Below are 115,343 nucleotides of genomic sequence, written 5' to 3'. Positions count from 1 at the left end.
CGTGATTGCCGTCGGCGTAGTTGAACAGCGGCAGCATCAGCATGGAGGTCGCGTCGGACTCCAGCATCAGGTCGTACAGCGTGGACAACGGCTCATCGCCGCGGGCCTTGACGATGGCCGCGACGGTCCGGTCCGGTGTGGGCTCGTAGTCCGGCGGATTGCCCAGCGCGTACAGCCTTCCCAGCGAGTGCTGCACCAGTGCGAACATCCCGTCGAACAACAACGTGGGGTCGGGCGGCAGGTCGTCCTCGGACAGGATCGCCGCCTTCACCGCGGGGTCGGCCAACCGCTGCGCGAGCTCCTCGCGGCCGCACTCGGCCTTCAGCCGCCGGTAGGTGGGCCGATGACTGAAACCGTGATGCCCCTGGAAGCCGATCATCATGCCGAACGGGCGCGCCGCGATCTGCGGGTGCAGTCGGGCGCCCGCGGCGTGCGCGTCCGCCGAGAGGTCCAGCATCTCGCGCCACAGTTTCGGGTCGGCATCCACCTGGATGAGCGCGAAGGACACCGGACGGTCGATCTCGCCGCCCAGCCGCCGCATCCAGTCCAGTTCTTTCTTGGGCCCGATGATGTCCTCGCCCGCCGCCCCCTGGGGGGCCAGCTCGAACACCGCCTGACCGCCGGCCGCCATGGCGCGGCCGAGGCCGAACAATTCTTCCTCGGCGGCGAACGTGCCGGGAACCGGTTCGCCGTCCATCGCGCGGTGGCCCATCGTGCGCGAGGTGGAAAACCCGAGCGCCCCGGCCTCGATCGCCTCGCGGACCAGCCGGCCCATTGCCTCGATGTCGTCGGGGGTGGCCGGTTCGTTGCGGGCACCGCGCTCGCCCATGGCGTAGGCCCGGATCGCGCCGTGGGCGACCTGGCTGCCCACGTCGACGGCGTAGTTGTGCTTCCCGATCGCATCGAGGTACTCGGGGTAGGTTTCCCAGCCCCAGGTGATGCCCTCGGTCAGCGCGGTCCCGGGGATGTCCTCGACGCCCTCCATCAACTCGATCAGCCATTGCTCGCTGCCGGGCCGCACGGGCGCGAAGCCGACGCCGCAGTTGCCGGTCACGATCGTGGTCACGCCATGGCCGCTGGACGGCTCGAGCAGGCTGTCCCAGCTGACCTGGCCGTCGTAGTGAGTGTGGATGTCGACGAAGCCGGGGGCCACCACATGGCCTGTCGCATCGATGGTTTCGGCCGCTTCCCCGCTCATCGCGGGGCCGTCGGCGGAGCGGCGGACGATGTCGGCGATCTTGCCGTCCTTGATGCCGATGTCGGCCTGATAGCGTTCCGCGCCCGTGCCGTCGACGACCGTGCCACCGATGATCTTCAAATCGAACATGAGACTCCTCTTCGCCGTCGTGGGCTTGTCTCCGGAGGGCTGTCGACGCGTGCAGGCGGCGCAGTATTTCGCTACGGTAGGTAGCGTAACTCTTGGCGCGACGAAGGCAATAGCCTCAGCCGAATTCGGCGTGCCCTACAGCGAACCCTTAAGGGCTGCGACGGTTTCCAGGTCGTCGAGCGCGGCGACGCCGCGACGCAGGCCCTCCATGGCGATGTCTTCGACCTGCATTCCGCCCATTCCGGCGGTGATCAGCGGGGCGGTGTACGCATACAGCGCGCCCTGGCGGAAGCGCAGCCAGAGCTCGTCGCCGTCCAGCTCGGGTCCGCCGGCCGCCACCAGCGCCCGCCGGTAGTCGTCGAGCAGTTCGCGCTGGTTGGTCCGCCGGTCCTCCGGCGTCAGGCTGGTGATCAGCGTGTAGGCCAGTTCGCGGGAGGGATGCCCGCGGCGCACCGCCTGCCAATCCAGCAGTCCGGCCTTGCCGCCGTGGAAGTACATGTTGCCGGGGTGGGCATCGCCGTGCATGACGGTATGCGGGGGAGTGTCGATGAGGGCGGCGGCGGCGCGGTAGTTGTCGGCGATCAAGTTGCCGTTGGCCACCGGAATCGTGGTGCGCTCGGCGAGGCGCTTGATCGAGGAGTGCATGAGCGAACCGGTCAACAACGATGTGACGTCCCCCGACGGGGTGCACAGCCAGCCCAGCGGGCCGCGACCGTCGCGCGGCAGCCGGCCCCAGAAATTGGCGTGCAATTCGGCCAGCAGCTCGATGATGAGGCTGGCCTGGTCGGTCGACAGCGGATGCAAGGTGTCCGGGAAGTCGCACGACTCGGCCGGCAGATCCTCCAGGACCAGCAGGTACCGGCCGGTCCAGGCCTCGAACGCCGCGCCGTAGCAGTAGGGGACGCCGACGACCTGCGGCGCGAGGTCGCGGTAGAACCGCACCTCGGTGTGTCCCAGACGTCCGAGTTCGCCGATCAGCCGGGTGGCCGCGCTCTGTGCCGCGACCTTGACGAACACCGAATCGGGCACGTTCTTGCCGGTCAGCACCAGCCGGCCCCGCGAGGAGGTGCCCGCGTCCCGGCTCAGGACGCGGATCGACCGAACCGTGGTTCCCATCACCCGGGACAGGACCGCGGGGTCGATGCCTTCGACCGTCCGCGGCAGGCCGAACCGGCCACCCACCACCGCGTCGGTGGCCACCCGGCCCGCACCGCGTCCCAGGTGGGCGGCCAGACCCAGGATAGAAAAGGCTTGTTCCACAGGATTTTTCATATCCATCCATCCCGACTTGCCAGCCGGCCGCAGTGCTGCGCTCTTAACACCGCGGCGTAGGGCAACCGATAGAACGTCTGGACATCAGACAATATACGATTATTGTCTGATCTGTGGCACCAAGGCCCGCACCACGAACTGCTCGACGAATTCTCGTTTGTCGGCGACGGTGCGATATCGCCACGAAGGCGCCAGCAAAAACAGTGTCGTGGTGTGCAACCACTGGACGATCGACCGGAAATCGACATCCGGGTAGAGCAACCCCGCCGCCTTCCACCGGTTCAGCAACGGCCCGTAGTGCCGCAGCAGCAGCTCCACGATGGGCTCGGATCCCTTCGCCAGCGCCGAGGCCACCGCGGTGCTCTCGGAGGCGAACAACGCTTCGTTCAGCGAGTTGCCGTCCACCGACTCCACCCGGGCCAGCACCATCTCGGGCAACGACCGAACGGGGTCCTCGGGGGTGGGCAGTTTGCGCACCAACTCAGAGATCGCGCTGTCCACACGCGTCAGCATCAGGCCCAGCAGCACATCGTCGCGGCCCGGGAAATACCGGTACACCGTCGACCGTGACACCCCGGCCTCGTCGGCCACCTCGCCCACCCGGAACTGGGTATTGCCGCGCCGGACGATGCAGCGGCCCGCGGCGTCCAGGATCCGTCTGCGGGCCTCCTCGTCATCGAGGATCGCGCGGTCGTCCCCCCACCGCCGGCTCGGTTCCATGGCGGCGATGTTACGGGATGCGTTGTGCGGCTTTGCTATCTGGCGCCAGCAGAATCCGCCCCGCCCCCATCTGATGGTGAATCCCATTGCGGCACAGCGGATTACCAGTCACAGAAAGGACAAGGGATGGGGTACTCCGCCGCGGACGAGTCCTTCACCCACCAGCTTCCGACGACGTTCGACCAGGTGCACAGCACCGACCCGACTTGGTCGGATCGGTGCTACTTCTTCGCCGCATCACCGGACGGCACGATGCTGTTGGGCAGCGGCTACGGAAACAACCCGAACACCGCCAGCGGGCTGGGGCTACGTCAAGGTCAGCCTCGCCGACGGCCGGCACTGGGATCTGTTGTCCGGACGTCCGGTCACCGGCGACGACCGCGCCGACCTGAGCGCTGGGCCAATGCGGTGGACCTGTGTGGAGCCGCTGAAGAAGTGGCGATTGGACATCCAGCCCAACAACTCCGGGATCGAGTGGGAGCTCTACTACGAACCCACCGCCCCGATGTGGGAGCTGTTGCCCATGAAAGTGCATGGAAACGAAGGCGAACTGCTCGCCGACATGTACCACATGAAAGAACCGGGGCGATGGAGCGGTTGGGTGCAGATCGACGGGGAACGCATCAGCGTCGACGGCTTCCACGGCGGTTGCGACCGCACCTTCGGGGTGCGCGTCTCCGACAAGATCGACTTCTGGTTGTGGCTCGACGCGGGCTTCGATGACCATGCCATCGAGGCCTAGATCATCGAATCATCTGATGGCACAGTCAATTACGTAGACGGCGGTATCACCCACGCCGACGGAACCTTGTCGAAACGGTTCGTCGGGATCGAGCACGAGCTCGAGTTCGACGGCGACGGCAAGCGGCCCACCCGTGCGGCCCTGGTCTTCACCGACGAGGACGGCGAGACCTACCGGGTGATCGTTGAGGCACCCCATCTGGAGGTCAACGCCTACTACGGCCTGCCGATGGCCCACTGCCGATACGAGGACCTGGGCGGCGGAGCTTACTTCATTCATTTCGCTTGGAACAGTTGCGATCCCGAACAACTGACCGAGACCGAGGGCAAGTCGATGGCCCTCGACCAGCTGATGCGGTTCGAGCGCGACGGCGAGACCGGTCGGGGCGTATTCGAATTGCTGCTCGGCGGGCAGGGCTATCGCCGCTACCCCAACTGGACGGCAATGGACATGTCCGCATTCACCCAGGACAAGACGCCGGTCGATCGACTGCCCGCCGACGGCGACGGGGTCCGCCAATGACGCTGGGCGCCGAGCTGGAACAACGGTTGAGCGGCTGGCTGCGCACGCAGGTGCCCGACGCCGACGACGTCCGTCTCGAGGGCATCGACAGGGTGAGCTTCGGGCACTCGGCCGAGATGATGACGCGCAAGACGTCGTGTTGCGCCTGCGCCCCCAACCACGCGCGCTGCTGGAGCCCTACGACCTCGCGCGCCAGTTCAAGATCCTGCGGGCCTTGGCCGATACCCGGGTCCGCGTCCCGCCGGGCCTGTGGCTGGAGCCGACCGGCGACGTCCTCGGCAGGCCGTTCCTTGTCATGGAATGGGTGGCCGGCGACGTCTACGAGATGGAGCCGCCGGCCCACGCCGCCGACGACACGGTGGTGCGCATGTGCCAGAGCCTGGCCGAACAACTGGCCGCCGTCCACACCGTCGACCTCAGCCGCACCGGGCTGGACACCCTCGGCAACGGCGCCGACCACCTCGACCGCGAACTCGGCCACTGGGCGGCGGAGATGAACAGGGTCAGGCGCGACCGGCTGCCCGCCCTGGAGCGGCTGCACCGGGAACTGCTCGCCGCCAAGCCCGCGCAGTGCCCCACGGTCACGCTGGTGCACGGCGACGCCAAGCCGGGCAACTTCGCTTTCATCGGCGGCGAGGTCAGCGCCGTCTTCGATTGGGAGATGACGACGGTCGGCGACCCGCTCACCGACATCGGCTGGCTCGAAATGCTGTGGATGCAGCCGGTCGGGATCAACAGCCACCCTGCAGCGCTTTCCATCGATGCCTTGCTCGCACACTACGAATCGGCCAGCGGGATCACGGTCGCGAACCGGTCTTGGTACCGAGCGTTCAACGCTTTCAAGATGGCCGTCATCTGCCTGATCGGTGCGATGCTCGTCGAGGACGGTCACAGCGACGACCAGAAACTCGTGCTGGCCGCCTACGGCACCTCGCTGCTGACCAGCGCCGGGCTCACCGAACTCGGCATCGACGAATCCCTCGACGATGGTCCGGTGCTGCCGCGCGAGGAACGCATCCAGCAGGTGCTGGCGCCGGCGGGCTGATCAGGCGTTACAGCCGGGCTGCGTCAGCCCGCTCCACGTCAGCGTGACGCGGGTGCCCTGCGGAGTGCGGTCGATGGCGACCTCGTCGGCGAGCGCCTCCATCAGCGGGATGCCACGGCCGCGCATCTGCTGTTGGTACCGGACCGGCTTTTTCTGCCGCCACCGGCCGCGGTCGTCGACAATCACCGCGAGGGTGTCCGACTCGCCGTCGTAGGCCGCTCGCACGTCGACCGTCCCGCGCTCCGCGGCCTCGACATAGGCGAATTCCGCGGCGTTGGCGATCGCCTCGTTGACCGCCAGCAACAGGTCGTTGAAGCGGTCGTCGTCCAGTGCGAAATACCGTCCGAGCCACACTCCGAATTCGGCACGGGTGCGGGCCGCGCTGCGCGCGTCGGCGGCCACTCGCGTTCGTTCGAAGCGAGAGCGGTCATCGATGTGCACGTTCTGCGGCTGATCAGAGCATCCCATCGTCCCTGGTTGCGTCCTCACTCGGTCGCGGCTCACTCACCAGCGATACCGCTCAACGCACCGTCAAGGGTGCTGTAGAGCGAGAGCACGCTGTCGATTCCCATGAGTTTGATCGGCCGGCTGGTGGCCGAGCCGTTGGCGACCACCGCGAACTGCGTCGGCGGCTCGATCTCCGCCTGCGCGGTCACCAGGACGGTCATCCCGGCCGATGCCAGGAAACCGACCTTGGACAGGTCAACGATCAGCGCCGCGGGCTTGGTGGCCAGCGCGGTCTGAATGGCATCGGCCAGTAGCGGCGAGCTGAGCATGTCGACCTCGCCGGAGACGGTGAGCACGACCGCCTGGTCTACCTGGTGTTTGCCCACTTCGAAAGCGGTTGGATCGACGAAGTCGCCGGTTTGTTCGCCCATGGTCTATCACTCACATTCGGTCCCCTGCGGGACACCGCTAGCTCTGAAAACAGCCACTGTTATATCCGGGGGCTGTTGATTCAACCCCACGGGAACACGCTTGCCGACGGAGGAGACGCACTCCGTCGATCTGCGCTACCAAATGCAGATACAGCTACAAGTGTTTAGTCAATGGTAGGACACGCGGCATACCACGCTCAAAACGCTGAACGATTTTCGGCGCCGCGACGTAGTCCGGATGTGCGTGACGGCCGGCGCAGAAGTTGCACGGGGCAGCCGCCCGCGCGTGACTTGCTTCCACCGACTTCCTTCTCAGCCCGCGGGGCGTGGCCTGCACAAACGGAAAGGACGCTGGTCCGTGGAACCCCATGATCGCGGCGGCGAGCGTGAGGGGGGCGAAGAGCCCGACGACCCGGCGGAGATTACGCCCACAGTGCCGCGGCTCGGTGCGCTGAACCGGCGGCGCGCGCTACTGGGTATGGGTGCGGTAGCCGGTGTCGCCGCGGTCGATGTGGGCGGCTTCGCCTATGCCGGCGGCTGGCTGCGGCCCGGCGCCCTGACTCCGACCCGGTTCACGGATCGCTTCGAGCAGGTCTACGGCCGTCATGACGGCTTCCGGCGGAACCACGCAAAGGGCCTGAGCGCCACCGGAACGTTCGTCAGCACGGGGGCGGCCGTGGCGATATGCCGGGCCGCGGTCTTCCGTCGCGGGAGCGTTCCGCTGATCGGCCGGTTCTCGCTGTCCGGTGGGCTGCCCGATCAGGCCGACACGCCCGACACCGTCCGGGGGCTGGGGCTGCTGTTCGACGCGCCCGCCGGCCGGCAGTGGCGCACCGCGATGATCAACATCCCAGTCTTTCCGGACAGCACGCCCCAGGGCTTTTACGACCGGTTGCTCGCCTCCAAGCCGCAACCCGGCACGGGCAAGCCTGACCCGCAGGAAATGGCCGCGTTCCTGCGGCGTCATCCCGAGACCGCCGCCGCGATGCGCATCATCAAGCAGACACCGCCGAGCGCGGGCTTCGCCGACAGCGCGTTCCATGGGCTGAACGCCTTCCGGTTCACCGACGGTGCCGGCGCCACGCTGCCGGTGCGCTGGTCCGCCATTCCCCAGCGAGGCGCCGACGTGACAGCCCCACCATCCGGGCCGGCGGCCACGGACTACCTGTTCGACGACCTCATCCGCACGCTTGCGCACACCCCGCTGAGTTGGCGGCTGCTGCTCACCGTCGGTGAGCCGGGCGATCCGACCCACGACGCCACCAAACCGTGGCCGGCCGCGCGGCGCACCATCGACGCCGGCACCATCACCATCTCCGCCGTCCAGACCGAGGAGGCCGGCAACGCCCGCGACATCAACTTCGACCCGCTGGTGCTGCCCGACGGCATCGCCGCCTCCGATGACCCCCTGCTCGCGGCGCGCTCGGCCGTCTACGCGCGCTCGTTCACCCGCCGCGCCGAGGAGCCCACGACGCCCAGCGCGGTCACCGTGAGATCGGCGCTGTGATGGACGAGCCGGCGAGCTCCGGCGCGGCACGGTTTACCCTGCCGTCGCGCGTTCTGCACTGGCTGATGGCGCCGATGGTGATCACGCAGTTGCTCATCGGCGTGACCATGGTCGCCGCCCTGAGCTGCTACCCGGTGCTGCTGGCCATCCATCGTCCCCTGGGCCTGGCGATCCTGGCGTTCGCCCTGGTCAGGTCGGCGAACCGGCTCACGCACCGGCCGCCACCGTTTCTGGCCACCATGAGCAGAGCCGAACGCCGCATCGCGACGTGGTCGGAGTACCTGCTCTACGCCCTGCTGCTGATGCAGCCCCTGACCGGGTGGGCGATGCTGTCAGCGGCGCGATTCCCGATCACCCTGGTCGGGCGGCTGGCGCTGCCCGGTATCGCGCCTCGCAACATCGACGTCTTCGCGGTGCTCCGGCAGTGTCACGGCGTTCTCGCGCTGCTGCTCTTCCTCGCGTTTACCGCCCACATGACGGCGGTACTCTTTCACACGCTCGTCCTGCGTGACCGGCTTCTCGACCGCATGGCGCTGTGGCGCACGAAGCCCGCCGCCGCGCAGCCAGACCGGGCCTGAGACCAAAATCGCAGTCTGGCGACCTGCCTGCTCGGGCTCGAAGTGGCCGAATATGATCGGCACGATTCAGACTTGAGCGCGCGTGGCCACCGGCCGGGCGTGCTGCACCCGTGAGGGCCACGAGGAACTGGGAGAGTCCAATGTCGAACCAGCAGCAAGCGGACCGGATGACGTCGGGCAAGGGATTCATCGCGGCGCTCGACCAGAGCGGCGGTTCGACGCCCAAGGCGCTGCGCCTGTACGGCATCGAGGACGACGCGTACTCCTCCGAGGAGGAGATGTTCGACCTCATTCACCAGATGCGCTCGCGGATCATCACCTCGCCGGCGTTCACCGGCGACCGGGTGCTGGCCGCGATCCTGTTTGAGCAGACCATGGACCGCCAGATCGCCGGCAAGCCGTCGACCACCTACCTGTGGGAAACCAAGGGCGTGGTGCCCATCCTCAAGATCGACAAGGGCCTGGCGGACGCGTCCGACGACGTCCAGCTGATGAAGCCGATCCCGGGCCTCGACGAGCTGCTGGATCGGGCCGCCGGCCTGGGCGTCTTCGGCACCAAGGAGCGGTCGGTGATCGGCGGCGCCAACCCCAAGGGCATCGCGGCCGTGGTCGCCCAGCAGTTCGAGCTGGGTCACCGGGTGCTCTCACACGGCTTGGTACCCATCATCGAACCCGAGGTCACCATCTCGATTTCGGACAAGGCCGAGGCCGAAGGCCTGCTGCGCGACGAGATCACCAAGCAGCTCGAGAACGTGCCCGACGGGCAGCGCGTCATGCTCAAGCTGAGCCTGCCGACCAAGGTCAATTTCTACCGTCCGCTGATCGAGCACCCGAAGGTGATGCGGGTGGTCGCGCTCTCCGGTGGCTATTCCCGCGAGGAGGCCAACGAGCTGTTGGCGAAGAACACCGGGTTGATCGCCAGCTTCAGCCGCGCGCTGACCGAGGGCCTGACCGTCGACCAGTCCGACGAGCAGTTCGACGCCACGCTGGACAAGGCGATTCAGTCGATCTACGACGCCTCGGTCGCCGGCTGATCTAGCAACGGTTCTGGGCCATGCGCGGTGGCCCGGTGTCGCCGTCGTCGGAGACCAGCGCGGGCACCATCTCGCTGGTCACCAAGCCCTCGTCCCGGGTCAATTCGTCGACAATGGCAAAGGATTCGGCGATGTTGGCCGGGGTGTCGATCACGACGGTGACGACGGGCACCCGGCGGGTCAGGGAGAACAAGCCATCACCGTGCGGTGGGTGGTCGCCATGGAAACCCCAGACGCCGCGCAGCACCGTGGCGCCGTCAACCGTTTTGGCCCGGCGCAGTCGCTGGACGATCGCGCGGTGAATGGGCACCCCGCCGTGGTGTGCCGACTCCGAGGTGTAGACCGTCAGCTGCTGGAACAGCGGCAGGCCCCGCTCGTCGACGCCGGGCAGGGCGTGCGGCCGCTCCACTAACTGGCCGTCGCGCTTGCACACCTGGACCCGTTCCAGCGTGAACAGCGGCCGGCGCAGCAGCTCGCCGAGTTCGGGTAGCACACCGCCGATGCGCTCACCGGATCCGACGACCACGATCATCATCGGAACGTCGGTGTTGCGGCCAAAGAAGTTCGCGCGCTGGCGTTCCCCGTGTGCGACGCCGTCCACCCCGAGCAGCACCGTGGCGCCGGCAAGGCCACGCCGGTGCATCAAATCGCAGAGGGCGATGTAGGCGGGCGAGCCGTTGACGCGTTGCTTGCGGCCGACGTAGATCGTCAGTTTGACGGCGCCCCGAAGGTCCTCCGGCAGCTGCAGTGGCCCGATGCCGTCGTGGAGCAGCCGGGCGCGCTCCAGGGTGACCAGGCCGCGCTGCTTGACCGCCAGCACCGGGGCGAGCAGCGCCTCGATCTTCGTTCTCGTGTCGACGGCGACGACCGCGACGGGCGGGTCCTCGGACAACGTCAAAGACTCGTCGGTGCGCAGATAGTGCCCGGTGCCGAACCCACCGATGCCGCGCAGCAGGACGCCACAAGCGATTCGGTGCTGTGCGCACAAGCCGAGCAGCACGTCGGAGACAAAGCCGTCGTGGACTCGCCGGCGCTCGGCCAAATAAGTGGTGAGCTTCAGACAGTCTTCGTCCACTGCCGCTCCTCAAGTATTGGTATACAAGCGCTTTCATGTCACGACGATGGGGACATCGTCTGGTCTGATCGCTTTGCCGAGATACTACGCCCCGGATGTGTATGCGCGAATAGCCGATATTCGATCAACCGGTGAGTTTGAGGCGGTCGGTGGTCGTGGATCTTCCTCCGTCGCAATAATCGGCTTAGTCACCGCTGGTAAAGTCTGTGTCCGACCGCGGTGGGGCTCGCCACAATCGCGACGACCACAGGCATTGCTGTGGTCCTACGCCAATGGTCACTGGGCGCCTCGATTCAGGAGAACCGTTATGCCTGTGACGTTTTCGGCTGTTTCGGCGGTGGAGATGCTGGATTCCCGCGGGTGCCCAACCGTGTCGGTACGGATGGCGTTGTCCGATGGTCGCGACGTGCTCGCCAGTGTGCCGTCGGGGGCATCCACCGGCAGCGGGTAAGCGGTGGAGCTGCGCGACGGCGACGTGACGCGGTACGGCGGTCGCGGCGTCGGTCAAGCGGTGTCGCACGTTCGCGAATTCCACCGTAACAACCGCTATGAGGTTGGTGGACATTCGCTTTCAAGTGAGGAGATGATCGATCGGTATGCGCAGATGGTGGACGAATTCCCGATCTGGAGCATCGAGGACGGTATGGGTGAATCGGATACGAGCGGCTGGCGCGCGTTGACGGAGCGGCTGGGCGAGAGCATCCAATTGGTGGGGTGGATGTTTGTCGCTGTTTTAGCCTCGGGCATGTTACGCCCGGCGGATCACCAATTAGGTTTTGGCTCGGCCTGATTGCCGGAACTCTTGGCGCGACGGCACGGAATGCTGACGTCGCGCGCTCCCACGCCACGTCAGCGCAGCTGTTCAGTGGGCACCCCGTAGCGGTCCTGGTAGGCGCTGACCCGCTCACGCACCTCGACGGTGTCCAGCCCGGTGTTCGACCAGGTGTACCGGCCGCGGCCGCCGTCGGAGAGGTGAGAGGCGAGGAAAACACGCATCCTGCGCTCGGCATCGGGACGCAGCTCGCGGTCCAACCGCTGGTAGATGTCTTTGATCGTGGTCCACGGATCGTTCATGAAGTCGGCGAACTGCACGTCGATCACCCGGCCCGCCGGCACGGCGCCGCTGTCACGCAAGGCCATCTCGCGCTCCAGGCCGACGACGATCTCCTCGTAACACTGGGCCGCGCATTCCGCGATGCTGGATTCTTCGCTGCACATCCGGCGCAGGTGGTGGGTCAGCGCGGTGATCGACGAGATGACGTTGAGCGGATCGCGGTGGGTCTGCACGATCAGGGCGTCCGGGTATTCGGCCAGCAGCGCATCCAGCTGCCACAGGTGCGCCGGCGACTTGAGCAGCCACTGGCCTGGCACGCCAGACTGCAAGTGCTGCAGGAAGATTCGATGGAAGCGATACGCGCCGGCGTGGTCGGCTTCGTACAGCAGCCAACGGTAGTAACTCGGCAGCCGATACTGCACCGAGAAGATCATGCTGACGAACTCGGCCGCGGTGATGCGCACGCACTCCTGGCCGACCAGTGCGCCCATCGGATGAAAGGCCAGGAAGCCGGGCATGATCTGCTCGGAAAGGTCGATGCTGGCCTGTATCTGGGCGATCCGGGGATCGCTGTGGTAGGTCTCGGGCTGCGGCACCGGACAGGGCTCGTCGACCTCCCACGTGAGCGGTGCGCGCAGCTCGGGATCCTGGGCGAGCAGGTCGTAGAGGATCGTGGTGCCGGTGCGCGGCTGGCCGACGATGAAGATCGGCGCCTTGATCTCCTCGGCGGCGATCTCGGGATGCTCTTTGCGCCAGGCGATTACGCCGAGACGGTTCTTCAAAGCCCGCATGAGGTCGAGGTGCGCGATCTCGACTCCGATATCGGACAGCCGCGCGTCGTTGATCAGCCCGTCGGTGACCCGGTGCAGACCGGGCCGCCAACCCTCGTCGCCGAAGTCGTCGCTGCCGACTTCTTCGCAGGCGGCGGCGATCAGCCGTTCCGGGGCGAATCGGTCCTGCAGGGTCATATCCGCTCCTCGCCTTCGCGCACCGATACCGTGACCTCGGGCGGGCTCGGATTGTCCAGCCAGCGCAGGACGATAAAGCCCCGATGCCGGCCGCCGGTGTCGAGCCAATGGCCGAGCCCGAAGTCGTTGGCGGAGACCGCGATCCGCACCCGTCCGTCGGCATCGGGCGGTACGCCGCGATTCGTCACCGAGCTGTGCCCGCGGCGCGGCTCCAGGCATTCATGCCAGATGCTTTCCAGCGTGACGTTCCAGTACCGGGTGTCGGGCGGCGCGATCTCGAGGAGGAGGGCCTGGCCGGGTTCGAGCCGAAAGGTCCCGATCATGTACAGGTTGTCCGGCGTGGTATCGGCCCCACCCAGATCGGCGGCCTGGGCGGTCAACAAGGTGTTCGGGCTTTGCAGCAGTTCCGGTTTGATCGTGCGGTGCAGCGTCGCGAGCTTCATCAGCGACCACGCCATTGCGGTGAACTGGTCGGCGAGCTCGTCGTCGGTCAGCGTCGTCACGGGCCCGGGTTCCAGTGCCTCGATCCGCAGCGCGGCCAATTCCTCGCTCGTCCGGTCGCCGATGTATTCCCGGACGACCACCGACGAGGCGTCGTGGGGAATCTTCACCCACTGGGCGCCGGCCAGATCGGTGGGCTCGTCGGCGGATAGCACGAGCGCAAATCCTCCGGAGCCGAGCACCAGGTCCCCGTCGCTGACGTAACCCGCCATCCGCCTCGGCGTCAGTCCGGTGCCGGCCAGAACCTGGAATCCGAGGTAGGCGCTGGTGCCGCGGGTTCCGCTGATCCGGTAGCGGCGGTCGCCGCGAATCATCGCCAGGTAGTAGTTCCCGTCGGGGTTGGGGCCGCCGACCATCCGGTTCTCCGAACACATGTCGAAGAACGACGGCCGCTCGGGGTCGGACTCGACCGTCATCTGCGCACACAGCGACGACACCCGGGCGATCAGGCGCAGACCCTCCGCCAGTTCCCGCTCCGACTCGGCGTCCTCGGTCACGATCTTCGTGACGTCGCCGAGCATCTGCTGGAAGAACTGCCACGCGGCGCGCGCCTTGGGGGCCGGCGGATCGGACGAATCGGGGCTATGAGACATCGTCTCATGCTAAGACTATGTCTTACGCTTTCGGTGTCGATTCGCAAGAACAGGTTGGGGACATGTCTGGTTCAGCGTCCGCTATGCCGTCGCTGGCCGAGCGGAAGCGGGCGGCGATGCGCCAGCGCATCGCCACGGCCGCGGCCCAGCTGGTCGCCAGTCGCGGCCTGGCAGGAGCCACCGTGGACCGCATCGCCGACTCCGCCGATATCGGCCGGGCGACGTTTTTCCGCTACTTCAACTCCAAGGAAGACGCCGTCGCCGAGGGCATGAACGCCCACTGGCTGGGCCGGATCACCACGGCACTGGCCGCCCAGCCGCCGCAGCTGACCGCCCTCGAAGCGGTGATCGGCGCATTCGGTGAACTCGCCCGCGGCTTCGCCGAGACCGAAAACCAGATCCGCGAATTAGCCACGTTGACGAGGTCATCCGAGACGCTGGACGCGTGGACGCTGCACATCTATGTGCGCTACGAGTCGGCGATCGCCGAGCTCATCGCCCCCCGGATGCCCGGGCTGACCGCGCAGGATCCGCGCCCGCGATTGATCGGTGCCCTGGCCATGGCGGCGGTGCGCATCGCGCTCGATGACTGGCTGAGCCACGGCGGCTCCCTGCCCGACCGAGTGCGCCGGGGGCTGGCCGCGGTGACGGTCGGCTGATCAGCTTTCGGTAAGGGCCTCGACGATGAGCCGGGTGGTCCGTTCGGCTCGCCGGCGCGAGTAGGGCTGCGCGCCGGAGAGGATCGGGTACACCACCCCGCCGACGATCGCGTCCGCGGCCGAGTCGGCGGTGGCCTCGTCGATCCCATGGGCCAGCAGCCGGGCCCGCACGCTGTTGTGCAGCGGGGCACTGAATCCGGCGCGCAATTTGACGGCGGTGTCCTCGTGTTCCATGCAGGCGACGGTCAGCGTTCGCAGCATGGCCGAACCCCGTGCCGTCGTCAGGCTTGTGAACAGCTTGCCCACCCAGGCCACCAGGTCGGTGGTGAGGTTGCCGCTGTGGTTGACCGACGCGAGCAGTTTGTCGGCGTCCTCCAGCATCACGTCGGCAACCAGCGCGGGACGAGTGGGCCACCACCGGTAGATGGTCTGCTTGCCCACACCGGCGCGCGCGGCGACCGCCTCGATGGTCAGCCCGTCGAATCCGCGCTCGAGCAACAGTTCGCGGGTCGCGGTGACGATCGCCGTGCGGGACTTCTCGCTGCGCCTCCTAGGCGCGCCCGCCTGCGCGTTCACCCCGCTGAGATCGGTTGGCATCTGGTGGTCCTCGCTTCCGCGAACTCAGATCGAAAGCTGCTCGCCGGGGGATCGGGCGCGCTTTACATATCCTGACCCGCCCCGGTAGTCTTCTACAAGACGAGACGGTCCGTCTTGTGACGAAAGGATAGCAGTCCGTGCGGCCAACGCCAGTCATCTCTCGGCCGTCCTCGTGACCCTGGGACTGAGTCCGGAGCAACAGTCGCTCAGCGACGCCGTGGGGCAGTTCGCCGCCCGCAATGCTCCCATCGCCGCGACGCGCGACAGTTTCGACGATCTTGCCGCCGGACGGGTGCCGGGATGGTGGGATGCCCTAGTGGCCAACGGCTTTCATGCCGTGCATCTGCCCGAAGACCTCGGCGGCCAAGGCGGACGGTCGATCGACGCCGCATGCGTTCTGGAATCGGCGGGCAAAGCGCTGCTGCCCGGTCCGCTGCTGCCGACGGTGGCCGCCGGAGCCGTCGCACTGCTCGCCGAGCCGACACCGAGCGCGCAGGCTTTGCTGCGCGACCTGGCGTCGGGCGCCACCGCCGCGATCGTCCTGCCCGATGACGACAACGGCGGCTTGGGCGCGCGGGCCGAAGAGGGGCAATGGCTGATCAGCGGCGCATCGGCGGTCACTGCGGGCGTGTGCACCGCGCGGATCATCCTGGTCGGCGCCCGGACCGCGGGCGGCGACATCGTCTGGGCGCTGGTCGACGGCCAAAAGCCCACGGCCACCGTCGAGCCCATCTCGGGCACCGACCTGGTCGGCGACGCCGGGATCCTGCGACTCGACAATTACCGTGCGGCCCAGTCCGACCTGCTCACCGGCATCGATCCGGAGCGCGCCCGCTGCGTGATGGTGGGACTCGTCGCCAGCATGACCGCCGGGATCGTCCAGTGGTGCGTGGAGGCCGTCACCGCGCACCTACGCATCCGCGAGCAGTTCGGCAAGGTGATCGGCACATTCCAGGCGCTGCAGCACAGTGCAGCGTTGCTCTTGGTCAACAGCGAGTTGGCCACCGCGGCAGCCTGGGACGCGGTGCGCGCCGTCGACGAGTCACTCGACCAGCACCGCCTCGCGGCGGCCGGGGCGGCGGTGATCGCGATCTCGCCCGCCCCGGATCTGGTGCTCGACGCCCTGACGATGCTCGGCGCCATCGGCTTCACCTGGGAACACGACGTGCACCTGTACTGGCGGCGGGCCATCAGCCTGGCGGGATCGATAGGTCCGGCGAATCGCTGGGCGCGCCGGCTGGGGGAGTTGACGTGCACCCAGACGCGCGACATGTCGGTGAACCTCGGCGACGCGGAGCCGGAATTCCGTTCCTGGGTAGCCGAAACGCTGGATGCGGCCCTGCAGTTGCGCAACGACAAACCCGCGCCGCACGGCGACTATGAGCACCTCGCCACCGGTCCGCAACGCACGCTGATCGCCGACGCCGGCCTCATGGCGCCGCACTGGCCGGCCCCGTGGGGCGTCGACGCGGATCCGTTGAAGCAGCTCATCATCGACGAGGAGTTCGCCAAGCGACCTGGTCTGGTCCGGCCGTCGCTGAACATCGCCGAATGGATCCTGCCCTCGGTCTTGGCCGCCGCACCAAAAGACCTGCAGGAGAAGCTGATCCCCGCGACCCAACGCGGCGACATCCTGTGGTGCCAGCTGTTCAGCGAGCCGGGAGCCGGCTCCGACCTCGCGTCGCTGACCACCCGGGCGACCAAGGTCGATGGCGGCTGGCGGATCAACGGCCATAAGATCTGGACGTCGTTGGCGCAGTACGCCGACCTGGGTGCGCTGCTCGCGCGCACCGACCCCGAAGCCAGCAAGCACCGCGGCATCGGCTATTTCATCCTCGATATGCGATCCCCCGGGGTCGAGATCCAGCCGATCAAGACGGCAACCGGGCAGGCACACTTCAACGAGGTGTTCCTCAACGACGTGTTCGTTTCCGACGAGATGCTGCTGGGCGGACCCACCGACGGTTGGAGCCTCGCGATCGCCACGATGGCCGAAGAGCGTTCGGCCATCAGCGGATACGTCAAGTTCGACCGCGCCGTCGCGATGCGCCGGCTGGCCGCTCAACCCGGACCCGATCGTGAGGACGCGTTGCGTGAGCTCGGCGAGCTCGATGCCTACACCAACGCCATCAGGGCGCTTGGGGTGCGGGAAACCATCCGGCTGCTCGACGGCCAGGCTTCCGGACCGGCGTCCAGCATCGCCAAGGTCGCCATGAATGTGCTGCTGCGGCGCACCTTCCAGGCCACGCTGCAGTTGACCGGGCAGGTCGCGATGGTCGACGACCCCGACACCGCGGTCGTGGAACCCTATCTGCACCTCCCCGCCGAACTGATCGGCGGCGGCACCCGCGAGATTCAGCTCAACATAATCGCGCAGATGATTCTCGGATTACCCCGAAAGTAGGGCACGGCATGGGATTACGCGGAGAAGCCGCGATCGTCGGATACGTCGAACTTCCGCCCGAGCGGCTCAACAAGGCCTCGCCCGCGCCGTTCGTCCTCGAGCAGTGGGCGGAACTAGGTGCGGCCGCGCTCGAGGACGCGGGCCTGCCGGGAGACGTCGTCAACGGAATCGCGGCATCGCACCTTGCCGAGTCGGAGATCTTTGTCCCGTCTACGGTCGCCGAATACCTGGGCGTGGGAGCGCGATTCGCCGAGCACGTCGATCTGGGCGGAGCCAGCGCCGCGGCCATGGTGTGGCGCGCGGCCGCGGCCGTCGAGCTGGGGATCTGCGACGCCGTCCTGTGCGCGCTGCCCGCGCGCTACATCACCCCGTCGTCCAAGAAGAAGCCCCGGCCCATGGTCGACGCGATGTTCTTCGGCTCGTCGAGCAATCAATATGGCTCTCCGCAGGCCGAATTCGAGATTCCCTACGGAAACCTCGGCCAGAACGGACCGTACGGTCAGGTGGCGCAGCGTTACGCCGCGGTCTATGGCTACGACGAGCGCGCGATGGCCAAAATCGTGGTCGACCAGCGGGTCAACGCCAACCACACCGACGGCGCGATCTGGAAGGACAAGCCACTGACCGTCGACGACGTGCTGGCCAGCCCGGTCATCGCCGACCCGCTGCACATGCTCGAGATCGTGATGCCCTGCGTCGGGGGCGCCGCGGTCATCGTCGCCAGCGCGGACGTCGCCAAGCGGTCGTGTAATCGCCCGGTGTGGATCAAGGGCTTCGGCGAACACGTGCCATTCAAAACGCCGACGTATGCCGAGGATCTGCTCAACACCCCGATCGCCGCCGCGGCGGACACCGCGTTCGCGATGACCGATCTGAGCCGTGAGCAGATGGACATGGTCTCGATCTACGACTGCTACACCATCACCGTGTTGCTCTCGCTGGAGGATGCCGGCTTCTGCGAGAAGGGCAAGGGCATGGAGTTCGTCGCGAATCATGACCTGACCTTCCGCGGTGACTTCCCGCTCAACACGGCCGGCGGGCAATTGGGTTTCGGCCAAGCGGGTTTGGCCGGTGGAATGCACCATGTCTGCGACGCCACCCGCCAGATCATGGGCCGGGCGGGCGCCGCGCAGGTCGCGGACTGCAACCGGGCCTTCGTGTCCGGCAACGGGGGGATCCTGTCCGAGCAGACCACGCTGATTCTGCAAGGGGACTGAGGAGATGAAGTTCGAACGCCCGATGCCCGTCAAAACGCCTACCAGCGAGCCCTTTTGGGATGCGCTGGCCGAACACCGCATCGTCATCCAGTACTCGCCGTCGCTGCAGGCCTACGTGTTCTACCCGCGGGTGCGCGCGCCGCGCACGCTGGCCGACGACCTGGAATGGCGCGAGATTTCCGGGATGGGGACGCTCTACTCCTACACGGTGGCCCACCGGCCGGTCAGCCCGCATTTCGCCGACGCCGTACCCCAGCTGCTCGCCATTGTCGAATGGGACGAGGGCCCAAGGTTTTCCACCGAGATGGTCAACGTCGACCCGGCCCGCCTCAAGGTCGGGATGCGGGTGAGGCCGGTGTTCTGCGACCACCCCGAACACGATGTCACGTTGCTGCGTTACGAGCCCGCCGACTGAGCTAGGTCGACGACCGCACCACCAGGCGGGCGATGTCGGTGAGCTCCGGAGACGGTGGTGCCGGATGACCCAGCCGCTCGAAGACCGCAGCCAGTGCCGCGTCGGCGACCGCGCAGGGATCGAATTGCACGGTAGTCAACGGCGGCGTGCTCACCATGCCCATCGGGCTCGCGTCGACGCCTATCACCGCGAGGTCACCGGGGCAGCGCAGCCGCGCCTTGTAGAGTCCGTCCAGGACGAGGCAGGCGATCTCGTCGCTTTGCGCGCACACGGCGGTCACCCCGTCACCCACCCAGCCGCTGACCACGTCGGCAGCGTTGTCCAGGGTGACCTCGCCGACCCGCACCGGCGGAAGGTCACCCAACTGCGCCGCGCGTGAGACGCCCTCGAACCAGTAGTCACCCAGCGGGCGCCATCTCGTAATTCCGGTGTAGGCGACCGCGATCCGACGATGGCCACGTTCGACCAGGTGCTCGACCCGCATCTCGCTCACGGCCACGTGCGGCACCACGTAGAGCACCACACCGCTTTTACCGCGCGCGAGGTTGCGGGCGGCGAGATTGGGGCGGTAACTGAGCAGCTTGGCCGCACGGTACACCGCATCGCGGGTCTCCGGGGAGATGCGCCGCCCCTGCGCGTTGTTCAGCACATAACTGACCGTCGCGGTCGACACGCTGGCCAACCGGGTCACGTCGGCGGTGGTCGGACGCGCAGCTCTCTTGGTGGTCAACTCCCGTTACCTTCCCGGCCCGGCCATGCCCGATGGTGGCACGCGATGCCGATCGGCATCGCGGCATCCCACCACCGGAGTCCACGGCCGCCCGGAGAGATCGACTAATAGTCGCTAATTGCGTCAGCGGCGGGTTGAAACTGGTCCGGGCCCCGTGACGTCGCTGCCCGCAGCTGCGCCGTTGCACGACAGCAAATTAAGGCGGGCAGCGCACGCAACGCTGACCAGCGACCGCGGTTGACACTGTGATGCACACCATTGTCTACTAGTCGCTATCGAATCGATCGAGGAGCGCGGCATGAACAAGGACGATCTGATTCTGATCAGCGTGGACGACCATATCGCCGAACCGGCCGACATGTTCGACGCCCACGTTCCCGCCGCCTACAAAGACCGCGCCCCGCGGGTCGTCCTGGAACCCGACGGAATTCAGCAGTGGTACTACGGCGAGATCCGCGGCCGCAATATGGGCCTGAACGCCGTCGCGGGAAAGCCGCGGGAGATGTACAACATCGACGCCTCGCGCTACGACGAGATGCGGCCGGGCTGCTTCAACGTCGACGAGCGGGTGCGGGACATGAACGCCGGCGGCCAGCTGGCCGGGTTGAACTTCCCGAACTTCACCGGCTTCTCCGGCCAGGTCCTGAACCAGGGTCCCGACCGCGATACGAACCTGGTGATGATCAAGGCCTACAACGACTGGCACGTCGACGAATGGTGCGGCGCCTACCCGGGCCGGTTCATCCCGTGCGGCATCCTGCCGCTGTTCAACGTGGCCGAGGCCGCCCAGGAGGTCAAACGCCTCGCCGACAAGGGCTGTCACGCCGTCACGTTCTCGGAGAACCCAGAGGCGTTGCAAATGCCCAGCATTCACACCAAGTACTGGTATCCGTTGTTCGAGGCGGTCTGCGATAGCAACACGGTGCTGTGCACGCACGTGGGCTCCGCATCGCGATCCCCGCAGGTGTCGACCGACGCCCCGCCCAGCGTGCAGATGACGGCCTCGTCGATGATGAGCATGTTCACCTTCACCGAGCTGATCTGGGCGCAGTTCTGGGCGGACTTCCCGCAACTGAAGTTCTCGCTGACCGAGGGCGACGTCGGCTGGATCCCGTACTTCCTGTGGCGGGCCGAGCACGTCTACAACCGTCACTCGGGCTGGACGCTGGCGACCTTCCCACCCGGTTACGACGGGCCGACCGACGTGTTCAAACGGCACTTCTACACCTGCTTCATCAGCGACAAAGTCGGTGTGCAGAACATGAATTGGTTCAACGAGGACATGCTGTGCTGGGAGTCCGACTTCCCGCACTCCGACAGCAACTGGCCCTTCGCGCCGGAGGACATCATCGCAACCATGGGCCACCTCGACGACGCGGTCATCGACAAGATCACCCACGAAAACGCCATGGCCGCATACTCGTTCGACCCGTTCCGGTACATCCCGAAGGAGCATGCGCGGGCCGGCTATCTGCGCGCCCAGGCCACCGACGTGGACGTGGTCACCCACGTCGGGCGCCACGCGAGCCAGCGTGACCGTGACGCGTGGACGCGGATGACGCAGTTCGGGCTGCAGGCTCAGGCCTCGGCGCAGACGCCGGTGACGGTCGAGGTGGCCGGCATCGCCGGCCGCGCCACCACCCTGGGCAACTGAGCGTGGGGGCCGAGGCGCCGTTCGCGCACTGGCGCGTGCTGGAGTTGTGCAACGGCCTGGCGGTGTCCTACTGCGGCAAGATGTTCGCCGACGCCGGCGCCGACGTCGTGAAAGTCGAATCCCCGCAAGGTGATTCGTTGCGCGGGTGGCAGGCCGGCGGACCACCCGGCGCGTTGTTCGGCTACCTGGCCGCGGGCAAGAAGTCGGTGGTCAACCACGACCAAGCCGACATCACCGCCCTGCTGGCCGGCGCCGACTTGGTGCTCACCGACCTCACCGACGGGTGGATGCTCGGCGACATCACCAGGCACACCGCGGCTTCGGCCGTGGTGGTGGCCGTAACGCCGTTCGGCACCACCGGGCCCTACGTCGACGACCAGGTCGTCGCCAACGAATTCATCCTGCAAGCGCTGTGCGGATCGATCGCCGGTCGCGGCTGGCCGGACGACGAGCCGGTGCAAGCCGGCGGCCGGCTCGGCGAGTGGCTGGCGGGCACGTTCGCGGCGGCGGCGGCCGCGGCGGCGACCAGGCATGCGGGCCGAAGCGGCCGGGGCCAGATCATCGACGTCTCGACGTACGAGGCCATGGCGATCGCCATGGGCGGTTTGTCCGCGATGTCGGCCAGCGTGCTGGGCGCCGATTCGCTTCTGTACGAACGCAGTCTGGAACTGCCGTCGATCGTCCCGACGGCCGACGGCATGGTGGGCTTCTGCACCATCACCGCGCAACAGTTCCGGGACTTCCTGGTGATGATCGAGCGACCCGACCTCCTGGATGACGCCGAACTGGCCTCGTTCGCCGGACGGGTCGAGCGCCGCGACGAGTTCCTGGGCATGGTCACCGACTGGACCGGATGCCGAACCACCCAGGAGATCGTCGACCTCGCGGTGGCGTTCCGGATTCCGGTGGCCCCCATCGCGACGCCCGAGATGCTCCCGACCATCGATCATTTTGTGGAACGCGGCGTTTTCGTCGAATCGGGTGCCGGGGTGCTGGCGCCGCGGGTGCCGTATCGCAGCGACGCGATGGCGACCGCGGCGCGCGGGGAACCGCCGCAGCTGGGCGCCGATAACGGGCGCGTGCACTGGCCGGTGCGACCCGAACCGCCGCGAGGCGACGACGCCGACGCGCTGCCGTTGGCCGACGTGCGGGTGACCGACTTCACCGCGTTCTGGGCCGGCCCGGTGGCCACCCAGCTGCTGGGTGCCCTGGGCGCCGACGTGATCAAGGTCGAGGGCGTGCGCCGGCCCGACGGCATGAGGTTTTCCGCTGGCCGTCCGCCCGACTGGGACCAATGGTGGGAATGGGGCCCGGTGTTCTTGTGCAGCAACAACAACAAGCGGGGTGTCAGCATCGAACTCGGCACAGACGCCGGACGAGAGCTCGCGCTCGAGCTCATCGCCGCAAGCGATCTCGTCGTCGAGAACTTCTCACCCCGGGTCATGGCGAACTTCGGACTGGAATGGGAGGCGGTGCGCGCGGCCAACCCGCGGGCGATCCTGGTCCGGATGCCCGCGTTCGGCCTCGACGGCCCATGGCGCGATCGCGTCGGCTTCGCGCAGACGATGGAGCAGGCGACCGGCATGGCGTGGATGACCGGGCACGCCGTCGGCCCACCGGTGATCCCGCGCGGTGTGTGCGACCCGATCGCCGGCCTGCACGCCGCGTTCGCCGCCATCGCGGCCCTGGCGATCCGCGACCGCCGGGGCGCCGGGATGCAGGTGGAGTCGACCATGGTCGAGGCCGCGCTGAACGTGGCGGCCGAAATGCTGGTCGAATATTCCCGTCACGGAATCACGATGCGCCGCAACGGGAACCGCGGCCCTGGGGCCGCACCCCAGGGCGTCTACCGCTGCCGTGGTGACGACGAATGGGTCGCGCTCGCCGCGATGGACGACGACGCCCGCGTGTCGCTGGCCGGGCTTCTCGGCCGGCCGGGGCTGGACGAAACCGGCTGGGCCGGACGGCCCGACGACATCGACAAGCTGATCTCTGACTGGACCGCGTTGCATTCGGTGGCCGAGGCCGTCGATGCGCTGCGCGCGGCCGGGGTCGCTGCCGCCCGCGTCACGCCGGCCGCGGACCTGCTGACCGATCCGCAGCTGCGGGCCCGGGGCTTCTGGGAAACGGTAGCCCATCCCGTGGCGGGGTCTTTCCTCTGCACCGGAATGCCTTTCGCGTTCCTGGGCACACCGCGGCGGTGGATCCGGCGGGTCCCTCCGCTGTATGGCCAGCACACCGAGGAGGTGCTGACCGGCGTCCTGGGACACAGCCAGGACGACCTGGCCGCAATGCGGGAGTCGGGAACCATCAGCGACCGGCCGGCGGGATTGTGAGATGGCGGTCAGCCTCTGTGTGCCGCCCCGCGCCGGCGAGCTGTGCGCACCGGTGCGCTTCTTGGTGCGCCAGGACTCCGTGGTGATGGAGCTGACCGCCCGCCACCGCATCACCAGCGTCGAATGGGACGAGGAGGAGCACGCAGTCGCGATGGTAGTCGAGATCACCGACCCGCAGACGGCACGTCCGGTGGACGTGCGCATCGACATCGTGGACATGGATGCGGCGGACACCCAGACGATCGACACGCGTGCCACCGCGATCGGCACCATCACCCGCGACGGGCGACGATACCAGGTCCGGGGCACCTACCTCGGTGTCGTTGCGGACGAAAACTGAAGGGCTGTAACGGAATGGAATATCCGTGACCGCGGCGAAGCGCACCGCGGCGATCGTCGGAGTGCATAACACCCGGCAGGGCCGGCGGCTGGACGGCGAAACGTCACGCGGCCTGGCGATCAAGGCGATCCTGGGCGCGCTCGACGATGCCGGCCTGACGCTTGACGACGTCGACGGCATCAGCGCGAGCCCGCAGTCGACCTCGTTGATCTACGACCTGCGCATCGGCCCGGCCTGGCAAGGCCTGGCTTTCGGGGTCGGCATGATCACCGAGGCGGTCACCGCCATCGAGCACGGCATGGCCGACGTGGTGGTGCTGGTCGCGGCCCAGGCCGGCGAATACCGCGACCACGAGGCGACGGCGCCGTGGACCCGGCCCGAGAACGAATTCGTCGCCCCCTGGGGCATGTTCACCACCGCCGAGTTCGCGCTCATCGCGCGGCGACACATGCATGTGTACGGCACCACGCGCGAACAACTTTCGATGGTGGCGGCGACCATCCGCAACAACGGCTCCCGCAATCCCGAAGCCGTCTACTACGACCGTGGACCGTTCACCCACGCGGACATCACCGCGTCCCGGCCCATCGCCGACCCGTTCCACCTCCTGGATTGCGCCACCACCTCCGAAGGCGGCTGCGCACTGGTCGTGGCGAACGTCGAAAAGATCGACGGCGCAAGCCAACCCATCTACGTGCTGGGCAGTGGCGCGGATTTCCACGGCCCGTCATACCAGCATCCGCCCGCCTACGACCTCGCCGGGCGGCGCGGCGATCACGTCAACGGCGTGGTGGGCCGGCGCGCGGCCGAGTGCGCGTTCGCCCACGCCGGATTGCGCCGCGACGACGTCGACGTGCTGGAACTCTACGACCCGTTCTCCTTCGAAATCATCCGTCAGCTCGAGGCTTTCGGCTTTTGCGGCGACGGCGAGGGCGGACCGTTCGTCGCCGACGGTCACATCGCCATCGACGGCAGCCATCCCATCACCACCGACGGCGGAACCATGTCGTTCAGCCATGCGGGCGCCAACCCGCAGATGATGCAGCGCGCCATCCGCGCGGTCCAGCAGCTGCGCGGACGGGCCGGCGATCTTCAAGTCCCCGACGCGCACGTCGCGCTGTGCAGCAACGGGGGAGCGGGGGCCCTGTTCACGACGGTGCTGATCCTGGGAGACGAACCACGATGACGTCAGATCCATTGCGGCCCCAGTCCGGGTCCGTCCCGCATGCGAGCAGCCACGTCAGCGTTCCGTTCTGGGAGGGATGCCGCGCCCACGAGCTGCGCTACCAGCGTTGCGGCGCTTGCGGATCGGCGAACTTCCCGCCGACCGAGCATTGCCGCCAATGCCTTTCGGAGGACGTCAGCTGGCAGCGGGGCGGCGGCCGGGGCGAGATCTACAGCTGGACGGTCGTTTACCGGCCGGTCACAGCGGAATTCGACCCGCCCTATGCGCCGGCAATCATCACCCTGGACGAGGGTTACCAGATGCTGACCAATGTCGTCGGCGTGCCGCCGGAAGACCTGACCATCGGCATGCGGGTGCGCGTGGAATTCCACACCGCGGGAACCGACGTGACGCTCCCGTACTTCACCGGCGCGGAAACAGACGGTTCGTGAGCCCCAGAACCGCCAACGGACTGCCCGTCACCGCCTACCTGGTCCTGGGGGTGCTGGCGGCCAACGACGAGCAACTCACCGCCGGCGAGATCAAGATGCGCGCCGAACTCTCTGTCGGCCACTTCTATTGGTCTCCATCGGTCAGCCACGTGCGGCGCGAACTGACCCGTCTGCTGCAGCGGGGCATGGTCAGCGAGATCGGCGCACAATCGGGCAAGCGCGCGATCACCCTGTACGAGACCACCGATGCCGGCCTGGACGCACTGCGTCGCTGGGTCCAGCACTTCCCCGGTCAGGACCAGGTAGTCATCAAACACCCCGTCATCCTCAAAACCTGGCTGGCCCGCGGCCAGGATCCCGAACACGTCCTCGACACCTTGGACCGGCATCTCGACGCGACCCGGGCCCGGCTGGACGAGGCACTGTGGTCGCGGCAGCGGTCGGTCGAACTCGGCATCACCGACGACCCCGAACAGCGCTACTCGTTCGCCGTCCTGGACTACGCGATCCGCGGACTGTACGCGGAGATCTCCAACATCTCCCAACTGCGTGACGAGATCGCCGGCGGCACAAGCCGAGACCCGGTCAAACGGGTGCGGCGGTCGAAGGGTCAGATCCGGCGTCGGGCACCGAGGAACCCGGGTTAGCCGATGGTGGCGACCCGCCGCGCCCGGCTCCGCCGCCCTTGCGATCGCCACGAACCGTGTAGGCCGTTCCCCGCGGTTCGCGCTCCCACAGCACTTCGTCCGGCCCCACGGCCGTACCCTGCGCGATCAACTGGCGCTTGAGCACCTTGTGCGTGGCGGTGCTGGGCAGGTCGGCCGCGATGCGGACGTAACGCGGGCGGGCCTTTGGGGACAGGTCGGGCTGCGCGTCGAGGAACGCTTCGAATTCGTCGGGCGCAAGGGTGTGACCGTCGTTGAGGACGATCGCGGCCATCACCTGGTCACCCACGTGGCCATCCGCCACGGCGTAGACCGCGATCCGGCTGATGGCGCTGTGGCGCAACAGGATCCGCTCGATAGGCGCCGCGGCCAGGTTCTCGCCGTCCACCCGCATCCAGTCGGCGGTGCGGCCGGCCAGGTAAATCCAGCCCTCGGCGTCGCGATAGGCCAGGTCCCCGGACCAGTACATGCCGTGACGCATCCGTTCGGCGTTGGCGTCCGGGTCGTTGTAGTAGCCGGTGAAGAAGCCCGAACCGGCCGTGTTGACCAATTCGCCGATTGCCTCGTCGGCGTTGGCGAGGGCGCCGTCGGCGTCGAATCGGGCCACCGCACATTCGGTGATCGTGTCGCTGTTGTAGATCGCGATCCCGTCCATGCCTTTCCCGATCGAGCCCTTGGGAGTGCCCTCTTCGCGGATCACGATGACGGCGTTCTCGGTGGAGCCGAACCCGTCCTCGACCTGCACACCGAACCGGCGGCCGAACTCGTCGATGTCCTTGTCATTGGCCTCGTTGCCGAAGGCCACCCGCAGGGGATTGTCGGCGTCATCGTCGCGTTCGGTGGTGGCGAGGATGTACGCGAGCGGTTTGCCGACGTAGTTCATGTAGGTGGCGCCGTAGCGGCGGATGTCGTCGAGGAAACTGCTCGCCGAGAACTTCGCCGGCACCATCGCGGCACCGGAGCACACCGCGGGTGCCCATCCGGCGACGACTGCGTTGGAGTGGAACAGCGGCATCGAGACGTAACAGGTGTCCTGTTCGGTGAGGGCGAAGCGCTGGACCAGATTGAGGCCCGCGAACGTCGCCATGAGGTGGGAGACCTGCACCGCCTTGGGATTTCCGCTCGTCCCCGAGGTGAAGATCATCATGAAGGCGTCCATCGCGGTCACCTCACGGTGCGGTTCCAGCTCACCGGCGGCGGCGATGAATTCGCCCCAGTGCGGCGTCGAGGAGTCGAGGATCTGCGTCGCCCCAAGGTCCAAGCCGTCTAGCAGCGGCCGGTGTTCGGCGTCGGTCACGACGAACTGGCAGTCCGCGCGGCGAACGTCGGCGGCCAGCGCCTCACCGCGCCGGGTGGTGTTCAGTCCGCACAGTACGTAGCCACCGAGCCCGGCCGCCGCCATCTGGCTGACCATCTCGGGGGTGTTAGCCAACAGCGCGCCGATGTGCATCGGCCGGTGCGGATCGGCGGCGGCGATCAGTGCCGCGGCCCGCGCCGCGGCTCCCTCCAGGTACTGGCGCCAAGTCCATTGCACGTCACGGAATTTCACCGCAATCGATGCATCGGTCAAGCGCTTACGCAGCAGCGCTTGAATCGTGTCGTCAGCCATCGGCCGGATTCACCTTCACTCTGCCCATCCTACGAGACGAGACGGTCCGTCTTATAGTAGCTGGCGGCTCAACGCCGCGAAACTGCCGCACACCGCACCGATGGTGTTGGAAAAGTCTTCACGCCCATTTCGCCCAGGGTTCCCGCTGAAGCCAGCGTGTATGGCGGGTCCGTCCGCATCGGGGTGCGATCATGGCTCCATGCTGTTCGAACTGCACAGGTCGCTGATCCTGCTCAGGAACCGGGCGCGCGAAATACGTGACGAAGTCTCGGAATCGCGGTCGGTTCGCTCGTCCGGCCGGCGCCGTCGCGGCAGCCGATCGGTCACGCCGAAAGACGACACTCAAAGCTGATGCGGCGCAGTGGTTTTGGTAGCTAGTCGCGCTGCCTATCCGCCCACCATCATCAGGCCGCCGTCCACCGCCAGCAATTGCCCGGTGATGAAGCCCGAACCGGGCCCGGCCAAAAACACCAGCATCGGCCCGACGTCGCGGGCGGCCTCGCCCAGGGTGCCGCCGAGCGGGATCATCATTTGCATCTGCTGGTCGATCAGGGCCGCGGCGTCCGGGCCGAGGAAATCCCGGAGCCTGTCGGCACCGGCCGTCTGCACCGCGGGCGCCAGCGCGTTGACGGTGATCTTGTCACCGGCCCAGGCTTTGGCGGCCGACCGCGTCCACGCCTGCACCGCACCCTTGGTCGCCGCGTAGACCGCCGAGATCGGGCTGCCCATCACCGCTTCGGAGGACCCGAAGTTGATGATCCTGCCGCCCTTGGGGTCTTGGCCCTTCATCACCGCGTAGGCGGCCTGATTGGTGAGGATGGTCGCCTTGACGTTGGTGTCCAACAGGAACGAGATGGCGTCGGCGTCGATGTGGCCGGGGATCCCCGCCTGCCACAGGCCCGCGGCGTTCACGAGAACGTCGAGTCCGCCCAGGCGCCGCGCCGCCTCGGCGACCATCGCGGAGACGGCGTCGGCCACGCGCACGTCGCACTGCAGCCACTCGGCCGCCAGGCCTTCCGGCGGCGGCGTCTGGTGATACGTCGCGGCCACCTCGGCTCCCGCCGCCGTGAGGACTTCGACGGCGGCCGCGCCGATACCGGTGGCGCCGCCGGTCACCAGGATTCGCCGGCCGTGCAGGGGCGACGTCGCATCTGACATGGCCAAGACGCTACCGCCACCGGCGCGCCCGGCGGCGTCAGCGTCGAGAAGGCCCGTCGGTCAGGTGCGAACCGCGATCGTCGACAGCAGATCGGCGAGCCGGTCGGGCTGGTCGATCATGGAGAAGGTTCGGGCTCCCTCGATGACTTCGAGCCGGGCGTTGGGAATGGTCGCGGCCAGTCGTGCGCCGTCTTCCTGTTCGAAGAACACGTCGTCGGCCGACCATGCGATCAGCGTCGGCTTGTCGAAGTCGTAGAGCCGCGCCGCCACCGTCGTGGTGACCTCGGTGCGCATCGAAAGCGAGAACTGTCGCAGGTCTTCGGCGACCGCCGGAAGCGACAGCGCCGGGCGCACCCAGATCTCGGTGAGCTCATCGATGTTGCGATGCGCCAGCCCGTCGAAGGCCCGCTTGCGCACCGCCGGCGCCCGTACCGCCTGAATCGCGGTGCGGAACAATGTCTTTGACTTCGCCGCCAGGATGACGGGCTTGAGGATAGGTGGCGGAAAGTGTTCGAACGCATCGCAACTCGTGAGCACCAGCGCACCCAGCCGCTCGCGATGATGCACGGCTACCAGCTGGGTGACGACGCCGCCGGTGTCGTTGCCGACCAGCACCACGTCCTGCAAGTCGAGGGCGTCGAGTACCTCGGCGACCATGCAGGCGACGCCGGTGATGGTCCGGTCGGCGCCGCGGCGCAGCGGCTCGGGGTGCGCACCCAGCGGCCAGGTCGGGGCGATGCACCGCAACCCACGAGCGGCCAGACGTTCACTGACCTGGCGCCACAGTTGGCCGCCCATCATGAAGCCGTGCACGAAGACGACGGGCCTGCCGTCCTCGGGTCCGGTTGCTTCGTAATGGATGGTTCCGGCACTAATGTCGATCGTCGACATAGCAAACTCCTAGTTCAGAGATACACTTACAAACAGGCTGCCTGTTCGTAAGTTACCAACAGGCTGTATGGAAAGCAAGAGACGGACCCAGGAAGAGCGCTCCGCGGCGACCCGCGACGCGCTGATCTCGGCTGCCCGCAAGCTGTGGGGGCTGCGGGGTTACACCGAGGTGGGGACGCCGGAGATCGCCAGCGCGGCCGGGGTCACCCGGGGCGCGATGTACCACCAATTCGCCGACAAGGCAGCGCTATTCCGCGAGGTCGTCGAGGCCGTCGAGCAGGACGTGATGGCGCGGATGGCCGTCATGGTGGCCGAGTCCGGAGCCACCACACCCGCCGAAGCGGTCCGGGCCGCGGTCGACGCGTGGCTGGACGTCTCCGGCGATCCGGAGGTGCGCCAGCTGATGCTGCTGGATGCCCCGAGCGTGCTGGGCTGGGCCGGTTTTCGTGATGTCGCCCAGCGGTACAGCCTGGGCATGACCGAGCAGATGCTCGCCGAGGCGATCCGGGCCGGCCAGCTGGCCGAGCAACCGGTGCGGCCGTTGGCGCACGTGCTGATCGGCGCGCTGGACGAGGCGGCGATGGTCATCGCGACCGCGGACGACCCGGAGCGGTCCCGTCTCGAAGTCGGGCAGGTGTTTCACCGACTGATCAATGCGATGTTCGACGGATGATCACGCGCCTCGCCGCTGGGGCCACCAGCTCCGCTCCCGTAACAGGGTGGCGATAGCGGGGACGGTGAGGGTTCGCACGACGAAGGTGTCCAGCAGCAGTCCGCAGCCGATGATGAAGCCGGCTTGGATCATCATGTCGAGTGATCCGATCATGAGCCCGAACATGCTGGCGGCGAAGATGAGCCCAGCGGAGGTGATGACGGAGCCGGTGCTGGTGACGGTGCGCAGGACGCCGACGCGCATGCTGCGGACGGATTCTTCACGCAGGCGGGAGATCACCAGCATGTTGTAGTCGGCGCCCACCGCGATCAACAGGATGAACGCGAGAAGCGGCACGGGCCAGGCGATGTCGTGGCCGAGCCCGTACTGGAAGACCAGCACTCCCAGTCCGAGGGCGGCGAAGTAGTTCAGGACGACGGTGCCCAGCAGGTAGAGCGGGGCGACCAGGGCGCGCAGCAGCAGGACCAACACGAGGCCGACGATCAGCAGGGTGGTGGTGGCCAGCCGGCCGAAGTCGGCGGACAGCAGGTGCTGGAGGTCGGAATTGACGGCGGTGAAGCCGGCCATTGAGATGGTCGTGCCGGCCAGCGAGGTATTGGGCCGGGCGGCATTGGCGGTGTCAATGATCTTGTGGTTCAGGTCCATTGCGGCAGCGGAATAGGGATCGTATGAAGAGGTGATGGCGAACCGGGCGGTGTGTCCGTCGGGGGAAATGAATTGGCGCGCCAGATCACCGAATTGGCGATTGTCGAATGTGTTCGGGGGGAGGTAGAAGCCGGAGGCGGCATCCGATCCCGCCGTGGCGCGTGCGGATTTCTGCAGCTGGGTGGCGATTTGGCTCATGCCGCTGAGCTGCCGGATATTGCTGTCGGCCAGGGCATGTACCCCCGCGGCCAGTGCCTGGGCGCCCGAGGCGAGTCGGCTCACCCCGTCTTGCAGGCGGTGGATGTTGGCCGCGAGGTCGGCGGGGTCGCCGGCCGCGCCGAGCGTCTGCTGCAGGGTGGTGGCGGCGTTCTGAACATCAGTGAGTGTGCTTGCGAGGGAGGTGTTTTGGTTGAACTGATCGCTGAGACCGGCCACCCGGTCGAAGAATCCACCGTTGCGCAGTGTGACCAGTATCTGAGTTTCGTCGCGTAGCTGCCCGCATTGCGGCGTGGCCGCACACCAGGCGGAGGTGTTGAGGCCGTCGATCAGGGGTTCGATTGCCGCGATGGCGCCGGTGGCTTGCTGGGCCAGCGGCCGCAGCCCCGCGCCGGTGTGGACGGCCTGATCCACGGCGGGTGCGGTGGCGTTGAGTTGTTGCAGCAAGGGACGGGCGGTCTGCAGCGTTTGGCCCGTGTCGTGTGCTTGGTTCAAGAGATCCGTCAGCGGCGTAAGCGCGCGGCGCAGTGTGGCGTCGAGTTGGCCCAAACCGGCCGCGAGTTGGTCGGCTCCGTTGGTGAGCTTGGCCAGGTCGTCCCGGTGGGCCAGGCCGTCGGCGGCTGCGCCGGCCATCTTGTCGCCGATTTGCCCGTTCTGCCACGATAATTGGGCCTGGTCGAGCCGTTTACCGGTCGGACGAGTGACACCGGAGACACGGGTGACCCCGGGCAGCTGGGCGACTCGCGAGGCCAGTGCGTCGAGATCGGCGAGTCCTTTCGCCGTGCGCATGTCGGTGCCGGACTGCACGAGCAGGAATTCGTTGATGACGGTGTCTTTGGGAAAGTGGCGATCCAGCAGCCGGTAGCCGCGATTGCTGGCGGTGCCGGCCGGTTGCCCTGTGCGGTCGTCGTAGCTGATCGTCATGGTGGCCACGAACCCGGCCAATGCCAGCAATGCCACCAGACTCGCGACCAGGAATGGCGTTGGTCGTCGAACCACCATGACGGCGATCCGATTCCAGTACGGCCGCGACAGGTCGGCCCGGGGTTCGGCGATGCCGCGGGTGGCCGCCAGCGCCAACAGCGGTGGGAGCAGTGTGATGGTGGCCAGGAATCCGATCAAAACGGCAATGCCACAGGCGGGGCCAACGCCTTGGAAGACGCTCAGGTGCGCGAACACCATGGACGCCAGCGCCAAAGCAACCGTGGCCGCCGAAGCCAACACGACGCGCCCGATGCTGCCGCACGCGTGAATGATGGCCTGGTCCGGGGCGTTTCCCTGTCGCCGTTGCTCGTGATACCGGCTGATCAGGAACACGCTGTAGTCCGTGCCGGCGCCCAACAGCACCGCGGTCATGAATGCGATGGTGAATTGTGAGACGGGAACGCCGAATTCACCCAGCGCCGACAACACGCCCCGGCCAACGGCCACGCTCGCGCCGATGACCAGCAGCGGCAGCAGGGCGGTGGGCACCGATCGATAGACCAGCAGCAGGATGAGCCCGATGAGGGCGGCGGTCGCGACCGAGATCAAGAGCAGTTCGTGCTCGCCGGAGCCGATCTGATCGCGGAAGGTCGCGGCCGGGCCGGTGACATAGGCGATGGTCGAGGATCCGGTGAAGACGGAGGAAACCTGCGCCCGCACGGCGTCCACCGATGCGGCCGCCGTGGGGTCGCCGAGTGTGCCGGCGATACCGATCGGCAGGAACCACGCTTTCCCGTCCGCGCTCAACGCGTGGGTTCTGGTGATGGGATCGGCGAGCAGGTCCTGGACCAGCAGGACGTGAGTCTTGTCCGCGCGCAGTGCGGCCACGAGCGCGTCGTAGCGTTGCCGGGCGGGTGGGGTCAGCCCGGCCGGGTCTTCCATCGCAATGACGATCGAGGTCTTTGCGCCCCGCTCATCGAACGCCGTCGCCATGCGGTCGAGCGCCTGAAACGACGCCACGTCGCCGGGCAACAGCTGGACCGACTGTCGGCGCACGACGGTCTCCAGCTGTGGGAAGGCGACGGCGAGGATGACCGCAACGCCGATCCACGCCCCGATCACCAATCTCTTGTGCCGGACGGCAAAGCCGCCCAGGGCGGCAAGGCGCGCGCTGTATTCACCGCTGCGTTCACGCGGCGGCCCAGCACGCCGCGGCGCGTCGACGCAGGTGGTCACCGCGGTCCCCGGCGGACGGCCAACTCCGCGCAAGCGTCATCGACGTGGTCGTACCCGTGGCAGCGCGCACCGCTCCCCGAAAAGGTCCCCCGTGGCACCGTTCCCCCTATGATCGATTGGTGAAGTATTTCACCAAACCGTTTGGTGAAATACTTCACCAAACATTGGCGTGGGCGCAAGTCCGCGAGCCGAGGAGGGGTTGACGCCCGCATGGCAGTACATCGCGGCCTGACCGCGGATCAGCGACGTGAGCAACGCCGCGGGCAGCTCATCGAGGCCGCCTTCGACACCATCGCCCAGCACGGGGTGGGCAACCTCCGGGTGCGGGCCGTCAGTGCGCGGGCCGGGCTCAACGACCGCTATTTCTACGAGAGCTTCCGCGACTGCCACGAATTGTTGATCGCAACTTTCGAGGACCAGTTCAACCGCGCGTTGACGGGCATCATGGCAACCGTCGCGGAGTCACCACCCGAACTCAAGCGCCGCGTTCAGGCCGTCCTCGAGTTCGCGTTCGCCTTCATCGACGGGGACCCGCGGCGCCCCCGGCTTTTGATAGAGCTGCAAACGGCCGAAGCGCTGGTCGACCGCCGGCACGAGGTCATCGACGTCCTCACCCAGGTCATGATCGGGCAGGTGCGCGCGCTGCTCGGTGAGGCCGCAGGGACCGACGACAACGTCATGATGACCGCCCTGACGGTCGTCGGCGGCCTGCTCGAGTTGACCACCCAGTGGTACCGCGACCAGATCAGCGTCAGCCGACCGCAGCTCATCGAGTTCATGACCGCCCTGGTCGTGACCACCACCGACATCACCGGCGCGCTTGAACGCCAACTCGCGCCCCGCAGCCGCGCCGGGCGCCGCAAAAATCTCTAGACGCCGCGCACCTCGGCCACGCCCGCGATGACGCCCCGGATCAGCCGGTCCAGGTGCTCGGGATCGTCGACGGCCGGCTGACCCGCGACGAAGGTCAGCATGATGCCGTTGATGAACGCCAGGGTGGCGGTCGCCTGGTCGTCGACCAATGCCGGATCGGGTGCGCTGCCGGCGGGATGCCATTGCGTGACGACGTCGCGCGCCAGGGCGTAGAGCCGGTCGGCGGATTCGTTGAGGGCCGCGGCGAGTTCCGGGTCCCGGCCGGCGAGCAGCGCGAGTTCGTAGCGTGCCTTGGCGCGGGTCAGCCAGGGTTCGCTGTTGACGTACATGACGATGCGGGCCAGGCCCGCGGTGCCGGTGAACTGCGTGGCGTGATCCTCGGCGAGTTCGGCCATCATCGAGAAGTCGGCGACGTCGAGTTCGGCCAGTCGCGCCGCCATCGCGTGCATCAGAGCCTTGCGGGTCCTGAAGTAGAACGAGGTGGTGCCGGCCGGCACGCCGGCCTGGTCGTCGACCTTCGGGTGACTGACGCCGTGCACGCCGTTGCCGCCCAGCAGCGCTATCGCGGCGTCGGCCAGCTGGCGGCGCCGCTCCGGCGCGTTGTGCTTTCTACGTGCAGCGATGCGTCCAGTTTAAAACTGACCGCAGTTCGGTGTGGTGGGCTCGCCGTTGAAGCGGGCGGCGATCCACTGCATGGCCGGTTCGCCGTCGACGAGCATGGGCAGCGCGTGATTGATGACGAGCTTGTTGAGGAAGGGCGGCTCTTCGTTGGTGCGGAATTCCACGTCGGCGCCCTGGGCGCACCAGTCGCGGCCGAGCTGATTGGCCGCGGTCCACGGCACTAGCGGGTCATAGCGATTGCTGTCGATCATCACCGGCGCATTGGGTTTGAAGTGTCCGATCCGCTGGTCCTCGAACATGGTGCTGAATGGTTCCTCGTTGACCAGTTGATTGATGTCTTCGGTGAAATAGGGCTGGATATGACGAAACATGAAGTCCAGCAGGGTTTGTCCGACGCACTGGCGCGAGACGGATTCGAGCATCGCCAGCCCGCGGGGGGTCATCTTGGACCGGATGGTGTCGGCGAACTCCGGATAGGCCGCCATGACGCTGTTGAGTGCGTACCCGACGACACCGACCAGGGCGCTGCCGTCCGCGTACGGAAACAGCTCCTTGAGGTTGGCCGGCGGCGCCCCGGCGTAGGTGCCCACGATGTGGAGATCGGGGGCATAGGCCGACGCCAACTCGGCCGCCGACGCGGTCGCGCCGCCGCCCTGCGAGTAACCCCAAAACGCCACCGGCCCACGGGGATCCAGCGACGTGTCAGGTAGCTTCATGGCCGCGCGGGCGGCGTCGAGCACCGCCTGCCCCTCGGCCACCCGACCCACATAGGTGTGCATGGACGGGGTGCCCAGGCCTTCGTAGTCGGTCATCACGATCGCGAAGCCACGCGCGACCATGGTGGCGACGAACAATTCCTCGTAGTTGAACATGATGTCCCAGCCGCCCGAATAGTGGATGCCCTGGTTGAACATTCGCGACGGGGCGCATTGATTGCCCTGGCCCTGGGTGCCGGGTGCATAGCTGATCAAGGGTCGCGGACCGCTGCCCGGCCAGGCGTTGTACGGCTCGAAGTAGGTGCCGGTCACCGCGATCGGGTTACCGCGAGTATCGGTGCTGCGGTACATGATCCGGGTACCGGTGGCCATGATCGCACCCAGCTGGCCGGACGGCTCGAGCACCAGCCGCGACGGCTCGGTACGGATCACATCGCCCGGCTGGCCGGGCGGCAGCGGATCCGGCGGGGTGTAGAAGTCCGCGTACCGCGGTTCGTCCCCGCCGTCGGCGCGCGCATTTCCGACTCCCACGAGCGCTGAAGCAATTACCAGCAGTGCTGCGAAAACTCCCCCGGCCCGACGCATTACGGAACGGTAACAATCGCAGGCGCATGAGCGGAAGGGAAATCTCTAAATTTTTAGAGATTGGTTTTCGCTACCGATGTTTTTGGCTGAAGAATTGCCAGATGGTGTCCGTGGCGTCCAGCGCCGTCGACGGCGCCGGAATCCCGGCGACCTTTTCGGCGAGGGGACTCGGCTCGCCGCCGGGCCATTGATGGCCGGCCCCCGCCACCGAGATCAACTCCACGGTGCGCCCGTCCGCGCAGCCCGCCGTCCGCGTCGTGACGTCGCCGGCGGTGGTCGAGTCCGGCGTCCCGCATCCGTCGATAGCGCGCCAGGTGGCATTGACGGACTCCGCCGATGGGCCGTCGACGCGCGGAGATCCATTGATCGCGAACGCTTTTCCGGGGCCGCCGTTATACGGCACTCGGTCGTCGGCCGTGCCGTGGATCTGCAGCACCGATGCCGGCCGTGCCGCCGAGCAGTCGGTCAGCAGGGTGCCCGCCACCGGCGCGATCGCGGCGAAGGTATCGGACTGGCAGCCCAGGCGAAGCGCCATCATGGCGCCGTTGGACATGCCGGTGACATAGATCCGCGCGCGATCGACCGGGATCTGCTGCTCGATGGCGCCGACCATGGCGTTGATGAAGCCGACGTCGTCGGTGTTGAGGTGCGCGGGCTCGCCGCAACAGGTCCCGGCGTTCCAGGCGCGGTTGAGGCCGTCCGGGTAGGCGACCAGGAAATGTCCGCCGTCGGCCTCGCTGTCCCAGTGATATGAGCGCTCGGCCTGCGCCCCGTTGCCGAAACCGCCATGCAGCATCACCACCACCGGCACCGCATCGGTCAACCCCTGCGGCCGGTACAGGTGAAAGCTCCGGCTGACCCCGCCTGACTCGATGCTTTGGGTGGATTGCCCGACCGGAATCGATTGCGCACCGGGCGTTCCCAGCGCATGGCCGCCGCCGCCGAGGCACCCGCCGAGCACGACGGCCAGGACGGCGACGAGGGAAACGCTGATGGCCCGGGCGCTTCGCGATCGCATGACGTCATCGTGGCAGGGGGCGAGTGATTTGACAAGTTACTTGTCAATCTGGATCTGGGTGGGCACACTTTCCCCATGCGACAGCCTCTGCATCCAAACTGGCAGCCCACGGTGCCCGCGCTGGTGAACATGGTGGCCGCGTCCGGGGCGCCGCGGTTGCGGGCGGCGTTTGCCGCGGCGGGCCTCGACGGGATCCGCCCGGCGCAGGCGGTCGCGCTGGCCCCGCTGGCGGCCGGCGGGTTGCATGCCTCCGACCTGGCCGACCGACTCCAGGTGAGCAGGCAGGCGGTGGCCCAGGCGATCACCGGACTGGAGCGACATGGCTATGTCACCCGGGTCCCCAACCCCCTGGACGCGCGGACCCGAACCATCGAGCTGACGCCGCGCGGCCGGCAGGCACTGGGGGTAATGCGTTCGAACGCAATCGATTTGGAGCAGCGATGGGAGCAGGTCCTGGGACGTCGGCGACTAAGCGAATTTCGGGAGACCTTACAGATGCTGCTCGCCGGTCAGAGCGAGGCTGCGGGGGAATAACCCCGCCCGCAATTCCCACGTCGTCACCGACGCCGACGGCTTAGGCTCGACCCAACACAGTGACAGGAGTCCGCCGTGCCCATCTTCATGGTCGAGCGCAACTTTGCCGAGGAACTGGAACCCGGCCTCGAGATCGCCGACGGTATCAACCGGATCAACGACCAGGAGGGCGTTCGCTGGATGTACTCGTTCCTGTCGGCGGACAAACGGAAGACCTACTGCCTGTACGAGGCGCCGTCGCCCGAGGCCATCAGAACCGCGGCAGCGCGTGCCGGCCTGCCGGCCGACGCGATCGTCGAGGTGAAGGACCGGCTCATGCCGGACGGGGCCCTGTCCGACATCTAAGCGCGCTACCCGAGTAGCTCGTGATCGGCGGCATACATCGCCGCCTGCGTTCGGTTCGCGGCGCCCGTCTTGATCAGGATGTTGCGCACGTGGTTGGCGGCGGTGTTGGTGCTGATGAAAAGGCGTTGGCCGATGGCGCGATTGCTCAACCCCTCTGCGAGCAACCGCAGCACCTCGACCTCCCGTTCGGTCAGGCCGTCCGGGCCCACGGGACCGGTGGTCAGCACCGAGTCCGCCAGGTCGACGACGCGGACCTGCCCGATCGCACCGGCGATGGTGCGCGCCTCGTCGGCCAGGTGCCGGGCGTCCTCGGTGCGACCGTACGACGCCGCGAACAACGCCTGGCGGGCCAGCGTCTCGCTGATATGGACCACCGAGCCCATGCTGCGGTCCATTTCGAGCGCGGCGACGAAGTGCCGCTCGGCGGCAGCGCCGTCCCCGCAGAGCGCCGCCATCCGCGCCAGATACCGGTCGGCGCTGCCGAACAACGCAACGAACTGGCCGGCCACCAAATTCTTTCCGGCATAACGCGAGACGAACGGGCGCAGCGCGTGCACCGCTTCGCGGTGGGACAGCTCCAACGCCGCCTCCACCATGAACACCAGCTCCATCGGCCATTGCGCGTCCTCGAGGCGGTCGTCGAGGTTGCGGTTGAGCAACTGATTCAACGCGCGGCTCATGCCGCGTTCGCACTGCAGCTCGGTGTAGAGGGCAAGCAGGCCGGGCACCCAGCGGCCGGCGAATGTCTCACTGCCGTCGATAAACTCGCCGAATCTCTTCAGATCGCCGGTCTCGCGGCGGATCATGAACATCTGGACACCGTTCGAGCCCTCGGTGTCGTCGCTGCCGAACAAATCGCCTGTGCGCAGGGCGATGTCGGCCCACCGTTCGGCGCCGGTGAAGTCGCCGCGCAGGTAGGCGAGCGCCTGCTCCATGCACGCGCCGACAAAGCCGAAGGCAGGTTGACCGCAGCTCTGGGCCGCCCGCCGCATGTCGGCGGTCGCGGCGGCCAGGCCGTCGGGCCGGCCTGCGAGGTAGCTGACCAAGGCGTGGAAATGTGATGCGGCGCCCAACGACTCGTAGTCGCGACGCGACAGGGCCATCCCCGACACCTCGGCCGCACGCACCGCCTGGACCTTGCTCATCTCCGGGGTGAGGCCCTGCCACAGGCTCGTCTTCAACGTGTGCAGCAGCACCGCAGCGTCGCCGAGGGCCCGCGCGCGCTCGATCGCGTCGGCGCCGACCTCGCGGGCCCGCGCCGCCTCACCGGCGAACGCCAGCGCCCGCCCGAAGCTGCCGAGCGCCTGCACATAGCGGGGGTCATCGGCCTGCAGCCCGCACGATTCCAGCGCCGACGCCAGCAGGTCGGCCGCCTTCGAATTCGACTGCCCGGGACGCCAATTCGCCTCCTCGTAGCCGACGGCCGCCTCCAGCCGCATCAGTGGGTCGTCCATCCCGCCGATGCGTTCGTAGATGGCTCGCGCCCGCGCGAACGAGCCGCCGCGCACGTGGTTGGCGGCCGCGTCGAGCTGCAGCCTGGCCCGCTCGGCGAGGCTGAGTTCGGGAAGCGACGCCGCCCGCTCGAACCACTTCGCCGCGTCCTCATAGGCCAGGCTCTGTTCGGCCATCCGCGCTGTCTGACGCGCGTACCGCAAGGCCTGCTCGTGGTAGCCCAGGACGTGCGCCACCAGGAAGTGGTTGGCCAGCCGCGGAACGAGCGACGGGTCCGCGCGTCCCTCCAGGGCCTCGGCGGCGCGCGCGTGCATGATCCGCAGCCGCGACGCCGCCATCCCGCCGAGCACCGATTCACGGGTCAGCGCGTGCACGAACGCGAATTCGTCGTCGGAGCCGTGCACCGCACGGACCAACCCGACGGCCTCGGCCGAGTCGATCGCCGCCAGCGTCGCACCGACCTCCGTCTCGCACGTCGCGATGAGGGCCGGCAGGTCGAACGTCTGGCCCAGCACCGCCGCCTGCTCGATGACCGCACGAACGCCGGTCCCCAGCCCGGCGAGGCGGCGGGCAATGGCGTCCCCGATCGATGCGGGGACCGTCTGCTGCGTGCTCAATGTGGCCAGGCCGCCGCGGATTTCGAGGTCGTTGACCAATTCGGTCAGGAAGAACGGATTGCCGCCGGTTCTCTCGCGCAGCAGGGCGGCGGCCGTGCGTGCCGACGCCGGGGCCAGCTGCTGGGTTCGTGCCACGAACTCGGCGATCGCCTCGGTGTCCAGGCCCGCCAGGTCCAGGCGCCGCACCCCGTCGAACCGGTGCAGTTCGGCCAGCCGGGTGGCCAGATCGTCGGACCGGTCGGGCTCGGTGGTGCGGAACGTGACCACCACCAGCACGCGCACGTCGGCGCAGCCGATCAACACGTGCTCGAGTAGCGCGAGCGTGGGCAACTGCGCCCAGTGCAGGTCGTCGAGGATCAAGGCGATCGGTCGATCGTCCGCGAGCCGCCGCAGCAAGCCGGTCAACGCGTCGAAGAGGGCTTGGCGCGGTTGCCCGACATCGGGCACCGGGCCGTCGTCGGGCAAATGCCGACTCACGTGTGGTGACAGGCGCCGCAGCTGCGGTCCCACGTTGCGCAACGGTTCGGCCATCGAACCCGGCGAACCTGCGATCAGCAGCCGGTCGAGCGCTTCGGCGAACGGCGCGTAGGGCAGATCCTCGTCGGCGGTCGAACCCCCCACCAGCACCGCGACGCCGTGGGCGAACAGCGTCCCGGCCACCTCCGCGGCCAGCCGCGTCTTACCGGCCCCGGGCTCACCGCCGATGAAAACCGCCTGGCGATTGCCCCGTTCGACGCGCTCCCAGGCCTGCTCGAACACCGCGAGTTCCGCGCCGCGACCCACGAGCGGGCCGCGGCGACGAGCGATCAGCTCGGCCGGGAGCGGGGGCGGCACCCACAGCGCCATCGTCTCAACGTAACCGCGCCGACAGGGCAGGTCGATAGTCAGTTCTAACTATCGCTCAGCAACGCCAAAGTGCCTCATGATGGTCATGACGCGCGAACGTCCCGCCCCGTAGCGTCGCGGCATCACGAAGTGCCGAGCAAACAAGGAGGTGCGGGGTCATGAGCCTGGCAATCGAGAACGACGGGCTACGGGCCCGGGTGAGCGGCGAGGTGATCCTGCCCGGCGACCCGGGGTACGACGAGGCCCGCGCGGTGCACAACGGCATGATCGACAAGCGGCCGGCGGTGATCGCCCGCTGTGAATCCGCCGCGGATGTCGCGGCAGCCCTTGAATTCGCGCGCGATCGCAACTTGGTGGTCGCCGTGCGCGGGGGCGGTCACAACGGCCCCGGCTTCGGCACGGTCGACGGAGGCTTGGTCATCGACCTGTCGCCGATGAACCGGGTCGACGTGGACGCCGAGCGGCGCACCGCCCGGGTGCAAGGCGGCGCGACCTGGGCTGAAGTGGACGCCGCGACGCACGCACACGGGTTGGCGGTGCCGTCCGGCATCATCTCCTCCACCGGAGTAGGTGGCCTCACCCTCGGCGGCGGCCACGGCTACCTGTCACGCAAATACGGCCTGACAATCGACAATTTGGTGGAGGCCGAGCTGGTGCTGGCCGACGGAAGCGTGGCGCGGGCGTCCGAAACCGAGCACCCCGACCTGTTCTGGGGACTGCGCGGCGGCGGCGGAAACTTCGGCGTCGTAACGTCTTTCACGTTCCGACTGCATCCGGTGCACACCGTGATCTGCGGTCCCACCGCCTGGCCCGCGTCGGCCACCGCCGACATCCTCAGCTGGTATCGGGAGTTCGTCCCGGCTCAGGACGAGGATCTCTACGGATTCTTCGCGGCCATGACCGTCCCGCCGGTGGCGCCGTTCCCCGAGGCGTTCCACCTGCAGAAGGCCTGCGCCGTGGTCTGGTGCTACACAGGCGATCCCGCCGGCGCCGAGGAGGCGTTCGCGCCCGTCCACCAGATGCAACCCGCATTCGACGGCCTGGGTACCGCGCCCTTCCCCGTCCTGAATTCCACCTTCGATGCCCTGTATCCCAAAGGGCTGCAATGGTATTGGCGCGGCGACTTCTTCCGTACCCTCGACGACGGGGCGGTGGCGGCGCACGCCCGTTTCACCGAGGAACTGCCGACCATGCACTCCACGATGCACCTGTACCCGATCGACGGCGCCGTGCACCGGGTCGGACAGACCGAGACGGCCTTATCCTACCGGGACGTCAACTTCTCGCAAGTCATCGCGGGGGTGGACCCGGACCCGGCGAACGCGGAACTGTTGAAGCGCTGGGCCGTCGACTACTGGGCCGCCACCCATCCGTACTCGGCCGGCGGCGCCTACGTGAACTTCATGATGGACGAGGGCCAGGACCGCGTCCGGGCGACCTACGGCCCGAATTACCGGCGGCTCACCGAGATCAAGGCGCAATACGATCCGGGCAACGTGTTCCGCATCAACCAGAACATCCGGCCCGCCGGGTAAACGCTTGGGGCTACGGCGTTTTGACGAATACGTCGTTGAGGGTGACGGTGCGCAGGTTGCGGTCGCGGATGATGTCGACGAGTTGCGGATAGACATGCGTCACCGGCAGATGGTTGAGGTGCCCGATGACGATGGCCTGCGGCGTGAAGTACTGATCGGCCATCTGGACGATGTACTCCTCGGTGATCAACGTCGAATCCGACAGCGAGCCCGACCACAACGTAGGGACCTTGTACCCGAGGTCGGCGGCCACCGCGTCCACGGCGGCGTTGCGCTTCGCGTAGGGCGGCCGCCAGTACGGCTTCGCGCCGATGCCGTACGTGTTCTTGAGGAATTCGTCGTTGCGGGCGAGCTGCTCGGCGACTTTCTCTTTCGTCAGCGTCGTCAGGTCCGGGTGTGACCAGGTGTGGTTGCCGAGCTGGATCTGGCCGCTGTCGACCAGCGGACGCAGCATTTCCTTGTTCTCGGTCCACGAGTCGTAGACCCCGTTGACGAAATAGGTCAGCCGCACGCCGGTGTCCTTGGCGAACTGCGTGTAGGCCCGCACCACGTCGCTGTTGACGCCGTCGTCGACGGTCAGCGCAAGCAGGTCGCCTTCACCGGGGATCTTCATCAGGGCGCCACCGCCGGGCAGCGGGATGCGGGCGCTCGGCGGCGGGGGCGGCAACAGGGCCTGTGGCGCGGTGGGGCCGGAGGTCGGCACCAAATCGGTCGGTGCTTGGGCGAACGTTCGCGGCTGCGGGTCGACAATGAGCCGCGCAGCGCCCACGCCGGCGACGACTGACGCGGCGAGCGATCCGAGGAACTGACGGCGGTTCATCGCGGGCAGGCGAAAACCTGGAGTGAATGACGGACGGGGTGATCCGGGCTGGCCCCGATGTTGGCTGCGCCGCGGCGAGCGGCGAGCCGACCCGCGTGGGGGCGGCCCGTCATGCAGAAAATCGCCAGGCATCAGCAGCGAACGTATCACTACCAGGGCCGTTATGTCGGCTGCGTTACGGGTGGGTCAGCTGTGAATTTTGGGATCAGTGTGGTTCCCCGGCGGCCCGCTGCGGCAGCTGCACCGGTTCGGTGTTGGGCGTGCCGAGCGTCGAGGCCAGCCAGGGCAGTGCCGCGGCAAACGCCTGAGCGGCGAACGGCCAGTCGTGCTTGCCCGGCTGGGTGACCACCGCGCAGGCGATGCCGTGGGCGGTGCCGACGGCACACAGCGAGTCCGCGGCGGCGTCCTGGCCTTCGGGGTTGGCGGCAGGATCGCTGCTCGACGCGGTGAGGGTGGGATTGGCCTCCTGCGCGACAGTGCGCGCCTCCGTCGATGAAGGCACGTCGAACCATCCCGACAGGCCGTCGTAGTGACCGTGCTTAGTCATGACGGTGACCGGGTCGAAGGCGGCCCAAGCGTCGTGATTGCCGCCGAACAGTCGGGCGACAGTCTGATCCTTGGAGCCGCCGTTGGGACCGCGGTCACCGGCGATGTCCACGAACGCGCTGAACAGCTCGGGGTGCATGACGGCCAGGTCGACGGCGCAGGTCCCGCCCATCGACCATCCGGCGACGCCCCAGTTGGCCCGATCGGCGCTGACGCCGAAGTTCGACACCATGAAGGGCTCGATGTCTTTGGTCAGATGGTCCGCGGCGTTGCCGCGGGTGCCGTTGACGCACTCGGTGTCGTTGTCGAAGGAGCCGGTCGGATCGACGAACACCAGCACCGGGGAGAACCCGTGATGTGCGGCGGCGAAGTTGTCGATGGCGGTGAAGGCGCCGCCGGGGCCCAGCCAGTCGGCCGGGGTGTTGAAGGCCGAGCTGATCATCATGACGGCCGGCAGCCGGGGTGGCGGATTGGTGTTGAACCAGGCGGGAGGCAGGTAGACCAGTTCCCTGCGGTGGGGGAAGTGGGACGCGTTGTCGTCGATGTCCACCGGCACCACCACGCCCTTGGTCGGCTTGGTCCCGGCGACCTGCATCTCGGTCACCCGCAGCCGGTCGATCTGGTCGGGCAGCGGTACCGACGTCAATTGGTTCCAGGCGGCGAGCGCGGTGGGGAAGTAGCCCACCCAGCCGTTCAGCGCCATGCCCGCGCACAGCACGCACAGCGGTATCGCAAGCACCGCCACCCCGCGGCGCCACCAGCGGATCCCCCGCCAACCCACCAGGAACACCGCGGTGGCCAGGCCGCTCATCGCGATCCAGAGCCACAGCGTCGTCGGCGCCGGGTCGCCCGCCACCCCGAGCGAGGTGACGTACCAGCGCGCCAGCAGCGTCACCCCGACGGCCGCGATCAACGCCACCGGCAGCACCCGCTTGAGCCAGCGCCGCGCACGCCACTGGATCGCGATGATCAGCACCAGCAGCGCCAGTCCCTGCACGGTCGGCGGAAACCAGCCGTGCAGCAAGGACAGTCGTCCGAAGAATTGGTCCAACGGTCGTTGCCTTTGCTGAGTCGATCGCTGCGCGGGGCGGACCCGTGGTCTTTTCGAACGCGGTGGGTCGCGAACAACTATCCCACATCAGCACCACCCGTCCGGCTGCCAGCGCGGCGTGTGGGCGCGCGTTCTAGGCTTCTGTGACGCTGGTGAACGAGCGCAGCCGCAGGCTGTTGGCGACGACGAACACGCTTGAGAACGCCATCGCGGCGCCGGAGAGCATCGGGTTCAGCATGCCGAGCGCGGCGAGCGGGATCGCGGCGACGTTGTAGCCGAAGGCCCAGAACAGGTTGGCCTTGATGGTGGCCAGCGTCCGCCGGGACAGCCGGATCGCGTCGACCGCGGCACGCAGGTCACCGCGGATCACGGTGAGGTCGGCGGCCTGGATCGCGACGTCGGTGCCGGTGCCCATCGCCACCCCGAGGTCGGCGGTCGCCAGAGCCGCGGCGTCGTTGACGCCGTCACCGACCATGGCGACGACCCTGCCTTCCGACTGCAACCGCTTGATGGCGGCGACCTTGTCGGCGGGCATCGTGTCGGAGATGACCTGGGTGATACCCACCTGGTCGGCGATCCGATTCGCGACGGTCCCGTTGTCGCCGGTCAGCAGGATCGGCGACAGGCCCAGCCGCTTGAATTGCCGGACCGCGGCCGCGCTGGTCGATTTGACCGTGTCCGCGACCACCAGGATTCCGCGGGCGCGGCCGTCCCAGCCGACGACGACCGCGGTCTTGCCCTCGCCCTCGGCGCGGTCCTTGCCCGCCGACAGCGCGGCGTCCAGTGGCTGGCCAGAATCGGTCAGCAGGCCCGCCCGCCCGACGACCACGGTGTGGCCGTCGACGCTGCCCCGCACGCCGTTGCCCTCCAGGTTGGTGAAGCCCTCGGCTGGGGACAGGGCGCCGAGCTCGGCTTTGGCGGCCTTGGCGATGGCCTGCGCGATGGGATGCTCGGACGCATCCTCGAGCGCGCCGGCGTAGCGCAGCAGCGTTTGGCGGTCGGCCCCCGGCCCGCTGATCACGTCGACCAGGGTCATCTTCCCGGTGGTGACGGTGCCGGTCTTGTCGAGCACGATCGTGTCGACCTCGCGCGTCGACTCCAGGGCTTCGGGGCCCTTGATCAGCACGCCGAGCTGAGCCGCGCGGCCGGTGCCGACCAGCAGGGCGGTCGGGGTCGCCAGCCCGAGGGCGCACGGGCAAGCGATGATCAGCACCGCGACGGCCGCTGTCAGGGCCGCGGTGAGCGAAAATCCGAACGCGAGCCATCCGCCGAGCGTGGCCAGGGCGATCCCGATGACCACAGGGACGAACACGCCGGAGATCCGGTCCGCGAGCCGCTGCACCTCGGCTTTGCCCGATTGGGCCTCCTCGACCAGCCTGGCCATGTGCGCCAGCTGAGTGTCGTCGCCGACCCGGGTGGCGCGCACGACGAGGCGCCCGCCGGCGTTGATGGTGGCGCCCGTGACGGTGTCGCCCTCGCCGACCTCGACGGGGATGGATTCGCCGGTGAGCATCGAGGCGTCGACGGCCGAGGATCCCGAGACCACGATTCCGTCGGTGGCGACCTTCTCCCCGGGCCGCACCACGAACTTGTCCCCGACCGCAAGCCGTTCCACGGGGATGCGGGCCTCGGCGCCGTCCCATAAGACGGCGACATCCTTGGCGCCGAGCTCTAGCAGGGCGCGCAGCGCGGCGCCCGCCGTCCGCTTCGAGCGCTTCTCGAAGTACCGCCCGGCCAGCACGAACAGGGTCACGCCCGCGGCCACTTCGAGGTAGATGTTGCCCGCGCCGTCGGACGGTCGGACGGTCAGTTGGAAGCTGTCGCGCATCCCCAGGTCTCCGGCCGTCCCCAAGAACAGCGCATACAGCGACCATAGGAATGCCGAGAGCGTTCCGATCGAGACGAGGGTGTCCATGGTGGCGACGCCGTGTCGGAGATTGGCCCAGGTGGCGGTGTGGAACGGACGGCCGCCCCACACGACGACCGGCGCGGCCAGTACCAGCGACGCCCACTGCCAATAGCGGAACTGCCACGCCGGAATCATCGCCATCGCGATCACCGGGGCGGCGAGCACGGCCGCGGTGATCAGGCGGGTGCGAAGCGCGCTCAGCCCGGGCTCGTCGGCTGCATCAGCCGTTCCGGAAGCGGGCTCCTCCCGCCGTTGCCGCAGGGCGGCCGTGTAACCGGCTTGTTCGACGGCGGCGATCAGCAGCTGGGGGTCGTACCCCGGGGGAACCGTAAGGGCGGCTCTTTCGGTGGCGTAGTTCACGGTGGCGGCGACGCCGTCGAGCCGGTTGAGCTTCTTCTCGACCCGGGCGGCGCACGACGCGCACGTCATCCCCGCGATGTTCAGTTCGATATGGCTCACCGGCGCAGCGCTCATGCCACCAGGACGGCCTCGTAGCCGGCCTCGTCCACCGCGCCGAGGATCGCGGCCGCGTCGACGGCGGCGGAACTCGTGACCACCAGCCTGCCCGTGTCGGCGCTGACGTCCACGCGCTGCACGCCTGGGAGGCGGCCGACCTCGTCCTTGACAGCCGCCTCGCAGTGGCCGCAGCTCATCCCGTCGACTTGGAATTCGCTCGTGGTCATGGCCTCCCTTTCCTAATACCCTGGCGGGGTATGCCGTGCAAGCAACGCCCACGTCCGTGGAGGTATTCCCCCGACGAGCCGTCAGTACAAACGGGTGCCGGCTCGAAAGCTGCGCCCAACCGGGGCGACGTGGGTACCACCATTCTGCCTGGTCGACGACGGGGCGAAGGCCGCGGCCGGGATCGGTCCCCATCCGGGATCAGACGTAGCCCACGCCGATATCGACCGAGAGCTGGGTTGCCGTGACCAACCGGGACTGGTCGGAGGCAAGCCAGGCGACGGCGTCGGCGATGTCCTCCGGCTGGGCGATCCCCTCGGGCAGCAGCGGCTTGTGCAGCCCCGCAAGTGCGGATAGGTGTCGGCGGCCGCCTGCAGGGCTTCGCGCGTCCGCCCGGTACCCATCGTTGTCGAGACCGCTCCGGGGTTGAGGCTGTTGACGCGGATATTGTGCCGGCCGAGTTCGGCGGCGAATGCGCGCGCCATCCCGACGACGGCGTGCTTGCTCGCCGTGTAGTGGATCATGAACGACTGCATGCTGATGCCGGCGGCCGACCCGATGAGGATGATCGACCCGCCGCGGCCGCCGTCGATGATGTGCTGAGCGCCGGCCACCACCGTGTTCCAGGTGCCGGTCACGTTGGTGTCGATGGTGTCGCGGAACGCCTCCGCAGTGATCTGGTCCCAGGGCGCGGGACTGCAGATCCCGGCGTTGGCGACGATGATGTCGAGACGGCCCAGTTCGGCCACCAACCGGTCGACGGCATCTTTGAGTGCGTCGAGGTCCCGGATGTCGACGGCCGCGGTGATCACCCGTTTGTCGCAGGCGCTCACCAGCCGTGCCGTCTCGGCCAGATCCTCGGGTGTGGGCGAATCGTAGGGAACGCTCGGCGGCAATGGCCCGGCGATGTCGACCGCGATGATGTCGGCGCCCAGGCGGACGGCGTGCGCCCGGCCCTGCCCCGCGCGGCGCCGGTGATCAGCGCCACCTTCCCCGAAATCGGCTGATTCATTTGTCTTTCGGATCCTCTCGACGGGGGTTTCCAAGTCGTGCCAAGCACGGGCGGGGCAAGGCCGGCGGCTTCTGTTCCGAGTTCGACTCGGCGGGCGTAGCGTCGACCTGACGCCGCCGGACAGCCGAAAGGAACGATTATGACCGTCAACGTTGTCGACGCGGGTCCGCGACAGGTAAGCCGGTCGGTCGAAGTGGCCGCACCGGCCGCAGAGCTGTACGCCATGGCCGCCGATCCCCGGCGGCACAGCGAACTGGACGGATCGGGCACCGTCCGCGACAACGTCAAAGTGCCCGCGGAAATGGCTGTGGGGTCGAAGTTTTCGACCAACATGAAGATGTACGGCCTGCCGTATCGCATCACCAGCACCGTGACCGCCCTCAAACCGAACGAACTGGTCGAATGGCGCCACCCGATGGGGCACCGCTGGCGGTGGAAATTCGAGGCGCTCTCGCCGACTCGGACGCGGGTGACGGAGACGTTCGACTATCGCGACGCCGGTGCGGTCAAGAACGCGCTGAAGTACTACGAGCGGATCGGTGCCTGCAAAGGCAATGCCGCCGGTATCGAGGCGACGCTAGCCCAGTTGCGCGTTCGTTATACCGGATAAAGCTGCAACGCTGAACGCGAGCGGGGCGTCACTCGTGGTTGCACCGTGAACGAAAACGAGCCGCCCGCGGCCGCCGCCATCGCAGCCCCCGCAGCGGCTCCGCACCCCGCGGCGCAGCTGCTGACCCGGTGGGGACGGCTCATCAGCCGTTACGGGCTGGTCGTCGTCCTGGCCTGGATCGGGTTCGGGAAGTACGTGAAGATGGAATCCCGCGTGCTCATCGAACACAGCCCACTGATGAGCTGGATCTACGACGTGCTGAGCGTCACCGCGGTCGCGCGCGCGCTGGGGGCCATGGAAATCGTTGCCGCAGTTTTGATTGCGCTGAGGCCGGTGTGGCCACGCGCGTCGGCGGCCGGCAGCGCGCTGGCGGTGATGCTGTTCCTGGGAACGCTGAGCTTCCTCTTCACCACCCCGGGAGTGGTCGCGACCCATGCCGGTGGCATTCCCGTCCTGTCGGCGTTGCCGGGCCAGTTCCTGCTCAAGGATCTGGTGCTGATCGGGGTTTCGCTGTGGACCCTGGGTGATTCGATCGCCGCTAGCTTCGCCGATAGACCCGTAATGCGTTCTCAGCCATGAGAAAGCGCGGCCCGCTCGGTTAGCGTTTCGGCGACGAAGGTCGCGGCACCAGGCCGCGGATAGCGTGATGTGATCAAACGGTTGATTACATCATCTGCCGAGATTAGGCTCACCGACATGCGTCGGCTGTCGACATTGCCGAATCAGCTGGACGCTTTGCAGGAACTGGTGATTGCGGCCAAGGCGGTAGCGCGGCGATGAATGGCGACGGTGCATCGCTACGAATCGCTGATCGCCTTCCAGGCTGGCGCCGTCAGGAGGTCAAGCGATGATCAACGGCACGTTCGACCCGTCCCGCTACCGATGGAAAGAAGTCACGGGACGGCCAGGCTCGAGACACAAGATTCGCCACGACTATACGATCCTGGGCTACGACCGGGGCGCCGCAACCCTCGACATGGTCGTGCGGTGGCAAGGTGATGGCGGCCACTGCCCTATCCACCGCCACGCGGCCGCCACCAGCGTCATTGTCCTGGATGGCGAGCAACACCTATGGGACGTCGAGAACGACGGCTCGGTCGGCAACCACCGTTTCCGCCGCGCCGGTGACTACGCCCTGACCGGCAACGACCAAAAGCCGCACCTCGAGCGCGGTGGAGACAACGGCGGCCTGGTCTACTTCGGTGCACGGCCGGACTCGCCGACGGGTCTGCTCTACGAGATCTACGACGCGGACATGAACGTCGTCGCCCAGATCACCATCGACTCGCTGGTTGCCGACTTCGGAGCAGAGCAGGTGTCTGGGTGACATGGCGGTGGCGGCCAGATGTGGGCGAATCCACTGGTTTCGCAGCGCCTTTGGCGGCAGATCGCTGACCGCAAGTGGCACTCCGAATTGATCTCGAGGTCGCGGCGGCACTGTCCGCGCTGGCACCCCCAGGTCCCACCGAACCACCCCCGCCTGGCGACGTCGCGACCCGCAGGGCCAAGGCACGCCGAATGTTCGATCAAGCGGCCAGTTTTCTGCCGTCGGTCGAAGGTGTCGAGGTGCGGCGCTTCGCGATCCGCACGCACGACGGCTCCACGCTGCCAGTGAGTTGGTATCGGCGAGCCGGGTCGCATCAACCGGGAAGCGCGGCACTGTATCTGCACGGCGGCGGAATGATTCTCGGGCTCGACGAGCTCGGCTTGTTGTACGACGCCGCGGTGCGCCACTACGTCTCCGTGTCGGGGGTTCCGATGCTGATGGTCGACTACCGCGTCGCGCCCGAACATCCTCATCCGGTGCCAGTCGAGGACTGCTATGCGGCGCTGCTGTGGCTGGCCGCTCGCAGCGCCGAGCTGCAGATCGATCCGGCACGGCTGGCGGTCATGGGCGACAGCGCCGGGGGTGGCCTGGCAGCGGCCGTGTGCCTGCTGGCCCGCGACCGCGACGGCCCGCCGATCGCCCTACAACTCCTGGCGTATCCGATGCTCGATGATCGGACCCTGACGCCGGATTCGGAGTTGGCACAGTTGTTGACGTGGACCCACAACGACAACGTCACCGGGTGGGCGGCCTTGCTGGGCGAGTCTGTCGGCCGTGATGACGTCGCGCCGTATGCCGCCCCGGCCCGGGCCACCGACCTATCCGGGCTACCCCCGGCCTACCTTGACGTCGGAGACCTCGACATCTTCCGCGACGAAGACATCGCCTACGCGCGCCGACTGACAACTGCGGGCGTGCCGACCGAGTTGCACGTGCATCCGGGCTGTCCGCACGCGTTCGAATGGCTGGCGCCGCACGCGGGCGTTTCACAGCGAGTCATCGCCGACCGGATCCGCCGGCTGCGGTCACTGTAGCGTCCGGCGCGCGGGCTACCCCTGTCCGTCGAGCAGGCGCTTGACGACCTTGCCGGTAGGATTGCGCGGCAGCGCTTCGACGAAGCGGACGTCGCGCGGTACTTTGAACCGCGCAAGCCCTTGTCGCACAATGTCCTTGACGTCCTGCTCGGTGAGCGTCGCGCCGGGCTGCAGCACGATGAAGCTGCCCAGCCGCTGCCCGTACTCGTCGTCATGCACAGCGACGACCGCCGCCTCGCGGATGGCCGGATGGGCGGCCAGCACGTCCTCGACCTCGGCGGGAAAGACATTCTCTCCGCCGGAGACGATCATGTCGTCCTCGCGGCCGTCGATGAAGAGCCTGCCGTCGGCATCGAAATGGCCGATATCACCGGTGGCCAGTAGGCCGTCGATGGATTCCTTAGAGCCCCCGCCGGTGTACCCGTCGAACGTGATGTCATTGCCGACGAAGATCCGGCCCGGTGATCCGACCGGTATCGGCCGGCCGCGGTCGTCGTAGAGTCTTACGGCCGTGCCGGGCACCACCCGGCCGACACAGCCGGGCTCGACCGCCAGGTCCACAGGTGTGGCGAGCGTGGCGTAGGCAACCTCGGTCGACCCGTACATGTTGTAGACGACCGGGCCGAAGACATCCATGGTCTCCCGGCACAGCGCACCGCCAAGCTGCGAGCCGGCGACGAAAGCAATCCGCAGCGCCGAGAGATCCTTGCCCGAGAATTCCTGCGGCCCAAGGTCGATGAGCCGGCGCAGCATGATCGGCACAGCGACCATCGCCGTCGCGCGATGTTCGGCGAGGCTTTGCAGGGTGTGGACCGGGTCGAAGCGGCGGCGGACCACCAGGGTCGAACCCATCAGCAGACTGAGCATCAGATGGCCGAAGCCCAGCGCGTGAAACAGCGGTACGCAGCACTCGGTGACCTCACCCGCCCGAAACGGCGCCTGGCTCAACAGGCCGCCCGCCGGCAGCAGCGACCGCGGCTCCGTGCGAGGGGCCCCCTTCGGGCTTCCAGTGGTGCCGCTGGTCAAAATGACCAACCGGGCCCTGGTTGCCGAGGGGGGCGGCGGCGATGGATCGCCGCGCTTGATTAGGCCGTCGAGGCTCTCCGATGTCGGCGTGTCGTTCCACGCGGCGACACATCCCAGCCGCAAGTCGATCCCGGTGACCGCATCCACGTACTCGGCGTCGTGCACCAGCAGGTCGGCGCCCTCCCGCGCCAACACGTCGCGGAGCTGGTCGGCACCGAAGTCGGTGTTGAGGAGGACGATTCGCGCCCCGCTCTTGGCGGCGGCAAACAGCGCGTCGACGAAGCCACGATGATTGCGCGCCAGGATGGCCACGCCGTCACCGCTGCACAGCCCTCGGCCACGCCACGCATTAGCCAGCGCGTTGGAACGGGTGTCCAGCTCGACGAAGCTCAGCGGGCCGTGTTCGTCGATCAGTGCGGTCCGATCGCCGAAACGCAGGGCCGCGGAGCGCACCGCGCCTCCTGTCGGGCCGTATGCGCGCATGGCCTGGAACATTTCGGGAAGTCGGCGCAGCGGCATCGGCCGCAGTGCCCCGGCACGGCCGACCTGATATAGCGCCCAGGTCTCCTTTCGGACGCGTGACAGAACGTCGGCCACGCGGCGCGCCGGAGTGACTCGGCGCGACATCCCCGGCGCGGCCGTCACTGCGCCGCGGTGTGCGCGGCTCCGGCGCCGGTGTAGTCCACCTGCCAGTGCTTGATGCCGTTGAGCCATCCCGAGCGCAGCCGCTCCGGCGGTGACAGCGGTCGCAGATTGGGCATCTGGTCGGCGATGGCGTTGAAGATGAGGTTGATAGTCATCCGCGCCAGGTTTGCGCCGATGCAGTAGTGTGCCCCGGTGCCGCCAAAGCCCAACTGTGGGTTAGGACTTCGGAGGACATTGAATGTATAGGGGTCTTCGAACACCTCGTCGTCAAAGTTGGCCGAGCGGTAGAACAACACCACCCGCTCGCCCTTCTTGATCTGCACGCCGGAAAGCTCGGTGTCCTCTAGCGCCGTGCGCTGAAATGCGGTAATCGGAGTTGCCCAGCGCACGATCTCGTCGGCCGCGGTCTCGGGCCGTAGGCGCTTGTACAGCTCCCACTGGTGCGGAAATTCGCTGAACGCCATCATGCCCTGAGTAATGGAGTGACGCGTGGTCTCGTTTCCCGCCACGGCCAGTGTGAGAACGAAGAAGCCAAATTCCGTTTCCGACAACTTCTCTCCGTCAATGTCTGCCTTCACCAGTGTGGTGACAATGTCGTCACCAGGATCCTTCGCCTTGATGTCGGCCATCTCCATGGCGTAGGTCAGCACCTGGACCGACGACGCTTGGCCGTCGCTGTCGGCGTATTCGGGGTCTTCGCTGCCGGTCATTTCGTCCGCCCAGCGGAACAGCTTCGTGCGGTCCTCCGGCGGCACACCGAGTAGCCCGGCGATGGCCTGCAGCGGCAGATCGTGGGCCACCTGCTCGACGAAGTCCCCGGACCCTTGGGCTGCAGCGGCTTTGACGATGGCCCGTGCGCCCTCGTTGAGTTCGTCGCGCAGGCGTCCGACGGCTCGCGGGGTGAAGGCGCGGGAGATGATCTTGCGCAACCGGGTGTGATGTGGGGCATCCATGTTGAGGATCGACGCGCGCGCCGCGTCGATGTTCTCGCGCTCGACATCATCCGGATATCTCGGGAGCGCCGTGTTCTCGTAGGTGGAGAAGACGTCGTTGCGTAGCGATACCTCTCTGACATCCTTGTGCTTGGTCACCACCCAGAAGCCGCCGTCGTTGAACCCGCCCTTGCCGACCGGCTGCTCGTTCCACCAGATCGGCGCCGTCCGCCGCAGCACGGCGAGTTCGTCGACGGGAAGGCGCTGTGCGTAGATGTCGGGATCGGTGAAATCGAAACCGGCGGGAATGTTCGGATCGGCCATCTCGGTATTCCTTCGTATAGCGACAGCGGATTCGGTTGGTACGGCCCGACGTCAACGGCGCCGTGCGGATTGGCGCTTGGCGTCGGGCGCGAACAGTGTTCCTCGGATCAGCTGTTTGGCCGCGCCGAGCGTGGCGTGATAGGCGCGCGGCGTCAGGTTGGCCGCCTGTTCGGTGAGGCCGCGCGTCAGTGCGTAGAGCGCATCGATGGTCCCTGCGGCATCGATGTCGGCGGCCAATGCCCCCTGCGCCCGGGCGTCTTCGATGATTTCCTTGATGATGCCCCGCAAGGGTTTGAAACCGGTGCGGTTGGGGTCGCCGCTGCGCAGGTAGGCGGCGCTTTCGGCGCGGATGGCGCGTTCGAACGCGGCCAGGTAGGGATATTCGCCCATCAACCGATCGGACTCGTCGAGCACCGCTTCGAGGCGGTCGACGACGTCCCCGCCACCGGTGGCGGCCGCGCGTAGCCGCGGGAACACGAGTTCCTCTATTTCCTTGACCGTCGCCTTGAGCAGTTCGGCCTTGTTGGGGAAATAGTGATACAGGCTGCCGCTGGTCATGCCGGCGCCACGGGCGATTTCGCGGATGCTTGCCTGTGAATATCCGGCCTCGGCCACGCAACGCATGGTTGCGGTGATGATCCGCCGGCGCGTCTCCTCGCCGTTGGCACCGACCGGCCGGCCGAGCTGTGACGACGGGACGGTCATGATCCGGGCCTTCTGGTCGGAGACGGTGCCGCGGCGTCATCAGACACAAACAACTCGACGTACATGCCTGCACTTCCTGCGACGAATGGTGCTGCAACTATTAATCGATCAGTTGATTATATCATGGGTGCGATCCGACAGCCGGTCCCGCTGGGGATGCACTCACTGCGGGTGCCTTGACCGCTGGCAGCACCTTCTCTGTGAGCAGATGCAGGCTTGCCCAGCCTTCCTCCAGCGGCAGTCCGCCGATGAGGGGGTTCATCACGACTTCTCTTCTGCCATGGGCGATCTGCTCGAGCATCTCCTCGGGGGTGAGGATCTCGACGATGTTGCGGCTGCGCACCTCTTCGACGGTGTGTGCCGCCATGTCGTGGGGACGGGTGACTCCGGGGCGCCTCCACTGGCTGTATTCCACGGCTTCATTCAGGATCAGGTGCCCATAGTTACTCCAGGCGGTGTCCGGGTCGAAGCTCAACAACGTGACGGTGCTTCCGTTCTCCGGGCGGTAGACGAAACCACGGTGGCCGTGCTTTTCAAGTTCGTCGGCGTAGACCGCTTCGACTTCGGGCATCGCCATCGGCGGCGCGAAAGGAAGCCCGAACCTCGCCGCGCGCCGTGCCGCGGCAGGGCTCATACCACCGACGAAAAAGAACGGCCGAGGACGCGTGTGTGGTTTGGGGGTGACATTGACGATTCGTCCGTTGTACTCGAACGGATCGTCACTCCACGCGGCGAGCAGCACCTCGATACAGCGATCCATCAACGCACCACGCTGCGTCCAGTCTTTGCCTACCGCCGCGTATTCCTCGGGCCGATAACCCATGCCCGCAACGAAACTGAACCTTCCGTTGGAAAGGTTGTCCAGCACCGCGATGTCTTCGGCCAGCCGCACTGGGTCGTAGAGAGTGATCAGCAGGGCGTTGATGCTGATGCGCACCCGAGTTGTCCGCCCCGCCAGGGCCGCGGCCATGATCAGTGGTGAGGGTAACCACCCGGTCGCCGCCAGATGGTGCTCCTCGCAACTGATACCGGTGAAGCCGTGCTGATCGGCATAGGCGGCCATCTCCAGGGCGGCCTGGTAGCGATCCGCGTGCCTTCCCGCAGGATCGGCGACGTTGGTCATATTGAAGCGCAACGCGGTCATCAAACCCATGGATTACTCTTTCAGCGGTCATAGGGCGGCGCCACCTGATCGGCGGTCGTCCTGACCTTGCGTGGTGTTGGTAGGCGGCCGATGTGTTGGAAAAACGAAACCAGATCGGCGATGGCGGTTTCGGTGTCACGTGGTCGGTGACCGAGCTCGCTTCGGGCCTTGGCCCCGTCCACGCGCGGAGCGTTGACGAGAGTAGCGATCATCGCTGCGCCGAGCATGTCGCGGCGCAGCCAGGTACCGAGGGTGTCGAGCAGCGGCGCGCATCGCTTCAGCACCGGCAGTGGCAGGGCAACCAAAGGGCCGCGCCGACCGGTGCAGGCGGCCGCTATGCGGAAAGCATCGATAAACGAAACGAAATGTCCGCCCAAGATGTAGTTTTCGCCAGTTCGGCCGTGTTCGGCTGCCGCACACAAGCCCGATGCGACGTCGCGCACGTCGACCATGTCAAAGCCGCCGCCGATCGCGACGAGCATCCGGCCGCGGGCCGCCTCGAGAAGCATCCGATTCAATCGCACCGGACCGTAATCGACCGGTCCGACCACGCCGGTGGGGTTGACGATAACCCCGTCGAGGCCTCGCTCAACCACGCTCGAAAACTCACATTCGCCTTGCCATTTCGAGCGGTCATAGAGCGGAAGGTCGCTGGCGGTGGATCGCTGGGTGCATTCGTCGACCGGTCCCTCCTGATTGCGTGGGTCGAACGCGTTCAAGGAGCTGCAGAGCACCATTCTGCGCACACCCGTCCCCAGCGCTGCCTCGGCGACGCTGCGCACGCCCTCGGTGTTGATCCGCCAAGCCGTATCGTCACGGCGGGCCATCGTGATGACTGCGGCCAGGTGGAACACGACTTCGACGCCATCCAACGCCGTACGCATCGCGGCGGCATCGAGGATGTCGGCGCGCACCGTTGTGAGGTTGTGATGCGAAATGCGGTTGGAGTCTTTGAGATCGATGGCCACGACATGGTTGCCGCGCTCAATCAGCAGGCGCACCAGGTTCACGCCGACGTAGCCGGCAGGACCGGTCACCGCGACCTTCATCGGCACCCGCCCAGCTCATGACGCCTGCACGTTCGCACTGGCATCGCAGGTCGCCAACTCCTCATGATCAACGCCTCCTGGTGAGTCGCCGCGCGAAGGGCGCAGAACCAATCGCTTGTCGGCGCAGGGCTGCCCGCGCGCACCATATTAAGCGATCGATTGTTAATTAACAGCACGCCGATGGAGGTGATCCAGACGTCCATGGCGCCTAATATCGGCCTTAGCCGCGCAGCGCCCCGTCCCCGTACCCGTCGACGATCGCTGCGGGCGACCGATAGACGCAGGAGCGGCCGCTTGCCCGATTTGGCTGGGGATATGACGACGACAACTCAACTGGGCCGGCCTGTCGGTGCGAGCGGCGAGCAGACGCGTCACCGCATCATCGCTGCGACGATGCGGTGTGTAGCCGAGATGGGTTATTCGCGGGCGACGATCCGCGAAATCGCTCGCTCAGCCAACGTCACCAGCGCCAGTCTCTACAACTACTTCCCGAACAAGACGGAGCTCATCAACGCGGCCATCGCGGCGAGAACCGACATCGCGTTGCCCCGGTTGCGTCGAGCCGCCGAGCAGCCCGGCGACGCAGTCGACCGGATAGAGGCCGTACTGGATGAGTCGGGTCGGCTGATGCGTGAGTATCCCGACCTGGCGGCGTTCGAGTGGGCGATCCGCGCCCAGGGCGCCGCGGAGCTTTCGGTGGGCGGGGGTGGCGACATCGAACTGCATGCGCTACGCAAAATCATCGAGGACGTGATCCACGACGCGTACCGCACACAGCCCTCGGTCGACCGCGCCCAGGCGCGAGCCATCGTCGAGGTGATCTATGCGCTGCTGTATGGCCTGACCGAACTGGCCGCAACGGCCTCGCCCAAGGCGTACCAGCGAGCGCTTGCGGCGGCGAAGCCGTTAATCAGGGGTGCGTTGTTCTCAGGAGGTGGCGCGGCACCAGCGCGCCGCGCGGCTGTCGGCAGGCGTCCACCCCGGCGTTGAGCCTTTGTGGATCAACGGTGAGCAGAAGGGCGGACCCATTGATATGATCAAGCGATTGATTATATGCTCGCGGTGAATGCCTCGGTGCGCACATCCGCTGGGCGACTCGGCTCCGCCCAGCGAGCCGGTAGAAGGGGTCGTAGATAGTGACGACAGCGGACGGCCTGCCATTCGACGAAGAGGCGCTACGACGAAAGTACGACCAGGAGAGGCAGCGACGGCTACGGCCTGATGGCATCCAACAGTATGTAGAGGTGGCGGGCCGGTTCGCTCGCTTCGGCGAGGACCCATGGTGCGATCCGCGCTACAGCCGCGACCCACTTACCGACACTGTCGACGTCGCGGTGATAGGCGCCGGCTTCGGCGGCCTGCTGACAGGTGCACGGTTGCGCGAACACGGCGTGGACAGTGTGCGACTGATCGATAAGGCCGCCGACGTGGGCGGCACCTGGTATTGGAATCGCTATCCCGGCATCGCCTGTGACGTCGAGTCGTATGTGTACATGCCGCTGCTGGAGGAACTTGGCTACATCCCGACCGAGAAGTACGCCAAGGGCGCGGAGATCTTCGCGCACTGCCAGCGCATCGCCGAGCACTACGATCTCTACCGCGACGCCTGCCTGCGGACTGAGGTACGCGAGATCCGTTGGGATCCAGAGGATTCCCTGTGGGTTATTTGCACGGATCACGGCGACGCGATGCGGGCCCGCTTCGTGTCGATGGCCAACGGCTATCTGAACAAACCCAAGCTGCCCGGAATACCGGGAATAGCAGCGTTTCGCGGTCACATGTTCCACACCAGCCGCTGGGATTACCGATACACGGGAGAAGACCTTGAACACCTGGCCGACAAGCGTGTCGGCATCATCGGCACCGGCGCTACCGCCATCCAGTGTGTGCCACATTTAGCCCGAAAAAGTCAGCAGCTCCACGTGTTTCAACGCACACCATCGACGGTGAATGTGCGGGCGAATGGGCCGACCGATCCTCAGTGGGCGAAGACCCTGTCGCCCGGCTGGCAACAGAGACGGATCGAGAACTTCCAAATCCTCACCGCCGGAGGACACGCCGACGAAGACTTGGTCGCCGACGCCTGGACCAGCATCACGCGAAAGCTGCCGGTGATGCGCCACGAGACCGGCAACGGTTCCGATCCACTGCAACGGGTCCGCGAAGTGGAACTGGCTGACTTCGCCCAGATGGAAGAGATCCGTGCACGCGTGGACGCCCTCGTGTCTGACCGCACGACCGCGGAGGCGCTCAAGCCGTGGTATGGGTACTTCTGCAAGCGGCCGTGCTTTCACGACGAGTATCTACAAACTTTCAATCGCGAAAACGTCAGGTTGGTTGACACCCGGGGCCGCGGTGTCGAGCGCATCACCGAGGCCGGCGTAGTGGTCGACGGGGTCGAATACGGGCTGGACTGTTTGATTTTCGCCACGGGATTCGAGGTGGGCACTGACTACAGTAGGCGCACGGGCTTCGAGGTGATAGGCCGTGACGGTCTGACGTTGACCGACGCATGGCGGGACGGCGTTCGGACCCTTCACGGTCTTTGCGTACACGGTTTCCCGAACTGTTTTATCGAAAGCATCGCCCAGTCCGGACTCACCGTGAACTTTCCCTATCTGCTCGACGTGCAGGCCCGCCACGTCGCATGGATCATCGCCCGGGCCCTCAAGCAAGGCGTCACCGAGCTCGAGGCCTCGGCCGATGCCGAGGCCGCCTGGGTTGATACCGTGCTGGCGCGCTCCGCTTTGACCGCCGAGCGGGCCAAGACCTGCACCCCCGGCTACTACAACCGTGAGGGGCAGGCCGACGCCAAGACGCGGCAGGGCAGCTTCTTCTTCGGAACGCCAACCGAATACGCCGATATCCTCGCGAGCTGGCGTGACCGCGGCGCGCTGGAGGGACTGAATCTGCGAAACAAGAAGGTTGCACCATGACGAGCCGCGCAGCCGCACGCTGGTATTCCCTCGGCCGGCTCGAAGCGGCAACACGGCGGCGTCCGCAGCCGCGGGTCGCGATCATCGGGGCCGGCTTCGGCGGAGTCGCCGCTGCAGTCGCGCTGCGCCGCAGGGGAATCGACGATCTGGTGATCATCGAGGCCGCCGACGGCGTCGGCGGCACCTGGCGGCGCAACACCTACCCCGGCGCCGCCTGCGACGTGCAGAGCCACCTGTACTCGTTCTCGTTCGCGCTGAACCGTAACTGGAGCCGCACGTATGCGCGGCAGCCTGAGATTCTGGCCTACCTGGAGTCGGTGGTCGACGACTTCGACCTGCGCCGGCACCTGAACCTGCGGACCTACGTACGGCGGGCGCAATGGAACGAGGACAGCTGCCAGTGGGAATTGCAGCTGCAGCAAGCGAACAGCGACACCGTCACCACGCTGCGGGCCGATGTCGTAGTGAGCGCCGTCGGGTTGTTCGGCCCTCCCCGGCTGCCTGACATCGACGGCCTCGACGGCTACCGCGGCCACCTGATGCACACGTCCGCGTGGGAGCCTGGCGTGGACTTGGGTGGCAAGAAGGTTGCGGTGATCGGCACCGGCGCCAGCGCGGTGCAGGTGGTGCCGGAGCTCGCCCGAATCGCCTCGCGTGTCACCGTTTTCCAGCGCACGCCCCCGTGGATGGTGCCCAAGGACGACCGTCCGTTCAGTCCTCGGGAGCTGGCGAGGTTCCGTCGCCATCCGTGGGCGGCCCGTAGGGAACGGTGGCGAATCTGGAAGCAGTTCCACGACTTTGCCGGAAGCGCGGTCGAAGACCCACAAGTGGCCAGTCGCTCACGCGTCGCAACCTCGTTTCTCGAGCGCACCGTCGCCGACGAGCGGCTTCGTCTCGCCCTGACTCCCGACTATCCATTCCGCTGCAAGCGGGTGCTGCTCGGCGATGACTACTATCGCGCGCTACAGAAGGACCACGTCGATTTGGTCACCGAACCGATCGCACGAGTTACCGAGACGTCGATCGCTACCCTCGGCGGCGAGTCGGTGGACGCCGACGCCATCGTGTGCGCCACCGGATTCCAAACCAGCCGCTACCTCGCCGGCATCGAGGTAATCGGACGAGGCGGCGAAAGCCTGCACGAGCACTGGGGCGACGACCCGAGCGCCTACCTGGGCGTGGCGGTCAGCGGATTCCCGAATTTCTTCATGCTCTACGGCCCCAACACCAACCAGGGTGGCAACTCCATCGTCTACATCCTCGAGGCCGGGGCGCGACTGGTCGCCAGCGCGCTGAGCCGCCTGGCGCGCCGCGGTGGCTATCTCGACGTGCGACCCGAGGCCGAAAAGCGTTACAACGATGTACTTTCCGCGGATCTGGAGCGCACCATCTGGACGCAGTGCGACAGCTACTTCCGATCGCCGTCCGGGCGCATCGTCACCCAGTGGCCGTACACCGAGCTGGAGTACGCGCGCCGGACCTGGCGGCTGCGCCCACGGGAGTGGGTACACCGCGGCACCCCGCCGATGCGCAGGGGTGCGGGCCTGTCCGATGCCATCGTCGGCGCGGGGGGCGAGGAATAGCCGGGAGGTCGAGGAGCTGTACTACCTCGGCTAGCTGCCGGCGGTCACCCTGGCTCGTTCGGTCATCGAGGCGATCACGCCGCCGTCGTTGAGAATGTCTGTGCCGGTCAGATATCCGGCCTTCTCGCTGGCGCAGAACGCGAGCAGCTCGGCCATCTCTTCCGGCTTGCCCCACCGCGGGACGGCGGCGTTGGTGACCATCGCGCCGGCCCCGGCCTGCTCCTCGAGCCGGCCCATCTCGGTGTCGATCGAGCCGGGCGACACCGAGACGATGCGCACCCCACGCGTGTTGAATCGCTCCGCCTGCGACTGGCTGTACCACTTCACGAAGCTCTTGCTCACGGCGTAGGCGAGGCCGGACCGCGCTTCTTCGGGCACGATGTTGCAGGTCGTCAGCATGGCCTCCAAAAAGGCGTCGGCGTCCGTCAGCGCCAGCGGAAACTGATCCACCGGAACCATTTCCGCGGGCAGCAGGTGCGCCGCCATCGACGCCACGTTGACGATCACCGCGCCCTCGCCGGCGACCGCGAAAAGCGCCTCGTTCACGTTGAGCGTGCCGAGCGCGTTGGTCCGCATGACGTAGTCGGCCGGGCCCATGCTCGGGCTCACCCCCGCGGTGTGGATCACCGAGGCGAGGGTCCCGAGATCGTGCGCGGTGGCGAGCAGGTCCGTGACCGCCCGCCGCTCGGTGACGTCACAGTCGACGGCCGTGACGGTCATCCCGAGCTCTTCCAGGTTTGCAGCCGCGGCCTTCAGGCGGTCCTGCCTGACGTCGCAGAGGACCAAGGCATGGTCGCGGCCGACGATTTTGGCGGTGGCCACACCCATGCCGCCGGCGCCGCCGGTGATCACCGACACTCGATTCATACCTGGACGGTATACGCAGCGCGATTTCGGACCCGGCCGCGGGGCGGTCATCGGCGCCGGCCTACGCGGGGCGGCTGACACCTTCCGCGCCGTCGTGGTGCGGGTGACCGCTGTGCCGGAGGGCCGTGCCGAAGAACGGCGCCCCGATGGTGGCAGCGATGTGACGGCGGTTGAGGATCAGCCCGACGACGGCCACCGCGGTATAGGCGCCGCAAAGCAGTAGCCGCCCCTGTGTCGAGAAGATCGGGAACTGGACGACGAACAGTCCGAGCAGTGTGCATGCGGCGGCCCGGTGGAACCGCAACGCCAGGATGAGCGTGACCCCCATCATCGTCTGGGTCGCGGTGAGCAGCACCTCCTCCACCTGGCGGGAGTCGAGGTACAGGGAGAACCCGCCGCCGCCCAGCAGGTGGGCGATCGGCAGTGACCCGATCAGCAGGGTCCATTGGTTGACCTTGGAGGAGATCAGCGTGGCGATGGCCACCGTACCCTTGCCGCGGGTGGCGAAGATCGTCGCGATGATGAACTCCGGTGCTTCGGAGGCCAGCGGAGCCAGCCACTGCACCAACAGGAAGCGGTTGATGCCGAGTTCGGTGCCGGCGGCGACCAGATTGTCGGCAAAGGGCTTGGCGCACAGCAGGATGACCCCGCCCGATATAAGGAACAGGCCGACCACGGCGATGCGCCGCCGGCGGTCGGGCAGTTCACCCAGAGCGGCCGCGGTGCCTATCAGGTCGGGCTCTTCGACGTCGCCGTGGCTGACCTTGTAGAGGTAGAACCCGAACCAGGCCAGCAACGCCAGCCCCAGCCCGAGATGGATCTGGCCGCTCGCCGGGATCAGGAACGCGATCACACCGGCGACCAACAGGAATCCGAGTTCCAGGCGGTTTGCTGGTTCCAGTGTCAAACCAGGGGACTTGTGCGCACCGGACTTGCGCGCGACCAGGATGCTCACCAGCACCACAACCGGCCAGCCCAGACCCATCAACAGCCGGTTGGACCCGGTCATGTTGGCGGCGGCGTACTGCGTGTAATCCGCGTTGTGGCCGGACACGTAGGCGTAGTAAAGGTCGACGGCGTATTCGGGCAACACGGCTATCAACGCGAGCAGCGCCGTCGCCAGCCCGCCGGAGACGTCGATCTGGGCGGCCTCGGCGGCCCACGCCAGCAAGAAACTCGCCGCGACCACCGCCGCCCCGAAGATCAGCAGGGCCAGCACCGCGCCGGTATGCAGGCCGGCGATGCGGACGACCACGGCCGGGACGACGAATGCGCCGGTGATCAGTCCAGAACGGGTCAGGGTGCGGCGCCGCCAGCGTGCCGTCGTCCAGACGGTGGCTGCGGGCCTGTCTATGGCGAGCATCGTCATCCTTCGCAGGCGGTGGCGATCGGGTGGCTACGTCGGCTCGGTTGCCGTGGCGAATCGGATACCCAAAATACCCCGGGCCTACGTGGTCAGCAACGTAGCGGGTCGGCTAAAGCAACAGCACTACGGTACCTATATTTGCTGCCCAGGGCCTCCTTGAGGCCAGAGTTAGGCTGCCCTGATTTAGAACTTTGGCAAACCTCGCCATTGGGTGTACGACGCACAGCGAACGCCCGCGGTTCCCGCCGGGCTCAAGCGTCCGGGCCCATGGCCGCCGCGGCGGCTTGGGCGAACAGCTCGACGGCCTGGTTTCGGCTCAGCGATGCCAGCAGCTGCGCGGCGGCGCGCATGGTCTCGCCCACCATCAGGGTCGGGCCGTTGCCCAGGTTTTCGAACGCCTCGGCGATGACGTCGGTCACGGCCGCCGCGTCCGTTGGCACCTCGTCGGGGGAGCCGAGCTGGCCGCGGCTGTATTCGAGTTCGCGCAATGCCGGTGTGTTGGTCTTACCCAGGATGAGGCCCAAGACGTCGACGCCCTTGTCGTGCAGTTCGGCCCACAGCGCCTCGGCGAAGACCATGTCGAATGCCTTGGAGGCGCCGTAGGCCACCATGTTCGGACCGCCGGCCAGCCCGGCGCCGGAACCGAAGATGACGATGCCGCCGCTGCCTCGTTCCACCATTGCGGGCGCGAAATGGTGACACAGCTGCATAGGCACCATGCAGTTGCGCTGCACCATCGCCTCGGCGGCTTCGATCGAATTGGCGAGGAACGGCTCGAAATTCGGGTCGGCACCCGCGCAGTACACGAGCATTCCGATCTCCAGGTCTCGGGTCGCCGCGGCGATCGTCACGGCCGCGCCCGGCCGCGCGAGATCGATTGCTACAGTGCGGGTTTGCGCCGATGTGTTGGCCTCGATCTCGGCGGCGACGCGGTCGAGAACGGTTTGGCGGCGGGCCAGCAACACCACGTTGACACCGCGCTCGGCGAGGCCTTCGGCGAACGCCGCGCCCACCCCGTCGGAGGCTCCGGCCACCAGCGCCCACGGTCCGTATTTCGTCGCGAATGTCATCTATGCGTTCCCCACCGTCGTGATGCGCACCTGGGTGTAGCGCCGGCGGGCGATGCGCCACCCCGCCGGTGTGCGCACAATGTCGTCGTCGTAGAAACCGATCGCGTTGACGCCAGAGTTGTTGTTGCCGGCCATGATCAGGCCGTCGATATAGGTGCGTGCCGTGGCGTTGTCACCGTCGAGGGCGATGGTCTGGTTGGTCAGGCGGTGCAGGGTGTGCCCCGCCAGGGCGTGCACCTGCTCCATGAAGGCGGCGACGGCGTCGACGCCGTGCCACGTCCCGATCTCGCCGTAGTCGAGTTCGCAGTCGTCGGTGAACACGGTGCGAAACAGCGGCCAGTCGCGCCGGTCGATCCCCGTCGCATAGCGCACCAGCAGGTCGGAGATGTCTTGGCGGTCATCGCGTTCGCTCACAAGATGTCTCCATTCGGGCGGACGACGATTCTGGGCGGACCGTCGGACCTGCGGGCCTGATCGAGGGCGTCCGGCACCTCGTCGAGGCCGATGATCTTGCCGACGCTCGGCAGCGGGTCCAACCGGCCCGCCACGATGGCGTCGAGTGTGCCGTACCAGTCTTGCGGGTGCGGGCCACCACCGAACTGGATGGTCACGCCCTGGCGGGTGGCGGTGGTGATGTCGAGGGTGTCGCCGGTGTACCAGCCGCCCGCACAGTAGATGCGGTGCCCATTTCGGCGGATTCGACCAGTTTCTGAATCAAGCCGGATGCCCCCACGCATTCGAATATGACTGCGGGGCCGGACAACCCGTATTGCGCACGGACCTGGTTAAACGCGTCGAACGGGGACGTGTCGGCCGCGTCGACCAGGACGTGCGCGCCGAAGCGGTCACGGGCGAGTTGGCGCCGGTCGGATTTGTAGTCCGTGACGACGATGGGTTCGATGCCGCGACCGGCCAGGGCTGCGACCGCTGAGAGCCCGATCGCTCCCGCGCCGACGACGATGGGGATCTCGCCTTGTTGCAACTGCGCCGACCGCACGTAGAACTCGCCGACGGCGAACGCGTCGGTCAATGCCACGGCGTCGCCGGACACCTCATCGGGGACGGGTTTGGCCGCAACTTCCGAAACCACCAGCAGCTCAGCGAAACTGCCCTGCGCCTCGGGATGCTGACCGATGATCCGCATTCCGCCCGCGCCGCCATCGACAAGGCGCACCGGCATGGCCGTCACGCGCGTACCGAGGGCGAACTGGTCGGTGCAGCCGGGCCCGCGCCCGATGACCTCGCCGGCGAATTCGTGGCCGAGCACGATGTCGCGCTCGGTGTCGTACAACGAGCGACCGGTCGGGTCGTCGACGGCAAGTTCGGGATGATCCATGAAATGTACGTCGGATGCGCAGATCGCAGTGCTCAACGTGCGCAGCAGCAACTCGCCCGGTCCGGGCTCGGGGTCCGGCGTCTCGCGGACCTGCAACCGCCCGTCCCGTAACACCACAGCGCGCAATGCGTTAACTCTCTCGAATAATCGATATATGATCTCGAATGTTCGCACAACTGTAAAAACGCCGTCGTAAAGGAGTCAAGCGATTCGCGGATCGACGTCAGCGCCGACCGCCCGCGTGCTCGATGTCGTCGAGCTGCTGGCGCGGTCCGGAAGTGCGCGACTGCGCTTCTCCGATGTGGTGCGCGAGCTGGATCTCACCCAGGCGACCGCGCACGCAATTCTGAAGACGTTGTGTGACCGCGGTTGGGCCAGTCGCGATCCGGTCGCAAAAACGTTCACCCTCGGTCCCGCGCTCGCCGTGGTGGCCGCCCGCACGGACACCGCCCGGCCGCTCGCGCATGCGGCGCGGTCCGCGGCGCTGCGACTCTCCCGCGAAGTCGGCTACGCCTGTTCGGTGGTCGAGAAGTTCGGTGAATCCTTGGTGGTCACCGCATTTGAGGGTGAACCGGCCACCCAGCCCTCGGGAATACCGGGTGATCGCATTCCGTACGCGCCGCCGTTCGGCGTCGCGATGGCGGCCTGGGACACCGAGGAGGAACAACGCGCGTGGATCCGGCGCGGCGCGGGCGGCAATGCCGACCGCACGGAGCGCCTCAGACAGGTGTTGGCCCACACGCGTGAACGCGGCTTCGACGTCGATTGGACGACGCCGGCGCTTGCGCAGGCGGTGCAGGTGGTCGGCACCTTGGACAGCAGCGAGATGCCGACTCCGGTGCGCCACATCATGGATCAGTTGCTGGTCGAGTTCACCACCATCGGATTCCTCTCCGACGACAACCCGGGCCGCCGCAAGCAACCCGTCGTGACCATCGCCGCGCCGGTTTTCGACGGTCGGCGGCGCGTCGCCCTGATGGTGGCCGTGCACCCGCTGTGTGCGCTGAGCGCCCGCCAGATCCGGGACATCGGTAAACACCTGACCGACGAGACGGCCGAACTGAGCGGGTCGCCACCGCGACCGGCCGCGATCGACACCGCCATGTAGTGCATCGCACAAAGATCGGGCACCGGACGGCGGTCGCTGCCCGCCCGCGGCAAGGTAGCCTCGCCTGGGAGGCGAAAACTGGTGGCACATAACTACGTTGTCGACGATCTGGCCGATTTCGTCATTCGTGCGCGACCGGCGGATCTGACCGGACAACCGCGGGCGTTGTTGAAACGCAATGTGCTGGACAGCATCGCGTGCGCGGTCGGTTCACTGGACGGCGAGCTCATCCCGACGCTTCGCGAACACACCGCCCGGTTCGGTGGCGCCCCGACGGCCACCCTGGTCGGCGGCGGGCGGGCATCGGTGGACCAGGCCGCGTTTTTCAACGCGGTGCTGGTGCGCTATCCCGATCTGCTCGACACCTATCTGACCGTGGGCGGGCTCTGCCATCCCGCCGACAACATCGGCGCCATTCTGGCCGTCGCCGAGCACACCGGCGCCGGCGGAGACGACTTTCTGCTGGCACTGGCAGTCGCATACGAGATCCAATGCCGTTTCAGCGCGCAGGTTCCCGTGATGGCGCGCGGACTCAATCACGCGCTGCAGCTGTCGATGTCGGTTGCGGCGGGCAGCGCAAAGCTGCTGGGACTGAGCGCCGAGCAGACCGCCAACGCCATCGCCGCCGCGGCGGCCGACAACGTGTCGTTGGCGACCGTGCACGCCGAACCGGTTTCGAACTGGAAGGGCATCTCGCCGGCGATCACCGGTATGCGTGCGGTGTACACCACGATGCTGGCCGCCCGCGGCATCACCGGACCCAAGTCGCTGTTCGAAGGCCCACACGGGTTGGTGCAGCTGTTCGATCAGCCCATCGATCTCCGCACCGCTGACCGGGGTCTCACCTGCGTCGAGCAGACCTACTTGAAGCAGTACTGCTCGCTCATCCACGGTCAGGTGGTGATCGATGCGGTGCTGGCAGTTCGCAGCGAGAACGGTTTGCGCGGTGCGGATGTCGCGCGGGTCGTCCTCGAGGTCTTCCAGGGGGCATACGACTTCGCCGGTGGGGGAGCGTACGGCGACAAAGAACATCCGATCACCAAGGAGCAGGCCGACTACAACCTCAAATACCTGACCGCGGTCGCCCTGATCGACGGCGGTGTCGGCCCCGAACAGCTTGAAGACGAGCGGGTTTCGCGAAGCGACGTCCAGGAACTGCTGTCACGGGTGGAGGTCAAGCCGGCCGCCGATCTGACGGCGGATTATCCGCAACGCACGGCGGCTCGTGTGCACGTGATCGTGGACGACGGGCGAGAGTTCAGCCGCGAGCAGTCGGATTACGAGGGATCACCCACCCGCCCGATGTCCTGGGAACGGGTCGTGGACAAGTTCGGCTGGCTCGCCGAACCGTTCTGCGACGCCCCTTTGCGCGCCGACATTGTCGCCGCAGTGTCCCGGCTCGACGAAATCCCGATCACCGGACTCACCGGCCTACTCGGGTCGGTGCTTCCCACCGCCCGGCGCGCACGCAGCAAGCCCCGCTTCTGACGCCCTTGCTGCGCAGGATGTGCGCGCCCCCTTGCGTGGTCGACCGCCCGCCGTGAATGATCCGGCGATGGGCAAAGAACACGGCCGCAATCGGTGGGAGCTGGTCACCTGCGCTGTTGCCGGTCACGTCACCTATGCACCCGACGAGAAGTCACTCGCCGACCGGCTGAGCGGGCGCACCGGGCTGGGTGAAGTGTGGCGCTGCTTGCGGTGCGGCGAATTCACGGTCGGTGAGCCGCATGGCCGCGGCCGCGCCGAAGACGCACCGATGATCACGCGCGGCAAGGCATTACGCCAGGCCATCATCATCCGCGTACTGGCGGTGGAACGCTTGTTCCGGGCGGTGGCGATTGCGCTGGCGGCCTACGCGGTGTGGAAGTTTCGCGGCGCGCGCGGCGCCATTCAGGCCACCTTCGATCGCGACCTGCCGGTCTTTCGCGCCGCGGGCTTCAAGGTCGATCAGATGACGATCGTGCACGAGTTGGAGAAGGCACTGGCTGCCAAGCCGTCCACCCTGGCGCTGCTGACCCTGATGCTGGCCGGTTACGCGCTGCTCGAGGTCGTCGAAGGGGTGGGCCTGTGGCTACTGAAACGCTGGGGCGAATACTTCGCGGTGATCGCCACCTCGGTCTTCTTGCCGCTGGAGATCTACGACCTGGCCAGGGGCATCACGATGACCCGCGCGGTGACCTTCACCATCAACGTCGCCGCGGTGATCTACCTGCTGATCTCGAAACGGCTGTTCGGGCTGCGGGGCGGACGCAAGGCCTATGACGAAGAGCGGCGCGGCGAACAGCTGCTCGACGTCGAGAAGGCCGCGGCGGAACCCTGATCCGAAAATGTCCTCGGCCACTCAGCGGGCGGGGCCAGCCGGAGCGACAGGGTCACCGGGCATACTGCCCTGAGAACGGAGGAGCCTATGGGGACCTATGCGATTACCGGGTCGGCTTCGGGGATGGGCCGCGAGACCGCGCAGCGTCTTCGGGACAACGGGCACACCATCATCGGTGTCGACATCAAGGACGCCGACATCGTCGCCGATCTGTCGTCGCCAGATGGACGCAAAGAGGCCGCCGACCGCGTCTTGGCGGCCTCCGACAACAGACTGGACGGCGCGGTGCTGGCGGCCGGTCTGGGTCCCAGCCCCGGCCGGGATCGGGTCCGCCAGATCGCCGCGGTCAACTATTTCGGGGTAGTCGAATTGCTGGCCGCCTGGCGCTCGGCGCTGGCCACCGCCGAAGGCGCGAAGGTCGTTGTCGTCGCTAGTAATTCGACAACAACGGTGCCCGCGGTGCCGCGCCGGGCCGTCAAGGCGCTGCTTGATCACGATGCCGACAAGGCGCTGCGAGCGGTGCGGCTGATGGGTCCGGCGGCGCCGACGATGATGTATGCGGCTTCCAAGATCGCTGTCAGCCGTTGGGTGCGGCGACACGCGGTGCTGCCGGAATGGGCCGGGTCGGGCGTGCGCCTGAACGCCCTGTCGCCCGGCGCGATCATGACACCGCTTCTGCAAGAACAATTGTCGGACCCCCGGCAGGCCAAGGCCGTCCGGTCGTTCCCGGTCCCGCTTGGCGGCTTCGGTGACGCGGGACACATGGCGGAGTGGATGTGTTTCATGTTGTCCGATGCCGCCGATTTCCTGTGCGGCAGTGTAGTGTTTGTCGACGGGGGCACTGACGCGTATTTCCGCTCCGACGACTGGCCCAAACCGGTGCCGGCACACCGTTTGCTTGGTTATCTACGCCGGTTCAAGGGTTTTCACTAGCAAGGCAGTTGCGTGCCTTTCGTTGCGGCTTAGGTGTGCCGCACGCCACAGAATGGCTTTTCGTCGCGTTTACCACGGCGCGGCACCCCCGTAAAACAGCTGCGGTGCAATTCAATGAGTCGGCGCACAGGCCGAAATAACAAAGGAACACACTGTGGCTACACTTCCGGCCTGGGTCAGCCAGGCTCCCGCCACTTTCGACATGGTCGCGCCACTGAAGTCGCGCGCCTCCGGCGTCTTGCACGTGATGCTCAAAGGCAAGCGGCGCCCCGCGACCGCGGGCCCGCGCCTGATGTCCAGAGGCGTCGAACGCTGTTGACCCCCAGACGGGCAGACTGGGGCGACGGTGAATGACTACGCGAAGCACGACTTCTACTGGAACCACAACAGCGCCTATCACCCCTGGCTGATCGGTATCGCCTCGCGGAACCGCGGCGATGTCCTGGAGGTCGGATGCGGGGAGGGGCTGCTTGCTCAGCGGTTAGCCGCGGTATCACGCCGCGTCGTGGGCATCGATGCGGATCCGATATCGGTGTGGCGCGCATCGGAGCGATTGCAGCCGATCGGAAACGCCTCGGTGGAACTGCTGCCGTTCGAGGATCTCGAGCCGGCCGAGCGTTCCTTCGATCCCATCACCTTCGTTGCCAGCCTGCATCATCTGCGGCTGCGCGCCGCATTGCAGAAGGCGCGCGAGATGCTTCGCCCCGCAGGCAAATTGGCTGTCATCGGACTGTCCGCCAACAAGAGCGTCGCCGACTGGGTGTGGGCCGGTCTTTGTACACCGGCGGCATACGCGGGTTCGTTGCTGCACCGGGAAACTCGCAACATCGGGGTCGCGGTCGCCGATCCCCGCGAAAGTCTGGCCGAGATCCGGCGGACCACAAGGGACGTCCTACCGGGGGCCCGCATCCGGCGGGGTCTCTACTACCGGTACCGCCTGCTCTGGCAGAAGGCCTGAGCCCGCGGCCCGATCGCGTTCGCGCCGCCGGGCCCGGGAGGCCCGCAGGTTGACGGCGTTGCCGCACGTCTTGACGTCGTGCCAGACCCCGCTGTTGTTCTTCGAGCGGTCGTAGAACGTCGAACCGCACCGGTGGTTGTGGCAGCGCTTGATCCGCCGCCAGGTACCGGCTTGCTGGCTCAGCAGGATCTCGCCCCACAGGGCCGATGCCAGCCAGCGCCAACCGCTGCCGCTGGGGTCCAGCCGCACCTCACCGGCGTCGGACAGCGTGAAAAATGCACCGACACCGCCGACGCCCCGACGGCTCGGCGGTTCGCCGGCCACCAGCCGCCCGATGGTGGTCCGCAAGGCGCGCAGCTTGACCAAATCCGCGTCACGCAACTCCGGTGACGACAAATCCACATCGCGGACGGACGACCACGCCCGCACCGCGGTGGCCGCCCAGTCGCCGGCATTCTCCGGGTTGGCCAGCAGGTCCGGCCCGTACCCGTCGATAGCCCTCGTGTTGAGGAAGTCCTGGACCAGGCCGAGGCCTGCCGGTGCCGTGGCGCACCCGTACCGCTGTGACGCAGTCCACGGAATAGACATAGGCAAAGACTAATTGACTATGTCGCAATGGTCAACTAGCGTGACGCAAACAAAATAGATTTGCCTAAGTCGAAGGAGCGGGAGTCATGGTCAACGTCAAGGGGTCGACGGTGGTGGTCACCGGCGGGCAGCGCGGTCTCGGCAAGGCCATCGTGGCGGAGTTGCTGGAACGGGGCGCAGCCAAGGTTTACGCGACTGCGCGGGCGCCAAAGCCCAGTCAGGATCCCCGGGTAGTCAGCGTCGAATTGGACGTTACCAAGCCCGAGTCGGTGGCGGCCCTGGCTGTTTCGGCTCCGGACGCCGACATCGTCATCAACAACGCGGGCGTACTCGGCGCGCGCAAGCTGCTCGACAGCGACATCGAGGAAGTACGCGCCGTGTTCGAGACGAACTACTTCGGCGCGCTCCGGGTCGCTAAGGCGTTCGCGCCGATCCTGGCCGGCAACGGTGGTGGCGCCCTGGTCGACATCGCCTCGATCTTGTCCTGGATGCCCGGATCCGGCGGGTATGGCGACTCCAAGGCGGCGCTGTGGTCGACAACCAATTCGCTGCGTATCGAGCTCGAGAAGCAAGGCACCCTGGTCGTTGCCGCGCACCTCAGCTTCACCGACACCGACATGACCTCCGGCTTCGACGCACCCAAGAACGACCCGCGCCAGGTGGCGCGCGCGATCGTGGACGGCATCGAGGCGGACGACACCGAGGTGCTGGCCGACGACGACACCCGCTACGTCAAGGCGGCCCTGTCCGGCCCGGTCGAGACGCTGCCCCGGATGGGGTGAACCGCCTGGACACATGAAGGTCTGCCCGAAGGCAGATCCCCGTCTTACGACGGTGGGTCAAGCAGGCCCTTGCGGTTGGCCTCGCCCAAAAATGGGCTTACTGCACTTCGAGCAGACCACCGGAGTTGCCCCGGCACCCATTACCGTCGCATCCCGACCGTCGGTGCTGCGATGGCCAAAAGTCCTCAGCGGCTCGGCCCAAAGTCACCAACGGACCAAGCCGCCCGACGTGCTTGGATAGCGGCATGCCCGATACGGAAGCTGAACGCGTCGTCAGCGCCACCCGCGTGATGTCAGCCAATGCCGCCCGGATTTTCGAGCTGATCGCCGACCCGTCCCGCCAGCCCAGCTGGGACGGCAACAACAACCTGGCATCGTCCGCTCCCGGGCAACGGGTCCATCGAGTGGGTGACGTATTCAAGACGACGCTGACCAATGGTGCGGTGCGGGAGAATCACGTCACCGAGTTCGTCGAGGGCAGTAAAATCGCTTGGCGCCCAGCCGAACCCAACAAGCAGCCGCCGGGCCACCTGTGGCGTTGGGAGCTCAGCCCGGTCAACGCCGAACTCACCACGGTGACCCACACCTACGACTGGACGGCGCTGAACGACGCCACCCGCCTCGAGCGCGCGCGTGCGACGACGGCGGACATGCTGCGCGAGTCGATGGATCGGCTCGCGATGCTGGCGCAATCGCCGGAATAAGGCCCGGCATCCGGTCGCCGGAAACGCCGGACGGGTCAGCCTTTCTTACCGCGAACCCACTGGAAGGTGCCGAAGTTCTTGACGCGCACGCTGGCAAAGCCGTTGTCTTCCAACACATCGCCGATTTCGTCGTCGTCGAACGCGTGCGCCCCGACGTTCGGCAGCCGTTGCCAATACCGGGCCAGGCGCCCGGCGGTCGGAACCATGACGGCCAGCCTGCCGCCGGGCCGCAGCACGCGGGCGATCTCGGCAAGGGCCGCGGATGGGTCCGGAACCAACTGCAGCACGGCCGTCGAAATCGCCACGTCGATCGTGTTGTCGCGCAGTGGAAGTCGTTGCGCATCGGCCTTGATGAAGCCGACCTGCGGGCCGGCTTCATTGCGGACGGCCCGGGCAAGCATCGGCTCGGAGATATCGACACCGAGGGCCAGCCCCTCGGGACCGGCGGCGCGCGCCAGCGACGCGGTGATGTTGCCCGGACCCGAGCCGACGTCCAGCGCGATACCACCCTGCGGGACCGCCAACCACTCCAGCGGCAGTTGCCATGCGCTGATCCAGCGACGAGACAGTGCCTGGGCATTGTCGTAGAGCATCGACCCGATCGCTGACGCCCAGGCCGCCTGGATCGGGCCGGTGTTCTTCTCGACGTCGCCGCCCCCGGCCGGGGCGGCGCCGAGCAGGTCGAGGTAACCCTTGCTCACGTCGGGATCGGCCGGCGGATCGATGAGCAGATCCAGCGCTCGCCGGAGCGCGGGAGGCAGCGAGATGTGCACGTCGGTCATGCGTACTCCTTCGATCAAAAGTCAAGCTGGGCACCATAAATCGAATGGAAAGCCGCGAAGCTCGGCTCCGGTAAGTCCCTCTTCGCAGCCTACGCCGACGCTTCGACCGCTGCGATTTGCCGCATGGTTACCGCCGGACGGCGGCGTGCTCGCGGACCAGGGCGTACAGGCGCCAGTAACCTGGTACCCCCTTGAGCGCCGTCTCGCCGTGGTCACCGAACCTGTGCCGCGACCCGGTGACGATGTCGCGCAGCGTGGAGGACACCAGCACCTCGCCGGGTGCTGCGAGTGCGGCCACCCGCGCGCCGATGTGCACGGCCATACCCGCCACGTCTGCGCCGCGCACCTCGACTTCGCCGGCGTGGATGCCGACCCGCACCTCGATGCCCAGCACGCGAACGGCGTCCACGAGGGCGTCGGCGCAGGCGATCGCCGCGCTCGGGCTGCTGAACGTCGCGACGAATCCGTCTCCGGCCGTGTTGACTTCGCGGCCACTGAAGCGCTGCAGTTCGTGGCGCACGATCCGGTCGTGGTTGTCCAGTAGGTCGCGCCAACGATGGTCACCCAGGATCGCGGCGCGCTCGGTGGAGCCGACGATGTCGGTGAAGACGATGGTGGTGAGCAACCGTTCGGCGTCGGAGCCGCCGCGAACCCCGGTGATGAACTCCTCGATCTCGTCGAGCATGGGCGCGGTGTCGCCCACCCAGTACAGGGCATCCTCGCCCGGGCACTCGACGAGGCGCGAACCGGCGATGTGCCCGGCGAGATAGTGCGCGTGCTCGACGGGGCTGAAGTCCTGGTTGTCGCGATGCAGGATCAGCGTCGGCACGGCGACCCGGGGCAGCCTGTCGCGGACGTCGCCCTCCCTGATCTTGTTGATGAAGGCGCGGGCCATGCTGGGCGACGCGGCCCGGTTACCGGCCATGTCCCACCACGAGCGGAACGCCTCGTCGTCCGCGACGGAGGGCGCGATGATGCCGAGCATGTCGAAACCCTGCTCGACGGCGTCGGGCTCCATCCCGACCGTGGTGAATTGATCGGCGGCCTCGAGCTCGGCGCCGATGGGGTAATCGGGGCCACGCAGCGTGCGTGCCGCGCCGTTGGCGATGACCAGGCTGCTCACCCGGTCGGCATGGTCGGCCGCGAGAACGATCGCGGCCAGCGTGGTGAACCCCGGGGCGAAGATGGTTGCCCGCTCGCATCCCACCGCGTCCATGACCGCGAGCGCATCGTTGGCCCACGATTCCGGGCCGAGCATGTCCAACGAGGGAACCCGCGACGACAGGCCGATGCCGCGCTGGTCGAACCGGATCACCCGGCAGAACGACGCGAGTCGGCGATGGAAGCGGTACATCGACGGCTCGAGGTCGACGCAGTCGATCGGGATCAACGGGCCCGGCAGCATGAGCAGGTCGATCGGGCCATCGCCAAAGACCTGATAGGCGATGTCGATCTCGCCGCAACTGGCGTACCGGGTCCGCGGAGCCGCAGAACTCCCAGCCACGGATTCAAGGCTAGTTCAGGGTGCCGACAATCGAGGTGCGTTGGCGGCCACGCTGATGATCGGGACCAGATAGCGGGCGGCGTACTCGCGAACCGCGGCCGGGTCCGAGGTGTCGAGCCGGTCGGTGGGAAAGACGATGATGCCCAACGCGACGCGAAGCAGGATGTCGGCGATGTTGTTCAGATCGGAGTCGGCCGCGTCGGCGCCGCAACGCCGCAGGGTGTAGGCGATCCCGTCGGCGAACTGGCGAATTGGGAATGCGTGCGAGCGGGAGAACAGGCCGAACAGTTCGGGTTCGCTGTCGGCGATCCGCGAATACAGCGGTGAGTCTTGAACCAGGCGAACCCCGAGTGCGAAGGCCTCGACCACCGCCTGTTGCGGATCGCAGCCCCGTGTCGCTTGGTCCAGGGTGATGAAGAACAGGCCGGCCTCGCGCCGCACCACCTGTGCGAACAGGTTCTCTTTGGTCGGGAAACGACGGTAGATGGTGCTGCGGCTGACCCCCGCCCGCGCGGCAATGTCGTCGATATTGGCGCGACGCACGCCATAGGTTTCGAACACGCTGCGCGCGGTGTCCAAGATGGTGCGATCGAGACCGGTGAGCGCCTCGGCAACGGCAGAACCCGGTTCGGACTGCATGATTCGCGGCATCGTATCAACTCCTCGGCATGGTTCATCACCGATTTTTCCGGGCCCCGGACTGCCCGGCATCGAGCCCTTGCTAGGCTTTGAAACAAAGATACGGCTTTGTGTCATTGGTTCACAATGCGTGGTCGGGGATGCCGTGACGCGCGGCGCCAATGCGACAAGGAGGTGGGCATGACCGCCCAGAACGACGCGGTGACCGCGGGGTCGCGGTTCGACACCGGCGTCCGCGAAGCGATGCCCATGCCCATCGACGACGAGATCGCCGACGCGTCCCCGCGGCTGGGACCGGACTCGTTGATCTGGAAGTTCTACGGAGACAACCGGACTCAGCTCTTCGGGTTCCAGCGCACCGCCGGGGTGGAGAACTGCATCGAGCAACTCGCGCAAGGCGTGCTGGACCACTCCGTCATCTTCAGCGACACGCTGGGCCGGGCCAAGCGGACCGCGCCGCCCCTGATGAACACCGTCTACTCCGACCAACCCCATGAATGGGGCCGCAAGGTGCGGGACTTCCACAAGACGATCAAGGGCACCGTCAGCGATGGGTCGAGATATCACGCGCTGAATCCGGAGCTGTTCTACTGGGCGCACGCCAGCTTCGTCGATCAGGTCATCTACAACACCGACACGTTCATCCGCCGCCTGTCCCGTGCCGAGAAGGAACAGATCTTCAACGAGGGCAAGCTCTGGTACAGCCTGTATGGCGTCAGCGATCGGGGACAACCGCAGACCTACGACGACTTCCTGGCCTACTGGGACGAGATGCTCGACCGGTTCGTCCCGCACAAGACCGTGCTGTACGGCACCGGCTACATCCGCAAGGGCATACCGGGGCCACGCCGGATCCCCAAGCCGGTCTGGAAGGTCCTGTCGGCGCCGTTGAATGCCTACACCCGGCTGGTCGTGGTGGGAACCCTGCCGCCGCAGATGCGCGAGGTGTGCCAGCTGCCGTGGGATGCTAAGAAGGAGAAGCGTTTTCAGCGCATCGCCTCGGCTATCCGCGCGCTCAACCCGCTTTTCAACCGGCTTCCGATCCGGGTGCTCTACACGAGCTGGGCGGCCGACGCGTGGAGCCGCGCGGGCGTCGACCCGCGCCCGCTGCACAACCGGCCGGCCGGGTAATCAGTAGCGCGGCTCCTCGTCGTCGTGGTGTCACTCGTGACACCACGCCAACGTATGAGGCATCGTGGTTAACCGGCTCCGCATTGGGGCATTCCGCTAGGTCGGCCAAGTAGGTCGGCCCAGCGAGCCGATGGCAGGGCGACCCGAAGGAGAACCGCGATGCAGATGACGGGCAATACCGTTCTGGTGACCGGTGGTGGCAGCGGCATCGGCCGCGGCCTGGCCGAATCGTTTCACCGGCTGGGCAATCAGGTGATCATCGCAGCCCGGCGCAGCGACCACCTTCGGGCCGTGGCCGAGGCCAACCCGGGCGTGCAAACTTATTCGCTTGATCAGGGTGACCCCGCCGACATCCGGCGGTTCGCCACCAAGCTGACCGACCAGTACCCAAACCTCAATGTGCTGGTCAACAACGCCGGCATTCAGCGGGTCGAGGACCTCACCGGCGGCAACGTCGGGTTGGCCGAACAGAGCATCGCCATCAATCTGCTGGGTCCCATCCGGCTGACCTCGGCCCTGTTGCCGGCGCTGTTGCGCAAGCCGCACGCCACGATCCTCAACGTGACATCCGGACTGGCCTTCATGCCCAGCGCGCTCACCCCGACCTACTGCGCCGCCAAGGCGGCGCTGCACTCCTACACCGAATCGCTGCGGTTCCAGCTGCGCGACACCTCGGTGCAGGTGATCGAGATCATTCCGCCGCACGTGCGGACCGCGCTGCAGGGGGAGCGGGGATTCGACCCGCGGGCGATGCCGCTGGAGGATTACATCACCGAGACGATGACGCTCCTGCAGACGCAGCCGCAGGCCAAGGAGATCGTGGTGGAGCGCGTCAAGATGTTCCGCTTCGCCGAGCGCGACGGCACCTACGACGACATCTATCCCCGTTTCAACGAGGCGATCACCGCCATGCTCGGCAGTTAGGCCACGCCTGGTTCAGCTTGCCCGGTTACTCGCGCGAACCGGCTCGGCGCTGAACGCCGCGTGCACGCAGATGAAACTCCCTGTGAAATAAGGCGATAAAGCGCGATGGCGACCTGCGCACACGCGCGATGTCCTTGGTGTACCGGTCCGCGATGGGACAGGATCGAGGTCATGGCCGAAGTCGATTTCACGTTGTTGGACGTTCCGCGATCGGCACCGGTCGAGGATGCCGAGACCTACTTGCGCGCGGTGATCGCCTGGCACTTCGGCGACGACACCGGCTCGCCGTTCTGGCTGCGGACCGCCCGCGGGTTGGACTTCAACCCGTTGACCGACGTCAACACCTTTGCCGATCTGCGGTTGTTTCCCAACCTGGTCAACGAATTGCGCAGTGTTCCAGTGGAGGACCTCATTCCGCGGGGTTACGCCTCGCCGGGATCGCCGCCGCTGCCCCTGATCTTCGAGTCCGGCGGCACCACCGGCGCCCCGAAACGCACTGTGCAGATGCCGGATTGGGTCGCGCAGGTCATCGACTGGCAAACTGAGGACTTCGCCGCCGGCGGCTTTGCCCAAGACCGAGGCTTCCTGTGCCTGATGCCCAGCGGGCCGCACGGCGTCGGCTACTTCTCCCGGCTGGTGTCACAGCGGCTGGGCGCGGTTTTTCACGCGATCGACATCGATCCCCGCTGGGTCAAAAAGATCGCCGCCCGCGCGGCGGCCGCCGAAGTGGCGGCCTACGTCGACCACGTCGTCGAGCAGGCCGTCCACGTGCTGCAGACGCAGAATGTCGCGAACCTGCACACCACCCCGCCGCTGCTGGAGGCGATCGCCCGCAACGACCGAGTGGTCGACCTGGTCAACGACAAGATCCGCTATTTACTGCTCAGCGGCGCGCACGTGGACGCCGACACCTTTGACCTGCTGCGCGGCATCTTTCCGGCGACGACGATCACCATGGCGTTCGGCAGCACCATGGTGTTGTCGCAGGCGGTCACCCGAACCGTCGACGGCGACGCATTCGTCTTCGACCCGCGCACCCCGTACGTGGTGTTCTGGGTGGTCGATCCCGACACGGGCGAACGGGTGCCGTACGGGCAGCCGGGTCAAGTGGTGATGAACCACCTCAGCAAGGGGATGTTCATACCGAACAACCTGGAGCGCGACCTGGCGATCAGGATGCCCGGACCGGCGGGCGAACTCAGCGATTCGGTCAGCGAGGTGCGGCCGGTGACCACTTTTGAGGGCGAGCCCGTCATCGAGGGCGTGTACTGAACGTGGGGCGTGAAAACCATTTCCCTGCAACAGGTTTGGTAACCCTGGACGCGCTGGGCGCGGACGGTGAATACCGGACCCGCAAGCGCGAGGTCATCGCGACCACCGGCGGTGTGGCGGTCGCGGAGTTGAGCATTGTTCCGCCGCTGTACGTTTCGCGCACGCTGGGCGCGCAGCGCAAGGCCGCGCCGCTGCCGCTTGCCCAGCGCGCGGCCGCGCTGTCCCGGGCCGCCGAGATCTTCGTGAACGGCGTGATCGCCGGACTGGATTTCGAGGCCTACGCCGGATTGGCCGGCCGGATTGCGGGCATGCCGATCGCGATCACGCGCGCGGGGGCGCGCGGGGTGGCCGACGCGGTCGCCGTCGCGTTCGACGCGGTCCGGCCGGCTCGGCCGGTGGGGGCGACGCTGGACTGGCGCGAGGAGCGCATCCGCGCGGGCGGTGCGCTGTGGGTGCGGCGCGGGGAGGTGTTCGCCGTACACGCTGCCGGAAACGGCCCCGGCGTCCACGGGCTCTGGCCCCAGGCGCTCGCGCTGGGCTACCGGGTCGCGGTGCGCCCGTCGCGGCGCGAGCCGCTGACCGCGCATCGGCTGGTGTGCGCGCTGCGGCAGGCCGGCTTTCGCGCCGAGGACGCCGCCTATCTACCCACCGACCATGCCGGGGCGGACGAAATCATCCGGTCCGCCGACCTCGCGATGGTGTACGGGGGCCAGGAAGTGGTCGACAAGTACGCCGACGATCCAACGGTGATCGTCAACGGGCCGGGTCGCACCAAGATCGTGATCACCGCCGACCGTGACTGGCATGACTATCTCGACGTCGTCGTCGAGTCGATCGCCGATCACGGCGGCATGGCGTGCGTCAACACCACCGCGGTGCTCTACGAGGGCGATCCCGCACCGTTGGCCCGGGCGATCGCCGAACGGTTGGCGGCTATCGAGCCGCTGCCCACCGATGACGAGCGGGCGGTGCTGCCCACCCAGCCCATCGACAAGGCGCGGGTCCTGGCGAACTTCCTGGCGGCCAAGGCCGCCGGGTCAACCCCGCTGCTCGGCGCCGATCAGGTGGTGGCCGACCTCGGTGACGGATACGCCGCGCTGCGTCCCGCCGTACACCTGATGGCCGAAGCCGACGTGGACAAACTCAACCTCGAGTTGCCCTTCCCGTGTGTGTGGGTAGCGCCCTTCACGCGCGGTACCGGGTTAGAGCCGTTGCGGCATTCGCTGGTCGTCACCGCGATCACCGGCGACGCGACGCTGATCGACGATCTGGTCGCCGAACCGACCGTCGCCAATGTCTACTGCGGGCATCATCCGACGTGGTGGCACGCGCCGGAGATTCCGCACGACGGATTCCTGGCGGACGCCCTGATGCGCAACAAAGGCTTCATCGGGGAGTAGGGCTGCCCGACATCGGGCGTCGGGCAACACAACCCCCGCGAGCCGGTTACTCTCCGAAGCCCCCGTGTGGCGACGCGACCGACGTCGCGCCGGGGCCGCCCATGCCCAGGTGGCTGGAGGCGAAGGCGACACCCTTGTCGATCATGGCGCCGTCGTCGGCGTAGGTGTCGTGGGCGGCGAAGTTCATCCCGTCGGAGCAGACCGGGTCTTCGGTGGCGCAGACCTTGACGGTCTTGTCCTGGAAGTTGGGTCCGATGACGACCGGCGGCTCCCCGAGGAAGTTCATGGCCCGCACGTTGGGCATGCCGAACAGCACGACCGAGGAGACATGGCTGGCCACCGAGGGGTCCAAGGGTTTGGGGACGGTGTTGGGGTCGATGCCGTCGGGTACGGCGGCCGAGGTGACAAAGCCCATCACGGCCGCGCCCTGGGAGTAGCCGCCGAGCACCATCTTGGTGTTGGGGCAGTCGCGGGCCATCGAAACCACGTGGGCGCCCGCGTCTCTGACGCCGTCGATGCCGGTGTCCCACTGGTCGGTGGCGGGGTAGTTGACCGGATAGACGTCGAACGACCGTGAGCCCACGCGTTGGCGCAACGAGTCGACGAAGGCCTGACCGGTGGGGCCTACACCCGGTGCTTCACCGGTGCCGCGGGCGAACACCACTTGCACGTCCGGACACTGAGCCGAGGCGGAGGGAATAACGGAAGTGGACATGGCTGAGAAGGCCACGCCCGAGGCTGCGATAACTACTGCGGGACCAAGGGAACGAATGACGTGACGTGCGATCATGCCGCCATTGTGCCCAGCCGACACGCCCCTTAAACACGGGAAACACCGAAATTACTGTGTTCTCATAAAAGAACCGCCGCTGATGCGGACGGGCTGAGATTGGTTGTGCGCGGCGCTCATCCGGCGCGGGCGCTCGCTGCGTGTGTCCCGGCAATCATCGAGGTTGTCCCTGGGGGTCGTTACGGCCGGGGCGGAGCGCGGGCCCGCGGCGCAATGTGGTGTGCTTCTAGTAGTTACGAGTCGGGGCACGGTGAAGCAACGGCCGACCTCGGCGAGCGGCTCGAATGAATGGGGCAGCGAAGTGAACGCGATAACGCAAGCCCTGAACACGATCACGGACCACGTCGCCAACCCGGCGCGGGTGTCGGATCCCGGCAAGTTGCGCGACGCCGTCTCCGGCAAGGCCGCCTTGGTGACCGGCGCCTCCTACGGCATCGGCGAGGCGACTGCGCGTAGCCTGGCCGCCGCGGGGGCCACCGTGCTGGTGGTCGCCCGATCCGAGGACAGGCTGTCCGACCTGACGGCATCGATCAACGCCGGCGGCGGTCACGCGGTCGCCTACCCGACCGACCTCACCGACGAATCGGCCGTGACCACCCTGACCAAGCGGATCACCGAGGAGCACGGCCCGCTCGACATCGTGGTCAGCAACGCCGGCAAGTCGTTGCGCCGCTCGCTGCACGACCAGTACGACCGACCGCACGACTTCCAGCGCACCATCGATATCAACTATCTGGGGCCTGTCCGGCTGCTTCTTGGCCTGCTGCCGGCCATGCGTAGCAACGGCAGCGGGCACATCGTGAACGTGTCCAGCGTTGCCGTGCGGGTCGCGCCGGGTCCGCAATGGGGCGTCTACCAGGCGTCAAAGGGCGCGTTCGACCGCTGGTTGCGCAGCGTGGCCCCGGAACTGCACACCGACGGTGTCGATGTCACCACGGTCTACTTCGCGCTGGTCCGCACCAGGATGATCGCGCCCACTCCGCTGCTGGGCCGCCTGCCCGGCATGTCGCCGGACGAGGCCGCCGACGCGATCGCCAAAGCGATCATCGAGCGGCCCCGTACCATCGAACCGCCCTGGGTGCTGCCGGCCGAGTTGGCCTCGGTGCTCCTGGCCGGCCCGGCCGACTACGCGGCCAGGCTGTGGTATCGCCGCTTCTTCACCGAGCCCGACAACGATGAGGCCGACCATGACGAATGACCGCGTGGTCACCACCGCCGTCCGGGCCCTGATGCACTCCGGTCTGCTCAATCCGCCGGCGCCGCTTGCGGCTTTCCGGCTGCTTCACGAGGCACGCCGGGGCGGCACGAATCCCTACACGCTGTTGGCGGTCACGACGGCCCGCTGGCCCGACCGAACGGCGATCGTCGACGACGACGGGGCCCTGAGCTATCGCCAGCTGCAACTGGCGACCGAGTCGCTGGCGCGGCGGTTGTCCGGTGAGGGTGTCGCGGCCGGGCAGGCGGTCGGGGTCATGTGCCGCAACGGACGCGGTTTCGTGGCGGGCGTTTTCGCCGCCGCTCTGCTCGGCGCCGACGTCGTCCTCATCAGTACGGAATTCCGCAGCGACGCGCTGGCGGCCGCGGTGCAAAGCCACCAGATCTCAACGATCGTCGCCGACAACGAATTCGCCGAGCGGGTCCGGGCCGCCGACGAATCGGTCGTCACCATCGACCCCGCGACGGTTGGGATCGACGAGGACGCCCGCCGGGCGGACGTGGCCGCACCGGGCCGCATCGTGCTGTTGACCTCGGGCACCACCGGCAAACCCAAAGGGGTGCCGCGCAGCCCGCGGATGCGCTCCGCGGTGGGCGTCTGGGTGACACTCCTCGACCGCACCCAGTTACGCACCGGATCGCGAATCTCGGTGGCAATGCCCATGTTTCACGGGCTTGGGCTGGGCATGCTGATGCTGACGATCGCCCTTGGCGGCACCGTGCTCACGCGTCGTGACTTCGACGCCGAAGCCGCGCTCGCCCAGGCGTCGCTACACCGCGCCGATGCCTTCACCGCGGTGCCGGTCGTGCTCGCTCGCATCCTCGACCTGCCCGACGAGGTGCGGGCCCGAAACCCGGTGCCGTACCTGCGGGTGGCGATTTCCAGCGGCGACCGCCTCGACCCGACTCTGGGCCAGCGGTTCATGGACGCCTACGGCGACATCCTTTACAACGGCTACGGCTCCACCGAGGTCGGCATCGGCGCCCTGGCGACGCCGGCCGATCTGCGCGAGGCACCCGAGACCGTCGGAAAGCCGGTCGCCGGGTGCCCGGTGCGCATCTTGAACAAGCACGACCAACCGGTCGGGCCGCGGGTCACCGGGCGGATCTTCGTCGGCGGCGAGCTGGCAAGCGACGGTTATACCGATGGTGGTGCCAAGGCCGTCGTCGAAGGCATGACCAGCACCGGAGACATGGGCTATCTCGACAACGCGGGCCGGCTCTTCATCGTCGGCCGCGAAGACGACATGATCATCTCCGGCGGCGAGAACGTCTACCCGCGCGCGGTCGAAAACGCACTCGCCCAGCACCCCGCCATCGCCGACAGCGTGGTCATCGGTGTTCCCGACGAACGGTTCGGTCACCGATTGGCGGCGTTCGTGGTCGCACAGCAGGGCAGCGACATCGACGTGCCGGAGCTGCGCGAGTACCTCAAGGGCCGGGTCTCTCGTTTCGAGCAGCCCCGCGACATCAACGTCGTAGACAGCATTCCGCGCAACCCCGCAGGCAAGGTGCTGCGCAAGGAACTGTCCGGCTAACGGCTCACTTCTCGCCGGGCTCCAGCGCGGCGACCTGCTTGGCCAGCCAATTGGGTGCCAGCGCCGAGATCGCGGTGGCGCCCGCCGTCGACCCCAACACCCCCGACCAAGCGACCGGACCGAGCGGCGTGCACCCGAAGAACTGACTGATCACCGGGGTCTGCACGATGCCGACCAGGACGCCGGCGCTGCCCAGGGCGGTCGCCACGACGAGCGGGCTGTGCCGGCGCGTCAGCAGTGTCTGCGCCAACTGCGTCGTCACGAGCGCGGTCAAGCCCATGGTCGACGTGCGACGTTCGGTGCCCGGCGTCCAACGTCCGATGGCCCAGGCGGTCGTCGCCCCGGCGGCCGTGACGGCACCCCGCGTGACGATCTGGCGCATCAGCGGGGCGTCGAGCGAGGGCGTGGGTCCGGTGAGCACCGCGCGGCGGTGCATGCGTCGCGCCTCTTGGGCGGCCTCGGCGGATTCGTACCCGGCCTCATCGGGTTCGACGTACTGCGACGTGACCGCGACGGCGAGCGCGGGGAACATGTCGGTGAGCAGGTTGACCAGCAGCAGCTGACGCGTCCCCACCGGCGCCCGTCCGGCGCCGAAAGCGGTGCCGATGATGGTGAACAATACCTCGCCGACGTTGCCGCCGACCAGGATCGTGACGGCGTCGCGAACCCCGGCCCACATGCTGCGGCCCTCGACGAGGGCGTCCATCAGGACGCCCAGATCCTCGTCGGTCAACACGATGTCGGCGGCGCCGCGGGCGGCCGACGAACCGCGACCGCTCACCCCGATACCGACGTCGGCCATCCGGATGGCCGCGGCGTCGTTGGCGCCGTCGCCGACCATCGCGGTCACCCGCCCGCAGCGCTGCAGGGCGGCCACGATCTGCACCTTCTGCTCGGGGCTGACCCGGGCGAACACCTGCACGTCGGCGGCCAGCTTGGCGCTCGCGTCTTCGTCGAGGCCGGCGAGTTCGGCACCGGTGACCACTCGCGCGTCCTCGGGCAGGCCCAGCTGCCGGGCGATCGCCTGCGCGGTGATGGGGTGGTCGCCGGTGATCAGCACCACGTCGCGGCCGGCGTCCACCAGCGCTTCGATCAGCGGGCGGGCCGATGCCCGGGCGGTGTCGGCCAGGCCGACGTAGCCGAGCAGTTCGAGGTTCTTCGCCGCCGCGTCCACGGCGTCGGCGTCCGTGTCGTCGTCGTCAGTCTCGTGCTTCCAATTACGCTGCGCCACGGCGAGCACCCGCAGGCCCTGCTCGGCAAGGCCGTGCACCACCGCCTCGGCCCGCTCTTGGTCGGCCTCCGGATCGGCGAACTTGCAGCGCGGCAGGATGACCTCGGGGGCCCCCTTGATGATCAGCAGCGGGCCGTCAGCGGCGGTCCCGGTGTCGTCGCCCACGGTACCGATCGCGGCGGCGAAGCCGCGACTGGACTCGAACGGCACCTCCGCGAGCATCGTCCAGTCCGAATCGCTGTGGCCGTTCAGTGAACTCGCCGCAGTGACGATCGCCTCGTCCGTGGCGTGCGCGTGCCCCTGGCCATCCTGCGGTTTCGTGGACGCCCGCCCGGCGGCCCGCAGCAGCGCCGCCGATGCCGGATCGGTCAGCTCGGGGAACGGATCGTGCGGGTCCACGTCGTGGGGTACGGCGCACACGACGCGCAGCCGGTTCTCGGTGAGCGTGCCCGTCTTGTCGAAGCAGACGGTGTCCACCCGACCCAGCGCCTCGATGGTGCGCGGGACGCGGACCAGGGCTCCGCGCGCGGTCAGCCGCTGGGCGGCCGACAGCTGCGAGAGGGTGGCCACCAACGGCAGGCCCTCGGGGACCGCGGCCACCGCGATCGCGACGCCGTCGGCCACCGCCTGGCGCAGCGGCGCGCGGCGCAGCAACGCCAACGTCGACACCGCGGCACCTCCGGCCAGTGTCAGCGGCAGCACCTTGCTGGTCAGCTCGCGCAGCCGGGCCTGAACACCGGCCGCCGTCTCGACGGTGGCCACCGCCGAGATCGCGCGGTGCGCGGCGGTCCCGACCCCGGTGGCGACGACGATCGCCCGGGCCCGTCCGGCGACGATGGTGCTGCCCTCGAACAGCATGCTGGCGCGGTCGGGGTCATTGACGGCGACCGGGTCCACCTGCTTGTCCACCGGAAGCGACTCCCCGGTCAGCAGCGACTCGTCGACCTCGAGGTCTTCGGCGACCAAAAGGCGGGCGTCGGCGGGCACCACTTCGGGCGCGGCCAGATCGATCACGTCGCCGGGCCGCAGCGACTTCGCGGACACCGTCGCGGTGCGGGTCGCGTGCCGGGCGGCCTCGAGCCGGCGGCGCGTGGTCGCGACGGCCGGTACGACCACCCTGCGCACCAGCTGGTCCTGCTCGGCGAACAGCTCGGCGGCCGCGGACTCGGCCCGAAGCCGTTGTGCCCCACCGGTTATCGCGTTGACGGTCATGACGCCGGCCACGAGCAGCGCGTCGATGTTGCTGCCGACGATCGCCGACGCCGCCGCACCGACGGCGAGGATGGGTGTCAGCGGATCGGCGAGTTCGGTGCGGGTGGCGGATGCCAGCCGGGCCACGTTGTGCAAGGGCTTGCGCAGGGGTTCCAGCGCCGGGCTGTACGACAGGTCGTCCAGGCGGCGCCGCCAGGACGACTCGGTTTCGACGGCCATCGGCCGCGCACCTCCGGCCAGTCGCGAATACACGATCTCGGGATCCAGTGCGTGCCAAGCGGTCAGCGGTTGCGGAGTGGGGTCGGGCAGCCGGAGCACCCGGGTCGCCGAGAAGGTCCCCGTCAGCAGGGCGGTGGCCGCGGCGGCATTGACCGGGTTGAGCCAGCGCCGGAAGCTCACCGGGCTGGTGGATGTCTGCTGCTCACCGGTGACGAGCAGCAGCCCGGCGAGCGTGGTGCCGCCCTGCGCAAGGTGCACCGCCGATTCGCTGGCCGACCGCGCCACCGGGATCGCCGACAAGATACGCACCGCGTCGGCCAGGTCGGTGCCGGTGATGATGTCCGCGGTCCATGCGGTGGCGGCGCGCGGATCATCAAGCGCCACACTGACATCGGCGATCGCAAGTGCGGCCAGCGTGTCGGTCGACGCGAAGTCCCGATGCAGCGCGGTGATCAGTAGCACCGGTCCGCGATCGGCTCGCAGCTCACGGACCACGTTCAGCAGCGGCGTGCCGGGCGGATGCGTGGTGCCGACACTGGCGGTGAGGTCCTCGGTCCCCGCGACATGGCGTAACACCACTCGCGCACCGGTGCGGTTCGCGGTCTGAAAGAGCGGGATCGCGTAGGGGTCGACCTCCCAGCCGACGTCGACGCTGCCGACGCATTCGCCGTCGACGATCAGGTCGGCGCTTTCCAGGCCCTGCGCGGGTGCCGCCGAAGACCCTTGCGCCGGAACCCATCTCAGCCGTGCACCGGTCGCGGGCAACTCGTCGGGGTCGGGGTCGGGCGCCTCTTCGCCGTGCAGCAGCGCGTCGGCCACCTCGTAGACCCGGTCGTCGTCCCAGCCGGGGGCGTCGCCGCGGACGTGCAAGACCGCGCGATGGTCGCCGCGCAGCGCGGCGCCGTCGATGACGACCACCTTCACCCGGTCCAGGCGGCGCAGCGCGCCCGGGTCCAGGACCAGCTGCCCGGAATTGGCGAGCCCGCGGCCCAGTATCGCCGCGAAGGCCTGGCGGCCCATATGCGCGGCCCTGGGTACCCCGGCCTCGATGGCCGCGGCGGCGTCTTCGGTGCCACCACCGGCGACCAGCGCACTGACGGCGGCGATCAACGACCCGTTGGCCGCCGAATCGACATAGCTTTCCACCGGCCCGGCCATCGAGCCCTTGGCCTTATCCATCGCGGCGTCGATCGTTCCGCCGACCACGACGTGTGAGGCCTCACCGGCCGCCGCGGCGGCCCAGCTGTGCCGGGGCACCTCCGACTTGGCCGAGGAGATGACCGGGACCACCGGAGCCTGCGGCCGGTCGGGGGAGGCCAGTTGCGGCTCGCGGTCGCGCCATACACGCCGGTGCGCCGACGCCTCGGAGACCTGCAGGGTGCGTTGCGTCAGGTCCAGCATCGGCGTGCCGAACGATTGAGTCAGGCCGTGGGCGGCCGCCGTCGTCGCGGCCAATGCGATGTCGGTGCCCACTCGCCCCAGCCGGCCCTCAAGGATCGAGACCATGCGCGGTTGATGGTTGATGAGCGCGGCCGCGGCCCGGGTAGTCTGCGGCGCGGCGGGCAGCCGGGTCACCCACCCGGTGACCGCGGCCCCCATCGCGACGACGTCCATCGCCGCCGCGGTGAGCGGCACCAGGATCGCCAGCGGGTTACCCGGGTCGGCGAACGGCGCGGAGAGCGGCGCCGCCTCCGATTTCGACCACGTGATGTCGGAGGCGATCGACGAAACCGTCGCGCGCACCTCTTCCAGAACGGCGCCGCTGTCCGCGTCGTCGGACAGTTCGACCACCAGGCGGCCCAGCGACCCCTCCACGTGGGCCTTGGCCACACCCGGGATTCGGCGCACCGGTTCTTCCACGGCGGGTGCGTACTCGTGCCAACGCGGGAATGGCAACAACGGATCCAAGTCCAGGTGCACTCGTTGCCCGCTGTGCCAGCGCACCGGCGGCATGATGGCGGGGGCGCCGTTGGACGAACCGTCCAACCCGATCACTCGACCCGTCGTCTGCGCCACCGACTGGATGACCGGGCCGGCGAGTTCGGTGACCGGACTGGCCAACGTCTGCAGCGCGCCCGCGGCCCCTGCCGCGGTGGACACACCGGCCCGCACCACCTGTGCGGCTCCGCCAGCTACACCAGCGACGACGCTGGAAACGCCGGGAATCTTCACTCGTCACCCTTCAACTTCGTCTACCGCGCCTAATGATCCTGGCCGGTGCAGGACCTGTCCACACGTGGGCCGGGACGGTAAACCGTGCGACGACGCCGATGACGATGCAGGCGGGCCTCCGTTAGCGAGCAAGGCGCAATCACGTCCCGGGACAAGGTTACCGGGTTGACGACAAACCAAACGTGCTGAACAGGCCGGGGTCGAGGAAGACGGTGATGCCGACCACCCCGGTGGCTCGGGTGGTCAAGACGTGGATGGAATGGGCCCGCATCTCCCCGTCTGCGGCGCGCCGGTATTCGGCAACGGCGGGTTGCGCATTCGCGGCCGTCGGGATCATCGCGACATCGCCGGGTTCGGCCAGAGCGCGGCCGGCGAGGAACCGCAGCACGGCATCTCGGCCGGTGAACCAGATTGGCATAGGCGGCATTTCGAGTTGGACGTCGGCTTGCAGCAGTGCCGTCAGCGCCGCCATGTCCGCGTTTTCGAATGCCGCGCAATACCGGTTGAGCAATTCGCGGCGCTCGGCATCGTCGGGCTCGGACATGCTCTCCTCGGCGGGGGAGAGTTCGGCAACGTGCGCCCGGGCGCGCTGCAGCGCACTGTTCACCGCGGCCGGTGTGGTTTCGAGCAGTTCGGCGACCTCCGCGGCGCTGAACTGCACGACGTCGCGCAGAATCAGCACCGCGCGCTGCCGCGCCGGAAGCTCCTGAAGGGCCGTCATTACGGCCAGCCGCACGCTCTGCTTGGCGGCGAGGCCCTCCTCCGGGCCCGTGAACATCATCGCGTCGGGAATGGGCTCGAGCCAGGCGTGTGCGGCCGCCTTCGCGTCGAAATCGGCGTCCGGGTCCAGCGAGCCGTCCCCCACCCCCATCGGCAGCACGCGGCGGGCGCGGCTCTCCAACGCACGCAGGCAGGCGGTCGTCGCGATCCGATACAGCCATGTCTTCAACGCCGCGCGTTCCTCGAAGGCCGGATAGCCGCGCCAGCCCCGCAGGTAGGTCTCCTGGACCAGATCCTCGGCGTCGTGCACCGAACCCAGCATGCGGTAGCAATGCGCGATCAGCTCGGCCCGAAAAGGCGCCGCCTGCTCGACGAAATCCTCCTGCGTCGGCACGACCTCCTCCTCTCGGCTGCGACGCAACCTACTCCGTTAGAGACATCCGGCCCCCGAAATTCATCGGTCCCAGGCGATGAATCCGGCCGGCGGGCCGTATCTGCACTAGTGAAGCCGCGGCAACGGCCGCAGACCACGTCAGAGAGTGAGAACGACCATGAACCAGTCCCGCACCGCCCACGCCGACGGGCTCGTCGGTACCCCCGCGATCGTGACCGGAGCCGGGCGCGGATTCGGCCGTGCCATTGCCTTCGCGTTGACGGCGGCCGGCGCGCAGGTTATCGGCGTCGCGCGCACTCGATTGCAACTCGAGGAGGTGCGCGCCCAGCTCGGCGACGCTTTCACCCCGGTGGTGTCCGACGCCGCCGATCCGGCGACGGCCGGCCGGCTCATCGACCAATACCGGCCGCGCACACTGGTGCTGTGCGCCGGCGCGACCCCGCGGATGACGCCGCTGCAGGACCAGTCGTGGGAGACGTTCAGTGAGAACTGGAACTCCGACGTCGCACAGGCGTTTCACTGGATTCGTCATGCGCTGCGGCGCCCGCTGGTGCCGGGCAGCTCGGTGATCGCGATGTCCAGCGGTGCCGCCCTGGCCGGATCGCCGCTGTCCGGAGGCTACGCGGGTGCGAAGGCGACCGTCAGGTTCATCACCAGCTATGCCGCCATCGAGTCGCAACGTGCCGGTCTCGGGATCGGCTTCACCGCGGTCCTGCCGCGGTTGACGCCGGCGACCGCCCTGGGCGCGGTCGCCGTCGCGGCCTACGCCGAGCGGCAAGGCGTCGACGTCGAGTCCTTCGTGCAGGCCACCGGACCCGCGCTGACCGCCGAGCAGGTGGGCAAGTCGGTGCTCGAGATCGCCACCGGCGGCGCCACCGAGCACGACGCCTACCTGCTCACCCCGGCCGGCCTTTCGCCGCTGGCCTGAAACCGAAACGGAAAGGCAGACAACGATGAACACACCGCCGATCGTCTCGGCCCAGGAGTGGGCGAGCGCGCACCAGCAACTGCTGGCAAAGGAGAAGGAACTCACCCGGGCCCATGACGCACTGGCGGCCATGCGGCGCCGGATGCCGTGGACGGCCGTCGACAAAGAGTACGAATTTGAGGAACCCGAGGGCAGGGTCGACCTGTTGGATCTGTTCCAGGGCAGGCGCCAGCTCGTCGTCTATCGCGCCTTCTACGGGCCCGGCATCGACGGCTGGCCCGAACACGGCTGCCGGGGCTGCTCGATGATGGCTGACCACGTCGGCAATCTGGCCCACCTGAACGCCCGCGACACCACGCTGGTGTACGTGTCGCGCGCCCCACAGGCCGACATCGAGCGACTCAAGGTCCGGATGGACTGGAAAATGCCGTGGTACACCCTCACCGACGACTTCGACACCGATTTCGGGGTCGATGAATGGCATGGCACCAACGCCTTCATCCACGACGGCGACCGCGTCTTTCGCACCTACTTCATCAACAACCGCGGCGACGAGGCGCTCGGCACCACGTGGAGCTTCCTCGATATGACCGCGCTGGGACGCCAGGAGAACTGGGAAGATTCGCCCCCGGGCTACCCGCAGACCGCGCCCTACGAGTGGTGGGACTGGCACGACGCGTACGGCCGCCACGAGCCGTCACGCTGGTTCGGGGAACCCGACCCGAATGACCCCAACGACATCCGGCCGCCGCGCGAAAGCTAAGTGGCGCGGCATATTTGGTATTTCGTGGTATCAGCTGCACAAGGCCTGAAAACACGAATGCGCGGTAGCCGTCGACCGGCTACTCGCGCAGTATTCGCAAAGAAATTCGGCTACAGGATTCGGTGGTTCGCCCTGCCGACCTGATACCCGGCGGGGAACGACTTCTCGATGACCTGCAGCTGGTGGTCGACTCTGGACTCGAGCTCGAGCACCACGCAGTCGCTGAGCGCCTTCGATTCGAGAACTATGTACCGCTGACCACAATCGGTGATCGGGTCGCCCGAGTGCAATTTCTCGACCGGCACCGACTCCGGAGTTGCATCTGCCTCCATGCATGCCACGGTAGGTCAATTCGGTGGGGGAGGGAATAGTCAGCCGCCGCCCCGCTGCTTGAAGAACACGCTGACGTGACAGATCAATCCGTCGTCGTCCCGCTCGAACAGGATGCATTCGGGCCACGTCGTCGCAACGCCATCGATCTCGAACGTCTCGGACAGCTCGGCGAACGAGACCCGGGCGTCCACGTGCGAGACCCGTTGCACGTGCAACCGATGCCCCTGCAGATTCGTGCATACCTTGCGCAGGTAGGCGACGTAGTGGGCCTTGCCCTCGACCACGTCGCAAAACGGGCCCTCCCGGGTCAGGCCTTCCGCGGCGATGGTGTCGGCCAGCCCGTCCCAGTCATGAGCGGCCAGGCATTCCAGGTAGCGCTCGACCACGTGACCTTGAGTGCTCATTTCGCCTCCGCTTGCTCGGCTGGGTCCACGGTAGGCCGGACAGTCCCGTCGGGCTAGGTTCGATTGCCCGCCTTCTCAGCCCGCCGCTTCGCGGCGCGCATCGTCGTCGGGCTAGGTTCCTTCTATGAGCTGGTGGACCGTCCACGCCGACCGGACGCTGAGCGAGCGGGTGCCCGCGCCGCCCGACGCCGTGCGCGACTACTACGTGGACCTGAACAACCTCAAGCTCGTGCACCCGCTGATCGTGTCGGTGGAAACGTTGTCGCGCAGCGAAACCCAGGACAGCTACCAGCAGACCTACCGGGTGGTCGATCGAATTCCGCTGGGGCCATTGACCATCCGGACCAGCTACCGCGCCCGGCTGCGGGTGCCCGTCAGCGGCGATGTACTGACCGAGGCCGATCAGTCACCGGGAGTGCGGCTGCGCAGCACGGTGAGTTTCGAACCCTTCGAGGGTGGCACCCGGGTCACCGAACGGATCGGGATCACCGCCCCGCGGCTACTGGCCGGGGTCACCATCCGCGAGGGGGTCAAGGCGCACATCAAGATGCTGGCGGGGATCCGGGGTCACTTCGAATTAGGGAGGTCGCAATGAAGTGTCGTGGCGCTGTGCTCGGCGGGGTTGGTGGGTACTGGGAGGTCCGCGAGATCGAGCTCGATCCGCCCCGCGACGGTGAGGTTCTGGTGCGGATGGCCGTTGCCGGCATCTGCCACTCCGACGACCACCTTGTGACCGGCGACGTGTTGCCGACACCCGAGGTGCGGGCCTTGACCGGTATCCCCGAGCCGGATTGGTTCCCGATGCTCGGTGGACACGAGGGCGCCGGTGTCGTCGAAGAGGTCGGGCCTGGGGTGACGACGGTGCAGCCTGGCGACCACGTGGCGATGTCGTTCATTCCCGCGTGCGGCAGCTGCCGGTTTTGTGTGAACGGTCAGAGCTACATCTGCGATGCCGGCGCGAGCCTTTTCTCGAGGGAGATGCCGACCGACGGAACCTGCCGCCGGCATCTCGGCGACGAAAACCTCATGGCCTATGGCCAACTCGGTACATTCGCCGAATACGCGGTGCTCACCGAACGGTCCGTCATCAAGATCGACGACGCGATTCCCTTTCATGCGGCCTCACTGGTGTCGTGTGGGGTCAGCACCGGCTGGGGCTCGGCGACGATCTCGGCGGGCACCGAGCCCGGAGACACCGTCGTGGTCCTAGGCACCGGCGGTGTGGGGATGAACGCCCTACAAGGGGCGCGCGCCGCCGGCGCGAAATACGTCGTGGCGGTGGATCCCGTCGAATACAAACGCGATTCGGCAAAGATATTCGGCGCCACGCACAGCGCCGTCTCCGCGGAGGAGGCAATACCGCTGGTGGCCGACATCACCGCGGGTGTCATGGCTGACCGCGTCGTCGTGACCGCCGGCGTTGTGCATGTGGACCTGATCCCGTTGGCCATGAGGCTGCTTCGCAAGGGCGGAACGTGTGTGGTCACCGGCATCACGCCCTACACCGAGCCCACGGTTCCGCTGGTCCTGCAGGAGATGGTGCTGTCGGCCAAGCAACTCAAGGGGGCGCTCTACGGCGGGATGAATCCGCGCACCTGCGTCCCGATGCTGCTGTCGATGTATCAGGCGGGGGTGTTAAAGCTCGACGAGCTGGTCACCCGCCACTACCGGCTCGACGAGATCAACGAGGCGATGGCGGACCTGCGGGAGGGCCGCAACATTCGCGGAATTATCGACTTCGCCGGCGTCTAACCAACCCGGTCCGGCGGCGCCAGGGTTGCCCGCAGTTCCCGCTTGAGCACCTTGCCATAGCTGTTTTTCGGTAGCTCATCGACGAATTCGTAGCGCTTGGGCCGTTTGAAGCGGGCGATACGCCGCAGCAGATGCGCGTCCAACTCCGCGGGGTCGACGGCGCCGACGATGAACGCGACCACCACCTCACCCCATTCGGCATCGGGTGTGCCGACCACGCATGCTTCTGCGACATCGGGGTGCTCCAGCAGGACCTCCTCCACCTCGCGCGGGTAGATGTTGCTGCCGCCGCTGATGACGACGTCTTTCGACCGATCTCGCAGCGTGAGAAAACCGCGCGCGTCGAACGAACCCATGTCGCCGGTGTACAGCCAGCCGCCCTTGAGCGTGGCGCGGGTGGCATCGGGATTGCGCCAGTACCCGGACATGACCGCGTCGCCGCGGCAGACGATCTCGCCGATCTCGGAGACGGGTGCCGGGTCGCCGTCGGCGCGTAGCACCGCGACCTCCATTCCGGACCGCGCGTAACCGACCGAGCCGAGGATCGCGTCATCGTCGGATTCGTGATCGGCACAACGCAATCCGGTGATCGTCATCGGTGACTCGCCCTGCCCGTAGATCTGCGCGAAGATCGGGCCGAACGCCGTGATCGCCGTACGCAGGCTTTCGACGTACATGGGGCCGCCGCCGTAGACGATCAGCTGGAGATTGGCCGGGCGACCGCGGCCCGTATCGACCAGGCGTTGCACCATCGTCGGGGCGAGAAACGCGCTGACGCCCGGGTGGTGCCCGCAGAGATCGAGGAACTCGTCGGGATCGAACGCTCCTGAGGCGGGTAGGACTTGGCGCGCGGCGCGTAGCACGTACGGCAGGATGTAGAGGCCGGAGCCGTGCGACATCGGGGCCGCGTGCACCAGGCTGCAGTCCTGGTCCGGAGCGTCGATGTCGGCGAGGTGCGCGACGGTCATCGCCGTCAGGTTGCGGTGCGACAGCATCGCGCCCTTCGATCGGCCGGTGGTGCCGCTGGTGTAGAACAGCCACGCCAGCGCCGAGGGGTCGGTGCGCGGCGGCGCCGACGGGGTGACGGTGAAGCGCCGTGAATAGCCTTGCGAATCAACGGTTTCCATCGGCGCCGTGGTGATCGGCACGAGCTCGGCGCCGATGGCCGATGAGGCGAAGACCTGCGCCGCGCCCGCATCCTCGAGGATCTGTGCCATCTCGCGGGGATGCAGCTTGTAGTTGATCGGGACGACGACGCATTCGGCGGCCCAGATCGCGAACATCAACTCGATGATCTCGGGCCTGTTGTGGGTCGCGATCGCGATCCGGGCGCCCTCACCGTGCTGTTGCCGGATCGATGCGGCCAGCCGCAATGCCCGGTCGCGCAACTCGACCCAGGTGCACACGCACCGGTCCCCGAGATACACGGCGCCGCAGTCGGGAAACCGGTTCGCGGCCTGATCGAGCATCGCAAACAGATTCATCGCTCGATCCACTCCGCGGCCAGCGCGGATTCCGAAAGGTACTTCGTCGAGCTCCATCCGCCGTCGACGACGATCGTCTGGCCGTTGATGAAACTGCCGCCCGGGGAGCACAGGAAAGCGACGGTGCTGGCGATGTCGTCGATGCGGCCCAACCGTTGATGCGGCGTCATTTCGGTGTTGATCTTGCGGAACCGCTCGTCCTCCAGCCGCTTTTCGACCATCGGCGTCACCGTCACGCCGGGCGCCACGGCGTTGCAGCGGATGCCGGACGCGCCGTACTGGCAGGCGATGTGAGTGGTCAGCGCGGTCAGCCCGCCCTTGGCGGCGGAATAGGCGCCGCCGCGCAGGCCGCCGATGACCGCGAAAGTCGACGTCACATTGATGATCGCCGACCCGGGCGCCATGTGCGGCAGCACGTCGCGCGCGAGCCGAAACGGCGCACGCAGCATCAAATCCAGGAAGTAGTCCAGGGTTTCGTCGTCGGTTTCGTGCAGCGGCTTGGGGCTGCCCACCCCGGCGTTGTTGATCAGGAAATCGATGTGGCCCCACCGCTCGACCGCGAGGTCCACGATGCGGCGCGGCGCGTCGTCGTCGGTCAGGTCGACGGCGATGGTGGCGACGCGGTCGGGGCCGCCGATCGCCGTTTCCAGTTCGGTGAGCCGTTCCCGGTCGCGGCCGGTGCCGACGACCGCCATGCCCATCTCGGCGAGTTTCGTCGCGCACCCCAGGCCGATGCCGCTGCTTGCTCCCGTGACGATTGCGACCTGCATCTCACCCATCCTTCATCAGCGACGCCCGGATCTGATGCTTGAGTATCTTGCCCGCGTCGTTCTTGGGCAGCGCATCCCACACCACGACCTGTTCCGGCGCTTTGAATTTCGCGACGCCCTTGCTCTGCAGGAGGGCGAGCAGGCTTGCCACATCCGGCGCCGGCTCACCCCTGGGCACGATGACCGCACACGCCCGTTCCCCGGTCCGCGCGTCGGGCAGTCCGACAACGGCGATCTCACCGATGCCGGGATGCTCGGCGAGCAGATCCTCGACTTCCTTGGCCGAGATGTTCTCACCGTTGCGGATGATGACGTCTTTGGCACGGCCGGTCACCAGCAGGTATCGGTCGTCGACCCAGCGGCCGAGATCTCCGGTGCGGAAGAACCCTTCGGCATCGACGGACTCGGCATCGTCTTCGGGATGACGGTAGCCCAGCAGCATCTGAGGCCCGCGCACACAGATCTCACCGCAGCCGGTGGGTGCGGCGTCGTGAGCGGCGAGCTTGATCTCGGCGATGCCGGGCCTGCCGTCGGTGTCCGCCGCGTAATCGGCTTCGTCCGGCCGCGGTGCGCCGACGGTCGCGACGGGAACCTCCGTGCAGCCATACACCCGGGTGATGACCGCACGGTCGAAATACTCTGCGGCGCTGCGGATGAGCGACGGTGAGACGGACGCGCCGCCGCAGATGAACACCTTCAGGTCGGGCAAGCGGGTGTCGGCGCGCTGCGCGGCGGACAACAGCTGCTGCAGGAACGGTGTCGCACCGGCCATGTGGGTGCACCGCTCGCGGCCCATGAGCGTTACGGCCGCCGCCGGATCCCACCGGTCCATCAAGACCGCGGTGGTGCCCAGCAGCAGTGGGCATTCGAATGCGTAGATCGACCCGCCGATGTGGGCGATCGGCGAGGGGACCAGGAACGTGTCGCCCGGGTTGATGTTCCAGTGGTCACGGAGCTGGGAGATCAGCGCATTGATCGAATTATGACTGTGCAAAACGCCTTTCGGCCGTCCAGTGGTGCCGGACGTGTAGAGCACCATCCGAACGGCATCCGGATCCAGCGCCGGCAGCACGGCGGTATCCGGACGACCCTCGAACAAGGCCGGATACGGGGTGTGGGAGCCGGCCTCCCCGCGCAGCACCACTACTTCGGGTGCCGGGCTCATCGCGGCCGCGACGCGTTCGAGCATCGCCGCGTAGTCATGGCCGCCGTGCTGCCGCGGAACGAAAACCACTGCGGCGCAGACATCGTCGAGTATGAAACGCAGATCGTGGTCACGCAGCGACGGCAGGATGGGATTCACCACCATCCCGGCCATGGTCGCGCCCAGGTAGATGACGGCGGCCTCGTGCCAGTTCGGCAGCATTAACGATACGACGCTGCCGCTCGGCATCCGCGCGAGCAGGCCGGTCGCCAGCCCACGGGCCCGGGCATACAGCGTGGCGCAGTCCATCCGAATATCGGCGTCCACCAGCACCGTCCGCCCGGGCGAGGTTTCCGCGGCGGCGCGCAGCCAGTCGGCCAGCGTCGTGTGCACCCATAAGCCGCGCCGGTATGCCTCTGCCGCACGCGCCGCGTCCCGGCGAGCCCGGCCGATCACCGCGACCTCATCCTTGGGGCCTATTCATCCACGCGACGCATGGTCATCGCGTACCGAAACCTCGACGACAGATGGGTGTTGATCGTCACCTGGGCCACCTCGCCGTCGGACGTCGTGTAGGTGCGCCGCATCTCGAGCGCAGCGGTCCCCGCTTCAACACCGAGGCCGTCGGCCAGTTCTGGTGACAGCAGGACGGCGGCGATCTCTTGATGCAACTGCGCGACGCTCACGCCGAAGAGGTCCTCGATCAACGGAAAGATCGGACCGACGTGGCGCTGCAGCAGCCTGCCGACCGCGGCGAAATTCCGGCTGATGTAGTACTCCGTTCGGCACAGCGGGACCGACGCGCCGTCGGCCTGGCGGTAGCCGCGGACCGATAGCCACTGGGTACCGACCTCCAGGCCGGTCCGAACGGCGAGCTCGTCGTCGATGGTCACCATCGCGTTCGATTCGATGGTCAGCTGCGCGCCGGCCGCGAACGCGAGGAGGTCGTCGATCGACATGGCATCCTGCGCATAGGAACTCGACGCCGGCCGGGGAACCACCCGGGTGCCGGCCCTGGGGCGGGAAGCGACCAGGTTGTCCTCGCGCAGGCGGCGCAGTGCCTCGCGGATGGTGTAGCGGCTCACCGCGAAGCGCTCGCACAGTTGGTGCTCGGTGGGCAGCTGCGAGCCCACCGGGTAAACGCCGTCGACGATCTCCTTGCGCAGCGTGCGCGCAATCTGTAGGTAGCGGTGGTCGCCGGCGATGGCCTGGGACATCATGCGCCGCCCGGTACCGGACGCACGGCCAGTACGCTGCCGTCGCCGTCGGCCGAGAGGTAGAGCGTCCCGTCGGCCGCGGCGGTGATGCCGGCGAACGGGCCCTGCGGTCCGGAGAACGGCGGCATGCCGCGCAGCGGCTTGGGGGTCACGCCCGGCGGGGGACCGACCGGGAGCCCGGACGCGATAGTCTGCCGCACGTTGGTGCTCAGATCGAGCGCGACCAACTCCTTGGCGCCGGCATCGACTACGTAGAGCACACCGTCGCGGACCAGAATGCCCTGCGGGCGTTGCAGATCGGGGACAACGGTGTCGATCCTCGCCCCGCTCAGCCGGATCACCCGACCGGCTCCGGCCTCGGCCACCAGGCACGCCCCGTCGGGATCGATCGCGACGCCGACCGGCTCACGCAGGCCGCGCGCCAGCACCTCGGTGCCACCCGATTGCAGCGACAGCACCCGGCCCGTGCCCAGCTCCGCGAACACCACGCCGCCGGGGCTCAGAGAGACACCGTAGAGCTGGTCGAAACCGTCTGCCAGCACCTCGGTTTCGTTCGCCTCGGGCCGGTAACGGCTGACCTGGCCGCCGGACGTGGTGACGACGAACTCGCCGGGACCACCGGCCGCAACGCCACGCAAGAACCCGGGATAGCCGGGGCTGAACAGCATCCCCGCGGTGTGCAGGGATCCATCGGGCCGGGCGATGTAGAAATACGTGCCGTCGGCGATGTAGAGCTGCCCGTCGTGACCCACCGCGAGGTCCATCGGCCAGTTGAGTCCGCCCGCCAACACGGATCGAGTTGTGCCATCGGGTGATATCTCGGTGATCTCGCCGGTAAAGTTGGACACGAACAGCTTGTCCCCGACGAAGGTGCAGTTGTCCAGCCCCGGATTCAGCTGGGCGAGCAACCGCTGTTCGCCGCTGCGAGGATCGATGCGCAGCACCTGCCCGGTGGCCACCTGTGTTGAAACGATGTAACCATGTGCGTCGAATTTGACCGAGTCGGGGACACCGAGACCGGTTGCAACACAATGCGGGTCGCCGCCGTTGGGGTCGATGCGCCAGATTTCGTTGGCGCCCATCACCGGGAAATACAGCAGGCCGTCCGGGCCGATCTCCATCGCGTTCGGTGAGGGCACGTTTTCCAGGAGCACCCGCGGTGGTCCGCCCGCCAGGTCGAATTCCAGCAACCGCCCACCCTCGCGACATTCGCCGATGAACAACCTGCCCTGCTGGAAGGTGATGCCGTTGGCCGACGGCACGTCGTCGCGCAGCACTCGGGTTCGGCCGTTGGTGTCGCGCACGCTGACGCGGCCATCCATCACCTCGGTCGCGTACAGATTGCCGTCGCCGTCGAACGCGACGTCGTCGGGCGCCACGATGTCGCCGCCCTCGGGGCTGGCGGTCACCAGTTCCCCGGTGCGGTGATCCAGCGCGCTGATCTGGCTGCCGGTCACCTGGGCGATGTAGATGCGGCCGTCCGGGCCGGTGCGCAGACCGTTGGCGCCGAACAGCCGACTGGGCCCGGCGACCCGTTCGAGCTCCCAGCCCGCGGCGACGTCGACGGGGTGTGGCACCGCGTACCGCGAGGGCTGCATAGAGATGGCCCTTGAGATGGACATGCTCGCCGAGGTCCTTCCGTCAGCCGTTGGGCTGGACGCTATCAACTCCTCCTAGTCCAGACAATAGCCACCCAAAGGGTCCCCACCCGACCTTGACAGCGAAGTCCACCGATCGGAATAGTGTTCTCCAACGGACAGAATGCAATATTTTGTCCGGACAAAGCGAGTATTCGATCCCGCCGCGGCGCCCGACGCGTTGGCGGCAGGCGGAAGCAGGTCATGGACGATCACGAGGATCTCCTAGCGCTCGACGGTCGCATCGTGGTGGTTTCCGGTGCCGGCGGAGGTGGCATCGGCACGACCGTCACCGCGATGACCGCGCGGGCCGGGGCCACGGTGATCGCGGTGAGCCGGTCGAAGGAGAACCTCGACGAGCACATCGCTCCGCTGGCAGCGCAGGGACTGCCCGTGGTGCCCGTCGCCGCCGATGCGTCGACCGACGAGGGGATCGCCGCGGTGATCGACCAGGCGCGCCGCGCCGACGGTAGCTTGTACGGGCTGGTCAACGTCGCCGGCGGCGCCGAGCCGTCGACGTGGATGCCGTCGACCCGGGTGACGCGCAGCGACTGGCGCAAGATCTTCGCCGACAATCTCGAAACGGCATTCTTCATGAGCCAGGCCGTGGCATCCGAACTCGTCGCGCAGCAACAGCGGGGTTCGATCGTGTCGATCTCCTCGATCAGCGGCATGAACACCGCACCGTTCCACGTCGCCTACGGCACCGCCAAGGCCGCGATCACCGCGATGACCCGAACCATGGCCCTCGAGTTGGCGCTGGCGGGAATTCGGGTGAATGCCGTAGCGCCCGGCGTCACCGAGACGGCGGCCTCGCGCACCTACGTCGACGAGGACCCCGAGCGGGACCGGCAGGCGATCGCGATGGGCCGCCGTGGGCGGCCCGAGGAGCAGGCCGGCGCCATCCTTTTTCTGCTCTCGGAGATGTCGAGTTACATCACCGGCCAGACGCTGCTCGTCGACGGCGGGCTGGACCTCAAGTGGAGCCATCTCGCCGCGGACAACACCTCACTTTTCCTCAAGGACGAATCCTTCCGCGCGGCGATTAGGAGGATGTGATGACCGACCTCGCCAAAGGCGTGAATTCCGAAGCGGCCGAAGAACTGTCGCAACCGATGACGATCGGCGTCGAGGCCTACATCTCCGAGGAGTATGCCCGCGCCGAGCGCGACAAGCTGTGGCGCAAAGTCTGGCAGCAGGTCGGGCGCGTCGAGGAGCTGCAGGAGGTGGGCAGTTACCTCACCTACGACATCCTCGACGACTCGATCATCGTGGTCCGCACCGGCAGCAACGAATTTCACGCCCACCACAACGTCTGCATGCACCGCGGCCGCCGGTTGATCGACACCCCCGAGGGCGCCAAGAACGCCTGTGCGCGAACCAGGAAGTCGTTCGTCTGCGGCTTTCACGGCTGGACCTACGGCTTGGACGGAGCGTGCACGCACATCCGCGAACAGCAGGACTGGCAGGACGCGCTGACGCCGGACAACACCCACCTTCGACCGGTGCGGGTCGACACCTGGGGCGGTTGGCTGTGGATCAACATGGATCCCGACTGTGAGCCGCTGGCCGACTTCCTGTTCCCCGCCGCGAAGGTCCTCGACCCGTTCGGCCTGGAGAACATGCGCTACAAGTGGCGCAAGTGGCTGTCCTTCGACTGCAACTGGAAAGTCGCGCTGGAGGCGTTCAACGAGACCTACCACGTGTTCACCACGCATCCCGAGTTCAACAAGTTCGGCGAATTCAAAGGCTGGGCGAAAGCGCAAGGCAGGCACAGCAACATCGGCTACGACGCGCCGGACGATCTGGCGGCGACCAAGTCCAAGATCCGCCTGGGCGCCGGCGCCGATCCGCGGGTGTCGACCGCGGAGATGCAGATCTACACGATGGAGGAAACCAACACCTCCACCACCGAGACGCTGGTGAACGCCGCCAAACGGCTGGTGGACGAGTTGCCCGAGGGCACGCCGGCCGACAAGGTCCTCGAGCACTGGCTGGCCTCGGCGCGCCGCGACGACGAGACCCGCGGCGTGATCTGGCCGACCATTCCGTCCGACATCCTCGGGCAGGCCGGCACCGCGTGGCAGATCTTCCCGAACTTCCAGATCGGCCAGGGCCTGACGGTTGCGCTGTGCTACGGGGCGCGGCCGCATCCCAGCTACAACCCGGATAAGTGCATCTTCGAGGTATCGGTCTTCGAGCTGTATCCGAAAGGCGAAGAGCCGCAGACGGAGTGGGAGTACACCCCGGTCGGGGACCCGCGGTGGCGGTCGGTTCTGCCGCAGGACTTCTCCAATATGGCCGCCGTGCAGCAGGGCATGAAGTCCCTCGGCTTCCCGGGCACCAAGCCCAATCCGTACCGCGAACGCAGCACGGTCAATCTGCACTATCAGCTGTCGAGATACATGGGTACCGGTGAGCCCCGAGAGCTTTCAGGTAAGGAGCACCCACAGGCATGACCTCCGAGTTGGAAAAAGACGGTTGCGGGCCGACCCAGACGCCCGACGACGTGGACATCGACGCGCTGCGCGAGAAATACCGTCACGAGCGCGAAAAGCGGCTGCGCAAGGAGGGTTCCAAGCAGTACATCGAGTTGGAGGACGACTTCGCCGGCTACTACGAGGTCGATCCCTACACGCCGGCGGCGCCGCGCGAGCCGATCAGCGAGGATATCGACGTCGCGGTCCTCGGCGGTGGTTTCGGTGGCCTGCTGTCTGCGGCCTACCTGAAGAAGGCGGGCGTCGATGACGTGCGGATCATCGAACTCGGTGGCGACTTCGGCGGCGTCTGGTACTGGAACCGTTATCCCGGCATCCAATGCGACAACGAATCCTACTGCTATATCCCGCTTCTCGAAGAGCTGGATTTCATGCCGTCGAAGAAGTTCGCCGACGGTGCCGAGATCTACCAGCATTGCCGCAACATCGGCAAGCATTTCGGCCTCTACGATTCGGCGATCTTCTCCACCCAGGTGCGTGACCTGCGTTGGGACGAGGAAACCAAGCGCTGGCGGATCAGCACCAACCGCGGCGACGACATCCGCGCCCGGTTCGTGGTGCTGGCCTCGGGCCCGTTCCACCGGCCGAAATTGCCGGGCATCCCCGGGATCAAGGACTTCAAGGGCCACGCGTTCCACTCGTCGCGGTGGGACTACGACTACACCGGCGGCGACTCGAGCGGCAACCTGCACAAGCTCGCCGACAAGAAGGTCGCCGTCATCGGCACCGGCGCCACCGCGATCCAGATCGTTCCGTTCCTGGCCCGAGACGCCCAGCACCTCTACGTCTTCCAGCGCACCCCCTCGACGGTCGACGAGCGCAACAATGCGCCCACCGACCCGGAGTGGGCAAAGTCGTTGCGGCCGGGCTGGCAGCGGGAACGGCAGCGCAACTTCCACTCCTGGACCTTCGAGGGCATGGCACTGGGCCAGCCGGATCTGGTGTGCGACTTCTGGACCGAACTCGGCCGCAACACCGCGGCCCGGGTGCTCGCCCTGGACGATCCCGCGTCGCTGACCCCCGAGCAGTTCATGGCGATCCGCGAGGAAGAGGACTACAAGTTGATGGAGCGGCTGCGCCGCCGCATCGACGCGATCGTCGAGGACCCGCCGACCGCCGAGGCGCTCAAGCCCTACTACCGATTCCTGTGCAAGCGGCCCCTGTCCAACGACGAGTACCTGCCGATGTTCAACCGGCCCAACGTCACGCTGGTCGACGTGTCCGATTCCAAAGGCGTGGAGAACATCACCGAAAGGGGTCTGGTCGCCAACGGCGTCGAGTACGAGGTCGACTGCATCATCTACGCCAGCGGCTTCGAAATCACCACCGAGATCAGCCGCCGCTATTCGATCGAGGCGATCGAGGGACGCGACGGTCTGTCGCTGTTCGACTACTGGAGCGACGGTTACAAGACGCTGCACGGCATGACCAGCCGTGGATTCCCGAATCAGTTCTACACCGGGTTCACTCAGGTCGGCATCTCGGCCAACATCGCGGCCAACTACGAACTGCAGGGCGAGCACATCGCCTACATCATCGCCGAGGCATTGAAACGCGGCGCCACCACCGTGGAACCCAGCCGGGTGGCGCAGGAACAGTGGTGCGCGACGATCCGGGAAACCGCGGTCGACAATTCGGCGTTCGACGCCCAGTGCACGCCCGGCTACTACAACAACGAAGGCGGCGGCGGGGGAGAGGGAATCCGCTCACACCTGGGCGAGCCGTATGGTCCCGGCTTCTACGCCTTCGAGGACTTACTGCGGGCATGGCGCGACAAGGGCGACCTGGAAGGTTTGGTGCTCGGGGCTTGACCGAATCCTTTGCGGGGCAAATGCGTTTCGACGACCGTGTCGCCGTGGTGACCGGCGCCGGACGCGGGCTGGGCCGTGCGTATGCGCACCTGCTCGCATCGCGCGGGGCCAAGGTGGTCGTCAACGACGTCGGCGGCCGTCTCGACGGCGAGGGCGTCGACGCCGGTCCGGCCGAGCAGGTGGCCGGCGAGATCACCGCAACCGGGGGCGAGGCCGTCGCGTGCAGCGCATCCGTGGCGACCCGCGAAGGGGGCGAGGCGATCATCGCGACCGCGCTCGAGCGCTACGGTCGCATCGACGTCCTGGTGCACAACGCCGGCAACGTCCGCCGCGCCTCGCTCAAGGAGATGAGCTACGAGGACTTCGACGCCGTGCTCGACGTGCATCTGCGCGGCGCCTTCAACGTGGTCCGGCCCGCGTTTCCGCACATGTGCGCAGCGGGCTACGGCCGCATAGTGCTGACGTCATCGATCGGCGGCCTGTACGGAAACCACGACGTGGCCAACTACGCGGCCGCCAAGGCCGGTGTGATCGGGCTGTCCAACGTCGCCGCGCTCGAGGGCGCTGCCGAGGGCGTGCGGTGCAACGTGATCGTGCCGGCCGCGGTGACGCGCATGGCGGACGGCATCGATACCTCGGCCTACCCGCCGATGGGCGCGGATCTCGTTGCGCCCGTGGTGGGCTGGCTCGCGCACGAATCCTGCTCGGTAACCGGTGAACTGTTCATCGCGCTGGCGGGTCGCGTGGCCCGGGCGGTCATCGCCGAGAGCCCGGGCGTGTGCCGCCCGTCGTGGACGATCGAGGAGGTCGCCAGCCACCTGGATGCGATCCGATACGTCGCGGCGCCCCTGATCTTTCCGGCCGTCCCGGACGGACACAACGAGCACATCCGCTACAGCTTCGACCTGGCGCAGAGGTCAAACGAACTACATGGCTCCACCGACCAAGGAGCGCTCAATGGCTAGCCCCGCGGGCCCGATGGCCGGTGTGCGCGTCATCGACCTGACCGCGATGGTGATGGGACCATACTGCACGCAGATCATGGCCGACATGGGCGCGGACGTGATCAAAGTCGAACCGCCGCAGGGCGATAACACCCGCTACATCTCGGTGGGCCCGGCGCCGGGCATGAGCGGGGTGTTCGTCAACGTCAACCGGGGCAAGCGCAGCGTCGTGCTCGACCTGCAAACCGACGCCGGAGCCCGCGCGTTGCGCGCTCTCGTCGAGACGGCCGACGTGTTCATCCACTCGATGCGCGCCAAGGCCATCGCCAAACTCGGCTTCAGCTACGACGACGTCGCCGCGATCAATCCCGCTGTCATCTATACGAATTGCTATGGGTATGGGCGCCGCGGACCCGACCACGACCGCCCCGCCTACGACGACACGATCCAGGCCGAATGCGGCCTGCCCGCGGTGCAACAGCAATTGACCGGCGAGGCCGATTACGTCGGAACGATCATGGCGGACAAGATCGCCGGCCTGACGGCGCTGTACTCGACGACGATGGCGTTGTTCCACCGCGAGCGCACCGGGCAGGGGCAAGAAGTCGAGGTTGCCATGTTCGAAACCATGGCCTCGTTCATGCTCGTCGAACACGCCAACGGCGCCCTGTTCGACCCGCCCCTGGGCCCCGCGGTGTATCCGCGCACCGTGGCCCCCAACCGCCGCCCGTACCGCACCAGCGACGGCCACATCGCCGCGCTGATCTACAACGACAAGCACTGGAACGCCTTCATGGAAGCCGTTCAGCCACCGTGGGCCAGCGAGCTGTATTCGACGTTGGAACAGCGCGCCCGGGAGATCGACACGGTCTATGGGCTGGTGGCCGAGACCATGAAAGAGCGGTCCACCGCGGAGTGGTTGGAGCTGCTGCGCGAACTCGAGATACCGGCCGCGCCGCTGAACACACCCGGCGCGCTGTTCGACGATCCGCATCTCAACGCCGTCGGCATGTTCGAGACCGTCGACAGCCCGCACGGACCGGTGCGCTTCCCCGGCGTACCCACCTGGTTCTCGCAGACGCCGGGCCGCGTGGCGGGGCCGGCGCCCGAGCTCGGCGCCCACACCGCGGCGGTGCTCGACGAGCTGGGTTTGGCCGTCGACGTGAACCCCGGATAACACTCGCTTAACGAAACCTATTGCCAGTAAAGGAGTTTTCCACCATGGCCGTGCCTGTTTACAAGCGCATCCTCGACCTGTTCGAGGCCGAGGGCGTGAACACGCTGTTCGGCATCCCGGACCCGAACTTCGTGCACATGTTCGCCGAGGCCGACGCCCGCGGGTGGTCGGTGGTCGCACCGCACCACGAACTGAGCGCGGGTTTCATGGCCGAGGCGGCATCGCGGATGACGGGTAAGCCCGGGCTGTGCATCGGCACGCTCGGCCCGGGCATGGCCAACATCGCCGGCGCGATCCAGTGCGCGCTCGTGGAGAACTCACCGGTGATCTTCCTCGGCGGTCAGCGCGCCCGCATCACCGAGCGCCGGGTCCGGCGCGGGCGCATCCAATTCGTCCGCCAGGAACCACTTTTCGCCTCGTCCGTCAAGTACAGCGCCTCGATCGAATACGCCGACCAGACCGACGAGATCGTCCACGAGGCGATCCGCCGCGCGATGTCCGGCACGCCCGGCCCGGCCTACATCGAGTACCCGTCGCACGTCATCCTCTCCGAACTCGAGGTCGCCGAGGCGCCGAGCCCGTCGGCGTACCGGCTGGTCAACCAGGGCGCCGGTACCCGCGAGGTGGCGGCGGCCGTGAAGCTGATCCGCGAGGCCAAGAGCCCGGTCCTGCTGGTCGGCCACGGCGTGCACACCTCCCGTACGCAACAGCAGGTCAAGGAGCTGGCCGAGCTGATGGCCTGCCCGGTGATCCAGACCTCCGGCGGTACCTCGTACATCCCGGGACTACAGGACCGCACGTTCCCCTACTTGTTCTCCCCGGCCGCCAACGAGGCCGTCGAGGAATCCGACCTGTGCGTCGCGCTGGGCACCGAACTCGGTGAGCCGATGCACTACGGCCGGACCCAGCATTGGGCGGGCAACGATGCGAACCGCAAATGGGTTTACGTCGAGCAGGACCCGGCCGCCATCGGTGTCAACCGCCGCTTCGACGTGGCGCTGGTCGGCGATCTGCGCGGTGTCGTGCCGCAGCTGGTCTCCGCACTCAAGGATTCGCCGCGCCAACCCGCGCCCACGCTGCAGGCCCTGATCGAAAAGGATGCGAAAGAGCTTGCGGACATGGCGGAATCGGCACCGTCTGGACGCTCGCCCATCCACCCGGCGCGCTACGTCGTCGAGGCGACTAAGGCGTTCAACGAACTCGAGGATGGCATCCTGGTGCGCGACGGCGGCGCGACCGTGATCTTCCAGTGGACCTACTCGCAGTGCAAGCCGCGCGACGTCATCTGGAACCAGAACTTCGGCCACCTCGGCACCGGATTGCCGTACGCGGTCGGGGCGTCGGTCGCCGAGGGTGGTAAGCGGCCGGTGATGCTGCTGACCAGCGACTCCGCCTTCCTTTTCCATATCGCCGAATTGGAAACCGCTGCGCGGCAAAACCTTCCGCTGGTGTGCGTGGTGGGCGTCGACCACCAGTGGGGCCTGGAAGTGGGCGTGTACAAGCGCACCTTCTCCCAGCCGTCACCGCAGCCCGGTGTGCACTGGAGCAAGGACGTCCGGATGGACAAGGTCGCCGAGGGCTTCGGTTGCCACGGTGAGTATGTCGAGAAGGAAGAAGAGATCGGCCCGGCGATCGCTCGCGCCTACGCCAGTGGCAAAGTCGGTGTGGTGCACGTGTGCATCGACCCGAAGGCCAACTCCGAGGAGATGCCCAAGTACGACCGATTCCGGACCTGGTATGCCGAAGGTACCCAGTAAGGAAAAGGACTGCGAAAGGAGCAGCCATGCGCGAATACCTGAAGTTCTACATCGACGGCCGTTGGGTCGACCCGTTGCGGCCCAACTCCTTTGACGTCGAGAACCCGGCGACCGAACGGGTTTCTGGGAAGATCTCGCTGGGCTCGGCCGCAGATGTCGACGTGGCCGTCGCGGCCGCCCGGCGGGCCTTTGCCGACTGGTCGCAGAGCACCCGCGAACAGCGCCTGGACCTGCTGCAGTCCATCCTCGCCGAATACCAGAAGCGTGCGGACGATCTCGCCGAAGCGGTCACCGAGGAAATCGGCGCGCCGCCCTCGCTGGCCGCGGGACCGCAGGTCTTTCTCGGCATCGGTCACCTGACCACGGCCATCGACGTGCTGAAGAACTTCTCGTTCGCCGAGCAACGGGGCGCGACCCTGATCGCCAAGGAGCCGATCGGCGTCTGCGGTTTGATCACGCCGTGGAACTGGCCGATCAACCAGGTCGCGGTCAAGGTCTACCCGGCGTTGGCGACGGGGTGCACCGTCATCCTCAAACCCTCTGAGGTCGCACCGTATTCGCCGTACATCTTCGCCGAGATCGTGGACGCCGCGGGCGTGCCGGCCGGGGTGTTCAACCTGATCAACGGCGACGGCCCGGGCGTGGGTGCGGCCCTGGCGAGCCACCCCGACATCGACATGGTGTCGTTCACCGGATCGACCCGCGCCGGGGTCGAGGTGGCCAGGAATGCCGCCCCGACCGTCAAGCGGGTCACCCAGGAGCTCGGCGGCAAGAGCCCCAACATCGTCCTGGACGACGGTGGCTTCGCCGACAGCGTCCGCGCCGGCGTGGCCAACATGATGCCCAATTCGGGGCAGAGCTGTAACGCGCCGTCGCGCATGCTGGTCCCGAATTCCCGGATGGACGAGGCCATTAGCATCGCGCGGGAGGTCGCCGAACAAGTCCAGGTGGGCAGCGACGATCCGAAGGCGATCGGGCCGGTGGCGTCGAGGGCACAGTTCGAGAAGGTGCAACGCCTGATCCAGCAGGGCGTGGACGAGGGTGCGACCGTGGTTGCAGGAGGTCCGGGCCGGCCGGCGGGCCTGGACACGGGTTACTACGTCAAACCGACCGTGTTCGCGCACGTCGCCAACGACATGACGATCGCGCGCGAGGAGATCTTCGGGCCAGTGCTGTGCATCCTCGGCTATGACGACATCGACCAAGCCGTCGAGATCGCCAACGACACCGAATACGGCCTGGCCGGGTACGTTTCGGGAGCCGACCTCGACAAGGCGCGTGAGGTCGCCCGCAAGATCCGCGCGGGATGGGTGACGATCAACCACGCATTCGACCTGAACGCGCCGTTCGGCGGCTACAAGTGCAGCGGCAACGGCCGTGAATGGAGCGACTTCGGCTTCGACGAGTACCTGGAAACCAAGAGCACGCTCGGCTACGCGCCTGACAAGGCCTGACGCGGCAGGGGTGAAATCCGAACGCAGCGAGGCCGAAAAACCGTCGCGTGTCCTCCACTGAATCCTGCGCGCCCGCCTCTAGGCTGGCTTGCTGAACTCAACAGGAGGGGCAGCGACGTATCGGCATCAACCATGGCGCCGGGCGAAATGGTAAGTACGGCGCGCTGACAGCAAGCACAGAGCCGGGCGGGTTTCACCCCGCGCCGGCTCGTCGTACTCGGTCCCGATGGGTCGCGCCCGTGCGCCGCGTCGGCCGGCTGGCGATCTGGGACCGGCCGGAGCGGGCCAGTGGGATCCCGGCACTCGACGGACTGCGCGCGATCGCGGTTGCGCTGGTGCTCATCGGGCACGGCGGCATCCCCGGCGTCAGCGGCGGATTCATCGGCGTCGACGTCTTTTTCGTCCTCAGCGGATTCCTGATCACCTCGCTGCTGCTGGATGAACTGGGACGCACCGGTCGTATCGAGTTGACCGGCTTCTGGATTCGGCGCGCACGCCGACTGCTGCCGGCACTGGTGCTGATGGTGCTCACCGTCGCCGCGGCCCGCCAGATGTTGCCCGACCGGTCCCTGACCGGGCTGCGCGACGACGCCATCGCGGCCTTCGTGTGGATGGCGAACTGGCGGTTCGTCGCCCAGAAAACCGACTACTTCACCCAAGGCGCACCGCCCTCACCGCTGCAGCACACCTGGTCACTGGGGGTGGAAGAGCAGTACTACCTCGTCTGGCCGGTGCTGCTCATCGCGGTCACCCTGCTGCTCGCCGCCTGCGCACGGCGCCGCTCCACCCGGGCCACCGTCGGTGGTGTGCGCTTCGCAACTTTCCTGATAGCCACCGTGGGCGCAATGGCGTCCGCGGCGGGTGCCATCCTCATGGCGTCGGACGCCACCCGCGATCGGATCTATTTCGGCACCGACACCCGCGCGCAGGCGTTGCTGGTCGGCGCCGCGGCGGCCGCGCTTCTGGTCCGGGACTGGCCGTCTATGAACCGCGGCTGGTGCATGATCCGCACGCGATGGGGTCGCCGGGTGGCCCGGATGCTGCCGGTGGTGGGTTTGGCGGGCCTGGCGGCGGCGACGCACTACGCCACCGGCGCCAGCGGCGAATTCCGCCACGGCTTGCTGATCGGGGTCGCGGTCGCGGCCGTCATCGTGATCGCACCGGTCGCGCTGGAGCAGCGCGGAATCGTCGCCCGCGCGCTCGCGTTGCGCCCGCTGGTGTATCTGGGGACCATCTCGTACGGCGTCTACCTATGGCACTGGCCAATATTCCTGGCGCTCAACGGCGAACGCACGGGCTGGTCCGGGCTGTCGTTGTTCGCCGCACGGTGCGGCGCCACGCTGGCGGCGGCCGCGGTGTCGTATTGGCTGCTCGAACAACCCATCCGGCGCTGGCGACCGGCGCGTGTGCCGCTGCTGCCGCTGGCGGCAGCGACCGTGGCCAGCGCCGCCGCGGTGACGCTGCTGGTGGTCCCGGTGGGGACCGGGCCCGGTCTGCGCGAGGTCGGCCTGCCGCCCGGAGTCTCCGCGGTCGCGGCGGTCTCGCCGTCGCCGCCTGGGGCGAGCCGGCCCCGAGATGCCAACCGGCCGTTCACGGTCTCGGTGTTCGGTGATTCGATCGGGTGGACCTGGATGCACTATCTGCCTCCGACACCAGGGTTCACGTTCCTCGACCACACCGTCATCGGCTGCAGCCTGGTGCGCGGCACGCCGTATCGGTACATCGGCCAGACTCTGGAGCAGCGATCCGAATGTGACGGCTGGCCGATCCGCTGGTCGAGGCAGGTCAGTCAGGACCAGCCGGACGTCGCGTTGCTGGTCATCGGCCGCTGGGAGACGGTGGACCGGGTCAACGAGGGCCAGTGGACCCACATCGGCGACCCGACCTTCGACGCCTACCTCAACGGTGAGCTCGAACGGGCACTGACCATCGTGGGTGCGACCGGCGTCCACGTGGTGGTCGCCACCGTCCCCTACAGCCGCGGCGGTGAAAAGCCGGACGGCCGGCTGTATCCGGAGGACCAGCCGGATCGGGTCAACCTGTGGAACACCATGTTGCGCAAGACCGTTAGCCACCACAGAGGCGTCGCGATCCTCGACCTGAACAAAAAGCTGTGCCCCGACGGTGTCTATACCGCCAAGGTCGACGGCATCAAGGTGCGCAGCGACGGCGTCCACCTCACCCCGGAAGGGGTGAAGTGGCTGACCCCGTGGCTCGAGGAATCGCTGAGATAGGCCCTAACCGCCTGTGCGGCAGCTGATCTCCATGCTGTCGCTGTCGCGAACCTGGAAGTTAAAGCTCACGTAGCCGTTATCGGGGTTGCGCACCCGGTTCAGATAGGGCGCCATGTCGGCCGAACTGGCGTTGTCGGCGATGACCAGCACGCCGGGCGACAGCCGCGGCTCCAGCAGCTCGAGCACCGGTAAGTACAGGTCTTTCCAACCGTCGAGCAATACGAAATCGACGGGCCAGGGCAGGTCCGCCAGCGTGGACAACGCATCGCCTTCGAGGATGGTGATGACGTCGTCGAGGCCGGTCTCGGCGAAGGTCTGCTTGGCGGCAGCGATCTTGGTGTCACTCAGCTCGGTGGTCACCACCCGGCCGGTGCGGTTGTCACGCACCGCGGCGGCCAGGTGCACGGCGGAAATGCCGAAAGACATACCGAACTCGACGATCGTCGCCGGGCGGGTGGCCCGTACCAGCGAATACAACAACCGGCCGGCTTCCGGTGTCACCGGAATGTAGAACTCGCTCATTGCGTCGGCCCGCTCCTGCGCGGTCATCGGCCGATCGAACGTGCCGCGCCGCTCGCGCAGCAGCGACATCTGGTTTTTCGACTCGGCGTACATGCGGTCGAGCGTCGACGCGACCCGGGAATCCTGCAACGTTGTGGTCATGGCATCGAGCCTAGGCTTCCGGACTGAGCTTGCCCTGGGAGCCGGGTCTCGGCGTCAGGGATGCGTAAAGCCGGTTTGACGAGCTCTCGACCGCGTGGAACCATGGGTTCCGCAAGCACCTCGGTAGGTGAGGCGTCTGCATGGATACAGGCCACTGACCCCGAACGTCGAGAGACGCCCCGGGTCAGGACAGCTCTTCCCGGACCCAAGGGTTGAGCCCAAGTGGCTTCTGGAATGTTCCGGATACGCCGTGCAGTGCCGAAGCTCCGACGAGAGGGGTGCGACCCGCGGTATGTGCCGTGGGTCCTTCCTGCCTCTTTCGTTCAGGTGAACGTGGTGACACCCGCGTGTGTCTTGGCCGTGAGGAGGTGAGGGCGAGATGAGTCCCGGCGATAGTCCCTATCCGAAATCCGTCTTGTCCCGATCCGGTTCCGGCATTTCGCGCACCGCTTGACCTCGCCTGGTCCTGCGCGGCTGACACGCTGTGCCGACGCCGATCGGACCTCCGTCAGGAGAAGAAGATCATGGCTTTTGTTGTCACACACCGTATTGCCGCCGCTTCCCGGATGCGCGGACGGTCGATGCTGCGTGCAGGCCGGTTGCTGGCCAACAGATTTCACCTGAGGGCCGGCCTGACCCCGCAGGAGCGGGCCAACCTGTATGTCTCGAGGATGCCGATCGCGGTGGTCACCGCGTCGCTGGGTGGGCACGCCTCGGGTTCCGGCAGCAACCACCGTTGAACCACTGCCGCGGCGGGCGCCGCTGGGCCACCCCAGTGCCGCCCGTCGCCGCGGGCGCGTTGAGTGCCGCAACCACGACTGCCTCACCGCGAGGTGAGAACCCTTCGAGATAGCGAGGATTCGATGACTTCGATCCACACCGGCGGCCGCCGCGGCTCGGGGTTCGGCCGGACCGCTGCC

Annotated in this window: 102 protein-coding genes, 4 pseudogenes and 1 riboswitch (2 of these 107 cut by a window edge); of the genes and pseudogenes, 58 read left to right on the top strand and 48 right to left on the bottom strand. The window is 67.4% G+C overall.

The features are described 5' to 3' along the window. From G6N50_RS19445 to G6N50_RS19435, 3 genes are all read right to left on the bottom strand, one after another. A protein-coding gene (locus tag G6N50_RS19445) for an N-acyl-D-amino-acid deacylase family protein (protein WP_083094753.1) crosses the window boundary here: on the bottom strand, positions 1-1,327 show its 5' portion. 434 nt of this gene lie to the left of the window's left edge; 1,327 of the gene's 1,761 nt are visible here — the first part of the coding sequence; its start codon is at positions 1,325-1,327; the stop codon falls past the left edge of the window. A 135-nt stretch (positions 1,328-1,462) separates the two neighbouring features. Then, positions 1,463-2,599 (bottom strand): phosphotransferase, encoded by a 1,137-nt coding sequence (locus G6N50_RS19440; protein ID WP_179970037.1) that lies wholly within the window; start codon positions 2,597-2,599, stop codon positions 1,463-1,465. 99 nt (positions 2,600-2,698) lie between these two features. Further along, positions 2,699-3,319, bottom strand: coding sequence for a TetR/AcrR family transcriptional regulator (locus G6N50_RS19435; RefSeq protein ID WP_083094751.1), 621 nt, complete (start codon positions 3,317-3,319; stop codon positions 2,699-2,701). 126 nt (positions 3,320-3,445) lie between these two features. On the opposite strand from G6N50_RS19435, the pseudogene G6N50_RS19430 reads away from it, so the two are divergent. Both G6N50_RS19430 and G6N50_RS19425 read left to right on the top strand, forming a co-directional pair. Further along, positions 3,446-4,583 (top strand): annotated as a pseudogene (locus G6N50_RS19430) (hypothetical protein). Continuing rightward, positions 4,580-5,628 (top strand): annotated as a pseudogene (locus tag G6N50_RS19425) (phosphotransferase family protein). Before G6N50_RS19430 ends, G6N50_RS19425 begins: the two co-directional pseudogenes overlap by 4 nt. On the opposite strand, the gene G6N50_RS19420 reads toward G6N50_RS19425, so the two are convergent. After that, on the bottom strand, positions 5,629-6,096 hold the full coding sequence (locus tag G6N50_RS19420) for an ATP-binding protein (RefSeq protein WP_083094750.1): 468 nt from the start codon (positions 6,094-6,096) through the stop codon (positions 5,629-5,631). Positions 6,097-6,128: 32 nt separating this feature from the next. Further along, on the bottom strand, positions 6,129-6,506 hold the full coding sequence (locus G6N50_RS19415) for an STAS domain-containing protein (protein WP_083094749.1): 378 nt from the start codon (positions 6,504-6,506) through the stop codon (positions 6,129-6,131). A gap of 358 nt (positions 6,507-6,864) precedes the next feature. Here G6N50_RS19415 and G6N50_RS19410 point away from each other — a divergent pair, with 358 nt between their 5' ends. The 3 genes from G6N50_RS19410 to G6N50_RS19400 all read left to right on the top strand — a co-directional run bounded on the left by G6N50_RS19410 (position 6,865) and on the right by G6N50_RS19400 (position 9,625). Then, positions 6,865-8,013 carry a catalase family peroxidase gene (locus G6N50_RS19410; protein WP_372510023.1) on the top strand — a complete coding sequence of 383 codons (1,149 nt, stop codon included), beginning with the start codon at positions 6,865-6,867 and terminating at the stop codon, positions 8,011-8,013. Next, positions 8,013-8,591, top strand: coding sequence for a cytochrome b (locus tag G6N50_RS19405; RefSeq protein ID WP_083094748.1), 579 nt, complete (start codon positions 8,013-8,015; stop codon positions 8,589-8,591). Before G6N50_RS19410 ends, G6N50_RS19405 begins: the two co-directional genes overlap by 1 nt. 140 nt (positions 8,592-8,731) lie before the next feature. Then, positions 8,732-9,625 (top strand): fructose bisphosphate aldolase, encoded by an 894-nt coding sequence (locus G6N50_RS19400; RefSeq protein WP_083094747.1) that lies wholly within the window; start codon positions 8,732-8,734, stop codon positions 9,623-9,625. Position 9,626: 1 nt separating this feature from the next. Here G6N50_RS19400 and G6N50_RS19395 read toward each other — a convergent pair whose 3' ends face one another. Next, the gene (locus tag G6N50_RS19395) at positions 9,627-10,700 is read right to left on the bottom strand and encodes a DUF190 domain-containing protein (protein WP_083094746.1); all 1,074 of its coding nucleotides are present in this window, start codon (positions 10,698-10,700) and stop codon (positions 9,627-9,629) included. A 307-nt stretch (positions 10,701-11,007) separates the two neighbouring features. Here G6N50_RS19395 and G6N50_RS29490 point away from each other — a divergent pair, with 307 nt between their 5' ends. Next, positions 11,008-11,151 carry a hypothetical protein gene (locus tag G6N50_RS29490; protein ID WP_372510024.1) on the top strand — a complete coding sequence of 48 codons (144 nt, stop codon included), beginning with the start codon at positions 11,008-11,010 and terminating at the stop codon, positions 11,149-11,151. 3 nt (positions 11,152-11,154) lie between these two features. After that, complete coding sequence (locus tag G6N50_RS30145) at positions 11,155-11,490, top strand: hypothetical protein (protein WP_372510025.1); 336 nt, start codon at positions 11,155-11,157, stop codon at positions 11,488-11,490. A gap of 59 nt (positions 11,491-11,549) precedes the next feature. On the opposite strand, the gene G6N50_RS19385 is transcribed toward G6N50_RS30145, so the two are convergent. Both G6N50_RS19385 and G6N50_RS19380 read right to left on the bottom strand, forming a co-directional pair. Continuing rightward, positions 11,550-12,722, bottom strand: a complete 1,173-nt coding sequence (locus tag G6N50_RS19385) for a sulfotransferase family protein (protein WP_083094745.1) — start codon at positions 12,720-12,722, stop codon at positions 11,550-11,552. Continuing rightward, positions 12,719-13,816, bottom strand: a complete 1,098-nt coding sequence (locus G6N50_RS19380) for a DUF1214 domain-containing protein (protein ID WP_083094744.1) — start codon at positions 13,814-13,816, stop codon at positions 12,719-12,721. The genes G6N50_RS19385 and G6N50_RS19380 overlap by 4 nt, the downstream gene beginning before the upstream one ends. Before the next feature lie 62 nt (positions 13,817-13,878). Between G6N50_RS19380 and G6N50_RS19375 the strand changes: the two genes are divergently transcribed. Then, on the top strand, positions 13,879-14,475 hold the full coding sequence (locus tag G6N50_RS19375; RefSeq protein WP_083094774.1) for a TetR family transcriptional regulator: 597 nt from the start codon (positions 13,879-13,881) through the stop codon (positions 14,473-14,475). Here G6N50_RS19375 and G6N50_RS19370 read toward each other — a convergent pair whose 3' ends face one another. Next, complete coding sequence (locus G6N50_RS19370; protein WP_083094743.1) at positions 14,476-15,072, bottom strand: TetR/AcrR family transcriptional regulator; 597 nt, start codon at positions 15,070-15,072, stop codon at positions 14,476-14,478. It abuts the gene before it with no gap. 172 nt (positions 15,073-15,244) lie between these two features. Here G6N50_RS19370 and G6N50_RS19365 point away from each other — a divergent pair, with 172 nt between their 5' ends. From G6N50_RS19365 to G6N50_RS19355, 3 genes are read left to right on the top strand one after another with little or no spacing between them, the layout of a single operon-like run. Beyond that, positions 15,245-17,476 (top strand): acyl-CoA dehydrogenase, encoded by a 2,232-nt coding sequence (locus G6N50_RS19365; RefSeq protein WP_083094742.1) that lies wholly within the window; start codon positions 15,245-15,247, stop codon positions 17,474-17,476. Between the two features lie 8 nt (positions 17,477-17,484). After that, positions 17,485-18,693, top strand: coding sequence for a thiolase family protein (locus tag G6N50_RS19360; RefSeq protein WP_083094741.1), 1,209 nt, complete (start codon positions 17,485-17,487; stop codon positions 18,691-18,693). 4 nt (positions 18,694-18,697) lie between these two features. Then, positions 18,698-19,108 carry a Zn-ribbon domain-containing OB-fold protein gene (locus tag G6N50_RS19355; protein ID WP_083094740.1) on the top strand — a complete coding sequence of 137 codons (411 nt, stop codon included), beginning with the start codon at positions 18,698-18,700 and terminating at the stop codon, positions 19,106-19,108. A 1-nt stretch (position 19,109) separates the two neighbouring features. Here G6N50_RS19355 and G6N50_RS19350 read toward each other — a convergent pair whose 3' ends face one another. Further along, complete coding sequence (locus G6N50_RS19350) at positions 19,110-19,838, bottom strand: substrate-binding domain-containing protein (protein ID WP_083094739.1); 729 nt, start codon at positions 19,836-19,838, stop codon at positions 19,110-19,112. Between the two features lie 298 nt (positions 19,839-20,136). Between G6N50_RS19350 and G6N50_RS19345 the strand changes: the two genes are divergently transcribed. From G6N50_RS19345 to G6N50_RS19320, 6 genes are read left to right on the top strand one after another with little or no spacing between them, the layout of a single operon-like run. After that, the gene (locus tag G6N50_RS19345) at positions 20,137-21,492 is read left to right on the top strand and encodes an amidohydrolase family protein (RefSeq protein ID WP_083094738.1); all 1,356 of its coding nucleotides are present in this window, start codon (positions 20,137-20,139) and stop codon (positions 21,490-21,492) included. Positions 21,493-21,494: 2 nt separating this feature from the next. Next, positions 21,495-23,828, top strand: a complete 2,334-nt coding sequence (locus tag G6N50_RS19340) for a CaiB/BaiF CoA-transferase family protein (protein WP_083094737.1) — start codon at positions 21,495-21,497, stop codon at positions 23,826-23,828. A 1-nt stretch (position 23,829) separates the two neighbouring features. Continuing rightward, complete coding sequence (locus G6N50_RS19335; protein ID WP_083094736.1) at positions 23,830-24,168, top strand: hypothetical protein; 339 nt, start codon at positions 23,830-23,832, stop codon at positions 24,166-24,168. 25 nt (positions 24,169-24,193) lie between these two features. Then, positions 24,194-25,354, top strand: a complete 1,161-nt coding sequence (locus G6N50_RS19330; protein ID WP_083094735.1) for a thiolase family protein — start codon at positions 24,194-24,196, stop codon at positions 25,352-25,354. Then, positions 25,351-25,785 (top strand): Zn-ribbon domain-containing OB-fold protein, encoded by a 435-nt coding sequence (locus G6N50_RS19325; RefSeq protein ID WP_083094734.1) that lies wholly within the window; start codon positions 25,351-25,353, stop codon positions 25,783-25,785. The genes G6N50_RS19330 and G6N50_RS19325 overlap by 4 nt, the downstream gene beginning before the upstream one ends. Then, a complete protein-coding gene (locus G6N50_RS19320) occupies positions 25,782-26,432 on the top strand; it encodes a MarR family transcriptional regulator (RefSeq protein ID WP_083094733.1) in 651 nt (216 codons plus the stop codon). Before G6N50_RS19325 ends, G6N50_RS19320 begins: the two co-directional genes overlap by 4 nt. Here the strand turns inward: G6N50_RS19320 and fadD1 are convergent. Further along, on the bottom strand, positions 26,371-28,059 hold the full coding sequence (gene fadD1 / locus G6N50_RS19315) for a fatty-acid--CoA ligase FadD1 (protein ID WP_083094732.1): 1,689 nt from the start codon (positions 28,057-28,059) through the stop codon (positions 26,371-26,373). The two genes, G6N50_RS19320 and fadD1, sit on opposite strands and share 62 nt — an antisense overlap. A gap of 199 nt (positions 28,060-28,258) precedes the next feature. On the opposite strand from fadD1, the gene G6N50_RS19310 reads away from it, so the two are divergent. Continuing rightward, a complete protein-coding gene (locus G6N50_RS19310; RefSeq protein ID WP_158086058.1) occupies positions 28,259-28,411 on the top strand; it encodes a hypothetical protein in 153 nt (50 codons plus the stop codon). A gap of 35 nt (positions 28,412-28,446) precedes the next feature. Here G6N50_RS19310 and G6N50_RS19305 read toward each other — a convergent pair whose 3' ends face one another. Together G6N50_RS19305 and G6N50_RS19300 are read right to left on the bottom strand one after the other, a co-directional pair. After that, complete coding sequence (locus G6N50_RS19305; RefSeq protein WP_083094731.1) at positions 28,447-29,217, bottom strand: SDR family NAD(P)-dependent oxidoreductase; 771 nt, start codon at positions 29,215-29,217, stop codon at positions 28,447-28,449. Between the two features lie 60 nt (positions 29,218-29,277). Then, complete coding sequence (locus tag G6N50_RS19300) at positions 29,278-30,108, bottom strand: alpha/beta fold hydrolase (RefSeq protein WP_083094730.1); 831 nt, start codon at positions 30,106-30,108, stop codon at positions 29,278-29,280. A 67-nt stretch (positions 30,109-30,175) separates the two neighbouring features. On the opposite strand from G6N50_RS19300, the gene G6N50_RS19295 reads away from it, so the two are divergent. Then, positions 30,176-30,781: a TetR/AcrR family transcriptional regulator gene (locus tag G6N50_RS19295; RefSeq protein ID WP_067839547.1), complete on the top strand. Its 606-nt coding sequence runs from the start codon at positions 30,176-30,178 to the stop codon at positions 30,779-30,781. Here G6N50_RS19295 and G6N50_RS19290 read toward each other — a convergent pair whose 3' ends face one another. Continuing rightward, complete coding sequence (locus tag G6N50_RS19290) at positions 30,782-33,802, bottom strand: MMPL family transporter (protein ID WP_083094729.1); 3,021 nt, start codon at positions 33,800-33,802, stop codon at positions 30,782-30,784. Positions 33,803-34,012: 210 nt separating this feature from the next. Here G6N50_RS19290 and G6N50_RS19285 point away from each other — a divergent pair, with 210 nt between their 5' ends. After that, positions 34,013-34,675: a TetR/AcrR family transcriptional regulator gene (locus tag G6N50_RS19285; RefSeq protein ID WP_083094728.1), complete on the top strand. Its 663-nt coding sequence runs from the start codon at positions 34,013-34,015 to the stop codon at positions 34,673-34,675. Here the strand turns inward: G6N50_RS19285 and G6N50_RS19280 are convergent. From G6N50_RS19280 to G6N50_RS19270, 3 genes are all read right to left on the bottom strand, one after another. Further along, positions 34,672-35,232 (bottom strand): TetR/AcrR family transcriptional regulator, encoded by a 561-nt coding sequence (locus G6N50_RS19280; RefSeq protein WP_083094727.1) that lies wholly within the window; start codon positions 35,230-35,232, stop codon positions 34,672-34,674. The two genes, G6N50_RS19285 and G6N50_RS19280, sit on opposite strands and share 4 nt — an antisense overlap. Before the next feature lie 75 nt (positions 35,233-35,307). Continuing rightward, positions 35,308-36,597 carry a lipase family protein gene (locus G6N50_RS19275; RefSeq protein ID WP_179970036.1) on the bottom strand — a complete coding sequence of 430 codons (1,290 nt, stop codon included), beginning with the start codon at positions 36,595-36,597 and terminating at the stop codon, positions 35,308-35,310. Positions 36,598-36,667: 70 nt separating this feature from the next. Then, positions 36,668-37,615, bottom strand: a complete 948-nt coding sequence (locus G6N50_RS19270) for an extracellular catalytic domain type 1 short-chain-length polyhydroxyalkanoate depolymerase (protein ID WP_083094725.1) — start codon at positions 37,613-37,615, stop codon at positions 36,668-36,670. Positions 37,616-37,690: 75 nt separating this feature from the next. Here G6N50_RS19270 and G6N50_RS19265 point away from each other — a divergent pair, with 75 nt between their 5' ends. Beyond that, positions 37,691-38,149: a MarR family winged helix-turn-helix transcriptional regulator gene (locus G6N50_RS19265; protein WP_083094724.1), complete on the top strand. Its 459-nt coding sequence runs from the start codon at positions 37,691-37,693 to the stop codon at positions 38,147-38,149. Between the two features lie 75 nt (positions 38,150-38,224). Further along, on the top strand, positions 38,225-38,494 hold the full coding sequence (locus G6N50_RS19260) for a DUF4242 domain-containing protein (protein WP_083094723.1): 270 nt from the start codon (positions 38,225-38,227) through the stop codon (positions 38,492-38,494). Positions 38,495-38,499: 5 nt separating this feature from the next. Here G6N50_RS19260 and G6N50_RS29760 read toward each other — a convergent pair whose 3' ends face one another. Continuing rightward, a complete protein-coding gene (locus tag G6N50_RS29760) occupies positions 38,500-41,409 on the bottom strand; it encodes a helix-turn-helix transcriptional regulator (protein ID WP_083094722.1) in 2,910 nt (969 codons plus the stop codon). Positions 41,410-41,567: 158 nt separating this feature from the next. Here G6N50_RS29760 and G6N50_RS19250 point away from each other — a divergent pair, with 158 nt between their 5' ends. After that, a complete protein-coding gene (locus G6N50_RS19250; protein ID WP_083094721.1) occupies positions 41,568-42,944 on the top strand; it encodes an FAD-binding oxidoreductase in 1,377 nt (458 codons plus the stop codon). Between the two features lie 10 nt (positions 42,945-42,954). Here the strand turns inward: G6N50_RS19250 and G6N50_RS19245 are convergent, their stop codons facing one another. The 5 genes and pseudogenes from G6N50_RS19245 to G6N50_RS19225 form a co-directional block, all read right to left on the bottom strand. Beyond that, entirely contained in the window at positions 42,955-43,764 is an 810-nt protein-coding gene (locus tag G6N50_RS19245; protein WP_083094720.1) for a polysaccharide deacetylase family protein, read from the bottom strand. 205 nt (positions 43,765-43,969) lie between these two features. Then, positions 43,970-45,361, bottom strand: coding sequence for an alpha/beta hydrolase (locus G6N50_RS19240; RefSeq protein ID WP_083094719.1), 1,392 nt, complete (start codon positions 45,359-45,361; stop codon positions 43,970-43,972). 133 nt (positions 45,362-45,494) lie between these two features. Further along, positions 45,495-47,744 (bottom strand): heavy metal translocating P-type ATPase, encoded by a 2,250-nt coding sequence (locus tag G6N50_RS19235; protein ID WP_083094718.1) that lies wholly within the window; start codon positions 47,742-47,744, stop codon positions 45,495-45,497. Further along, positions 47,741-47,953, bottom strand: a complete 213-nt coding sequence (locus G6N50_RS19230; RefSeq protein ID WP_083094717.1) for a heavy-metal-associated domain-containing protein — start codon at positions 47,951-47,953, stop codon at positions 47,741-47,743. The genes G6N50_RS19235 and G6N50_RS19230 overlap by 4 nt, the downstream gene beginning before the upstream one ends. 199 nt (positions 47,954-48,152) lie before the next feature. After that, positions 48,153-48,963 (bottom strand): annotated as a pseudogene (locus G6N50_RS19225) (mycofactocin-coupled SDR family oxidoreductase). A 139-nt stretch (positions 48,964-49,102) separates the two neighbouring features. On the opposite strand from G6N50_RS19225, the gene G6N50_RS19220 reads away from it, so the two are divergent. The 4 genes from G6N50_RS19220 to G6N50_RS19205 all read left to right on the top strand — a co-directional run bounded on the left by G6N50_RS19220 (position 49,103) and on the right by G6N50_RS19205 (position 51,934). Then, positions 49,103-49,573 (top strand): SRPBCC family protein, encoded by a 471-nt coding sequence (locus G6N50_RS19220; protein ID WP_083094716.1) that lies wholly within the window; start codon positions 49,103-49,105, stop codon positions 49,571-49,573. Between the two features lie 78 nt (positions 49,574-49,651). Then, on the top strand, positions 49,652-50,152 hold the full coding sequence (locus tag G6N50_RS19215) for a DUF417 family protein (protein WP_372510026.1): 501 nt from the start codon (positions 49,652-49,654) through the stop codon (positions 50,150-50,152). 268 nt (positions 50,153-50,420) lie between these two features. Beyond that, positions 50,421-50,900 carry a hypothetical protein gene (locus tag G6N50_RS19210; RefSeq protein WP_083094715.1) on the top strand — a complete coding sequence of 160 codons (480 nt, stop codon included), beginning with the start codon at positions 50,421-50,423 and terminating at the stop codon, positions 50,898-50,900. A gap of 191 nt (positions 50,901-51,091) precedes the next feature. Next, positions 51,092-51,934: an alpha/beta hydrolase gene (locus tag G6N50_RS19205; protein ID WP_308204214.1), complete on the top strand. Its 843-nt coding sequence runs from the start codon at positions 51,092-51,094 to the stop codon at positions 51,932-51,934. Positions 51,935-51,949: 15 nt separating this feature from the next. Here the strand turns inward: G6N50_RS19205 and G6N50_RS19200 are convergent, their stop codons facing one another. From G6N50_RS19200 to G6N50_RS19180, 5 genes are all read right to left on the bottom strand, one after another. After that, entirely contained in the window at positions 51,950-53,557 is a 1,608-nt protein-coding gene (locus tag G6N50_RS19200; protein ID WP_232068781.1) for an AMP-binding protein, read from the bottom strand. Positions 53,558-53,601: 44 nt separating this feature from the next. Continuing rightward, complete coding sequence (locus tag G6N50_RS19195) at positions 53,602-54,861, bottom strand: cytochrome P450 (RefSeq protein WP_083094713.1); 1,260 nt, start codon at positions 54,859-54,861, stop codon at positions 53,602-53,604. A gap of 51 nt (positions 54,862-54,912) precedes the next feature. Next, positions 54,913-55,566, bottom strand: a complete 654-nt coding sequence (locus tag G6N50_RS19190) for a TetR/AcrR family transcriptional regulator (RefSeq protein ID WP_083094712.1) — start codon at positions 55,564-55,566, stop codon at positions 54,913-54,915. Positions 55,567-55,687: 121 nt separating this feature from the next. Next, the gene (locus G6N50_RS19185; RefSeq protein ID WP_083094711.1) at positions 55,688-56,719 is read right to left on the bottom strand and encodes an LLM class flavin-dependent oxidoreductase; all 1,032 of its coding nucleotides are present in this window, start codon (positions 56,717-56,719) and stop codon (positions 55,688-55,690) included. Positions 56,720-56,730: 11 nt separating this feature from the next. After that, on the bottom strand, positions 56,731-57,759 hold the full coding sequence (locus G6N50_RS19180) for an NAD-dependent epimerase/dehydratase family protein (RefSeq protein ID WP_083094710.1): 1,029 nt from the start codon (positions 57,757-57,759) through the stop codon (positions 56,731-56,733). A gap of 315 nt (positions 57,760-58,074) precedes the next feature. On the opposite strand from G6N50_RS19180, the gene G6N50_RS19175 reads away from it, so the two are divergent. The 3 genes from G6N50_RS19175 (at position 58,075) to G6N50_RS19165 (ending at position 62,278) form a co-directional block, all read left to right on the top strand. Further along, positions 58,075-58,749: a TetR/AcrR family transcriptional regulator gene (locus G6N50_RS19175; RefSeq protein WP_083094709.1), complete on the top strand. Its 675-nt coding sequence runs from the start codon at positions 58,075-58,077 to the stop codon at positions 58,747-58,749. Between the two features lie 146 nt (positions 58,750-58,895). After that, the gene (locus G6N50_RS19170; protein ID WP_083094708.1) at positions 58,896-60,695 is read left to right on the top strand and encodes a flavin-containing monooxygenase; all 1,800 of its coding nucleotides are present in this window, start codon (positions 58,896-58,898) and stop codon (positions 60,693-60,695) included. Next, the gene (locus G6N50_RS19165; protein ID WP_083094707.1) at positions 60,692-62,278 is read left to right on the top strand and encodes a flavin-containing monooxygenase; all 1,587 of its coding nucleotides are present in this window, start codon (positions 60,692-60,694) and stop codon (positions 62,276-62,278) included. Before G6N50_RS19170 ends, G6N50_RS19165 begins: the two co-directional genes overlap by 4 nt. A 30-nt stretch (positions 62,279-62,308) precedes the next feature. On the opposite strand, the gene G6N50_RS19160 is transcribed toward G6N50_RS19165, so the two are convergent. The 5 genes and pseudogenes from G6N50_RS19160 to G6N50_RS19140 form a co-directional block, all read right to left on the bottom strand. Beyond that, a complete protein-coding gene (locus G6N50_RS19160; protein ID WP_083094706.1) occupies positions 62,309-63,145 on the bottom strand; it encodes an SDR family oxidoreductase in 837 nt (278 codons plus the stop codon). Positions 63,146-63,206: 61 nt separating this feature from the next. After that, positions 63,207-64,514: a sodium/calcium exchanger protein gene (locus tag G6N50_RS19155; RefSeq protein WP_083094705.1), complete on the bottom strand. Its 1,308-nt coding sequence runs from the start codon at positions 64,512-64,514 to the stop codon at positions 63,207-63,209. A 248-nt stretch (positions 64,515-64,762) separates the two neighbouring features. Further along, a complete protein-coding gene (locus tag G6N50_RS19150; RefSeq protein WP_083094704.1) occupies positions 64,763-65,581 on the bottom strand; it encodes an SDR family NAD(P)-dependent oxidoreductase in 819 nt (272 codons plus the stop codon). Then, positions 65,582-65,995: a nuclear transport factor 2 family protein gene (locus G6N50_RS19145; RefSeq protein ID WP_083094703.1), complete on the bottom strand. Its 414-nt coding sequence runs from the start codon at positions 65,993-65,995 to the stop codon at positions 65,582-65,584. Next, positions 65,992-67,034 (bottom strand): annotated as a pseudogene (locus tag G6N50_RS19140) (zinc-binding dehydrogenase). Before G6N50_RS19140 ends, G6N50_RS19145 begins: the two are co-directional and overlap by 4 nt. 124 nt (positions 67,035-67,158) lie before the next feature. On the opposite strand from G6N50_RS19140, the gene G6N50_RS19135 reads away from it, so the two are divergent. From G6N50_RS19135 to G6N50_RS19115, 6 genes are all read left to right on the top strand, one after another. Beyond that, complete coding sequence (locus G6N50_RS19135; RefSeq protein WP_083094702.1) at positions 67,159-68,025, top strand: helix-turn-helix domain-containing protein; 867 nt, start codon at positions 67,159-67,161, stop codon at positions 68,023-68,025. A gap of 81 nt (positions 68,026-68,106) precedes the next feature. After that, a complete protein-coding gene (locus tag G6N50_RS19130; protein ID WP_083094701.1) occupies positions 68,107-69,513 on the top strand; it encodes an MmgE/PrpD family protein in 1,407 nt (468 codons plus the stop codon). A gap of 67 nt (positions 69,514-69,580) precedes the next feature. Further along, positions 69,581-70,345, top strand: coding sequence for a DUF2127 domain-containing protein (locus tag G6N50_RS19125; protein WP_083094700.1), 765 nt, complete (start codon positions 69,581-69,583; stop codon positions 70,343-70,345). 87 nt (positions 70,346-70,432) lie between these two features. Continuing rightward, positions 70,433-71,278 (top strand): SDR family oxidoreductase, encoded by an 846-nt coding sequence (locus G6N50_RS19120; protein WP_083094699.1) that lies wholly within the window; start codon positions 70,433-70,435, stop codon positions 71,276-71,278. A 154-nt stretch (positions 71,279-71,432) separates the two neighbouring features. Then, positions 71,433-71,597 (top strand): hypothetical protein, encoded by a 165-nt coding sequence (locus G6N50_RS28870; RefSeq protein WP_169926953.1) that lies wholly within the window; start codon positions 71,433-71,435, stop codon positions 71,595-71,597. Between the two features lie 27 nt (positions 71,598-71,624). Further along, positions 71,625-72,236 carry a class I SAM-dependent methyltransferase gene (locus G6N50_RS19115; protein ID WP_083094698.1) on the top strand — a complete coding sequence of 204 codons (612 nt, stop codon included), beginning with the start codon at positions 71,625-71,627 and terminating at the stop codon, positions 72,234-72,236. Here the strand turns inward: G6N50_RS19115 and G6N50_RS19110 are convergent. Further along, on the bottom strand, positions 72,171-72,761 hold the full coding sequence (locus G6N50_RS19110) for a CGNR zinc finger domain-containing protein (RefSeq protein ID WP_083094771.1): 591 nt from the start codon (positions 72,759-72,761) through the stop codon (positions 72,171-72,173). The genes G6N50_RS19115 and G6N50_RS19110 overlap by 66 nt on opposite strands. Before the next feature lie 149 nt (positions 72,762-72,910). Here G6N50_RS19110 and G6N50_RS19105 point away from each other — a divergent pair, with 149 nt between their 5' ends. Together G6N50_RS19105 and G6N50_RS19100 are read left to right on the top strand one after the other, a co-directional pair. Further along, positions 72,911-73,606 carry an SDR family oxidoreductase gene (locus G6N50_RS19105; protein WP_083094697.1) on the top strand — a complete coding sequence of 232 codons (696 nt, stop codon included), beginning with the start codon at positions 72,911-72,913 and terminating at the stop codon, positions 73,604-73,606. A gap of 245 nt (positions 73,607-73,851) precedes the next feature. Then, positions 73,852-74,310 carry an SRPBCC family protein gene (locus G6N50_RS19100; protein WP_083094696.1) on the top strand — a complete coding sequence of 153 codons (459 nt, stop codon included), beginning with the start codon at positions 73,852-73,854 and terminating at the stop codon, positions 74,308-74,310. A gap of 35 nt (positions 74,311-74,345) precedes the next feature. Here the strand turns inward: G6N50_RS19100 and G6N50_RS19095 are convergent, their stop codons facing one another. The 3 genes from G6N50_RS19095 to G6N50_RS19085 all read right to left on the bottom strand — a co-directional run bounded on the left by G6N50_RS19095 (position 74,346) and on the right by G6N50_RS19085 (position 77,235). Beyond that, positions 74,346-75,092: a methyltransferase domain-containing protein gene (locus G6N50_RS19095; RefSeq protein ID WP_083094695.1), complete on the bottom strand. Its 747-nt coding sequence runs from the start codon at positions 75,090-75,092 to the stop codon at positions 74,346-74,348. Between the two features lie 127 nt (positions 75,093-75,219). Further along, positions 75,220-76,596, bottom strand: coding sequence for an adenylate/guanylate cyclase domain-containing protein (locus G6N50_RS19090; RefSeq protein ID WP_083094694.1), 1,377 nt, complete (start codon positions 76,594-76,596; stop codon positions 75,220-75,222). Positions 76,597-76,611: 15 nt separating this feature from the next. Then, positions 76,612-77,235, bottom strand: a complete 624-nt coding sequence (locus tag G6N50_RS19085; RefSeq protein WP_083094770.1) for a TetR/AcrR family transcriptional regulator — start codon at positions 77,233-77,235, stop codon at positions 76,612-76,614. Positions 77,236-77,415: 180 nt separating this feature from the next. On the opposite strand from G6N50_RS19085, the gene G6N50_RS19080 reads away from it, so the two are divergent. From G6N50_RS19080 to G6N50_RS19065, 4 genes are all read left to right on the top strand, one after another. Then, complete coding sequence (locus G6N50_RS19080; protein ID WP_083094769.1) at positions 77,416-78,366, top strand: oxygenase MpaB family protein; 951 nt, start codon at positions 77,416-77,418, stop codon at positions 78,364-78,366. Positions 78,367-78,525: 159 nt separating this feature from the next. After that, positions 78,526-79,290, top strand: coding sequence for an SDR family oxidoreductase (locus G6N50_RS19075; RefSeq protein ID WP_083094693.1), 765 nt, complete (start codon positions 78,526-78,528; stop codon positions 79,288-79,290). Between the two features lie 171 nt (positions 79,291-79,461). After that, entirely contained in the window at positions 79,462-80,562 is a 1,101-nt protein-coding gene (locus G6N50_RS19070) for an AMP-binding protein (RefSeq protein ID WP_083094692.1), read from the top strand. 35 nt (positions 80,563-80,597) lie between these two features. Then, positions 80,598-81,962 (top strand): aldehyde dehydrogenase family protein, encoded by a 1,365-nt coding sequence (locus G6N50_RS19065; RefSeq protein WP_083094691.1) that lies wholly within the window; start codon positions 80,598-80,600, stop codon positions 81,960-81,962. 46 nt (positions 81,963-82,008) lie between these two features. Here the strand turns inward: G6N50_RS19065 and G6N50_RS19060 are convergent, their stop codons facing one another. Continuing rightward, positions 82,009-82,752 (bottom strand): cutinase family protein, encoded by a 744-nt coding sequence (locus G6N50_RS19060; RefSeq protein ID WP_083094690.1) that lies wholly within the window; start codon positions 82,750-82,752, stop codon positions 82,009-82,011. Between the two features lie 301 nt (positions 82,753-83,053). Between G6N50_RS19060 and G6N50_RS19055 the strand changes: the two genes are divergently transcribed. Together G6N50_RS19055 and G6N50_RS19050 are read left to right on the top strand one after the other, a co-directional pair. Beyond that, positions 83,054-83,950, top strand: a complete 897-nt coding sequence (locus G6N50_RS19055) for an SDR family NAD(P)-dependent oxidoreductase (RefSeq protein WP_083094767.1) — start codon at positions 83,054-83,056, stop codon at positions 83,948-83,950. Then, positions 83,940-85,505, top strand: coding sequence for an AMP-binding protein (locus G6N50_RS19050; RefSeq protein ID WP_083094768.1), 1,566 nt, complete (start codon positions 83,940-83,942; stop codon positions 85,503-85,505). The genes G6N50_RS19055 and G6N50_RS19050 overlap by 11 nt, the downstream gene beginning before the upstream one ends. A 4-nt stretch (positions 85,506-85,509) precedes the next feature. Here G6N50_RS19050 and G6N50_RS19045 read toward each other — a convergent pair whose 3' ends face one another. Continuing rightward, positions 85,510-90,339 (bottom strand): cation-translocating P-type ATPase, encoded by a 4,830-nt coding sequence (locus G6N50_RS19045; protein ID WP_083094689.1) that lies wholly within the window; start codon positions 90,337-90,339, stop codon positions 85,510-85,512. Positions 90,340-90,496: 157 nt separating this feature from the next. Further along, positions 90,497-91,453 carry a sigma-70 family RNA polymerase sigma factor gene (locus tag G6N50_RS19040; protein ID WP_083094688.1) on the bottom strand — a complete coding sequence of 319 codons (957 nt, stop codon included), beginning with the start codon at positions 91,451-91,453 and terminating at the stop codon, positions 90,497-90,499. Positions 91,454-91,610: 157 nt separating this feature from the next. Between G6N50_RS19040 and G6N50_RS19035 the strand changes: the two genes are divergently transcribed. Both G6N50_RS19035 and G6N50_RS19030 read left to right on the top strand, forming a co-directional pair. Further along, entirely contained in the window at positions 91,611-92,381 is a 771-nt protein-coding gene (locus tag G6N50_RS19035; protein WP_083094687.1) for an SDR family oxidoreductase, read from the top strand. 25 nt (positions 92,382-92,406) lie between these two features. Then, entirely contained in the window at positions 92,407-93,144 is a 738-nt protein-coding gene (locus G6N50_RS19030; protein WP_083094686.1) for a DUF899 domain-containing protein, read from the top strand. A 110-nt stretch (positions 93,145-93,254) separates the two neighbouring features. Here the strand turns inward: G6N50_RS19030 and G6N50_RS19025 are convergent, their stop codons facing one another. Together G6N50_RS19025 and G6N50_RS19020 are read right to left on the bottom strand one after the other, a co-directional pair. After that, entirely contained in the window at positions 93,255-93,476 is a 222-nt protein-coding gene (locus tag G6N50_RS19025) for a hypothetical protein (RefSeq protein WP_083094685.1), read from the bottom strand. Positions 93,477-93,515: 39 nt separating this feature from the next. Further along, complete coding sequence (locus G6N50_RS19020) at positions 93,516-93,881, bottom strand: nuclear transport factor 2 family protein (RefSeq protein WP_083094684.1); 366 nt, start codon at positions 93,879-93,881, stop codon at positions 93,516-93,518. A gap of 124 nt (positions 93,882-94,005) precedes the next feature. On the opposite strand from G6N50_RS19020, the gene G6N50_RS19015 reads away from it, so the two are divergent. Continuing rightward, entirely contained in the window at positions 94,006-94,476 is a 471-nt protein-coding gene (locus tag G6N50_RS19015; RefSeq protein WP_083094683.1) for an SRPBCC family protein, read from the top strand. After that, the gene (locus G6N50_RS19010; protein WP_264028812.1) at positions 94,473-95,633 is read left to right on the top strand and encodes an NDMA-dependent alcohol dehydrogenase; all 1,161 of its coding nucleotides are present in this window, start codon (positions 94,473-94,475) and stop codon (positions 95,631-95,633) included. Before G6N50_RS19015 ends, G6N50_RS19010 begins: the two co-directional genes overlap by 4 nt. Here the strand turns inward: G6N50_RS19010 and G6N50_RS19005 are convergent. From G6N50_RS19005 to G6N50_RS18985, 5 genes are read right to left on the bottom strand one after another with little or no spacing between them, the layout of a single operon-like run. Then, positions 95,630-97,117 carry an AMP-binding protein gene (locus G6N50_RS19005; protein ID WP_179970035.1) on the bottom strand — a complete coding sequence of 496 codons (1,488 nt, stop codon included), beginning with the start codon at positions 97,115-97,117 and terminating at the stop codon, positions 95,630-95,632. The two genes, G6N50_RS19010 and G6N50_RS19005, sit on opposite strands and share 4 nt — an antisense overlap. Beyond that, the gene (locus tag G6N50_RS19000) at positions 97,114-97,896 is read right to left on the bottom strand and encodes an SDR family NAD(P)-dependent oxidoreductase (RefSeq protein ID WP_083094680.1); all 783 of its coding nucleotides are present in this window, start codon (positions 97,894-97,896) and stop codon (positions 97,114-97,116) included. Before G6N50_RS19000 ends, G6N50_RS19005 begins: the two co-directional genes overlap by 4 nt. Next, a complete protein-coding gene (locus tag G6N50_RS18995) occupies positions 97,889-99,487 on the bottom strand; it encodes an AMP-binding protein (RefSeq protein ID WP_083094679.1) in 1,599 nt (532 codons plus the stop codon). Before G6N50_RS18995 ends, G6N50_RS19000 begins: the two co-directional genes overlap by 8 nt. 20 nt (positions 99,488-99,507) lie before the next feature. Beyond that, on the bottom strand, positions 99,508-100,248 hold the full coding sequence (locus tag G6N50_RS18990; RefSeq protein ID WP_067827008.1) for a GntR family transcriptional regulator: 741 nt from the start codon (positions 100,246-100,248) through the stop codon (positions 99,508-99,510). Then, positions 100,248-101,870, bottom strand: a complete 1,623-nt coding sequence (locus G6N50_RS18985; protein WP_083094678.1) for an SMP-30/gluconolactonase/LRE family protein — start codon at positions 101,868-101,870, stop codon at positions 100,248-100,250. The genes G6N50_RS18990 and G6N50_RS18985 overlap by 1 nt, the downstream gene beginning before the upstream one ends. Before the next feature lie 219 nt (positions 101,871-102,089). Between G6N50_RS18985 and G6N50_RS18980 the strand changes: the two genes are divergently transcribed. From G6N50_RS18980 to G6N50_RS18945, 8 genes are all read left to right on the top strand, one after another. Beyond that, complete coding sequence (locus G6N50_RS18980; RefSeq protein ID WP_083094677.1) at positions 102,090-102,944, top strand: SDR family NAD(P)-dependent oxidoreductase; 855 nt, start codon at positions 102,090-102,092, stop codon at positions 102,942-102,944. Continuing rightward, positions 102,944-104,344, top strand: a complete 1,401-nt coding sequence (locus tag G6N50_RS18975) for an aromatic ring-hydroxylating oxygenase subunit alpha (protein WP_083094676.1) — start codon at positions 102,944-102,946, stop codon at positions 104,342-104,344. The genes G6N50_RS18980 and G6N50_RS18975 overlap by 1 nt, the downstream gene beginning before the upstream one ends. After that, positions 104,341-106,194 (top strand): flavin-containing monooxygenase, encoded by a 1,854-nt coding sequence (locus G6N50_RS18970; RefSeq protein WP_083094675.1) that lies wholly within the window; start codon positions 104,341-104,343, stop codon positions 106,192-106,194. Before G6N50_RS18975 ends, G6N50_RS18970 begins: the two co-directional genes overlap by 4 nt. A gap of 20 nt (positions 106,195-106,214) precedes the next feature. After that, positions 106,215-107,159 carry an SDR family NAD(P)-dependent oxidoreductase gene (locus G6N50_RS18965; protein WP_083094674.1) on the top strand — a complete coding sequence of 315 codons (945 nt, stop codon included), beginning with the start codon at positions 106,215-106,217 and terminating at the stop codon, positions 107,157-107,159. A gap of 13 nt (positions 107,160-107,172) precedes the next feature. Then, positions 107,173-108,315 (top strand): CaiB/BaiF CoA transferase family protein, encoded by a 1,143-nt coding sequence (locus tag G6N50_RS18960; RefSeq protein WP_083094673.1) that lies wholly within the window; start codon positions 107,173-107,175, stop codon positions 108,313-108,315. Positions 108,316-108,359: 44 nt separating this feature from the next. Then, on the top strand, positions 108,360-110,072 hold the full coding sequence (locus G6N50_RS18955) for a thiamine pyrophosphate-binding protein (protein ID WP_083094672.1): 1,713 nt from the start codon (positions 108,360-108,362) through the stop codon (positions 110,070-110,072). A 26-nt stretch (positions 110,073-110,098) separates the two neighbouring features. Continuing rightward, positions 110,099-111,526 carry an aldehyde dehydrogenase family protein gene (locus G6N50_RS18950; RefSeq protein ID WP_083094671.1) on the top strand — a complete coding sequence of 476 codons (1,428 nt, stop codon included), beginning with the start codon at positions 110,099-110,101 and terminating at the stop codon, positions 111,524-111,526. A 239-nt stretch (positions 111,527-111,765) separates the two neighbouring features. Beyond that, on the top strand, positions 111,766-113,760 hold the full coding sequence (locus tag G6N50_RS18945) for an acyltransferase family protein (protein WP_083094670.1): 1,995 nt from the start codon (positions 111,766-111,768) through the stop codon (positions 113,758-113,760). A 3-nt stretch (positions 113,761-113,763) separates the two neighbouring features. Here the strand turns inward: G6N50_RS18945 and G6N50_RS18940 are convergent, their stop codons facing one another. Continuing rightward, positions 113,764-114,423 (bottom strand): O-methyltransferase, encoded by a 660-nt coding sequence (locus G6N50_RS18940; RefSeq protein ID WP_083094669.1) that lies wholly within the window; start codon positions 114,421-114,423, stop codon positions 113,764-113,766. A 112-nt stretch (positions 114,424-114,535) separates the two neighbouring features. Continuing rightward, positions 114,536-114,708: riboswitch (M-box (ykoK) riboswitch) on the top strand. A 239-nt stretch (positions 114,709-114,947) separates the two neighbouring features. On the opposite strand from G6N50_RS18940, the gene G6N50_RS18935 reads away from it, so the two are divergent. Both G6N50_RS18935 and G6N50_RS18930 read left to right on the top strand, forming a co-directional pair. Then, complete coding sequence (locus tag G6N50_RS18935; protein WP_158086057.1) at positions 114,948-115,163, top strand: hypothetical protein; 216 nt, start codon at positions 114,948-114,950, stop codon at positions 115,161-115,163. A gap of 123 nt (positions 115,164-115,286) precedes the next feature. Then, positions 115,287-115,343, top strand: the 5' end (the start) of a protein-coding gene (locus G6N50_RS18930) for an NRAMP family divalent metal transporter (RefSeq protein ID WP_083094668.1). Its footprint extends 1,743 nt past the window's final position; only the first 57 of its 1,800 coding nucleotides appear in the window; its start codon is at positions 115,287-115,289; its stop codon lies off the right edge, out of view.

Origin of the sequence: Mycobacterium mantenii (assembly GCF_010731775.1) — a bacterium.
GTDB classification, from domain to species: domain Bacteria; phylum Actinomycetota; class Actinomycetes; order Mycobacteriales; family Mycobacteriaceae; genus Mycobacterium; species Mycobacterium mantenii.
This window is presented reverse-complemented; position numbering and strand designations above follow the sequence as displayed.

Excerpts from the sequence above, each read along its gene's own strand:
- G6N50_RS19440 (WP_179970037.1), bottom strand. The coding sequence starts at position 2,599 with ATGAAAAATCCTGTGGAACAAGCCTTTTCTATCCTGGGTCTGGCCGCC.
- G6N50_RS19435 (WP_083094751.1), bottom strand. The coding sequence starts at position 3,319 with ATGGAACCGAGCCGGCGGTGGGGGGACGACCGCGCGATCCTCGATGAC.
- G6N50_RS19420 (WP_083094750.1), bottom strand. The coding sequence starts at position 6,096 with ATGGGATGCTCTGATCAGCCGCAGAACGTGCACATCGATGACCGCTCT.
- G6N50_RS19415 (WP_083094749.1), bottom strand. The coding sequence starts at position 6,506 with ATGGGCGAACAAACCGGCGACTTCGTCGATCCAACCGCTTTCGAAGTG.
- G6N50_RS19405 (WP_083094748.1), top strand. The coding sequence starts at position 8,013 with ATGGACGAGCCGGCGAGCTCCGGCGCGGCACGGTTTACCCTGCCGTCG.
- G6N50_RS19400 (WP_083094747.1), top strand. The coding sequence starts at position 8,732 with ATGTCGAACCAGCAGCAAGCGGACCGGATGACGTCGGGCAAGGGATTC.
- G6N50_RS29490 (WP_372510024.1), top strand. The coding sequence starts at position 11,008 with ATGCCTGTGACGTTTTCGGCTGTTTCGGCGGTGGAGATGCTGGATTCC.
- G6N50_RS19385 (WP_083094745.1), bottom strand. The coding sequence starts at position 12,722 with ATGACCCTGCAGGACCGATTCGCCCCGGAACGGCTGATCGCCGCCGCC.
- G6N50_RS19380 (WP_083094744.1), bottom strand. The coding sequence starts at position 13,816 with ATGTCTCATAGCCCCGATTCGTCCGATCCGCCGGCCCCCAAGGCGCGC.
- G6N50_RS19375 (WP_083094774.1), top strand. The coding sequence starts at position 13,879 with ATGTCTGGTTCAGCGTCCGCTATGCCGTCGCTGGCCGAGCGGAAGCGG.
- G6N50_RS19370 (WP_083094743.1), bottom strand. The coding sequence starts at position 15,072 with ATGCCAACCGATCTCAGCGGGGTGAACGCGCAGGCGGGCGCGCCTAGG.
- G6N50_RS19360 (WP_083094741.1), top strand. The coding sequence starts at position 17,485 with ATGGGATTACGCGGAGAAGCCGCGATCGTCGGATACGTCGAACTTCCG.
- G6N50_RS19355 (WP_083094740.1), top strand. The coding sequence starts at position 18,698 with ATGAAGTTCGAACGCCCGATGCCCGTCAAAACGCCTACCAGCGAGCCC.
- G6N50_RS19345 (WP_083094738.1), top strand. The coding sequence starts at position 20,137 with ATGAACAAGGACGATCTGATTCTGATCAGCGTGGACGACCATATCGCC.
- G6N50_RS19335 (WP_083094736.1), top strand. The coding sequence starts at position 23,830 with ATGGCGGTCAGCCTCTGTGTGCCGCCCCGCGCCGGCGAGCTGTGCGCA.
- G6N50_RS19325 (WP_083094734.1), top strand. The coding sequence starts at position 25,351 with ATGACGTCAGATCCATTGCGGCCCCAGTCCGGGTCCGTCCCGCATGCG.
- fadD1 (WP_083094732.1), bottom strand. The coding sequence starts at position 28,059 with ATGGCTGACGACACGATTCAAGCGCTGCTGCGTAAGCGCTTGACCGAT.
- G6N50_RS19310 (WP_158086058.1), top strand. The coding sequence starts at position 28,259 with ATGCTGTTCGAACTGCACAGGTCGCTGATCCTGCTCAGGAACCGGGCG.
- G6N50_RS19305 (WP_083094731.1), bottom strand. The coding sequence starts at position 29,217 with ATGTCAGATGCGACGTCGCCCCTGCACGGCCGGCGAATCCTGGTGACC.
- G6N50_RS19300 (WP_083094730.1), bottom strand. The coding sequence starts at position 30,108 with ATGTCGACGATCGACATTAGTGCCGGAACCATCCATTACGAAGCAACC.
- G6N50_RS19295 (WP_067839547.1), top strand. The coding sequence starts at position 30,176 with ATGGAAAGCAAGAGACGGACCCAGGAAGAGCGCTCCGCGGCGACCCGC.
- G6N50_RS19285 (WP_083094728.1), top strand. The coding sequence starts at position 34,013 with ATGGCAGTACATCGCGGCCTGACCGCGGATCAGCGACGTGAGCAACGC.
- G6N50_RS19275 (WP_179970036.1), bottom strand. The coding sequence starts at position 36,597 with ATGCGTCGGGCCGGGGGAGTTTTCGCAGCACTGCTGGTAATTGCTTCA.
- G6N50_RS19270 (WP_083094725.1), bottom strand. The coding sequence starts at position 37,615 with ATGCGATCGCGAAGCGCCCGGGCCATCAGCGTTTCCCTCGTCGCCGTC.
- G6N50_RS19265 (WP_083094724.1), top strand. The coding sequence starts at position 37,691 with ATGCGACAGCCTCTGCATCCAAACTGGCAGCCCACGGTGCCCGCGCTG.
- G6N50_RS29760 (WP_083094722.1), bottom strand. The coding sequence starts at position 41,409 with ATGGCGCTGTGGGTGCCGCCCCCGCTCCCGGCCGAGCTGATCGCTCGT.
- G6N50_RS19250 (WP_083094721.1), top strand. The coding sequence starts at position 41,568 with ATGAGCCTGGCAATCGAGAACGACGGGCTACGGGCCCGGGTGAGCGGC.
- G6N50_RS19245 (WP_083094720.1), bottom strand. The coding sequence starts at position 43,764 with ATGAACCGCCGTCAGTTCCTCGGATCGCTCGCCGCGTCAGTCGTCGCC.
- G6N50_RS19235 (WP_083094718.1), bottom strand. The coding sequence starts at position 47,744 with ATGAGCGCTGCGCCGGTGAGCCATATCGAACTGAACATCGCGGGGATG.
- G6N50_RS19230 (WP_083094717.1), bottom strand. The coding sequence starts at position 47,953 with ATGACCACGAGCGAATTCCAAGTCGACGGGATGAGCTGCGGCCACTGC.
- G6N50_RS19220 (WP_083094716.1), top strand. The coding sequence starts at position 49,103 with ATGACCGTCAACGTTGTCGACGCGGGTCCGCGACAGGTAAGCCGGTCG.
- G6N50_RS19210 (WP_083094715.1), top strand. The coding sequence starts at position 50,421 with ATGATCAACGGCACGTTCGACCCGTCCCGCTACCGATGGAAAGAAGTC.
- G6N50_RS19205 (WP_308204214.1), top strand. The coding sequence starts at position 51,092 with ATGTTCGATCAAGCGGCCAGTTTTCTGCCGTCGGTCGAAGGTGTCGAG.
- G6N50_RS19195 (WP_083094713.1), bottom strand. The coding sequence starts at position 54,861 with ATGGCCGATCCGAACATTCCCGCCGGTTTCGATTTCACCGATCCCGAC.
- G6N50_RS19190 (WP_083094712.1), bottom strand. The coding sequence starts at position 55,566 with ATGACCGTCCCGTCGTCACAGCTCGGCCGGCCGGTCGGTGCCAACGGC.
- G6N50_RS19185 (WP_083094711.1), bottom strand. The coding sequence starts at position 56,719 with ATGGGTTTGATGACCGCGTTGCGCTTCAATATGACCAACGTCGCCGAT.
- G6N50_RS19180 (WP_083094710.1), bottom strand. The coding sequence starts at position 57,759 with ATGAAGGTCGCGGTGACCGGTCCTGCCGGCTACGTCGGCGTGAACCTG.
- G6N50_RS19175 (WP_083094709.1), top strand. The coding sequence starts at position 58,075 with ATGACGACGACAACTCAACTGGGCCGGCCTGTCGGTGCGAGCGGCGAG.
- G6N50_RS19165 (WP_083094707.1), top strand. The coding sequence starts at position 60,692 with ATGACGAGCCGCGCAGCCGCACGCTGGTATTCCCTCGGCCGGCTCGAA.
- G6N50_RS19160 (WP_083094706.1), bottom strand. The coding sequence starts at position 63,145 with ATGAATCGAGTGTCGGTGATCACCGGCGGCGCCGGCGGCATGGGTGTG.
- G6N50_RS19155 (WP_083094705.1), bottom strand. The coding sequence starts at position 64,514 with ATGACGATGCTCGCCATAGACAGGCCCGCAGCCACCGTCTGGACGACG.
- G6N50_RS19150 (WP_083094704.1), bottom strand. The coding sequence starts at position 65,581 with ATGACATTCGCGACGAAATACGGACCGTGGGCGCTGGTGGCCGGAGCC.
- G6N50_RS19125 (WP_083094700.1), top strand. The coding sequence starts at position 69,581 with ATGGGCAAAGAACACGGCCGCAATCGGTGGGAGCTGGTCACCTGCGCT.
- G6N50_RS19120 (WP_083094699.1), top strand. The coding sequence starts at position 70,433 with ATGGGGACCTATGCGATTACCGGGTCGGCTTCGGGGATGGGCCGCGAG.
- G6N50_RS19105 (WP_083094697.1), top strand. The coding sequence starts at position 72,911 with ATGGTCAACGTCAAGGGGTCGACGGTGGTGGTCACCGGCGGGCAGCGC.
- G6N50_RS19100 (WP_083094696.1), top strand. The coding sequence starts at position 73,852 with ATGCCCGATACGGAAGCTGAACGCGTCGTCAGCGCCACCCGCGTGATG.
- G6N50_RS19095 (WP_083094695.1), bottom strand. The coding sequence starts at position 75,092 with ATGACCGACGTGCACATCTCGCTGCCTCCCGCGCTCCGGCGAGCGCTG.
- G6N50_RS19085 (WP_083094770.1), bottom strand. The coding sequence starts at position 77,235 with ATGCAGTCCGAACCGGGTTCTGCCGTTGCCGAGGCGCTCACCGGTCTC.
- G6N50_RS19080 (WP_083094769.1), top strand. The coding sequence starts at position 77,416 with ATGACCGCCCAGAACGACGCGGTGACCGCGGGGTCGCGGTTCGACACC.
- G6N50_RS19075 (WP_083094693.1), top strand. The coding sequence starts at position 78,526 with ATGCAGATGACGGGCAATACCGTTCTGGTGACCGGTGGTGGCAGCGGC.
- G6N50_RS19070 (WP_083094692.1), top strand. The coding sequence starts at position 79,462 with ATGGCCGAAGTCGATTTCACGTTGTTGGACGTTCCGCGATCGGCACCG.
- G6N50_RS19060 (WP_083094690.1), bottom strand. The coding sequence starts at position 82,752 with ATGATCGCACGTCACGTCATTCGTTCCCTTGGTCCCGCAGTAGTTATC.
- G6N50_RS19050 (WP_083094768.1), top strand. The coding sequence starts at position 83,940 with ATGACGAATGACCGCGTGGTCACCACCGCCGTCCGGGCCCTGATGCAC.
- G6N50_RS19035 (WP_083094687.1), top strand. The coding sequence starts at position 91,611 with ATGAACCAGTCCCGCACCGCCCACGCCGACGGGCTCGTCGGTACCCCC.
- G6N50_RS19030 (WP_083094686.1), top strand. The coding sequence starts at position 92,407 with ATGAACACACCGCCGATCGTCTCGGCCCAGGAGTGGGCGAGCGCGCAC.
- G6N50_RS19025 (WP_083094685.1), bottom strand. The coding sequence starts at position 93,476 with ATGGAGGCAGATGCAACTCCGGAGTCGGTGCCGGTCGAGAAATTGCAC.
- G6N50_RS19020 (WP_083094684.1), bottom strand. The coding sequence starts at position 93,881 with ATGAGCACTCAAGGTCACGTGGTCGAGCGCTACCTGGAATGCCTGGCC.
- G6N50_RS19015 (WP_083094683.1), top strand. The coding sequence starts at position 94,006 with ATGAGCTGGTGGACCGTCCACGCCGACCGGACGCTGAGCGAGCGGGTG.
- G6N50_RS19010 (WP_264028812.1), top strand. The coding sequence starts at position 94,473 with ATGAAGTGTCGTGGCGCTGTGCTCGGCGGGGTTGGTGGGTACTGGGAG.
- G6N50_RS19005 (WP_179970035.1), bottom strand. The coding sequence starts at position 97,117 with ATGAATCTGTTTGCGATGCTCGATCAGGCCGCGAACCGGTTTCCCGAC.
- G6N50_RS19000 (WP_083094680.1), bottom strand. The coding sequence starts at position 97,896 with ATGGGTGAGATGCAGGTCGCAATCGTCACGGGAGCAAGCAGCGGCATC.
- G6N50_RS18990 (WP_067827008.1), bottom strand. The coding sequence starts at position 100,248 with ATGTCCCAGGCCATCGCCGGCGACCACCGCTACCTACAGATTGCGCGC.
- G6N50_RS18985 (WP_083094678.1), bottom strand. The coding sequence starts at position 101,870 with ATGTCCATCTCAAGGGCCATCTCTATGCAGCCCTCGCGGTACGCGGTG.
- G6N50_RS18980 (WP_083094677.1), top strand. The coding sequence starts at position 102,090 with ATGGACGATCACGAGGATCTCCTAGCGCTCGACGGTCGCATCGTGGTG.
- G6N50_RS18975 (WP_083094676.1), top strand. The coding sequence starts at position 102,944 with ATGACCGACCTCGCCAAAGGCGTGAATTCCGAAGCGGCCGAAGAACTG.
- G6N50_RS18970 (WP_083094675.1), top strand. The coding sequence starts at position 104,341 with ATGACCTCCGAGTTGGAAAAAGACGGTTGCGGGCCGACCCAGACGCCC.
- G6N50_RS18965 (WP_083094674.1), top strand. The coding sequence starts at position 106,215 with ATGCGTTTCGACGACCGTGTCGCCGTGGTGACCGGCGCCGGACGCGGG.
- G6N50_RS18960 (WP_083094673.1), top strand. The coding sequence starts at position 107,173 with ATGGCCGGTGTGCGCGTCATCGACCTGACCGCGATGGTGATGGGACCA.
- G6N50_RS18955 (WP_083094672.1), top strand. The coding sequence starts at position 108,360 with ATGGCCGTGCCTGTTTACAAGCGCATCCTCGACCTGTTCGAGGCCGAG.
- G6N50_RS18950 (WP_083094671.1), top strand. The coding sequence starts at position 110,099 with ATGCGCGAATACCTGAAGTTCTACATCGACGGCCGTTGGGTCGACCCG.
- G6N50_RS18940 (WP_083094669.1), bottom strand. The coding sequence starts at position 114,423 with ATGACCACAACGTTGCAGGATTCCCGGGTCGCGTCGACGCTCGACCGC.
- G6N50_RS18935 (WP_158086057.1), top strand. The coding sequence starts at position 114,948 with ATGGCTTTTGTTGTCACACACCGTATTGCCGCCGCTTCCCGGATGCGC.